This is a genomic window from Bacillus sp. TL12 (assembly GCF_022625245.1).
Lineage (GTDB): Bacteria > Bacillota > Bacilli > Bacillales > Bacillaceae_G > Bacillus_A.
This window is the reverse complement of record NZ_JAJJBY010000006.1, coordinates 115,344-214,849: the sequence shown is the minus strand read 5'-3', so window position 1 is coordinate 214,849 and position 99,506 is coordinate 115,344. Positions and strand designations below refer to the sequence as shown.

99 protein-coding genes, 1 tRNA gene, 5 pseudogenes and 1 riboswitch (1 of these 106 only partly in view) are annotated in these 99,506 nt (G+C 35.6%); of the genes and pseudogenes, 25 read left to right on the top strand and 80 right to left on the bottom strand.

Translation table 11 applies throughout. The annotated features are described in order from the left end of the window. Window position 1: 1 nt before the first annotated feature. Window positions 2–1,099: an NAD(P)H-dependent flavin oxidoreductase gene (locus LOK41_RS08565; RefSeq protein WP_241816085.1), complete on the bottom strand. Its 1,098-nt coding sequence runs from the start codon at window positions 1,097–1,099 to the stop codon at window positions 2–4. A gap of 116 nt (window positions 1,100–1,215) precedes the next feature. Between LOK41_RS08565 and LOK41_RS08560 the strand changes: the two genes are divergently transcribed. After that, a complete protein-coding gene (locus tag LOK41_RS08560; RefSeq protein ID WP_241816084.1) occupies window positions 1,216–2,133 on the top strand; it encodes a S66 peptidase family protein in 918 nt (305 codons plus the stop codon). Between the two features lie 116 nt (window positions 2,134–2,249). Here LOK41_RS08560 and LOK41_RS08555 read toward each other — a convergent pair whose 3' ends face one another. The 3 genes from LOK41_RS08555 to LOK41_RS08545 form a co-directional block, all read right to left on the bottom strand. After that, the gene (locus LOK41_RS08555; RefSeq protein WP_241816083.1) at window positions 2,250–2,648 is read right to left on the bottom strand and encodes an SseB family protein; all 399 of its coding nucleotides are present in this window, start codon (window positions 2,646–2,648) and stop codon (window positions 2,250–2,252) included. A 112-nt stretch (window positions 2,649–2,760) separates the two neighbouring features. Next, on the bottom strand, window positions 2,761–3,330 hold the full coding sequence (locus tag LOK41_RS08550) for a cysteine hydrolase family protein (RefSeq protein ID WP_241816082.1): 570 nt from the start codon (window positions 3,328–3,330) through the stop codon (window positions 2,761–2,763). Window positions 3,331–3,339: 9 nt separating this feature from the next. Next, window positions 3,340–3,753 (bottom strand): carboxymuconolactone decarboxylase family protein, encoded by a 414-nt coding sequence (locus tag LOK41_RS08545; protein ID WP_241816081.1) that lies wholly within the window; start codon window positions 3,751–3,753, stop codon window positions 3,340–3,342. A gap of 126 nt (window positions 3,754–3,879) precedes the next feature. Here LOK41_RS08545 and LOK41_RS08540 point away from each other — a divergent pair, with 126 nt between their 5' ends. Together LOK41_RS08540 and LOK41_RS08535 are read left to right on the top strand one after the other, a co-directional pair. After that, complete coding sequence (locus LOK41_RS08540) at window positions 3,880–4,338, top strand: Lrp/AsnC family transcriptional regulator (RefSeq protein WP_174099500.1); 459 nt, start codon at window positions 3,880–3,882, stop codon at window positions 4,336–4,338. A gap of 96 nt (window positions 4,339–4,434) precedes the next feature. Then, window positions 4,435–4,617: a DUF3913 family protein gene (locus LOK41_RS08535; RefSeq protein WP_174099499.1), complete on the top strand. Its 183-nt coding sequence runs from the start codon at window positions 4,435–4,437 to the stop codon at window positions 4,615–4,617. 56 nt (window positions 4,618–4,673) lie between these two features. Here LOK41_RS08535 and LOK41_RS08530 read toward each other — a convergent pair whose 3' ends face one another. Continuing rightward, the gene (locus tag LOK41_RS08530) at window positions 4,674–5,693 is read right to left on the bottom strand and encodes a CPBP family glutamic-type intramembrane protease (protein ID WP_241816093.1); all 1,020 of its coding nucleotides are present in this window, start codon (window positions 5,691–5,693) and stop codon (window positions 4,674–4,676) included. 228 nt (window positions 5,694–5,921) lie between these two features. On the opposite strand from LOK41_RS08530, the pseudogene LOK41_RS08525 reads away from it, so the two are divergent. Beyond that, a pseudogene (locus tag LOK41_RS08525) lies at window positions 5,922–7,379 on the top strand (alanine/glycine:cation symporter family protein). 37 nt (window positions 7,380–7,416) lie between these two features. Here the strand turns inward: LOK41_RS08525 and LOK41_RS08520 are convergent. The 22 genes and pseudogenes from LOK41_RS08520 to LOK41_RS08420 form a co-directional block, all read right to left on the bottom strand. Beyond that, window positions 7,417–8,193, bottom strand: a complete 777-nt coding sequence (locus LOK41_RS08520; RefSeq protein ID WP_241816080.1) for an ABC transporter permease — start codon at window positions 8,191–8,193, stop codon at window positions 7,417–7,419. Further along, on the bottom strand, window positions 8,193–9,095 hold the full coding sequence (locus tag LOK41_RS08515; protein WP_241816079.1) for an ABC transporter ATP-binding protein: 903 nt from the start codon (window positions 9,093–9,095) through the stop codon (window positions 8,193–8,195). Before LOK41_RS08515 ends, LOK41_RS08520 begins: the two co-directional genes overlap by 1 nt. Before the next feature lie 14 nt (window positions 9,096–9,109). Further along, a pseudogene (locus tag LOK41_RS08510) lies at window positions 9,110–9,900 on the bottom strand (ABC transporter permease). After that, window positions 9,897–10,595, bottom strand: a complete 699-nt coding sequence (locus LOK41_RS08505) for an ABC transporter ATP-binding protein (RefSeq protein ID WP_241816078.1) — start codon at window positions 10,593–10,595, stop codon at window positions 9,897–9,899. Before LOK41_RS08505 ends, LOK41_RS08510 begins: the two are co-directional and overlap by 4 nt. After that, entirely contained in the window at window positions 10,592–10,972 is a 381-nt protein-coding gene (locus LOK41_RS08500) for a GntR family transcriptional regulator (protein ID WP_241816077.1), read from the bottom strand. The genes LOK41_RS08505 and LOK41_RS08500 overlap by 4 nt, the downstream gene beginning before the upstream one ends. Window positions 10,973–11,097: 125 nt before the next feature. Continuing rightward, window positions 11,098–12,315 carry an acyl-CoA dehydrogenase family protein gene (locus LOK41_RS08495; protein WP_241816076.1) on the bottom strand — a complete coding sequence of 406 codons (1,218 nt, stop codon included), beginning with the start codon at window positions 12,313–12,315 and terminating at the stop codon, window positions 11,098–11,100. A 13-nt stretch (window positions 12,316–12,328) separates the two neighbouring features. Continuing rightward, window positions 12,329–13,516, bottom strand: a complete 1,188-nt coding sequence (locus tag LOK41_RS08490; RefSeq protein WP_241816075.1) for a CaiB/BaiF CoA transferase family protein — start codon at window positions 13,514–13,516, stop codon at window positions 12,329–12,331. 102 nt (window positions 13,517–13,618) lie between these two features. Continuing rightward, the gene (locus tag LOK41_RS08485; RefSeq protein WP_241816074.1) at window positions 13,619–15,001 is read right to left on the bottom strand and encodes a putrescine aminotransferase; all 1,383 of its coding nucleotides are present in this window, start codon (window positions 14,999–15,001) and stop codon (window positions 13,619–13,621) included. Then, window positions 15,002–16,495, bottom strand: coding sequence for an aldehyde dehydrogenase family protein (locus tag LOK41_RS08480; RefSeq protein ID WP_241816073.1), 1,494 nt, complete (start codon window positions 16,493–16,495; stop codon window positions 15,002–15,004). A gap of 203 nt (window positions 16,496–16,698) precedes the next feature. After that, complete coding sequence (locus tag LOK41_RS08475; protein WP_241816072.1) at window positions 16,699–18,828, bottom strand: sigma 54-interacting transcriptional regulator; 2,130 nt, start codon at window positions 18,826–18,828, stop codon at window positions 16,699–16,701. Between the two features lie 138 nt (window positions 18,829–18,966). Next, window positions 18,967–19,215, bottom strand: coding sequence for a biotin/lipoyl attachment domain-containing protein (locus LOK41_RS08470; RefSeq protein WP_174099488.1), 249 nt, complete (start codon window positions 19,213–19,215; stop codon window positions 18,967–18,969). Between the two features lie 27 nt (window positions 19,216–19,242). Continuing rightward, window positions 19,243–19,533, bottom strand: a complete 291-nt coding sequence (locus LOK41_RS08465; RefSeq protein ID WP_241816071.1) for an SAV0927 family protein — start codon at window positions 19,531–19,533, stop codon at window positions 19,243–19,245. Window positions 19,534–19,551: 18 nt separating this feature from the next. Beyond that, window positions 19,552–20,850 (bottom strand): Glu/Leu/Phe/Val family dehydrogenase, encoded by a 1,299-nt coding sequence (locus tag LOK41_RS08460; RefSeq protein ID WP_481748799.1) that lies wholly within the window; start codon window positions 20,848–20,850, stop codon window positions 19,552–19,554. A gap of 208 nt (window positions 20,851–21,058) precedes the next feature. Then, a complete protein-coding gene (locus LOK41_RS08455) occupies window positions 21,059–22,408 on the bottom strand; it encodes an APC family permease (protein ID WP_241816070.1) in 1,350 nt (449 codons plus the stop codon). 377 nt (window positions 22,409–22,785) lie between these two features. Continuing rightward, the gene (nrdF, locus tag LOK41_RS08450) at window positions 22,786–23,754 is read right to left on the bottom strand and encodes a class 1b ribonucleoside-diphosphate reductase subunit beta (RefSeq protein WP_174099485.1); all 969 of its coding nucleotides are present in this window, start codon (window positions 23,752–23,754) and stop codon (window positions 22,786–22,788) included. Window positions 23,755–23,934: 180 nt separating this feature from the next. After that, window positions 23,935–25,254 (bottom strand): annotated as a pseudogene (locus LOK41_RS08445) (ribonucleoside-diphosphate reductase subunit alpha); the annotation flags it as partial. A gap of 355 nt (window positions 25,255–25,609) precedes the next feature. Continuing rightward, window positions 25,610–25,684: pseudogene (locus LOK41_RS29260) on the bottom strand (hypothetical protein); the annotation flags it as partial. 14 nt (window positions 25,685–25,698) lie between these two features. Continuing rightward, a complete protein-coding gene (locus LOK41_RS08440) occupies window positions 25,699–26,490 on the bottom strand; it encodes an HNH endonuclease (protein ID WP_241816069.1) in 792 nt (263 codons plus the stop codon). A 240-nt stretch (window positions 26,491–26,730) separates the two neighbouring features. Next, window positions 26,731–27,429: pseudogene (locus tag LOK41_RS08435) on the bottom strand (ribonucleotide reductase N-terminal alpha domain-containing protein); the annotation flags it as partial. Further along, a complete protein-coding gene (gene nrdI, locus LOK41_RS08430; RefSeq protein WP_241816068.1) occupies window positions 27,416–27,775 on the bottom strand; it encodes a class Ib ribonucleoside-diphosphate reductase assembly flavoprotein NrdI in 360 nt (119 codons plus the stop codon). The pseudogene LOK41_RS08435 and the gene nrdI, both read right to left, overlap by 14 nt. Before the next feature lie 535 nt (window positions 27,776–28,310). Then, window positions 28,311–28,628 (bottom strand): hypothetical protein, encoded by a 318-nt coding sequence (locus LOK41_RS08425; protein ID WP_241816067.1) that lies wholly within the window; start codon window positions 28,626–28,628, stop codon window positions 28,311–28,313. A 28-nt stretch (window positions 28,629–28,656) separates the two neighbouring features. Further along, window positions 28,657–28,851 (bottom strand): abortive phage infection protein, encoded by a 195-nt coding sequence (locus LOK41_RS08420; RefSeq protein WP_241816066.1) that lies wholly within the window; start codon window positions 28,849–28,851, stop codon window positions 28,657–28,659. A gap of 217 nt (window positions 28,852–29,068) precedes the next feature. Between LOK41_RS08420 and LOK41_RS08415 the strand changes: the two genes are divergently transcribed. Further along, window positions 29,069–29,647, top strand: coding sequence for a GNAT family N-acetyltransferase (locus LOK41_RS08415; protein ID WP_241816065.1), 579 nt, complete (start codon window positions 29,069–29,071; stop codon window positions 29,645–29,647). Between the two features lie 36 nt (window positions 29,648–29,683). On the opposite strand, the gene LOK41_RS08410 is transcribed toward LOK41_RS08415, so the two are convergent. Both LOK41_RS08410 and LOK41_RS08405 read right to left on the bottom strand, forming a co-directional pair. Then, window positions 29,684–30,286: a histidine phosphatase family protein gene (locus tag LOK41_RS08410; protein ID WP_241816064.1), complete on the bottom strand. Its 603-nt coding sequence runs from the start codon at window positions 30,284–30,286 to the stop codon at window positions 29,684–29,686. Window positions 30,287–30,380: 94 nt separating this feature from the next. After that, window positions 30,381–30,539: a hypothetical protein gene (locus LOK41_RS08405; protein ID WP_241816063.1), complete on the bottom strand. Its 159-nt coding sequence runs from the start codon at window positions 30,537–30,539 to the stop codon at window positions 30,381–30,383. 232 nt (window positions 30,540–30,771) lie between these two features. Here LOK41_RS08405 and LOK41_RS08400 point away from each other — a divergent pair, with 232 nt between their 5' ends. After that, window positions 30,772–30,957, top strand: coding sequence for a YkvS family protein (locus LOK41_RS08400; protein WP_000683952.1), 186 nt, complete (start codon window positions 30,772–30,774; stop codon window positions 30,955–30,957). Window positions 30,958–31,005: 48 nt separating this feature from the next. Here the strand turns inward: LOK41_RS08400 and queF are convergent, their stop codons facing one another. Genes queF through queC form a run of 4 tightly spaced genes read right to left on the bottom strand, consistent with a single transcriptional unit; the run spans window position 31,006 to window position 33,408 of the window. Next, entirely contained in the window at window positions 31,006–31,503 is a 498-nt protein-coding gene (gene queF / locus LOK41_RS08395; protein WP_241816062.1) for a preQ(1) synthase, read from the bottom strand. Between the two features lie 39 nt (window positions 31,504–31,542). Then, the gene (queE, locus tag LOK41_RS08390) at window positions 31,543–32,259 is read right to left on the bottom strand and encodes a 7-carboxy-7-deazaguanine synthase QueE (protein WP_241816061.1); all 717 of its coding nucleotides are present in this window, start codon (window positions 32,257–32,259) and stop codon (window positions 31,543–31,545) included. Then, window positions 32,252–32,746 (bottom strand): 6-carboxytetrahydropterin synthase QueD, encoded by a 495-nt coding sequence (queD, locus tag LOK41_RS08385; protein WP_098359797.1) that lies wholly within the window; start codon window positions 32,744–32,746, stop codon window positions 32,252–32,254. The genes queE and queD overlap by 8 nt, the downstream gene beginning before the upstream one ends. Next, entirely contained in the window at window positions 32,746–33,408 is a 663-nt protein-coding gene (queC, locus tag LOK41_RS08380; protein ID WP_174099476.1) for a 7-cyano-7-deazaguanine synthase QueC, read from the bottom strand. Before queC ends, queD begins: the two co-directional genes overlap by 1 nt. A gap of 93 nt (window positions 33,409–33,501) precedes the next feature. Beyond that, a riboswitch (PreQ1 riboswitch) is annotated at window positions 33,502–33,545 on the bottom strand. 233 nt (window positions 33,546–33,778) lie between these two features. Between queC and LOK41_RS08375 the strand changes: the two genes are divergently transcribed. Continuing rightward, window positions 33,779–34,987 carry an ATP-binding protein gene (locus LOK41_RS08375; protein WP_241816091.1) on the top strand — a complete coding sequence of 403 codons (1,209 nt, stop codon included), beginning with the start codon at window positions 33,779–33,781 and terminating at the stop codon, window positions 34,985–34,987. A gap of 11 nt (window positions 34,988–34,998) precedes the next feature. Here the strand turns inward: LOK41_RS08375 and LOK41_RS08370 are convergent, their stop codons facing one another. The 4 genes from LOK41_RS08370 to LOK41_RS08355 form a co-directional block, all read right to left on the bottom strand. Beyond that, window positions 34,999–35,115 (bottom strand): DUF6254 family protein, encoded by a 117-nt coding sequence (locus LOK41_RS08370; protein ID WP_000018497.1) that lies wholly within the window; start codon window positions 35,113–35,115, stop codon window positions 34,999–35,001. A gap of 236 nt (window positions 35,116–35,351) precedes the next feature. After that, window positions 35,352–35,885 (bottom strand): DinB family protein, encoded by a 534-nt coding sequence (locus LOK41_RS08365; RefSeq protein WP_241816060.1) that lies wholly within the window; start codon window positions 35,883–35,885, stop codon window positions 35,352–35,354. Window positions 35,886–36,023: 138 nt separating this feature from the next. Further along, complete coding sequence (locus tag LOK41_RS08360) at window positions 36,024–37,718, bottom strand: M3 family oligoendopeptidase (protein ID WP_241816059.1); 1,695 nt, start codon at window positions 37,716–37,718, stop codon at window positions 36,024–36,026. A 313-nt stretch (window positions 37,719–38,031) separates the two neighbouring features. Further along, window positions 38,032–38,478, bottom strand: coding sequence for a MarR family winged helix-turn-helix transcriptional regulator (locus tag LOK41_RS08355; protein WP_241816058.1), 447 nt, complete (start codon window positions 38,476–38,478; stop codon window positions 38,032–38,034). A 175-nt stretch (window positions 38,479–38,653) separates the two neighbouring features. Here LOK41_RS08355 and LOK41_RS08350 point away from each other — a divergent pair, with 175 nt between their 5' ends. Next, complete coding sequence (locus LOK41_RS08350) at window positions 38,654–40,207, top strand: ATP-binding protein (RefSeq protein ID WP_481748798.1); 1,554 nt, start codon at window positions 38,654–38,656, stop codon at window positions 40,205–40,207. 29 nt (window positions 40,208–40,236) lie between these two features. On the opposite strand, the gene LOK41_RS08345 is transcribed toward LOK41_RS08350, so the two are convergent. Beyond that, window positions 40,237–40,518: an aspartyl-phosphate phosphatase Spo0E family protein gene (locus LOK41_RS08345; protein WP_241816056.1), complete on the bottom strand. Its 282-nt coding sequence runs from the start codon at window positions 40,516–40,518 to the stop codon at window positions 40,237–40,239. A gap of 575 nt (window positions 40,519–41,093) precedes the next feature. Between LOK41_RS08345 and LOK41_RS08340 the strand changes: the two genes are divergently transcribed. After that, complete coding sequence (locus tag LOK41_RS08340; protein ID WP_241816055.1) at window positions 41,094–41,861, top strand: divergent polysaccharide deacetylase family protein; 768 nt, start codon at window positions 41,094–41,096, stop codon at window positions 41,859–41,861. Window positions 41,862–41,899: 38 nt separating this feature from the next. On the opposite strand, the gene cbpA is transcribed toward LOK41_RS08340, so the two are convergent. The 10 genes from cbpA to LOK41_RS08290 form a co-directional block, all read right to left on the bottom strand. Then, window positions 41,900–42,523: a cyclic di-AMP binding protein CbpA gene (gene cbpA, locus LOK41_RS08335; protein WP_174099468.1), complete on the bottom strand. Its 624-nt coding sequence runs from the start codon at window positions 42,521–42,523 to the stop codon at window positions 41,900–41,902. 120 nt (window positions 42,524–42,643) lie between these two features. Continuing rightward, window positions 42,644–43,276 carry a class II aldolase/adducin family protein gene (locus LOK41_RS08330; RefSeq protein WP_174099467.1) on the bottom strand — a complete coding sequence of 211 codons (633 nt, stop codon included), beginning with the start codon at window positions 43,274–43,276 and terminating at the stop codon, window positions 42,644–42,646. Window positions 43,277–44,060: 784 nt separating this feature from the next. Beyond that, window positions 44,061–44,843 (bottom strand): DeoR/GlpR family DNA-binding transcription regulator, encoded by a 783-nt coding sequence (locus LOK41_RS08325; RefSeq protein WP_241816054.1) that lies wholly within the window; start codon window positions 44,841–44,843, stop codon window positions 44,061–44,063. A 97-nt stretch (window positions 44,844–44,940) separates the two neighbouring features. Next, complete coding sequence (locus tag LOK41_RS08320) at window positions 44,941–46,125, bottom strand: saccharopine dehydrogenase family protein (RefSeq protein ID WP_241816053.1); 1,185 nt, start codon at window positions 46,123–46,125, stop codon at window positions 44,941–44,943. After that, on the bottom strand, window positions 46,122–47,219 hold the full coding sequence (gene phnW / locus LOK41_RS08315) for a 2-aminoethylphosphonate--pyruvate transaminase (protein WP_241816052.1): 1,098 nt from the start codon (window positions 47,217–47,219) through the stop codon (window positions 46,122–46,124). Before phnW ends, LOK41_RS08320 begins: the two co-directional genes overlap by 4 nt. A gap of 14 nt (window positions 47,220–47,233) precedes the next feature. Continuing rightward, window positions 47,234–48,028, bottom strand: coding sequence for a phosphonoacetaldehyde hydrolase (gene phnX, locus LOK41_RS08310; protein ID WP_241816051.1), 795 nt, complete (start codon window positions 48,026–48,028; stop codon window positions 47,234–47,236). 17 nt (window positions 48,029–48,045) lie between these two features. After that, entirely contained in the window at window positions 48,046–49,803 is a 1,758-nt protein-coding gene (locus LOK41_RS08305) for a putative 2-aminoethylphosphonate ABC transporter permease subunit (protein WP_241816050.1), read from the bottom strand. Then, on the bottom strand, window positions 49,804–50,805 hold the full coding sequence (locus LOK41_RS08300; protein ID WP_241816049.1) for a putative 2-aminoethylphosphonate ABC transporter ATP-binding protein: 1,002 nt from the start codon (window positions 50,803–50,805) through the stop codon (window positions 49,804–49,806). Between the two features lie 15 nt (window positions 50,806–50,820). After that, window positions 50,821–51,897 (bottom strand): putative 2-aminoethylphosphonate ABC transporter substrate-binding protein, encoded by a 1,077-nt coding sequence (locus tag LOK41_RS08295; RefSeq protein WP_174099460.1) that lies wholly within the window; start codon window positions 51,895–51,897, stop codon window positions 50,821–50,823. 227 nt (window positions 51,898–52,124) lie between these two features. Then, window positions 52,125–52,277 carry a hypothetical protein gene (locus LOK41_RS08290; protein ID WP_000240797.1) on the bottom strand — a complete coding sequence of 51 codons (153 nt, stop codon included), beginning with the start codon at window positions 52,275–52,277 and terminating at the stop codon, window positions 52,125–52,127. A gap of 173 nt (window positions 52,278–52,450) precedes the next feature. Between LOK41_RS08290 and LOK41_RS08285 the strand changes: the two genes are divergently transcribed. Beyond that, on the top strand, window positions 52,451–52,786 hold the full coding sequence (locus LOK41_RS08285; RefSeq protein ID WP_241816048.1) for a DUF3905 domain-containing protein: 336 nt from the start codon (window positions 52,451–52,453) through the stop codon (window positions 52,784–52,786). Between the two features lie 37 nt (window positions 52,787–52,823). Here the strand turns inward: LOK41_RS08285 and LOK41_RS08280 are convergent, their stop codons facing one another. The 5 genes from LOK41_RS08280 to phaR all read right to left on the bottom strand — a co-directional run bounded on the left by LOK41_RS08280 (window position 52,824) and on the right by phaR (window position 58,086). Then, entirely contained in the window at window positions 52,824–54,173 is a 1,350-nt protein-coding gene (locus LOK41_RS08280) for a TrkH family potassium uptake protein (RefSeq protein WP_241816047.1), read from the bottom strand. 23 nt (window positions 54,174–54,196) lie between these two features. Next, window positions 54,197–55,390 carry an NAD(P)/FAD-dependent oxidoreductase gene (locus tag LOK41_RS08275; protein WP_241816046.1) on the bottom strand — a complete coding sequence of 398 codons (1,194 nt, stop codon included), beginning with the start codon at window positions 55,388–55,390 and terminating at the stop codon, window positions 54,197–54,199. Window positions 55,391–55,533: 143 nt separating this feature from the next. Continuing rightward, on the bottom strand, window positions 55,534–56,619 hold the full coding sequence (gene phaC, locus LOK41_RS08270) for a class III poly(R)-hydroxyalkanoic acid synthase subunit PhaC (protein WP_241816045.1): 1,086 nt from the start codon (window positions 56,617–56,619) through the stop codon (window positions 55,534–55,536). 83 nt (window positions 56,620–56,702) lie between these two features. Continuing rightward, a complete protein-coding gene (locus tag LOK41_RS08265; protein ID WP_174099455.1) occupies window positions 56,703–57,446 on the bottom strand; it encodes an acetoacetyl-CoA reductase in 744 nt (247 codons plus the stop codon). Window positions 57,447–57,603: 157 nt separating this feature from the next. After that, window positions 57,604–58,086, bottom strand: coding sequence for a polyhydroxyalkanoic acid synthase subunit PhaR (gene phaR, locus LOK41_RS08260; protein WP_174099454.1), 483 nt, complete (start codon window positions 58,084–58,086; stop codon window positions 57,604–57,606). Window positions 58,087–58,284: 198 nt separating this feature from the next. On the opposite strand from phaR, the gene phaQ reads away from it, so the two are divergent. The 7 genes from phaQ (at window position 58,285) to LOK41_RS08225 (ending at window position 63,818) form a co-directional block, all read left to right on the top strand. After that, the gene (gene phaQ, locus LOK41_RS08255) at window positions 58,285–58,737 is read left to right on the top strand and encodes a poly-beta-hydroxybutyrate-responsive repressor (RefSeq protein ID WP_241816044.1); all 453 of its coding nucleotides are present in this window, start codon (window positions 58,285–58,287) and stop codon (window positions 58,735–58,737) included. A gap of 42 nt (window positions 58,738–58,779) precedes the next feature. Continuing rightward, entirely contained in the window at window positions 58,780–59,304 is a 525-nt protein-coding gene (gene phaP / locus LOK41_RS08250; RefSeq protein ID WP_174099452.1) for a polyhydroxyalkanoic acid inclusion protein PhaP, read from the top strand. Between the two features lie 101 nt (window positions 59,305–59,405). Then, window positions 59,406–59,849 (top strand): MaoC family dehydratase, encoded by a 444-nt coding sequence (locus LOK41_RS08245; RefSeq protein ID WP_241816043.1) that lies wholly within the window; start codon window positions 59,406–59,408, stop codon window positions 59,847–59,849. Window positions 59,850–60,020: 171 nt separating this feature from the next. Further along, on the top strand, window positions 60,021–60,206 hold the full coding sequence (locus LOK41_RS08240; protein WP_000241213.1) for an alpha/beta-type small acid-soluble spore protein: 186 nt from the start codon (window positions 60,021–60,023) through the stop codon (window positions 60,204–60,206). Between the two features lie 117 nt (window positions 60,207–60,323). Continuing rightward, a complete protein-coding gene (locus tag LOK41_RS08235) occupies window positions 60,324–61,643 on the top strand; it encodes a TrkH family potassium uptake protein (protein WP_241816042.1) in 1,320 nt (439 codons plus the stop codon). Window positions 61,644–61,937: 294 nt separating this feature from the next. After that, window positions 61,938–62,735, top strand: coding sequence for a TerC family protein (locus LOK41_RS08230; protein WP_241816041.1), 798 nt, complete (start codon window positions 61,938–61,940; stop codon window positions 62,733–62,735). Between the two features lie 231 nt (window positions 62,736–62,966). Further along, on the top strand, window positions 62,967–63,818 hold the full coding sequence (locus tag LOK41_RS08225; RefSeq protein ID WP_241816040.1) for a formate/nitrite transporter family protein: 852 nt from the start codon (window positions 62,967–62,969) through the stop codon (window positions 63,816–63,818). Between the two features lie 237 nt (window positions 63,819–64,055). Here the strand turns inward: LOK41_RS08225 and LOK41_RS08220 are convergent, their stop codons facing one another. The 9 genes from LOK41_RS08220 to LOK41_RS08180 all read right to left on the bottom strand — a co-directional run bounded on the left by LOK41_RS08220 (window position 64,056) and on the right by LOK41_RS08180 (window position 72,218). After that, a complete protein-coding gene (locus LOK41_RS08220) occupies window positions 64,056–64,319 on the bottom strand; it encodes a cyclic-phosphate processing receiver domain-containing protein (RefSeq protein ID WP_241816090.1) in 264 nt (87 codons plus the stop codon). Then, the gene (locus tag LOK41_RS08215; protein ID WP_241816089.1) at window positions 64,307–65,056 is read right to left on the bottom strand and encodes a prepilin peptidase; all 750 of its coding nucleotides are present in this window, start codon (window positions 65,054–65,056) and stop codon (window positions 64,307–64,309) included. Before LOK41_RS08215 ends, LOK41_RS08220 begins: the two co-directional genes overlap by 13 nt. A gap of 85 nt (window positions 65,057–65,141) precedes the next feature. Then, entirely contained in the window at window positions 65,142–65,852 is a 711-nt protein-coding gene (locus tag LOK41_RS08210; RefSeq protein ID WP_241816039.1) for a LutC/YkgG family protein, read from the bottom strand. Then, complete coding sequence (locus tag LOK41_RS08205) at window positions 65,852–67,273, bottom strand: LutB/LldF family L-lactate oxidation iron-sulfur protein (protein WP_241816038.1); 1,422 nt, start codon at window positions 67,271–67,273, stop codon at window positions 65,852–65,854. Before LOK41_RS08205 ends, LOK41_RS08210 begins: the two co-directional genes overlap by 1 nt. Window positions 67,274–67,289: 16 nt before the next feature. Continuing rightward, window positions 67,290–68,009, bottom strand: coding sequence for a (Fe-S)-binding protein (locus LOK41_RS08200; protein WP_241816037.1), 720 nt, complete (start codon window positions 68,007–68,009; stop codon window positions 67,290–67,292). A 172-nt stretch (window positions 68,010–68,181) separates the two neighbouring features. After that, window positions 68,182–68,871 (bottom strand): FadR/GntR family transcriptional regulator, encoded by a 690-nt coding sequence (locus tag LOK41_RS08195; protein ID WP_347269298.1) that lies wholly within the window; start codon window positions 68,869–68,871, stop codon window positions 68,182–68,184. 302 nt (window positions 68,872–69,173) lie between these two features. Then, entirely contained in the window at window positions 69,174–70,574 is a 1,401-nt protein-coding gene (locus LOK41_RS08190) for a sensor histidine kinase (protein WP_241816035.1), read from the bottom strand. Between the two features lies 1 nt (window position 70,575). Then, window positions 70,576–71,250 carry a response regulator transcription factor gene (locus LOK41_RS08185; RefSeq protein ID WP_241816034.1) on the bottom strand — a complete coding sequence of 225 codons (675 nt, stop codon included), beginning with the start codon at window positions 71,248–71,250 and terminating at the stop codon, window positions 70,576–70,578. After that, on the bottom strand, window positions 71,247–72,218 hold the full coding sequence (locus tag LOK41_RS08180) for a YncE family protein (RefSeq protein ID WP_241816033.1): 972 nt from the start codon (window positions 72,216–72,218) through the stop codon (window positions 71,247–71,249). Before LOK41_RS08180 ends, LOK41_RS08185 begins: the two co-directional genes overlap by 4 nt. Window positions 72,219–72,549: 331 nt before the next feature. Here LOK41_RS08180 and LOK41_RS08175 point away from each other — a divergent pair, with 331 nt between their 5' ends. The 4 genes from LOK41_RS08175 to LOK41_RS08160 all read left to right on the top strand — a co-directional run bounded on the left by LOK41_RS08175 (window position 72,550) and on the right by LOK41_RS08160 (window position 77,831). Beyond that, complete coding sequence (locus LOK41_RS08175) at window positions 72,550–73,653, top strand: CdaR family transcriptional regulator (protein WP_241816032.1); 1,104 nt, start codon at window positions 72,550–72,552, stop codon at window positions 73,651–73,653. Between the two features lie 186 nt (window positions 73,654–73,839). Beyond that, window positions 73,840–75,252, top strand: a complete 1,413-nt coding sequence (glcD, locus tag LOK41_RS08170) for a glycolate oxidase subunit GlcD (protein WP_241816031.1) — start codon at window positions 73,840–73,842, stop codon at window positions 75,250–75,252. Beyond that, on the top strand, window positions 75,249–76,583 hold the full coding sequence (locus LOK41_RS08165) for a (Fe-S)-binding protein (RefSeq protein WP_241816030.1): 1,335 nt from the start codon (window positions 75,249–75,251) through the stop codon (window positions 76,581–76,583). Before glcD ends, LOK41_RS08165 begins: the two co-directional genes overlap by 4 nt. Window positions 76,584–77,042: 459 nt before the next feature. Continuing rightward, window positions 77,043–77,831 (top strand): CAP domain-containing protein, encoded by a 789-nt coding sequence (locus LOK41_RS08160; protein ID WP_241816029.1) that lies wholly within the window; start codon window positions 77,043–77,045, stop codon window positions 77,829–77,831. Window positions 77,832–77,993: 162 nt separating this feature from the next. Here the strand turns inward: LOK41_RS08160 and LOK41_RS08155 are convergent, their stop codons facing one another. The 11 genes from LOK41_RS08155 to LOK41_RS08105 form a co-directional block, all read right to left on the bottom strand. Beyond that, on the bottom strand, window positions 77,994–78,599 hold the full coding sequence (locus LOK41_RS08155; RefSeq protein WP_241816028.1) for a DUF1648 domain-containing protein: 606 nt from the start codon (window positions 78,597–78,599) through the stop codon (window positions 77,994–77,996). A gap of 90 nt (window positions 78,600–78,689) precedes the next feature. After that, complete coding sequence (locus LOK41_RS08150; protein WP_241816027.1) at window positions 78,690–79,613, bottom strand: RluA family pseudouridine synthase; 924 nt, start codon at window positions 79,611–79,613, stop codon at window positions 78,690–78,692. A gap of 100 nt (window positions 79,614–79,713) precedes the next feature. After that, complete coding sequence (locus LOK41_RS08145) at window positions 79,714–80,130, bottom strand: histidinol dehydrogenase (RefSeq protein WP_174099433.1); 417 nt, start codon at window positions 80,128–80,130, stop codon at window positions 79,714–79,716. A 309-nt stretch (window positions 80,131–80,439) separates the two neighbouring features. Then, complete coding sequence (locus tag LOK41_RS08140) at window positions 80,440–82,635, bottom strand: MMPL family transporter (protein ID WP_241816026.1); 2,196 nt, start codon at window positions 82,633–82,635, stop codon at window positions 80,440–80,442. Between the two features lie 128 nt (window positions 82,636–82,763). Next, the gene (locus LOK41_RS08135) at window positions 82,764–83,411 is read right to left on the bottom strand and encodes a phosphatase PAP2 family protein (RefSeq protein ID WP_174099431.1); all 648 of its coding nucleotides are present in this window, start codon (window positions 83,409–83,411) and stop codon (window positions 82,764–82,766) included. A gap of 211 nt (window positions 83,412–83,622) precedes the next feature. Further along, a complete protein-coding gene (locus LOK41_RS08130; protein WP_241816025.1) occupies window positions 83,623–84,672 on the bottom strand; it encodes a polyamine ABC transporter substrate-binding protein in 1,050 nt (349 codons plus the stop codon). 39 nt (window positions 84,673–84,711) lie between these two features. Then, window positions 84,712–85,512: a spermidine/putrescine ABC transporter permease PotC gene (gene potC / locus LOK41_RS08125; RefSeq protein ID WP_174099429.1), complete on the bottom strand. Its 801-nt coding sequence runs from the start codon at window positions 85,510–85,512 to the stop codon at window positions 84,712–84,714. 6 nt (window positions 85,513–85,518) lie between these two features. Continuing rightward, window positions 85,519–86,364, bottom strand: a complete 846-nt coding sequence (gene potB / locus LOK41_RS08120) for a spermidine/putrescine ABC transporter permease PotB (RefSeq protein ID WP_098492316.1) — start codon at window positions 86,362–86,364, stop codon at window positions 85,519–85,521. Continuing rightward, window positions 86,361–87,344 carry a spermidine/putrescine ABC transporter ATP-binding protein PotA gene (potA, locus tag LOK41_RS08115; RefSeq protein WP_241816024.1) on the bottom strand — a complete coding sequence of 328 codons (984 nt, stop codon included), beginning with the start codon at window positions 87,342–87,344 and terminating at the stop codon, window positions 86,361–86,363. Before potA ends, potB begins: the two co-directional genes overlap by 4 nt. A gap of 235 nt (window positions 87,345–87,579) precedes the next feature. Further along, entirely contained in the window at window positions 87,580–88,947 is a 1,368-nt protein-coding gene (locus LOK41_RS08110; protein ID WP_241816023.1) for an aldehyde dehydrogenase, read from the bottom strand. A 310-nt stretch (window positions 88,948–89,257) separates the two neighbouring features. Then, on the bottom strand, window positions 89,258–91,642 hold the full coding sequence (locus LOK41_RS08105; RefSeq protein WP_241816022.1) for an immune inhibitor A domain-containing protein: 2,385 nt from the start codon (window positions 91,640–91,642) through the stop codon (window positions 89,258–89,260). A gap of 379 nt (window positions 91,643–92,021) precedes the next feature. Between LOK41_RS08105 and LOK41_RS08100 the strand changes: the two genes are divergently transcribed. Beyond that, window positions 92,022–92,153 (top strand): anti-repressor SinI family protein, encoded by a 132-nt coding sequence (locus tag LOK41_RS08100; RefSeq protein WP_174099425.1) that lies wholly within the window; start codon window positions 92,022–92,024, stop codon window positions 92,151–92,153. 82 nt (window positions 92,154–92,235) lie between these two features. After that, a complete protein-coding gene (locus LOK41_RS08095) occupies window positions 92,236–92,559 on the top strand; it encodes a helix-turn-helix domain-containing protein (protein ID WP_241816021.1) in 324 nt (107 codons plus the stop codon). 89 nt (window positions 92,560–92,648) lie between these two features. Here the strand turns inward: LOK41_RS08095 and calY are convergent, their stop codons facing one another. The 7 genes from calY to LOK41_RS08060 form a co-directional block, all read right to left on the bottom strand. Further along, the gene (gene calY / locus LOK41_RS08090; RefSeq protein ID WP_174099423.1) at window positions 92,649–93,242 is read right to left on the bottom strand and encodes a biofilm matrix protein CalY; all 594 of its coding nucleotides are present in this window, start codon (window positions 93,240–93,242) and stop codon (window positions 92,649–92,651) included. Window positions 93,243–93,551: 309 nt separating this feature from the next. Then, a complete protein-coding gene (locus LOK41_RS08085) occupies window positions 93,552–94,304 on the bottom strand; it encodes a DUF4047 domain-containing protein (RefSeq protein ID WP_241816020.1) in 753 nt (250 codons plus the stop codon). 171 nt (window positions 94,305–94,475) lie between these two features. Beyond that, on the bottom strand, window positions 94,476–95,063 hold the full coding sequence (locus LOK41_RS08080) for a TasA family protein (RefSeq protein ID WP_241816019.1): 588 nt from the start codon (window positions 95,061–95,063) through the stop codon (window positions 94,476–94,478). Between the two features lie 60 nt (window positions 95,064–95,123). Beyond that, a complete protein-coding gene (gene sipW / locus LOK41_RS08075) occupies window positions 95,124–95,699 on the bottom strand; it encodes a signal peptidase I SipW (RefSeq protein ID WP_241816018.1) in 576 nt (191 codons plus the stop codon). Between the two features lie 134 nt (window positions 95,700–95,833). After that, window positions 95,834–97,102 (bottom strand): D-alanyl-D-alanine carboxypeptidase family protein, encoded by a 1,269-nt coding sequence (locus LOK41_RS08070; protein WP_241816017.1) that lies wholly within the window; start codon window positions 97,100–97,102, stop codon window positions 95,834–95,836. Between the two features lie 155 nt (window positions 97,103–97,257). Continuing rightward, window positions 97,258–97,485, bottom strand: coding sequence for a hypothetical protein (locus tag LOK41_RS08065; protein ID WP_174099418.1), 228 nt, complete (start codon window positions 97,483–97,485; stop codon window positions 97,258–97,260). A gap of 117 nt (window positions 97,486–97,602) precedes the next feature. Then, a complete protein-coding gene (locus tag LOK41_RS08060) occupies window positions 97,603–98,139 on the bottom strand; it encodes a hypothetical protein (RefSeq protein ID WP_241816016.1) in 537 nt (178 codons plus the stop codon). A 342-nt stretch (window positions 98,140–98,481) separates the two neighbouring features. On the opposite strand from LOK41_RS08060, the gene LOK41_RS08055 reads away from it, so the two are divergent. Both LOK41_RS08055 and LOK41_RS08050 read left to right on the top strand, forming a co-directional pair. Then, a tRNA-Val gene (locus LOK41_RS08055) sits at window positions 98,482–98,554 on the top strand. A 368-nt stretch (window positions 98,555–98,922) separates the two neighbouring features. Next, window positions 98,923–99,506: the beginning of a competence protein CoiA gene (locus LOK41_RS08050; RefSeq protein ID WP_241816015.1), read on the top strand. 838 nt of this gene lie beyond the right edge of the window; the window shows 584 of its 1,422 coding nt (coding positions 1–584); it begins with the start codon at window positions 98,923–98,925; the stop codon falls past the right edge of the window.

The window sequence follows — 99,506 nt, the reverse complement described above, 5'->3', positions numbered from 1 at the left end:
ATTATTCAAGTGGTCTTTTTGTGTATAGATTTTGTAATTTTTCTACTGTGCCTTTTACTTCTCCTATCACCTGTTCAATAACTTGCTGTGCTGACCCTTTTCTTGCTAACGAAGAAGCTTGCCCAGCCCAAAGTGACATATATTCCCCTTTATTTTGCTTTGCAGCTTCTTGGCGTATTTTCGAAGTTAATACATTTTGCACTGGATACATTGGAAGTCGTTCTTCTTTTTCTTTATGTTGCTCTATAAATGGATTTCGAATTCCCCTTGCATACTTTCCAGAAAACGATCTCGTTACAATTGTACTTGTATCCGTACTCTGTAGCACCGCTTTTTTATGTGCATCATGTGTAATACTTTCCTCACTTGTTAAAAATGCCGTCCCCATTTGAACGCCTTCTGCACCTAATGCATAGGCTGCAACAACACCTTGTCCGTTCATAATGCCTCCTGCGGCTACAATTGGAATATTGGATACAGCCGCTACCATTTGTGGAATTAGTGCAAATGTGCCAATCATAGAGTCTTGTTCTTTCCCAATAAAAGTTCCGCGATGTCCTCCAGCTTCGCTACCTTGTCCAACAATTACATCTACTTCTAATTCAGCAAGTACCTTTGCTTCTGCCACATTTGTTGCTGTTCCAACTACCTTTATACCCTCTTTCTTCAATAGCGCAACCTCTGCTTGTTCTAACGTGTGAAATGCAAAGCTGACAACTGGTACTTTTTCTTCTATTAATACTTGCAGTTGTTCTTTATAACTTTTCGGAAGTTGCAAAGATTCATTCTGCTCATCTATACCTAATTCTTTTCGTATCGGCTCTAATAAACTTCTAGCTGCTTCTACTTTGTCTTCGTCAATTTGTATTTCCTTCGTCAATAACAGATTAACTGCAAACGGCTTATCTGTTAATTCTCGTATCTTATCAATAGATTGACGAATTTGTTCTGGGCTCATATAACCAGCCCCAAGTGTCCCAAGTCCACCACAATTACATACAGCCGCAACGAGTTCTGGTGTTGTAATCGCTCCTGCCATACCTGCTTGAATAATTGGATATTTTATTTGTAATATATCAGTTACTCTACTTATAAACATCGTTCTTCTCCCTTCCTATGTCACCTTATATCTTCTTGATTCAACAAGCTTTTCCTTCTTCAAAAAGGATTGAACTGCTTATAAACGAATATATTGAAAGTGAAGGAGGAGATGAGATGATTCAGCCAAATACCTTGCAACAAGGCGATACGGTAATGATTATTGCTCCAGCAGGGCCACCAATACTAGAGCACGTTCTTACCGGAAAAAAAGTATTAGAAACAATGGGACTATCCGTAATAATTGGTCAAAGTGTTTACGAAAAATACGGCTATCTCGCCGGGGATGATACAATCCGTCTTCAAGATTTACATGAAGCATTTGCAACTCCTAAAATCAAAGCCGTTTTTTGCGCAAGAGGTGGGTACGGAAGCGGCCGTCTACTTCCCTATATTCAATATGAGCTCATCCGAAATAATCCAAAAATTTTTTGGGGATACAGTGACATTACTGCTTTACATATTGCTTTTTCACAATATACAGGACTAGTTACTTTTCATGGACCAATGGTTGAAGAATTAGGAAAAGGAATCGCTCCTCTCTCCTTATCTTCTTTCAATCAACTATTCCACCCATATTCAACTATTTTACCCGGGGCAGAATGTATCACGACTACACCTCCCTGTATTGTTTCTGCGCCATTAATAGGGGGGAATTTAACAGTTTTAGTAAGTACACTGGGATCACCCTATGAAATCAATACAGCAAATAAAATTGTATTACTTGAAGATGTTGGAGAAGAGCCGTACCGCATTGATCGCATGTTCAACCAATTGCGCTTAGCAGGAAAACTGCAGGAATGTGCAGGAGTTGTCTTCACAAGCTGCCATGATTGTATTGCCTCAAAACAATCTCTATCATTGCAAAACATATTATATGACTATCTCGCTTCTTACAACATCCCTGTATTATTTGGGCTTCCTATTGGACATATACAACCGAATATCGGAATCCCTCTTGGTGTGACTGTTACAATGGACACTGAAAAGAATACACTTTCTATTCCTTCCGGTGTGAATTTTATATCAAACTAAAAAGCAGTTTCCTATACACTTTTTCATTTACACAAAAAAGGAAAAGCATATATCGCTTTTCCTTTTTTTTCATGTTCCCTTATGCCGAGTTGCCTATAAAGGGCTAACACAACTTTTTATTTATAATAATTAAAAATACGTCCAGATGCTATATCTGCAATTTCTTCCGGAATAAATGTTTTGCTAAGCTTTGTGCCAACATTCAATACCACTGTTGCTTCTTTATCTAGATTTTCAAATAATTCTTTTCCACGTATCGTAATAAGGGGCGTTTCTTCTGGCAACACTTCTTTCACAAATTCTAATTGTGTAAAGAACGGTACGATCCATCTACCCTCTCCTTGGAAATAACGCAAACGAAGTGTCCCTTCTGATTCAGAATCATCCGCTTCAATAGATCCAGCAACATAAAAATGAGTTGTTAATAGCAATTCATAAAATTCCTTTTGTTTTTGTTTATCTTCTTCTGCTAAAACGAGTACTGTTTCTATCTTCTTTACTGGAATTTGCTCCATATGCTGCCACCCCTGTTTTCAAAATGATTGTACCTTGATTATACAAAATATTCTTATTTTTTTCCACATGATTATTCAAATATTTTATTAAAATAGTATCAATCATGATTAATTATAACTGGTCCCTCTTTACCTTCTCTAATATTCCCGATGTTGTAGCAATAGTAGCAAACTCTTCATGTAGATTCACAAGAGTCATATTATGAATTTCCTCTGCACAGTATTGTACACCGTCTGGTCCCTTTCGATTAAATGTCGCTGTTGCATCGCTTACTAAATACGTTAAAAAACCTAAATTGCCAGCCATACGAGTTGTTGTCTCTACACAGTGATTCGTGGTTAATCCAACAATAACAATCGACTCACAGTTTTTTTCTTTTAATTGCTTTTCTAAATCAGTTCCAATGAATGCGCTATTAACACTCTTTTGAATAATGATTTCACCTTGTAATGGCTGCACTTCTTCTTTAAAGTGAGTGGTTTCTGCATTTAGATAAAAAATTGATTCTACATTTTCCTTGTTCACATGCTGAATATGAAATATTGGTAGCCCTCTTCTTCTCCACCCTTCTAATAAACGTTTCATATTTTCTTCTGCTAAAGGATTATTTCGTTCTCCCCAATACGGTAGATTAAATGCTTTTTGTACATCAATCATAATAAGCGCTGGTTGATTCACCATTATTCCCTCCTATTCCCCTGGCTGTAATTGAAACAAAAATCCAAGTTTTTGTGAAGCAGTAATAAAACAAATATATGCACAAAGCTCTATAATCTCCGCCTCACTCCAATACTGTTTTAACACATCAAACATCTTATCATCTATCGCTGAACGATTATGTACAAATACATGTGCAAAGGTTACAGCAATGCTAATCTCTTCTACCTTTTGTACATCATTCGGTTTTCCCTTTGCCATACAATACGGGCATTCATTTCCAAATGCGAGTGTTCTCCGCACTTGCTCCTTTAACTCTTCAGAAAGAGTTCCGGTTTCATATAACGTACTTTCTAAAGCACTCCAAGATTGTAATATATCTGGACGATGTCCTAATAATTTTTGAAATTTTGTTTCTCCTACATCTGATAATGAAATTCTCTCCATCATTTCCCCCCCTATTCTTTTCTATTTTATTGTAAAATAAAGTAGGTTCTTTTTACATTTCATATGAATCTGTATTTATACATTTTCTTTACAAAAATTATTAATTTATTGGAGGTATATTTACAAATGCAATTAGATCGTATTGATCGTAAAATTTTAAATGAACTATATAATGATAGCCGTCTTTCCATGAGGGAATTATCAAAACGGGTAAACTTATCCGCCCCATCTACTGCAGAACGTGTTCGTAAGTTAGAAAGTGAAGGAATCATTCAAAAATATACAATTGATATTGATTATAAAAAAGCTGGACTTGTTTTAGATTGTATTTTAGAAATCACCTTAAAAAATGGTGATACAACGCGCATGCAACAATTCATTCAATCGTATCCATCCGCAAGTTTTTGTTATCGCGTAACAGGAAGCCTTTGTTATATCGTTAAAATTTCTGTTCCTTCATTAGTGGAACTTGAAGAATTTATTAATGATGTTTCTTCCTATGCAACAACCGTTTCTCATATCGTATTATCAGAAGTATCTCTTACTCCTGACATTGAACACATTTTTCCAGAAGAACAAAATTAATTTTTATTCATATTTTCATAAAAAACCCCTTACAAAAAGAATAAAAATGTTTTATTATGTATTAAAATACATAAAGTTCGAGAAAGGGGCATTACATTGAAAATTTGGTTTTACGAAAAGACGACTCAAGAAGATGATTTACTTGGTATTTGGGATAATGTTCCCACCATCCCTCGAATCGGGGAAAAGGTGGAAATTTTAAAAGCTGTTCGTACAGTGACAGATATTAAATATGTAAAAAACGGAAACAACTTCCACGTTGAAATTGTGATCCATTAAAATAGCAGCTCTCCTCAAATATATCGGAGAGCTGCTGCTTTTCATTTCTTATACCCTTATTGATGTTCTGCCTTTTTTATAACAATTTGATCATTCTCTACCGTAACCGCCACATAATCATTCTCTTCTAATCTAAGCTGATTCACAGCTTCATCTGGCAATTCTACAGCCATAAATCGCTCTGTTAACACGACCCGACTATATGTTTCATTTTGTTGCGATACTGATAGGATTTCCTTCTCTTCATTGATAAAACGAAGAGGTGGTACCCCCACTTCTTTTACAGTTCGCCAATTCTTTCGAATAAAAGGTACTAACCATAGTAAACTAATAAGAATCACGACGAGCCCAATCCACAAATTACTTTGTCCTTGTAATTCAGCAATCGAAATGGCATCATTTGCTCCTTCACCACTCGTTAATTGGATTACAGTTGCAATACAATTATTCAATGCATGAACAGCAATATTCGTCCATATATTTTTCGTTTTTATGTAAAGAAGGCACATCACAACGCCAAATATAAAAGCACCCACAATATCAAAATGCCCTAAACCAAAAATAAGAGAAGACACAATTACTGCTCGTTTTATTCCCCACTTAAACACCATACGCTGCAAGAAGAAACCTCGAAAAATGACTTCTTCCATAATTGGTGCAAAAATACATGCTGAGATGAAACTAAATATTTGTGTGTAAATATTGCTCATATCAATTGCACCATTATCATTCAGCATATCAACGAGAAAGTCAGGAACAATATGTGCTAGTATGTAAAATTGGATAAAAGATGCACCAAATGAAAAAATCATTCCCATTATAGTTGCAGCTACGATTAACTTCCAATTTAATCGTGACGATTTATCAAAGAAACTAGTAAATATAATATTATTTTTTCGTGTTTTTACATATAACCAGAGTAGTGGAAATACAAAAAACACCGAAATTTGCATCACAACATCCATAACACTGTCTGAAGCTCCGGTAAAGGCAAGCGGCAACAACATTACTAACATTCCTAAAATCATCCATGCAAAAAAACTACGAAGTCGTATACGTGAAAATGCGTACTGAATAAAAAACACCTCCAAGATGATATATTTACATTGTAATATGAATATCATTAAAATTCTTCCTATTTTTCTCAATTAATTTTTAATATATATATCTATTAAAATATAGAACAAGAAATCTATTTCTGAAATTTCCTCTTTGCAAGATTTTCTGCTATAATATTTAATGTCGTTTTTATACCTAACGTCAAAAAACACATTATTATGATAAGAATAAGGAGGATTACGTACATGGATTTCTTTGAAAATGTCATTACTCCGATTCATAAGTTTATTACAACAACAAACGAATATTTATGGGGTTATATTTTAATTGCATTATTAATTACTGTGGGTTGCTATTTTACAATAAGAGCTGGATTTGTTCAGTTTCGTCACATTCGTGAGATGATTCGTTTACTAGGTGACGGCGCCAGTCCTTCTACACGTAAAGCACAAAAAGAAAAACACGGCGTTTCTTCATTCCAAGCGTTTTGTATGAGTACAGCATCACGTGTTGGAACAGGTAACTTAGCTGGTGTCGCAATCGCTATTTCCATGGGCGGACCAGGTGCTGTCTTCTAGATGTGGCTTATCGCTATGATTGGCGGAGCATCTGCGTTTGTTGAAAGTACACTTGCACAAATCTACAAAATTAAAGACGGTAAAGCATTCCGCGGTGGTCCAGCGTACTATATGGAAAAAGGGTTAAACAAACGCTGGATGGGTATGATTTTCTCTGTTTTAATTACAGTTAGTTTTGGTCTTGTCTTTAACGCTGTACAAGCAAATACTGTAACATCTGCATTCGATGGTGCTTTTCATGTCGATCCAAAAGTGGTAGGACTTTCATTAGCTGCCTTATTATCTGTCGTTATTTTCGGTGGCGTAAAGCGAATCGCGCGTGTTGTAGAAATGATTGTACCGGTTATGGCAATCATTTATGTTGCAGTTGCACTATTTGTAGTGGTGACAAATATTACACTGGTTCCAGAAATGGTAAAAGAAATTTTAGCACACGCATTTGGCATAAAAGAAGTTGCTGGCGGTAGCTTTGGTGCAGCTGTGTTACTCGGCGTAAAACGTGGTTTATTCTCCAATGAAGCAGGTATGGGTAGTGCACCAAATGCAGCAGCGACTGCTAACGTAACACACCCTGTGAAACAAGGTTTCATTCAAACACTTGGTGTGTTTACAGATACATTATTAATATGCAGCTGTACCGCTTTTATTATCCTTTTATCAGATGTTCATACTGGAACAGATTTAAATGGTATCCAGTTAACACAAGAAGCATTAAAAATGCATATTGGCCCTTGGGCACCAATCTTTGTCGCTGTGGCAATCTTCTTATTTGCTTTCAGTTCACTAATCGGAAATTACTACTATGGTGAAACAAATATCGAATTCCTAAAAGGAAGTAAAACAACTCTTATGATTTACCGCATTGCTGTAATCGGTATGGTATTCCTAGGTTCTGTTGCAACGATTCAAGTTGTTTGGGATTTAGCAGACCTATTTATGGGCGTTATGGCAATCTTCAACTTAGTTACAATCATATTCTTAAGCAAATACGCATTTGCAGCATTAAAAGATTATATGAAGCAAAAAGAAGCTGGAAAAGATCCTGTCTTCTACGCCGATAGCATTCCTGGTTTAGAAAACACAGAGTGCTGGGAACGTGAAAAAACTGAAGAAAAAGTTGGTTAAAGAAAATCCCCGTGTTAAAAAACGGGGATTTTTTCTCTTATAATACATCACGTTTTTGAAATAGTACGCTTGATGAAATGAGTAATACTACAAAATAAGCAAGTACGAGCAGTAATGATGTTGTAAAAGTGAATTCTGTAAATGGTGGTGTAGCACCACCGCTAATTAGTTTATTACCATCATACACTGTTAAATCCAAATGAGAAAATACAACAAATTTTGTAACATCTTTCGCAAACATCATAAGTAACATAGTAATTGTACCTTGTAAGAAAAAGACAAACAGGGTAATGATTAATGGTAGTACAGACTTTCTAAAAATATTTGCTAGGAAAAAGGACAGTGTTACATAGAACAAAACCGGTACCATTTTGTAAACTAAAATTTTCATTAACATAGCAAATGTTAATGCTTCTTTTCCTCCACCAAAACTAACTAATCCAATTAACATTGAAATGATTAAAGCTATCATTGATATAATAATCACAGCCAGTATAACTGTTACATATTTTGAAAATAATACAGCAATTCGTTTTCTAGGGCGAATCAGTAATTGTTTAATCGTTCCCTTTTGAAACTCTTCAGTAACTGTACGGGACGCGAGAGTTATCCCAAAAATTGTGGTAAATACGATAATTAAGCTAAGCACTGCTTCTGAAAATGATACAAACCCTGAAAATTGCACCTCAGCTGGGGCCCATTTTTTAATAATGATTGCCATTGCAATCTCTAATGCAACTAATATTCCCATTAAAATATACATACCTTTTTTTGCATGTAACTTTAGCAATTCATTTTGAATTAATTTAAACATTACGCTTTCACTCCCCCAGTAATCGCTAAGAACTCATCTTCTAACGTTTTATTTTGCACTGTAACGCTATATACGAGAATATCCGCATGAACAAGTCGTTTCACAAGTTGTGGAATTTCATCTTTCGTTACAGAGGCAACAACGACATTTCCTTGTACTTTACCCTTAATCACTTCATTTGCACGCTGAACTTGATCCACCTCAAAAGTTACAGCAACCGTTTCATCATTCTTCGCTTGCTCATGTAAGTTATATGCTTGTACAAATTGCCCATGCTTAATGATAACAACGCGGTCACACATCAATTCAATCTCACTTAATAAATGGCTGGATACAATGACAGCTATATTTTTTTCTTTCGCTAATCGTTGTAAATAATCACGAATTTGACGAATACCAGCTGGATCTAATCCATTCGTCGGCTCATCTAAAATTAAAATTTTCGGGTTATGTAAAAGTGCTTGTGCAATTCCAAGACGTTGCTTCATCCCAAGTGAATATGTTTTCACTTTTTTATGAATGGCATGTTCTAATTCAACAAGCTTTACAATTTCAGCAATACGCTCTTTACTAATTGGTGTAACCGCCATATTCGCAAAATGCTTTAGGTTTTGCATTCCTGTCATATAATCATATAATTCCGGATTCTCGACAATCGCTCCAATCTGTTCTAACGCCCTCTCACGTTCTGTACGAATGCTATGACCACAAATCGTTATATCGCCTTCTGTCATTGCCATAAGACCAGTCATCATTCGAATTGTCGTCGTTTTCCCGCTCCCATTTGGTCCAAGAAAACCATATACTTCCCCTTCACGAACTTCAAATGAAAGACCACGAATAATTTCATTTTTTCCTATTTTTTTATGGACGTTTTCTAATTTTACTACTACATTTCCCAATGATTGTTCCTCCTTTAGACTTCTAGTTTTTTATCGATGATATAACTTGTTATTACCACCAATAAAAAAATTGACAATAAACTAAAAATTAAATAAGAAATATTTGATGCATCACTAAGATAAAAAGATGTTTCAAAAAAGCCATTTTTATCTATAACGCCAACGTTTTTTATCGAAAACATATATAGATTTATTTTGTCTAGCATATTAGTAATAACAAACTGGATCCCACCGAAGACAACAAATAAAATGATAAATAACATTTTATTTAATGAGGATTTCACATTAAATAGTTTTACAACTATGATTATGAAATACAGAGAAACTAATGTACTCACTAAATCTATGATCCATAAGAAGGTAGAGAACAGATGGTGTAATAACCCATAATTATATAAACTATTAACGGCTTGTTGTACCCCTCCATTTTCGTTATTCTCACATATATTGATAGAAAGAAGATGTAAAAAAACAATTCCTATTAACGATAATAGAGTAAACATTATTGTGAAAAATAATAAATTCGCATATATATATTTCTTTGATGGAATGGCAACATATCGAATCATAGACCCTCTTACTATTTTTCTGAAAGAAGATAACGCCAGTAAGAAGATAGAAAATGCAGTTATAAAAAATAATAATATAAATATGATTAATGTTATATCTTGTTTATTTGAAACCCTTATGCCTGAGGGACCTTTCATATTAAATAATAAAATTAATGAAATAGTAATAAATCCGAAATAAATTATCCATATCTTTTTTTATTACAATTATATAAATATCGAAGAAGTGAAATCATTTCCTGAACATCTCCTTAAACAACTCATTTACAGCTTTTCCTCTCTGAAAACGAAGCTCTTCTACATTCTCATGTAGTACAATTTCTCCATCCTTCAAAAAGATAACCTCATCAAAAATATTTTCAATCTCACCAATTAAATGAGTAGAAATGATAATGGTACAATCTTCTCGATAAAACTGCAGAATGAGTTCTAGCACATGTTCCCTTGAAACAGGATCAATCCCGCCAAGTGGTTCATCTAATGTATAAAGTTTCGCTTTTCTTGAAAATGTTAAAATCAACTGCAGTTTTTCAACCATACCTTTTGACAATGCTGTAATTTTTTCTTCTAGTGGTATTTTAAATGCAGCTATCGTATCCACTGCCCTTTGTATATTAAAATCTTGATAAAAGTCACGATAGAAAAATAACGCATCTTTTACTGTCATCCACTCATCAAATACAGGCCTGTCTGGCATAAATGAAACCATTTTTTTCGTTTCTAATCCTACTTTCTCACCTGCTATTGTGATAGTTCCTTCTGAAGGATGCTGCAAACCTGCAATCATTTTTAATAATGTTGTTTTACCACTCCCGTTATCTCCAACAAGACCAACGATTTTTCCCTCTGTAATTGTTACATCTAGATCTCGAATTACAGCTTTTAAATCGTATCGCTTCCAAAGATGTTCCGTCTTCAGCAACTCCGTCATTCGTTCCCCTCCCTTTTCTCTTCCAATGAAGAACGAAGTATTGAGAGAATCTCTTCTTCTGAAAATCCTAAATTGTCCATTCCATTTATAAAAGAATGAAGCAACTCTTTCGCCATACCTTTTCGCAGCTCCATAATTTTCTCTCCTTCGCTTGTTACATATCTTCCCATTCCTCTACGTGTCACAACAATCCCATCTCTTTCTAATTCTTGAAATGTACGCTGAATTGTATTTGGATTGACTTGTAACTCACTCGCTAATTCACGTACAGAGGGAATTTTGTCACCAGGCGATAAATGGTCTGTTACAATTTCTTTTTTTATGTATTCCATCACCTGAATATAAATCGGTATGTTAGGAGAAAACTCAATTTTCATTTCCCCCCTCCTTTTGTCTTAGTGTACTAGTTAAATAGTGCACTAAGACAAAAGATATGTAAATACTTGTAAGTTGAAAATATAACAAAAAGGCAGTGTAACCTTCGTTACACTGCCTTCCTATTCTATTTCGTTACCATTTCTGCTTCATTTTCTTCAAAAGGCCACTTTGGTAACATATTACGGAGTTCCTTATCGAAGCGATAACCCAGTGCATACTCTGCCTGCATAATGGTATGAATTTCACGTGTCCCTTCATAAATAACAGGGGCTTTTGCATTTCGTAAATATCTCTCTACAGGAAATTCATTCGAATACCCGTAGGCACCGTGCACCTGCACTGCGTCATTTGCAGCTTCAAATGCAGCGTCACAAGCGATCCATTTTGCTAAAGATGTTTCTTTTGTATTACGCTTTCCTTCATTTTTTAGCCATCCTGCTTTATAAACTAGTAGCCTTGATATTTCTAGATTCGCAGACATTTTCGCAATCATTTGCTGTACAAGCTGATGTTTCCCAATTTCTTTTCCAAATGTTTTACGCTCTTCACAATATTTTACACTTGCTTCTAAGCTTGCTTGAATAAGTCCACAAGCCCCTGCCGCGACTGTAAAACGTCCGTTATCTAATGAAGCCATTGCAATTTTAAAACCTTCTCCTTCTTCTCCAAGAAGGTTTTTCACTGGTACTTTTACATCATCTAAGAACACTTCACCTGTATTTCCGGCTCTAATACCAAGCTTTCCTTTTATTGCTTTTGTAGATACCCCAGGAAATGTTCGCTCTACAATAAAACAAGAAATACCGCGGTGCTTTAATTCTGGATTCGTTTTCGCAAATATTAAGAAATGATCTGCAACGTCACAGAGCGAAATCCACGTTTTTGATCCATTTAATACATAGTAATCCCCTTGTTTTATCGCTGTTGTTTGCATCGTAACGACATCCGATCCTGCATTTGGTTCCGTTAAACCAAACGCCCCAATCTTTTCACCTTTCGCTTGTGGAACAAGATACTTTTGTTTCTGCTCTTCTGTTCCCCATTGAAGAAGTGTCATGCTATTTAATCCCGTATGTACAGATACAGCTGTACGGAAAGCTGTGTCACCGCGTTCTAATTCTTCACAAACAATAGCCAGTGTATTATAGTCCATTCCCACTCCACCATATTGTTCTGGGATACAAACGCCCATAAATTGTAACTCGGCTAAACGCCTCAAGATTTTTTGTTCAAAATGTCCTTTTTCATCCCATTCTTTAATGTATGGAATAATTTCATTATCCACAAACGCTCTCACTACTTTTCTAACACTTTGTTGTTCCTCTGTTAACGAAAAATTCATTTGTACTGCCTCCTCATCCCCATTGATTTTCTATCATTTTCATAATGACTCCCTGAGAATATCCTAATTTCTTCAAAATCTTCTCTGTATGTTCCCCGTGAAGTGGCGGATGTTTCTGCATCTGAACCGGTGTCTTTGAAAGCTTTAATGGTGAACCCACAAGTTTAAGATTTTCAATGACCGGATGTTCCATATGAATTGTCATATCTCTCGCCACTGCTTGCTCTGTTTCTAGCGCTTCTTTCACATTAAGAATTGGTCCATTTGGAATCCCTGCTTCATCCAAAAGTTGTTTCCATTCCTCTTTCTTTTTTTTCTTCATTTCAATAGCAATCATATTTACAAGCTCGTCTTTATGTTGAAGGCGAGCTGCATTTGTTTTATAACGTTCTGAACTGGATAGATCTTGCCTATTAAGTAACAAACACAACCTATGAAACTGTTCATCATTCCCAACCGCAACAACAAGATCCCCATCTTCCGCATGAAACACTTGATACGGAACAATATTAGGATGCTGATTGCCAAGCCTCTCTGGTAATTCACCTGTACATAAACAATTACTTGCAACATTTACTAATGCCGCTAGTTGTGAATCAAATAAAGAAATATCAATTTCTTGTCCTTCTCCTGTTCGATTTCGATGTTGCAAAGCGGCTAAAATCCCGATACATGTAAAAAGACCGGTAAGTACATCTGAAATGGCAACTCCTACTTTTGCAGGCTCTTCATCTCTTCCTCCGGTTATGCTCATAAGTCCACTCATTGCTTGAATCATATAATCGTAACCTGGAAGATGGGAAGTAGGACCATTTTGACCAAAGCCACTAATAGAGGCAAGAATAATATCTTCCTTTACCTCTTTTAATACTTCATACCCAAGTCCCATTCGCTCAAGTGTTCCAGGCTTAAAATTTTGCACAACGATATCCGCATGAGAAACAAGCTTTTTCAAAACGTCCTTTCCCACTTCTGCCTTTAGATTTAATGTTATCGACTCTTTATTACGATTCGCACAAAGAAAATAAGCGCTTTCTCCTTCTACGAATGGTGGTCCCCAGCTCCTTGTATCATCGCCGTTTCCTACATTCTCAACTTTTATCACTTCAGCCCCTAAATCACCAAGAATCATCGTACAAAAAGGACCCGCAAGAACCCGAGATAAATCAATAATTGTAATCCCTTGTAATGCTCCTCCCACTCCTTATCCTCCTATAATAAAAACCAGTAAAACCAATAAGATAGAAAAAAAGCGACATGGTGGTTTTACTGGCTTGTATTTAAAAGTTATTGTGCAAAATACTTATTTTGCTTTCACTTGTGATAACACTGATTTAAATGCATTGATTACTGTATCTACTTCTTCATAGCTAATTGTAAGCGATGGCTCAATACGAATTGTCTTCGAATTAATTAATGTTCCAGCAACAAGAATGCCCTGATCAAACATTGCTTTCGATACTTCATAACCGATTTCATCTTTATGGAATTCAATACCGATCATTAACCCTTGGCCACGAATTTCAAAGACTTTGTCCTCATGTCCTTCGGCTGCCTCTTTCAATCCGTTTAAGAAATACTCTCCAACTTCTGCAGCTCGTTCTGGTAATTTTTCTTCCAATAATACATGGATTGTTGCAATTGCAGCTGCACATGCAAGTGGGTTTCCGCCAAACGTTGTTGTATGCATGAATGGATTGTCGAACCAACTTTTGAATACTTTTTCTTTCGCAACAATTGCACCTGCTGGCATTACACCTCCACCAAATGCTTTCGCAAGACAAATAATATCCGGCACAACATCATATAATTCTGCAGCAAACATTTTCCCTGTGCGTCCCATTCCAGTTTGCACTTCATCAAAAATAAGTAGTGATCCGAATTCATCACAAAGTTCTCTTACTTGTTTCAAGTAATTTTCTGGAGGTAAAATAATACCACCTTCGCCTTGAATTGGCTCTAAAATAACAGCTGCAACATCCTCTCCTACTAATGCACACGTTTCAAACGTTTTTCTCATCATCTCAATATCACCAAATGGAACGTGGCGGAAACCTGGAATTAATGGTAAAAATGGCTTACGGAACATTCCTTTTGCTGTTCCAGATAATGAGCCAAGGCTCTTACCATGGAAGGCGCGCGTTGTTGAAATGAAGGTTGTTCGCTCACTATACATTTTTGCTAGTTTTAATGCTGCCTCTACACTTTCTGTCCCACTATTTGTAAAGAAAGCATATTTCAGGTCACCTGGTGTAATATCCGCTAAAATCTTTGCAAGAATCGCACGAAGCGGGTCTAATAAATCTTGACTGTGCAATGCTTGACGTTTTAATTGATCCGTAACAGCTTTTACAACTTTCGGATTGCGGTGACCGACATTATAAATCCCGAATCCACCTAAACAATCAATATATTTTTTACCGTTAATGTCCATGAAGCAAGATCCTTCATCCGACCATTCTACTGCTGCGAATTGCCCATCTTTTGTTACCGTTTTTCTATATGCGAGAAAACCAGGATTTACATGTTCTCTAAATCCATCTACTGTTTCTTTTTGAATCCAGTTCGCCTCTTCTTCAGAGACTTTCTCTTTTTCAATTAATTGTAGTACTTTCGTAATATACTCATTTACATTTGAATCTTTTACATCTTGTTCATTAAATTTACTTTTTACATTCGTCCCCATCTATTTCACTCCTACATTCTTTTTATTTGCAAACCAACCAATTGGCTCTACTTCTAGATTTATATTAATCTGCTTAATTTCTTGGAACTCCTCTAAACCAAACGTTCCTAAACTACGACCGATACCACTTTGTTTATATCCACCCCAAGGTGCTTCATTGTATGTTGGATGATAACTATTAATCCAAGTAATTCCTGCGCGAAGCTTGCGGATTACACGCATCGCTTTTGCACCATCAACTGTAAATACACCTCCAGCTAAGCCGTAATCTGTACCATTTGCTAGCTCAATTGCTTCCTGTTCATCCTTAAACTTTTGGATCACTACAACAGGACCAAAAATTTCTTCCTGTACAATACGCATATCAGGTTTTACATTGACAAAGACCGTTGGTTCAATAAAGAAACCATTACCTTTCCCATCTGTTAGTATCCGATTTCCTCCGCAAGCAATTTCTGCTCCTTCGTCTTTTCCAATCTCAATATAGCGTAATACTTTTTCCATATGCTCTTGACTTACAAGTGGTCCCATCTCTGATTCTGGGTTATCACCAGGTCCAACATTAATTTGTTTTGCTCGTTCTACGAAACAACTAACAAATTTATCGTAAACGCTTTCTTCTACAAGGATTCTTGATCCCGCTGAACATACTTGTCCAGTACCTGCATAAATACCAAACAGAGCATAATCAACAGCAGTTTCAAAATCTGCATCCGCAAAAATAATATTTGGAGATTTCCCGCCAAGTTCAAGCGAAATCTTTTTCATATTATCTGCCGCTGTTCTCATAATGTGCTTTCCTGTTTTTGTTCCGCCCGTAAAAGAAATCATATCTACTTTACCGCTTGCAGCGATCTCATTTCCGACTGTTGGTCCAGCTCCCATTACCATATTCGCAACACCTTTTGGCAACTCTACTTTTTCAATGATTTCGAATAGTTTCGTTGCAGTGATTGGTGTCACTTCAGAAGGTTTAAACACAATTGTGTTTCCAGCTGCTAAAGCAGGAGCGATTTTCCAAACACTCATTAGTAACGGATAATTCCAAGGAACGATTAAGCCACAAACACCAACTGGCTCTCTCACTACCATAGCTTGCATCGGATCGGCAACATGATATGTTTGTCCATCTGGCTTTGTAATCAGCCCACCATAATATCGGAAACAAGCTGCTGCATCTCCAATATCTCCTTCAGCCTCTCGATATGTTTTTCCATTATCCATCGTTTCCAGACGCGCAAGTTCTTCCAAATTTTTATCAATCTCATCTGCTATTTTAAATAAATAAGATGCTCTTTCCGCAGCGGATGTTTCTGACCAAATCCCGCTATCAAAAGTAGCCCTTGCTACTTCAATCGCTTGTTTTGCATCCTCGATCGTTCCTTCAGGTGCATATGCGATAACCTTGCCATTTGCAGGGTTAATAATCGGTCTTTTCTCTTGATTACTAGAATCTTTCCATTCACCGTTTACATACATTTTTAAATCTAGCACTGTATATAATCCCCCTTTGTCGATCGTTCATATATTATATAAGCAATAATTGTGCCAACATTTGAAATACGAAACAATCATTCAAAAACTGACTATTTCTTTAAATAAAATTACATAAACTTATGCATTTTTGCATAAGTTATGACATTCTGCATAATTACAACAAAAAAGGAGGAGTCCATGTAGACTCCTCCCTTTCTCCTTTAAAAATATGAAATTGTATCAACCGCTATTTCCTTTTCATTCATGATTTTTTGATATTTACGACTAACAGAAGACTGACTTATCCCAAGGGCCTTTGCTGCCTTTGTTGTTGTTTTATACTGCTTCATCGCAAGTAAAATTAATTGTTCTTCTACAGAATGCAATGCTTCTTGTAATGGTAAAACCCTTGTAATTACCGGCTTTGATTTTTTAAAATCATATCCAGGAGTTAAAAATTTACTAACAAATTCAGCATCAATAACAGCATCATCTGCTGATACAACTAAACGTTCAATCATATTCTGTAATTCTCTTACATTTCCGGGCCATGAATAAAACTCTAGTAAATTAAGTGCATCCGGAGTTAAATGATAGTTTCTATTATATTTTTCATTTAACTGCTGTAAAAAATGAAACGCGAGTACCGGAACATCTTCCATTCGTTCTCTAAGCGGAGGAACTTGCAGGGGGATTACATTTAAGCGATAAAATAAATCTTCCCGGAACGTGCCAGCCTCCACCATTTTTTCAAGACTTTTATTTGTGGCAGCAATAATTTGAACGTTTATTTTTGTAGGTATCGTGCTTCCAATTGGAATTACTTCTTGTTCTTGCAACACCCTAAGTAATTTTACTTGCAGATGTAACGGCATTTCTCCAATCTCATCCAAAAATAAAATCCCTTGATCTGCCCGCTTAAAATATCCTTCTTTTCCATTTTTATCTGCACCCGTAAAAGCACCCTTCGTATAGCCAAACAATTCACTTTCTAACAAAGTCTCTGGAATCGCACCACAGTTTAATTTTAAAAACGGCTTTGACGATCTGTTTCCAAGTTGATGGATTGCTTGTGCAATCACTTCCTTTCCAACACCCGACTCTCCCGAAATCAAGACATTTGAAGAAAAGTCAGCTATTTTTTTTGCTTGATTAATAATTTGTTCCATTTTCGGACTACAATAAATCAGTTTTTTAAGAAAGCGATCTTTATTTTTAAAGCTATCCAACTCTTTTTTATATTGCTCAGATATCTTTTTTATCTCATGCAATTCCGTCTTTAATCTTGTTGCCTCTGTAATATCCCTTGAAGCGATAATAATGCGGTGAAGCTCTCCATTTTCATTAAATACAGGATTTCCAACTGCTAATATCTTTCTACCACTTTTTGTTTCTTGTACAATGGATACCTTTTTCTTTTGTTCTAGCACTAATCGCGTAACAGATGGGCTAAATAATCCTTTCTTTTCTAAGTCTAAAAGGTTTTTTCCTAGAAGATCTTTCAAGTCTCTTCCCCAAAAATCATTGATAACGGTTTCACTATAACGGATTAATTCCCCTTTATGATTAACAACTAATATTTCATCGTAAATACTAGATAAGATTGCATGTAAATCTTTATTTAAATCCTTTATATATTCAATTTCCATAGCCATATCCTCAACCATCGGTAAATCTTGCACAATAATAACCATTCCTTCAATTCTTTGATCAAAGTTTGGGATAGGACTGTAGTCAACTAATACTCCCATCTCATTTGTTATTTGTAGTTGGTTTAAAATCGTTTTTCCCGTTGTAAATACAGTATTAATATGTTCTCCATTAAAAATCTGTTCTGCTGGTACATTCATAACTTTTTCAGGAGTAGATTTAATCATCTTCAAACCAGATTCATTACAATTTACAATCTTCTTTTCACGGTCTACTACAAAAATCCCCATTGGAATAGACGTTAAAATGATTTTCAGTATATCTACACTTTTATTTTCTTGTTTAAATAATTCTGCAAAAACATCCTCTCTTCGTATGTATCCCGTTAACTCTCCTGTTTCATTTTTCACAATGGCAATGGGTGCCCCTATAATTTGAAAGAGAGCTGTCAAGGAAATATTTTTGCTAAGATGACAGATTGTATCTAGTGAAACAGCATTTGAAAGCAATGCTTGGGTAGTTACTCCCTCACTTTTTAATAGCAGATCCTTCACATGGACGTATGCAAATAGTTGATCTTCTCTTTTTAGAAATAAAAAAGATTCTTTTATATTGTTAACATCTATATTCCATTCCTTTTCAGGTTGATCGATAGGTAGAGAAACAATAGGTCTAATTTTTTTATGAGCAATGGAAAACATTCTGCTACTCCTCCTTTAAACTGCTTAACTTGTATTGTATCATTAAAAACAGATTTTTTTAATTAATCTGATAATATACATTTTTTACTTACTTTAATAAAAAAAGGAAGATGAATAGTTCCATCTTCCTTCCTACAATCAATCACTCCCACTAACTAGAATATCTTCTTGAATATAAGCCAATACCATACCTGGAATGACTTTATCTCCTGCTTCTACCTCTAAAGATTGCACCTCTCCGCTACATCCCATTTTGATTACTTCCGTCTTTCCATTCATATCTTTAATAGCAAATAGCGGTTCCCATTCATAAATTCGAGAATCTTTATCAATAGACACCTTTTCAACCGTTCCATAGCATGGGCTCGTAACAATCTCATAATACAAAATGAATCATTCCCTTCTTTTATTCAATTAATATTGTTCTGCCAACATTTGTGACTGAAGTATCATATGAAAAAAGCTTTGAAAATCTTCTACATCTTCTACTTCAATCCCTAACTTAGGTGCCCAATATTGCTCCTGTTCAATATCTTCTTGACTTAATAAAATCATTCTTCCATTTTGAATAGAGGTAACCATTGCTTTCCCAAAAAACTGCTGTGAATAGGCAACTGCTAGATCATATCGATGATGATTCGATACAATACAGTAATAACCAATGGGTTGTTTTTCAATTTTTTCTAGTAAAATATCCAGTTTCATATGTTCCCTCCCCTTATATTAAAAATGTAACCAACCTCGAAGACGTGACGCTTCTACAATCCTACGAACCCCTGCTATATATGCAGCAATTTTCATATTTACCCCAAAACGCTTTGAAGTGTTAAATACATCAAAAAAGCTAGATGTAATTTTCTCTTTTAAACACTGGTCTACATATTGCTCCGTCCAATAGTATCCTTGGTTATTTTGACACCATTCAAAATAAGAAACAATAACGCCTCCAGAATTCGCTAAAATATCTGGGACAACTAAAATGTCTTTCTCTTCTAACATTGTTATCGCTTCTTTTGTTGTCGGACCATTTGCAGCTTCAATTACAATTTTACATCCAAGTCTTTTCGCATTATGCTTCGTAATCACTCCTCCAATTGCTGCTGGAATGAGTACATCACATTCCTTTTCTAACAGCTCTTGGTTTGAGATTGTTTTACTAAAAAGGTTCGATACGACACCAAAAGAATCTCGATTTTCTAGTAAATAAGGAACATCTAAACCGTCTGGATTATAAATACTACCTAAAGCATCCGATACGCCTACTACTTTTACACCAATATCATATAAATATTTTGCCAAGTAGCTTCCAACATTTCCAAACCCTTGAATGATCACTCGCATATTTTGAAGCGGAATATGCTTTAGCTCACTAACTAATTGAAGCGTGTAAAACACTCCTTTAGACGTAGCTGTTTCCCGTCCCTGTGATCCTCCTAGCATTAATGGCTTTCCAGTAATAAAACCTGGAGAATCAAACTCTCTAATATGATCATATTCATCCAGCATCCAAGCCATAATTTGCGCATTTGTATACATATCAGGTGCCGGAATATCTTTCGTAGGTCCAACAATTTGACTGACTGCTCTTACGTAACCACGGCTAAGTAACTCTAATTCTCTGAAACTCATCTCCTGCGGATTACAAATAATCCCGCCCTTCGCACCTCCATAAGGAAGTCCCGTCACTCCACATTTCAAACTCATCCAACCAGCAAGCGCCTTTACTTCCTCTGCTGTAACATCCGGATGGAACCGAATGCCACCTTTTGTTGGTCCCGCTGCATCATTATGCTGGGCACGATACCCTTGAAATATTTTTGTTCTCCCATCATCCATTCGAACAGGAATGCTCACTTCTAAAAAACGCATCGGCTTTTTAAGAAAATCAAATACTTCCTCTGGATAACGCAAAGCCTGGAGCGCTTCTTTTAATATGGCCTGAAACTCCTCTAAAGGATTTTCCACCTCAACTTTCTCTTGAATAGATTGTGTTACACCTTCTTTTTCTGATTGCATTGCCACGATAACACCTCTTTTATTTATTTTTACTAGTATTAGAAAGCAATAATCGTGCCAAGTAGTAAAATTATGTTAATCATATTGTTTCAGCCTTCTCACTTATAGTTTTTCTTCCCTTCCTTATGAATAGTTGAATGATTTATGCAAACGTGCATGACTTTAAAATCTCCAAAATAAAAAACACCGGATACATCCCGATGTTTTTGTTATTTTACATTTCCTGCACTTCTTCAAAATGCATTTGAGGAGGAGCTGAACGAAACATGTTCGTAATATATAGCAGATAGCCGATTCCAATAATAGCCCAGCTAAGTCCTAGAATAAGTGAGTGGATATTGAGGTTAAACCATAGTACAGCTACAGTACCAGCTCCCAAAATAGGCATAACTAAGAAATTAAAAAAGTCTTTTACTGTTTTATATCGTTTTTGCTTAATCACATAGTAAGAAATGACTGATAAATTAACAAATGTAAATGCAATAAGCGCTCCGAAGTTAATAAGAGAGGCTGCTGTTTCTAAATCGATGAACATAGCGGAGAGCGCAATAATTCCTACAAAAATAATGTTATATACTGGGGTCCGCAAACGAGGATGAATGTACCCAAATATTTTCTTCGGAATTACATTATCTCGCCCCATTACATATAATAATCGCGATACACTTGTATGAGAAGCTAAGCCAGACGCGATTGTCCCCATAAAAGTTCCTACTAAGAAGAAAGTTTGAAATAATTTTCCTCCGACATATAGTGCAATTTCTGGAGCTGCTGACTCTTGATCTTTAAATACAGATGCATCTGGAAAAAAGGATTGTGTAAAATACGTCGTAACGATGAACAAAATACCGCCAATTAAAGCGGTAAGAAAAATAGCTCGAGGAATCGTCTTCTTTGCGTTTGGTGTTTCTTCTGCAAATGTCGTTACTGCATCAAAACCTAAAAATGAAAAACAAAGAATGGTGGCCCCTGCAACTAACGGTGATATTTGTATATCTGATTCAAAAAACGGCTGAATGGAAAAGACTTCTCCGGTTCCCTCTCCTGCTAGCAATCCTTTTATAACAAGAACTACAAACACAACCATTACTAACACCTGGAACGTTACTAAGAACGTGTTGAAATTAGCAGTAACATTTACACTAATAATATTTATAAGTGTAATCAGTAAAACAAAGCCAACAACCCATGCCCAGTCCGGGACACTTGGAAAAAGTGCTGACATATAAATTCTTGTTAATAACGCGTTCACCATCGGCAAGAACAAATAATCCAATAACGCTGACCATCCAACAAGAAATCCAAGCCTTGCACTTATTGTTTTCTGTGTATACGTATAAGCAGAACCCGCGGTGGGAAAAACCTTTACCATTTTGCCGTAGCTTGCTGCTGTAAATAACATTCCCGCTAATGCAATAAGATAAGCCCCTGGAACGTGCCCATCCGTTTTTTCAGAAACGATTCCGAATGTATCAAACCCTACCATCGGCGTCATATACCCAACACCTAGCATAACAATTGACCAAAGTCCTAATGACCGCTTTAAACCAACTACTTTTCCCACCTATCATTCCTCCTACTTTCTCTATCTAATTTCCATGTAAAGATTGATAACTAATTGGAAAACGCTTTCAATGCACTGTAAACATCCTGCTACACATTATGAAATCCCCTCCTTTGTTTTTTAAATATTCATGCAATTTTCGAGCCAAAATTTCTAAATGTAAAAATTCAGCGGTAAAAAAAGAATGTCTAGGTGACACACTCATTTATTTATCCCATTTTCTATTCATTTCGACATAACTTATTCAATCTCTCATACCACTAACTTTAATAGATCAAGGAAGAAAAACTTATCAAGAAATAATAACATTATGTAAACTATTTACACACAAAAAAGCTGCCTTTCAAATGAAAGACAGCTTTTTTCAATCTTATTTATTAAAAATCAAATACGAAATCATCATCTGATAATTTTTCAACATTTGTTGCTTTTACATATCCGTTTCCTTTTACAGAGAAGAAATCATGGTTTTTCGTATCTGTACGTAAACCGTTTAATACGATTGGGTTAATCTCTTCCTCTTCAAAGCGTGGTTCTAACCCTAAGTTCATAAGCCCTTTATTCGCATTGTAACGAACAAAACGGTTTACATCTTCAACAAGACCAATGGATGTATAAATTTCTTCTGTGTATGCAGTTTCAATTTCATACAGTTCCATTAATAGTTCTTGTGTTTCTTTTTGCACTTCTTGTTGCTCTTCAGCAGTAAGTTCTGCAAAGATTTGTTGTGCTAAAATACCGACGAATACGCCGTGAATGCTTTCGTCGCGAATTATTAAGTTAATAATTTCACCACTTGCAGTCAATTTTCCTTGTCCTGCTAAGTATAGTGGATAGAAGAATCCACTATAGAACAAGTAACTTTCTAAGAATACACTCGCTACCATAGCCATATATAATTCTTTTTTCGTTACTTGTGGCTTTAATAAACGGCGATAGTAACCTGTAATAATACCTGCTTTTTTCTCAAGTAATGGATGGTTATCTACCCAATCAAAGATTTCATCAATTTCTTCTTCTGTTGCGAGTGTCGTGAAGATATGACTGTAGCTCTTCGCATGTACTTCTTCCATAGCACCCATGAAAGCTAGTACACTTTTCGCTTGTAAATTCTCAAGATGAACAAGTACAAGTGGCATCCCTTCGCCGCCTTGTTTTGTATCTAGAAGTGTTAATCCTCCTAGCACACGTTTATAAGCAATTTGCTCCTCTTTTGATAATTGCACCCAAGTATTTTTGTCAGAAGATACAGCGATCTCTTCTTCTGTCCAAAATTGAGCGATGTTTTGCTTCCAAAACATTAAACTAAAATCGTCTTCTTTTTTGTTCCAGTTTACCGCGCGCATTGAATCGCCCCTTCTCTATCAATAAGCTCTTCTAACATGCGGTAAAGCTTTCAGTTAGTAATGAAAACTTAACCGCATGTTAGACTCTTAAATTTTATAACTAAGCATGAGCAGGGTCAGAAAAACCCTGCTCATGCTGCCTTGCTCTTTATCTTGTATATCAGTGAATTATAATTTGCATCAAACTGTACAAGCAACGCACTCTTCGACGCTTAACTTACGAGTTCTTGTATAATACAAGCTCTTCAAGCCTTTTTTATGTGCATAAATGTAATAACGTGCTAATTCACGAGTAGAAATATCACTATTTACATACAGAATTGTACTAATTCCTTGGTCAATATGCTCTTGAATTTCTGCGATTAAGTCAATTAATTTAAACTGATTCATATCGTAAGAAGATTTATAATACCAGAATGTATCTTTTGATAAATATGGCATTGGATAATATGTTGTCGCATTTGCATACGTTCTTGACTCGATTTGACTTACGATCGGCATTACACTTGAAGTGGCATTTTGCACGTAACTGATTGATTGTGTCGGAGCAATAGCCAATCTATATGAGTTGTATAAACCGTGCTTCTGCACTTCTTCTTTTAGACTCGTCCAATCTTCTTTTGTTGGAATATACATTCCTTCAAATAACTGCTGTACTTTCTCCGTTACAGGACTGTAATCTGTTGTCTCATACTTTTCAAAGTATGTGCCGTTTGCATAATCCGATTTATCGAAGTCTTTAAATGTTTCGCCCTTTTCTTTCGCAATTCCCATACTCTTTTCAATGGAGTAGTAGTTTAACATCATAAAGAATGTACGAACAAATTCTTTCGCTTCTGCACTTTCATAAGCGATTTTATTTTTCGCTAAATATCCGTGTAAGTTCATTGCACCCAAGCCAACTGAATGAAGCTCGTCATTTGCTTTTTTCACAGTTGGTGCGTTTGGAATAACAGTCATATCAGAAACAGCTGTTAAAGCTTCCATTCCTGCATGAACCGCTTCACGAATTTCTTTATTCTCCATAACGTTTACAATGTTTAATGATCCTAAGTTACAGTTAATATCACGACGGATAATATCATCTGTGCCGTAGTCATTAATTTCGGATGTTTCTTGTAACTGGAAGATTTCTGTGCAGAGATTCGACATCTTCACAGTTCCAATATCCTTTAATGGATGCTGTTTGTTCGCATTTGATTTAAACATTAAGTATGGATAACCAGACTCAAGCTGAATCATTGCAATTTTAATAAGCATATCACGTGCACTAATATCAAGTGGCTTCTTCTTCACCTTTGGATTGCTCATTAGTTCATCGTACATTTCATCGATATCTATATCATCTAAATGTTTTCCGTACTCTTTATATACCGTGTAAGGTGCGAAAACATGGAATGGTTCGTTTTTCTCAGCAAGCTCAAAGAACTTAGTTGGAACGATAATACCGATTGATAGAGACTGAATACGGCTCTTCTCGTCGGCATTTATTTTTTTGGTCAACTTGTCTTCATATTTCTATGAAGGTTGGACTATATCATCAACCTGTAACTGGTTGCCTTGCACTTCGACTGGTGCCTATTTCCAGCCTACTCTACTAGCTTTCGTCTATTGACGTGCGTTCGATAGTCTCTACACCTTCTTGAAAGAATTGATAAAAACATTTCTAACAAGCTTGGCACGGTATTACCTGCTATCCACATACAATGGACCGTAGGCTCTCTTAGTCAGCTTCTTCGTGGGTTCTTTTTCTTTTCCCCTTATTCAACTGATACCGTTAGCCGCTAATGCGACACCCTATTGGCTAGGTTCACAAGGTTTGCTCATACACATTACTGTATAGAGGGACTACCAATTAATCCAAAAATTCTATAATATCCCAATGGAAGATATTTAAATATACTGCACCGGCACCTTTTCTTTGCATATTGTTACTCCATACCTTTAAAACGTATGGGGGATAGTCATTTCTGCTATCCTCTCTATATCGCTATAGAGTTCAGACCATATCTTCTTCTCACCAAATTCTTTGTTTAGCCACTCATCGTATTTTTGATGTACCTGAATATGACAGGAATCACAAAGTGGCAATAAATTCATCATAAGGTTTGCTTGATCAAGACTTTCAAAAAAACGAAATGGAATAATGTGATGTAATCTTAGTGTATTTATATCATATTTTTCTAAACACTTTTGACAACGAAAATCATAAAACTCAAACATGTACCCTCTTATTATTGACCAGTTTTTACCATACTTGTTAGTTGTACCGTAATTTAACTCTACAAAAAATTTATTATTACAACTTTTTGAACAAAAAACTTTTGAATCTCTAACAGTATATGCTGGCCTGGAAAAAGACTTTTCACAGTAAGAACATATTAAACCAACAAGCTGGTTTCTATTCAATGCCCATCTACACTTATGCGAACATGTTTTTGTTACATTTTTATCAGAATAGAATTCACTCGCACATATAACACAAACTAATTTATATCGTTTAGTTTGACATTTCTTACTACAAAACTTTTGATTTATCCTTTTTCCTACAAATGATTTTCCACATCCAAAACATATTAAATTATAGTTTGTATTAATAAGCGCAAGCTTCTTCCGACACTCTAATATTCCACACGTTTTGGATCGTTCCATCTCTCTTTTATTATTTTGATTAACCTCATAATTACTTTTACAAATAGGACATATTTTTGTTATAAAGCTCTTTTTTCTCCCCATAACTGGATACACCCTTTGAATTTGGTTGATTTGAGAAGCCAGGTTCGAGCTATATAGTCACCCATATAGCCACTTGGTCGTTGAACCTTCTCCCTATCTAATAGACTTAGGAGCTCGGCTGCTGATTTCCTGCAATCTTGGATTTTTAGGGGGCGCTACGTAATTTCTTCGTAGTATCCTACCTCGATATACTCAGGCGTTCCAGCAATTGACCCGGTTTTATAGTTGAGCCATAAGTTAACCCAACTGATTCGCATACGAAAACGAATCTTCAAGCAATTTCATAACTGGTACAACACCACTTGCTGCGTTATCGATACCTTTAATTTGCTCACCGCGTGCGCGTAATTTACTCAAGTTGAGCGCCACGCCTCCACCAATTTTCGATAGCTGCATCGCCGTATTAATATTAAATCCAATCGAATTTAAGCTATCATCCATCTCTAACAAGAAACAAGACACCATTTCTCCTCTTCTGCTTCTTCCCGCATTTAAAAAGGTTGGTGTCGCTGGTTGGTAGTTTTGTTTTACGATCATGCTTGCAAATTGTTTTGCTTTCTTAACATCGCCACGTCCTAAGTATAATGACACAATTGATACGCGATCTTCGTAGCTTTCTAAGTATTGTTTTTGATCATCCGTCTTTAACGCGTAATCTTTATAAAACTTAGATGCTGCCATATAAGATTGGAACTCGAAGTTTTCACCGTATGCAACGTTGTATACTTCTTCTACTTCCTCCAACTTATACTCGTCCAGAACGTTGTAATAGTAATCCTGTTCATTCATATACTTAATTCGCTCTGCCACGCTATCAAAATGAACGGTATTCGCTCTCGCTTCTTCCATAAAGACTTCTAATGCTTCTTTATCTTTATGAAGCTGATAGAAACCGTCTTGCATTTGCGTGATTTCATTATTCAGTTCAATGTGTCGCAATCTCCCGCACCCTTTCCTTAAAATATTCTACATCTTTATTTGTTCCAGATAACTCGAATTTTGATACAATAGGTACTTCGTATCTGGTTGAGATTTTATCTGCACTTGCTCCGAACATATCTCCCCAGTTGCGATTGCCACTTGCAGATACGCCTTTTAAATTTGCATTATTGCGTTCTAAAAATTCTAAAACACGTTCTGGCACATTTCCAAAACCTGTTGTATACGTAATAAGAACAAAATCTTCGTCTAATACTAGATTCTCATTAATTTGAACGGCCGGCATATTTAATTTGTGGATGAAACGCTTCACGTTTCCTGTCATAGAATCATATGCAACTAACATTTCCGACCCTCCCCTTCTTTCTTTAATACCTAGATGTCGTTTCATGATTTCTCTATATATTGTATTACGTTTCAAAACAAGACACAAGATATATGTATAAATTCTTTCTTTTTTTAACTTTTACTTTTCGACATAACATGTCGTTTTTTTCAATACAAAGACTATGAAACAACATTCTAAAACTCATGTCAATAAAGTGCTTTTCAAAAAAGTTGTCAACGAATTTAACCATTTTCACAAAAATGTTACCAATATTTTTTGTAAAAAAACGATAAATGCTGGAGAAACTTCTTTCTCCAGCATCACACAAAAAAGAACAGACTTTAAGCTGTAATCTGTTCGAAACCGGTTACACATTATTTAGATCATACAAGTAAGACATTCTCTCTCTTATGGATGAAACATTTATTACATCGAATACATATACTTTCTTTTTTGTTACACAATAACAAATATCACTATAATGAAAAGGACACTTATGATGGCACACCACTTTATTCGGTAGTGTGATGAGAAATTTAAAAAGACCGTAAACTCATTCGCAATGTTCAATACGTAAAATATCTTTTATAAATAAATGATGAAAATTCTCGTCTTTATCTTGCATTGTAAACACTGGCGCTTCTTCATCAAAATATACAACCATGCCCTCTACATATTGATTCATATGTTGAAATTTCACAGTTGCTCGAATTTGGGTTTCTTGCTCATATGCTACTTTCAATTTTTCTATAACTTCTTTCGTACGTTTGTGTTTCTCTGGAAACATAACCATTCCTACAAGCCGATTTCCCGCACCATCTTTCCACATGTAGTCCCAATGCGGTAAAATACCTTGTTTAAATTCCCCCATCATTCTCCTCTCCTTTTCCTTCGATCTATTAAGAACGCGGTGTTTCTGTATATGTATAAATAATTTCCCCGCCGCGTTGTGCATTCCCACTGAAATGTTTAAAATCTTCTCGATTTACTACAACCTCACGAAACGTATAAAATACATCCTTAGTTACAACATACTCTTTTATCTCTCCATTTTTCAGTTGATCTAAAATTGTATTTGCTAATTGTTTATCCATGTATTTCACCTCTCTGCAATATTTTATCCTATCTTCCACAAGTCGACAATGTTTAATTTCTTACATTCACAGCAAATATCATATACTACCATAACGGTTCACCCATACCGAATCCAATCGATATGGAAGATTATCTTATAAAATGTAAGAAATTGATGAATCACTGGTTGAAACTTTATTTTATGTTACAATAAGAATGACAACTAGGAGGGATAATATGATTCGGAAAGCAAAAAAGACAGATGCGAAGGCAATAGCTCCTTTATTGTATAACGCTCTGCATGAAATTGCTGAAAAAATCACAGGTGGGAAAACCGAAACAGAAGTCTTGACAGGGCTTGAAACTTGGTTTTCAAAAAAAGGAAATCGACTTAGCTTTGAGAACTGTTTCGTTGAAGAGCAGGATGGAGAAGCAGTTGGAATCATCGTCGCCTATCATGGCAGTCACGCAAAACAACTAGATACTCCCATTGTAAAACACTTACGAAAAATTCATCAAGATTCATCTATTACGCTAGAAAAAGAAGCTGAATTCGATGAATACTATATTGACACATTATCCGTTTCAAGTGCCTATGGCGGACGAGGGATCGGTTCAAAATTGATTCAAGCAGCAGAAAATGACGTCTATGAAAAAGGCTATGAGAAAATTGCATTACTTGTAAATTTAGAAAACAAGCGAGCTTTCTCTTTATATAAAAAGCTTGGCTACCGAGAGGATAAAACGGTTATGCTTGTCGGAGAGCCATATGCTCATTTAGTGAAACCACTCTATAAAAAAGCTTTCGTTTCTTAAAAAAAGCACACGATTCTTCATTGTAATCGTGTGCTTTTATGTTAAATTGGTGTTCAGTATATTTCCATTCATCGCTTCATGAAACGTGTATTCTGTACACCCCCACGGCTTTCTATGAAAGATAGGAGGTCCAGACCAACCTCTTGCACGTAACTCGGCTCCAATCATCGTATTAAAATAACTATGACCTACGAGTGCAATGCGCCCATGTACAAGAGCATAACCAATTAACGTATCAGCTGCTTGCTTCGCTCTCTCCCCTGCTTCTCGGTAGGACTCAACATCTTTAGAATATCCAGTCGTCCATAATGCGCGTCCGATAAACATCCATACTTCTGGTTTACACTTCACCCATTTTGGAACAAGGAAGCTAGATGGCACTTGCGCCTCTCGAAATAGAGCACTTTGAATAAAAGAAAGAGAACCTGTTAATTCTGCTGCTGACTGTACCGCACTTTTTTGATCACTCGTTACAATAAGCTTCGCCGATTCAATTGCTTCAATTGTCTCAATTGATATGTTCTCACTTTTTTCCATGCCTTCTAAATCGTATCGCTCCATCCATTCGTGAAACGATGATGCTGTCATTGATTCTGTAACATTATTTAAGCGACCGTGACGAATAAAAGAAATTCGCATCTTCTCCACTCTCCATTCACCGCTCATCACCTATATTATTATGCACTGTTTCTTATTGCCATCATACCATGGAGAAAGAGAAAGTCATACTTCCTTACATATCCGCACCGCTCTCATGAGTGATAGAAGCATGCACACCATCTAACCCATCAAAATATGTCCCTGTTTCATGGCTACGAATTATTTTTAATTGTTTATATGAAAATAAGAATAAAAGAATCATTATAAAGCTTCCAATAATCTCAAATAACATTTTTACCGCCCCTATTTTATTATACCCCTATATACTGATATAAGCACTTTTTTATCTATTCTCTCTTCAAAAACAGAAAAATATTTTATACATATCTTACAAAAAAATGACTATTTTTTGAAATTTTCTCATGGAAACATTTACAAACAGGGGAATATAGTTCAAAATAAAGGGAAATAAAAAAGAACGCACTTGTTCTTTTTTGGCAAAACTGTAACAAGGAGAGTTGCTTATGAAAATCGCAGAAACTGGAGATATTATCGAATTTAAAGGTGGAATGCAAGGTCGTGTTCAAAAAGTAAATAAAAACTCCGTTATTGTCGATATAACAATTATGGAGAATTTTAGAGAACTAGATATGGAACCTCTTACAGTTGTAAATCACAAAAACTATACCGTTATTAATCAACATGCATAATATAATAGAGAAAAAGGATCTGTATCTTACATACAGATCCTTTTTTCATTAACGATTATCAATTGTTTCAGGGTATAAATCGTGATTCATCATACGATATTCAGCCATCTGCTCATATTTCGTGCCAGGGCGACCATAGTTACAATATGGATCAATTGAGATACCACCACGTGGTGTAAATTTCCCCCACACTTCAATATAACGTGGGTCCATTAATTTAATTAAGTCGTTCATAATCACATTCATACAATCTTCATGAAAATCTCCATGATTGCGGAAACTAAATAAATATAGCTTTAATGATTTACTCTCAACCATTTTTTGCTCTGGAATATAACTAATATAAATTGTTGCAAAATCTGGTTGTCCTGTTTTTGGGCATAAGCTTGTAAATTCAGGACAGTTGAATTTTACAAAATAATCACGATTTGGATGATTATTATCAAATGTCTCTAAAATTTCCGGACTATATTCAAATAAATATTTTGTATTTTGATTTCCAAGTAACGTTACATCTTTTAAATCTTCGTCTAATCTTCCTGCCATTCTTTATACATCCCTTCAAATTCAATTCATAATAGTTCCTTATACGCCTCGCTTATTCCCCCATACTAACGCATGGAGCTGAGGTAATACTTTTGCATCGTTCATCTCTTTACACTGGACAGCTTTTTCGATGAGCCATTCATATTTTTGCAATAAATTCCGAATAAGCATCGCATCATCCACTGTTTTTGTATCATCATTTCCAACTTGTAGGAAAAATGGTACGTGCGGATAACGCTCATGCACCTTTATCGCATATTCAAAATCGTGATCATCAAACACGACAACTTTTAAACTAAAATCTTTTCCAGCTAATCTTTCAATAACAGAATCTAACATGCTAAAATCTGTTTTCATCTGTGAGCTTGGTGGCTTCGGTGAAATCGTTACTTCATCAATACGAAGTAACCATTCCTGCCACTTGCTCCCTTGCGTTTCAATAGCGGTGCGAATTTGCTTTTCTTCTAATAAAGACAGAAACCCTTCTAAATTTTTCAATAATACTGGATTCCCACCTGAAATTGTTACATGTGAAAAGTTTTCACCACCAATTTCAACGAGTTCACTCCATATCTCTTCTGGAGTCATTTGCCGAATTTGTTCTTTCGCTGATCCATCCCATGTAAAGGATGAATCGCACCATGCGCAACTATAGTCACAACCTGCTGTACGGATGAACATCGTCTTTTGTCCAACAACCATTCCTTCACCTTGAATGGTAGGACCAAAAATTTCTAGAACGGGAATTTTACTCACCGATCATCCACTCCCGTCTAACTTCCGCATAACTTGTTGGCGTTTCAAATAGACGTACAAATTCCACACGTGCTCCTTTATATTCATTCGCACGATTTTCTTTTTTTAGCGCTTCTTCCATCTTTTCATAAATCCAAACGACCATATTTTCAGCCGTCGTATTCATCGCTGGTAACGTCTCATTTAAATAGCGATGATCTAAATAAATTTCTATTTCATTTTTCCAAATTTCTTTTATATCTCCAAAGTCAATGGCAAGTCCAATCTCATTCACATATCCACTAATTCCAAAAACAACTTTGTATGTGTGACCATGTAAATTTTTACATTTCCCTTCATAACAGTGCAGGTGATGCGCTGCATCGAATGTAAATTCCTTACTTACCATCACTCGTTTATTATGATATTTCAGTTGTTCACGCTGAATGTCCTTGTCCATTTTTTGCAAATTTTCTACGATGCGAAATCCAAAAAAATTCTGTTCCATTATGCATTCGCTCCTTCACGTTCTTGTAGATACGTATCTAAACCTGCTTTACGCAGTTTACAAGCTGGACATTCACCGCAACCATCACCGATGATTCCGTTATAACATGTTAATGTTTTTTCTCTAACAAACTGGAATGCGCCAAGTTCATCTGACAATTTCCATGTTTCTGCTTTATCAATCCACATAAGTGGTGTATGAATAACAAAAGGATAATCCATAGATAAATTTAAAGTAACGTTTAACGATTTCACAAATACATCACGGCAATCAGGATAACCGCTAAAATCTGTTTCACATACGCCTGTTACAATATGACGTGCTCCAACTTGTTTTGCTAGCACAGCTGCAAATGATAAGAACAGTAAATTTCGTCCATCTACAAATGTCGATGGCAATTCACCTTCTTCATGTGTAATCTCCATATCCGTTCTTGTTAACGCATTTGGAGCAAGTTGATTTAATAAGCTCATATCAAGTACTGTATGTTTAATTCCTAGCTCTTTCGCAATATCAGCCGCACAATCAATTTCTAACTTATGACGTTGATTATAATTAAACGTCACTGCTTCCACTTCTGCAAACTGCTGCATCGCCCAAAATAAACATGTGGTACTATCTTGTCCACCACTAAAAACGACAACTGCTTTTTCTTTTTTCATCTCACTCATTCTCCTTCTCTACTACGAATAAGAAGAAAGAACGTTCTTGAACTGTCACAATAAAAAAACAAAACAATACCTAAGGATATTGTTGTTTCCATAGTTTTTTATAGAGGGAGTTCGCGAACCTCTCCCATGTTATACATGGAATTTCTTCTTTCATTGACAACACACATTGTAACATACTGTCTCTCTCTCGGAAAAATTTCTGATTTTTCTTTTTTTAAACGAAATTCAGATTCATTTTCTTGTATTTTAATAGTATGATTGTACTTAATTAATACTATACATGTGAGAATAGCGAGGAGGCATAAAACTGAAACTCTTTATCATTCATCTCTTTTTAAACATATTATTGATTCTCGTTATCATGCTAGTGTATCACTTATTTTGGAATCAAAAAGGCAAGCATTCACCTAAGCTAAATTCAACTATATTTATATTACTTTGTAGTACTGCCACAATACTTTGCATTTTTTTCGCAGCAAAAACAAATACTGGATTTCAATTTGATATGCGTCATATTGTATTAATTGTTGGCACATTAACAGGAGGGCCTATTGCCGGTGGATCTATTTTAGTTGTATTAAACGTATACCGTTTCTTATTAGGAGGAATAGGAATCATTCCATCCGCCATTGGCTCGATTCTCTTATATATTGTTTTACTTTCTACATACAAATTTTTCAATAAAGGGTCAAATCATGTAAAACTTGTACTTGCCATTTTATATAGTCTTACATACGGACTCGTTTGGATTCCTGCTTTCCTTATCAAAGTATCTAATTCTGAAGACTATCTGCCTCATATTATTGCGTATCAACTATGTACAATAATAGGTACAATTCTTATTCTTTATTTATTGAACATACTTCGATTGCAAGTTCGTTTACAGGAAGAACTTATTAACGCTGAGAAATTTCATCTTATTGGAGAAATGGCTGCTTCCATTTCCCATGAAATTCGTAATCCATTGACTTCAACAAAAGGTTTTTTACAACTTTTACAATCTGACGACTGCTCTGAAAAAGATCGAAAATTATATACAGAAATAGCTATACATGGGATTGAACAAGCAAATCACGTTCTCACAGATTATTTAACATTTGCAAAACCAAGTATTGAGAAAGAACAAAGGTTACAACTAGAAGATGAATTACTTCATGCACTATCTCTTATTACGCCATTAGCTAATTTATCCAATATTCGCATACATTACATAAAACAAAGTAGCTCTTTTTTTATTACTGGCGAAAAGCAAAAATTTAATCAATGTTTGCTAAATATTCTAAAAAACTGTATTGAAGCCATGCCTAAAGGTGGCAATCTTATCCTCACACTAGTTCCTGATCATAAGCATATTCAATTGTATATAAAAGACAATGGAATCGGTATGGACACAGAACAAGTAAAGCGCCTTGGCTCTCCATTCTATTCTACAAAAGAGAAAGGAACCGGGCTTGGAATGATGGTCGTATTCAGCGTCATCAAAGCAATGGATGGAAAAATTGATATTACAAGTGAAAAGGATATTGGTACAATCTTCCTATTAACCTTTCCACTCATACAAAAAACGTGATGAAGATTTCATCACGTTTTTTCTGTTTCATCAACAAGTTCAGCAAACGTCTTTACTTTCCCATGCGGTTTTTGATTTTCTTTTCGTGCTTTCCAACTACGCTCTTGCTCTTTTTTCTTATGTGACATGTTTTCAACTCCTTCATATACTCTCTATGTATTATTCCAAAATAAGAGATAAAAATATGCATCCATCCAGCATATAAAGTGAAACTTCCATCACCTAGCTCTCTTAGTTTTCTCTAAATATTCAAGTAGGAGCTTACTTCCCACGAATAGCTGGATAAAATAAAAGAAGCGAGATAACTACTAACTCGCTTCTTCTATTTATTACGTATAGTTCCCATATACATAAGAATTTTTCTTTATCTTTGCAAAATCGCATATTTTGCTTCTTTTAACTGTGTAAGGTGGCGCTGTTCATGTAAATCAAGGAATTGAATCCATTGATATAAATTGAGTTCATGAAACACAGGGTGTTTCAAAGAATTTTCAAACAATTCCCTTTCATCTATAATACTATGCAGCGTATGCAATAATTCTGCTCGTGAATGTTCGAGTAATTGAATTCCTTGTTGTTTTTTCATTAATGTTTCTGTTGGTTGCATTTGTTGAGGAGCTTCTCGTTTGTATGTTCGATCAAGGATAAGTTGGAGATCTTTGAGCGGTACTACTTTTCTTTCTTTTTTTTGCAAGGCATACACAAGAGCTGATGTAACAGATTGCTCAACTAGGTGCAGGTGATGCAAAATTTGAATGATACTCCATTTATCACGGCGCGGCTTTACATTCACTTCCGTATCATTTAACATCTCAATTTCTGATAATAATGTATTTCTTGTAGATTGTAACGATTGCAGCAAAGTTTCCAAACTAACATTCATATTAGATTGAAGCATAATTTTCCCCCCTCTTTTTTGGTAAAAAGAGGCGCTTCTAGTTTAGAAACACCTCTTTAAAAATCTGAATTTTCTTATATTATCTCATTATTTTATAAATGTGTCGATTACAAAATACGTAAAAACTACGTATCATTTTTACAATTTTGTGTCATCTACTGCATGTAACCATGCTTGAATCTCATTGATTACCCCTTGCACGCATCCATTAGCAAATGGGGATGTTAAATTTGCTACCTCTACTAAATCTAGGAAAGACTTACTTCCTCCTTGTTGGCAAAGATTCACATAGTCTTCCCACGCTTCTTGTCTATTATCTCTTGCTCGCTTCCAAAATTGCAGTGCACAAATTTGAGCCAATGTATAATCAATATAATAGAAAGGAGAACTATAAATATGGCCTTGGCGTTGCCAGAAACCACCACGTTCTAAATAGTCATTATCTTCATAATCTCGGTGCGGTAAGTAATTTCTTTCAATATTACGCCATGCTGTTTTACGCTCTTCTGGAGATGCTTCTGGATTTTCATATACATAATGTTGATATTCATCAACAGATACACCGTATGGTAAAAATAGAAGTGCTGAACTTAAATGAGAGAAATAATATTTATCCGCATCTTCCTCAAAGAACAATTTCATCCATGGCCATGTGAAAAATTCCATACTCATAGAATGAATTTCACACGCTTCATATGTTGGCCAATTATACTCTGGAATTTCAAACTTGCGGCTCTCATATACTTGAAACGCATGTCCCGCCTCATGTGTTAACACATCAATATCCCCTGATGTTCCATTAAAGTTTGAGAAAATAAACGGCGCTTTATAATTTTCAATATATGTACAATAACCGCCGCCAGCTTTTCCTTTTTTCGCAACTAAATCTAATAATTCATTCTCTAACATAAAATTAAAGAATTCATCGGTTTCTTTTGATAATTCTTTATACATCGTCTTTCCGTGATTAATAATCCACTCTGCATCTCCTTTTGGAGTCGGATTACCTGTTGCATATTCAAAGCTCTCATCATAGTAAGCTAATTTTTCTACACCGATACGCGCTTTTTGTCTATTTCGTAATTCTGTTGCAACTGGAACGATGTAATCTAATACTTGTTTACGATAATTTGCCACCATTTCCGCATTATAATCTGTGCGGTACATTCTTGCATATCCAAGTTCAACAAAGTTTTGAAAACCAAGCGTTGTAGCAATTTTCGTTCTTACTTTTACAAGGTCATCGTAAATACGGTCTAACTCTTCTTCATGCTCTGCTAAAAAGCCGTAATAAGCTTCACTTGCCCTTTTACGCATATCTCTATCCTTATGTTGCATAAAAGGTCCAAGCTGTGATAATGTTCTTTCTTCACCTTCAAAGTCAATTTTAGCAGCCGCTAAAAGTTGTGTATATTGGGAAGATAATTTATTTTCCAATTGCAAATCTTTTACAATTTCATCTGAATATGTTTTTACATCACATTCTGCTAAAGCAAATAACTGCTTCCCATAATAAGCTTCTAACTCCTCACGAAATGGAGAATTCATCAATGCTTTATAATATTTCGTTGTATAGCCTTGTACAATAGGAGAATATTCATCAAAGAAATCTTGTTCTTCCTTATAAAATACATCTGTTGTATCAATAGAATGGCGAATGTAACAAATATTTCCCATCGTGCCAAAATCATTGCGAATTTCATTAATTACACCAATGACTTGTTTTTGCTCTTCTATCGTCTTTGCATTCTCAAATTGTTCTAAAGCTGCAGTAAATTTTCCTTGTAACTCCTCTATATTCGGGCGTTTATATTCATAGTTCTGAAATGACATGAATGCGCCTCCTCTCAATTATATGTACCATTACTATAATTCCATTTCCTTTTCTGAATCTCCTTTTATTCTTCAGCAAAATTCGTCAGAAGCTATACCATTCCTTTACCTATATTTCCTTCTTTCAATGAATTTTCGAGTAAGGGTGTCACTCCCGCAAATAGCAGGATAAACAAAAAAGCCTTTGATTATTTTACATCGAAAGCTTTTTACACATGTTATATAAATTCATTTTGATTTTTTAACATATCATTGCCGGACCCTATCTCTCATCAAAAAAAGCAATGTTTTTCAATTTATATTTATGTATATATCATTTTTCATACTTTCCGACTTTTTTAAGTAAAGATAACAGTTCATTTTTCTCCTCTTTTGTTAACATTTCAAAGGAATCATGTATAATTTTTTCATGATTTGGAAAAATAGTAGCGATGAAGGTCTCTCCTTCTTCTGTTAACTGTGCATATATAACACGACGATCATTTGGGCATGGAATTCGTTTTACAAGCCCCTTTTTTTCTAACTTATCAATAACATACGTAATACTTCCACTTGCAATTAAAATACGCTCTCCAATTTGTTGAAGTGGCTGACCGCCTTTATGATATAGCAATTCTAACACAGCAAACTCAGTCGGATTCAGCCCGTTACTTTGTATTGATTTATTTGTAGCATCCATAACAAAGCGGTGCACACGCGATAGTGCAATAAAAACTTTTAAAGATTGAGAAATACCTTCTCGTTCATCATTCAATTTCATAAGATTTCAACCCTTCACTTAAATTCACAAGGATTCGAGACAACCTACCGAATAAAAAGGTTATTCATAACCGCTAATGGTTCACCTGTGTCTCCGAGTGATTGCTCAATCACTTCTCAGTTTTACTCTTTCCTCATACTAAAAATATACTAACAATTACATATTAAATAAAAGCATGACAATTTTAACACAGTTTATATATAATGATAATAAAAAAGAAGGAGTAGCAACCTTGAACGGGAAATTACGGAGCGTAACTTTATATATATTGCTTGCTATATTACCAACGTTAGGAATCGGTGCACTTTTCTATTCCTATCATACATACCAGATGCAAAAGGAAAACAAACTAGCTGCTCACACTGTTTTATTTTTATATAGAGACTATTTAGATCATCATATCGGTGAAGCTATTTCCGCTTTAGAAATGCTTGCTATGGTGGTAAATACAGAAACAGAAAATACAAACAGAATTCAACAAATATTACACGATACCGATGAAAAAAGTGAGCATTTTTCCGGATTGTATTATACAAATAAAAATGGTTTAATCACTATATCATCACAAGGCTTAACATCGCCAGTTCATGTTTCAGATCGGGACTATATAGTAGAAGCCTTTAAATCAAAAAAAACAACTGTATCATCTGTCATTATAGATCGAGTTCTTGGGCACCAAGCCATTATGATTGCCACACCCATTTTTACAAAAAACAAACAAATTTCTGGCTTATTGTTGGCCAGTTTACGCTTTGATTATATATCATCTGCTCTAAATGCTATTAAACCCCAATATCACTTTGAAGTAACAGATCAGCATGATGTAGTCTTTTTAACAGATGATAATAAAGAACCGATTGGGCAACATACAAACAAAATTTCTACTCCATTACAAAAATTAAACTGGCAAGTTTCCGTTTCTCCATTACCTATTCATAAAACAACTTTATACCAAACAGTTCTGGTAGAATGTCTCGTTACTTTATTTTTAATGACGATTTTATTTCTACTTGTTCAATATGTTTTACTGAAACGACAAACAAAATTGGAGAGACAACAAAATGAAATACAAAAAATCGAATTAGTTGGTACTTTTGCAGCTAGTACAGCTCACGAAATCCGGAATCCACTTACCGGAATTAAAGGTCTCGTAACACTGTTAAAAGAAAAACATACACAAGAGCAAGACCAATTTTATTTTTCTGTTATTGAACAAGAAATAGAGCGTATTAATGAAATCGTTAGCGAATTCCTTATTCTCGGAAAACCAACAGCGATTATTGAAAAAAGGTATGATGTAAGAGATATTATTAAAGAGGTAGCAATAATTATTCAATCGGAAGCACATTTGTATAATATTATATTTACCTTGCAGTTACCAGACCATCCTGTTCATATCCGGTGTTCAAAAGATCATATGAAACAAGTGGTTTTAAATATTACAAAAAACGCAATTGAAGCTATGTCATCTGGTGATACATTAACAATTCAGGTAACCAGTAACAAAGAACACGCGCAATTACACATTGTTGACACAGGAAAAGGTATTCCAATGCATATTCAAAAACACCTCTTTCATCCGTTCTTTACCAATAAAGATACCGGAACAGGTCTTGGCCTTGTCATATGCAAACGAATTATAGAAATGTATGATGGACAAATTGTGATTGATAGTAAAGAGAATACAGGAACCACTGTCCATATAAAACTTCCATTAGATCACGCATAATTATCCTTCTCTACGGAGGGTAATTATGTTTATTTCATAAAAGCAGTCACAAACATTTTCCAAAAAGCACTTGATTTCCCTTCATATGCTATTTGAAAAAAAGGTATCTTCATAAATGTGAACCATCTTGGTGTTTGTTGTTCTTTATAACGTTGATACTGTAAAATAAGCTTGTCCAACTCTTGACTCACTTGAATTGTTTCTGCACTGTTTAATCCATTTGTTAAACCTAAATGAATCATTTCTTCACGTTTCATATGAATATCACGCGAAAGCTTTTCCATTGTGTACCTCCGTTTTGCTGTAAACATCCATATCCCCCTCATTATTCTTCCATACTCTTTCCTTCATTTTCACCCTATACATTCAAACTGTACATGTATAGTATACTCCACTTGAATTGGAATACTCAGAATTTTTAACATTTTCCTCCTGTAATTTACAAATCTTTATCCTCACTTTGAGAATTATTACAAATTATTCTATCTTTGTAAATACATTCGCAATAATAGACATTTTTTTTATGTTATTTTTTGTAAACGACAAATAAACTCCACTTTTTAAATTTTTTATTTACATTACTTCGACATTTTTCTCGTTTAATTTATGTGAAAAACGCAAATCATAATTACAGATTTGCATTTCCATCTTCACAAATAAAGTAGTGTACCCTATTTTATCCCGCATGAAGGGGCAGTAAGGCCACCACCTCAAGATTCAGAGAGAAATGAGGAAGATAAGTAGGGATCACCTGCCCGTAAAATCCCGATTGGTGAAGGCTTTTTCTGTTAACGCACATGGGTTACATATCTAATTTGGTTCACTAACCAGAACTTTAATGGGCGTCATTTATAGCCCATTATTCAATCAGAAAGGAACTTCTTATATGCGGAAACATATCGTTATTTTTTTCATTGCATTATTTATTGGCATTTTCCCTCTTCAAACGTATGCTCATACAAATAAAGTCGCCATTGTAATCGATGACTTTGGAAATAATATGAAGGGAACAGAGAGGATGCTATCCCTTCCCATTCCACTTACTGTAGCCGTTATGCCCTTTCTTCCATCGACAAAACAAGACGCTATAGCTGCGCATGAAAAAGGCCATGAAGTCATTATTCATATGCCAATGGAGCCTATTAAAGGAAAGAAAGAATGGCTTGGCCCTAAAGCCATTACGACTGATTTAAATGATCATGAAATTAAAAATCGAATTGAACAAGCGATCCAAGAAGTCCCACATGCAATTGGAATGAACAATCATATGGGCTCTAAAGTAACAGCTGATGAAAGAATTATGCGCATCATACTATCGGTATGTAAAAAACACGGGCTATTTTATTTAGATAGTAAAACAAATCCTAATAGTGTAGTACCGAAAATCGGAAAAGAATTAGGCGTTCCTATTGTAGAAAATCAATTATTCTTTGACGATGTTTATACACCATCTCATATTACAAAGCAAGCACAGGTACTCTTGCAAAGAATTAAAGAAAAACCTGTCGTAGTAGCAATTGGTCATGTCGGCCCTCCTGGGGAAATTACTGCTCGTGTTATTGAGTCCAACATTCCTAAAGTACGTGAACATGCAGATTTTATTTTTTTATCCGATCTTGTTCTCTCGCCACCACCTGTTTCCAAACAAAAATAGAGAGCAGCTATATGCTGTTCTCTATTTCTATACTGTCCTTATATATAATCTACATGACTAACGCGAAATCCTTTTTTCTCGATTTTTGCAATTAAGGTTTCTAATGCTTTTTCATCTAATTCATCTGTAAGATTTACAATAACACGACGCATATATCGATCACCATTGTCTAGTGTAAATAATCCACCAATATGATAAGACTTAAGCAACGTTCCTAACTCCTTAATTGTTCCCTTACAATCTTGCGTTGCAATCGTTATTATATAGCCACCTGTTTGCATCCCAAACGAATCTTCAATGACATCAAATATATTAGAATGTGTTAAAATCCCAACAAATTCATTATACTCATTCAGTACAGCTAAAAATGGAAGACGCCTAATTACATAAAAAGCTCGAAAAAATGAATCCTTTTCAAAAATAAATGCAGATTTATTTTCCACAATATCTTTTACATATATATCGTCTAATCCCTCATTACATTTCCGTTCTAAAATATCTACTTTATAAATGATTCCTTTAAATTTCTTCTCATCTTCTGCAAGCACAGGAATCGCTCTATATCCCTTCTCATTCATCATTTTTAACGCCTGTTCCCCCGAATCATTACCCTTACAAAATGTTACCTGTTGTTTCGGCAGAAAATGATATTTAACTCGCAAAATACGTTCCTCCTCACATGACGACATGTAATCTATATATAATAAGGAGACCCATATTTTATGAGTGAAATCACTTTTTTAAAACGCTTTCATTTATTGGTTTGCACGTAATGCATGATTCTATATAACTGAAGAACTCTTAGTCCCTTTAATCATCAATAATTTCACATGATAATTCATTAAATACTCTAACCCTTCTAACCATTTTTTCGTCTCTTCCGGCGTCCTTCCCCATACAAGCATTCCATAATTATGAACAAGTACAGCTCCGCCACCTTCTATAAAATTAGGAACATGGTTCTCTAATAAATCAGCAAACTTCTTTTCATTTTCTACAATTGGAATTGTAATCTCTGTAATACCTTCATTTCCAAAAACACGCTCTACAGTACGTTTTTCAAATGTAACTTTCCCTTCTTTTCCATATAACTCTGACATTAAATGACTATCTACAGTTTGAACTTGTAAAATACAATCTGCGTTTCCTTTTTTATAAATATCAGCATGCATAAACGACTCAGATGCAGGTTTTTCATCATTTTCAAATACAGGCTCACACATACTATTTACTACAATAAAATCCTCTTCTGCAAATAGCCCTTTGTCTCTTCCTTCAATATTTACTAAAAATGTTAATGGTTCTTGCGATGTACGCATAGATAGACTAATTTTTGTACCATAAAACCAATCACGAAGAGCTAATTCCATCTTTATATCTCTCAACTCTTGCCATTTCTTTAAAAAAAATAACATTTCGTCACCCCCATGAGAATATCACTATAATGATTTCACCATTTCTATGTAAAAGAAATATTTTTTTGATTATTCTAAAAATTTAATTGAATTATCACATGAGAATCCCTTTTTGTCAATACGATTTCTGCATCCACTTGAAATTTAGGCAAATGTTACATGGCAAAAAGACTCTTTCACAGAGCCTTTTTGTTCATCATTTGAAGCATTTCACTCTTTTCTCGTTCATTAATAATGCCGAGCTTTTGTAATATATTCGCATACAATATAAATTTATTATATAAGCGTTCCGACACTTCTTCCCCTTCTTTCCTCCAGGCAACTTTTTTTCTATTGGTAAATTATATGAAAGAAACCGAAAAATGTGTCCACTTTTTTTGCACCGATACAAAACTTTTTAAACCCTCTCGCATCACCATATACATTCATTTTGATTATTCAGCATATCAATCGCTACTATGAAGCAGAAAAGGTGACCTCTACTTGTTTTCACCTGACATAGGATAAAAAAAGATCTGACCGATTCTATGCATGGTCGGATTCTCTCTCAACTAAAAAGAAGGGTGGATATCGATTATTCATCACCATATCTTCATTTAGATTTTCCAACATATAAATCGCGGTTATGAAAACAAAAAAAGATTTCCGCTCATTTTCTTCTTCTGTTTTCACATGGGGTGGGGCTAAAAAAAGCACTGACCGTTTCTAGCCATGAGCGGATCCTCTCTTCCACCTAAAAGAAATGGTTTTATATCAGTTTTTCACTAGGACAAGAAACATATATTTAACTAATCGTCCAGCGAATATTATTTTTTGTAATGAATTCTTCAAAACTATGCGGCATTTTTTTATCACAAATAACGTGCTCAATATTAGACAAATCGGCAATTCGATAATTTCCTTTTAGCCCAAGCTTTGTATGATCGCATAAAACAAATGTTTTTTCCGCTAACTGAATCATCGCTTCTGATAACTTAGCTTTTTCCAATTCAAAACTTGAAATTCCAAAACTCGGTAACAATCCATCAATTGAAATAAACGCCTTATGAAAATGAAATTGACGAATGACTTGCTGTGAAATAGATCCTGAGACACGACAGTGCTTAGGAGACACCTTTCCTCCAATAAACAATACTTCACCATCAAACATTTTTTTATTTATAGAAGAAATCAATTGGGTGGCAACAGGAAATGAACTCGTCACGACAGTTAAGTTTTTTCGATGTACGAGATAAGGGACCATTTGGAGTGGTGTGCTTCCATCATCGATAACAATTACATCTCCATCTTCTACAAAAGTTGCTGCTTTATAGCCGATTCTTTTTTTTTCTTCAATATATAGCATTTCTCTCTCTAACATAGGTGGCTCTATGCCAGCTCCCGGAAGCTGAACGGCTCCCCCATATACTTTCTTCAACTTCTTTTCCCGGTCAAGCTCTTCTAAGTATCTGCGAATGGTTTCTGTTGATACTGAAAATTCCCTCGCAAGCTCTGAGACTTTCACTTTGCCTTTAAATTCTACTTTTTCAAGAATATTACGCTTTCTCTCTTCTCCAACAACAGACATTACTTCACCTCATTTATCTCGCTTATATAGGCAACCTAATCCCATCTCAAGATTTTGAGATGGGATTTATATGGGGATAGGTTAATAAAAGTTTTGCTTATACAAAATCATAGTTTTCTTCTAAGACACACACTTCTTCATGGATATGAATGCCTCGTTTTTCTAACTCATCAAAAATGATTTTTGGATTTTGAAAAGCTTCTTCAGGCGTTACAACACCGCTTTCTTTCACTTCCCCTTTTGCAATTAGCTCCGTTGCAATTCCAAATGGAATTCCTACATTTCTTGTATAAGCTCGCAGGTTCTCCCATTCTTCGACAGATCCGTCTGAAGTAGGATGCGTATGATATAAAACATGCTGCACTTTTTGACCATTTTTTTCCCCAATCACTTCAACATGAAGTGCATATCCGTATACCGCTGTTTCTTGTCCTTCTTTCGATTGCAGCAAATAGTTTGAAATACAATCCATAATACCAATCCCTTTACCATTCACTTCAATTGTATCGTTACGTAATATACCGTAATCGTATAGAGCACGAACAAGCTTCATATTTTGCTGCGGCCAAGTTCCGCGTGTTTCAATAAGCTGTACTCCTTTATTTTTTAACGCTTTAGCTAGCGTGATTGTTTCGGAGTGAGGGATAATATACTGAACCGCTTTACCATATGGTTCAGGTAATTCAATTTCCCTTGGGCGTGCAAACGGAGGTACTTGTTTGAATTCACCGTTTTCAAATACTGTGCGCGTCGGCAATTTCGGATCATATTCATACGTTGTTGTTTCTGTAATCGAAGCTGAGAATGCAATCGGACGATAGGATCCATGACTTACTCGTACTGACTCTACTGAATCTAACTGATTCGCTGCATACATCGCCATCATTTGTGTCACACCTGGCGTCATACCAAATCCCGGCAAACAAGTTTTTCCATTTTGAACAAATACATCATGCGACTCATTTTCCTCGCCAAATCCATTTAAATTCACACCATGGCACCCAGCCTCCGCAATACAACGCGTAGATAATCCATTTAGCTTAATCGTTGTACCATCCATGACAATGTCATAACCTTTCATTTTTGCTACGGTATCTTCATGATTTGTAACGTCTACTCGCACAAAATCAACACGTGGATCATCTAACCACTCTACTACTTTTCGGCCTTCTTCTTCATTAAAATCTGCAACCGTAATCGTTTCAAAAGATGAAAATTGAACTAAATCTAAAATTGCTTCGCGACAAATTTTCCCGGCTCCGCCTAAACAAAATACTTTCATCCTATAACAGCTCCTTTTGCAATAATATCTACTAATCGGTGAATATCATCTTCGTGCACATCTCCAATATTTCCAATTCGGAACGTATCCACTTTCGAAATTTTCCCTGGATAAATCACAAAACCGTGCTGTTTGAGCTCATTATACAATCTATTAAATTGAAAACTTTCTTCCGGGTAAATAAAAGATGTAATAATAGGAGATTGATATTTTTCATCTACTAACGACTGAAAACCAACTTCTTTCATTCTCTTTACTAATACTTGTTGGTTATTACGATAGCGAGCATTTCGAGCTTGAACCCCGCCCTCTTCTTCTAGTTCAAGCAACGCTTGGTAAAAGGCACGTACAATATGCGTTGGTGACGTAAAGCGCCACTTTCCATTTTGCACTTCCATCGTCTCCCATTGATCATAAAGGTCTAATGATAACGAACGAGCTTGTCCTTTACATTTTTCTAATTCATCACGCCTTGCAATCACAAACCCAAAACCTGGAACACCTTGAATACATTTATTGGCACTACTAATCATAAAATCAATTTGCAAATCTGAAACGTCCATTTCAATGCCACCAAAGCTACTCATTGCATCAACAATTGTAACTTTTCCATACTGTTTCCCTAATTTACATACATCTGCAATTGGATTTATAATCCCTGTCGTTGTTTCACAGTGTACGACAACAACATGTGTAATTGTTGGATCTTTTTGCAATAATTCTTCTACTTCTACGAGATTTGTAGGCTCCCATTCTTCTGTTTGGCTCACAACAACATCAATATGTAACATCTCTGCCATTTGTACAATTCGCTTTCCGTACGCACCATTTGTACAAACAAGCAGTTTCCCCTCTTTCGAAATAACCGAGCCGATCACTGATTCAACAGAAAAAGTACCGCTCCCTTGCATGAAAACTGTTGTATAACGTTCCTCGTCCTTTGTTGCTAATGCTACAAGGTGGCTTCGCACTTCTTGTACCATTGTGTTATATTCAGTGTCCCATGTACACCAATCATATAGCATAACTTCTTTTACAGTTTTTGTTGTCGTTAATGGACCAGGCGTTAATAGTAAATAATGATTGTTATTCATGACTCATACCCCTTTTATGAAATAATAAGTTCTTCTTTTTCGATAATTTCAATTACTTTTAGTAATTCTTGCATTGTTTCAATCGTAAAATGAACCCCATTCTCTACAAAACGCTTACGAACCACTTCCATTTCCCCCTGAAGTTCTACTGGATCCATATTTTCAACTTCCTCTTCTGTTAAACCAAGCTCACTACTACCAAGGATGACACCGACAGTCCACATCCCCGCATTTTTCCCTTCTTTCATATCCGAAACTGTGTCTCCAACCTTTAACATATGGTTCATCGGATATACACCTAGATGCATTGCATTTTTATAACACATCCATGGATGTGGTCGACCAGCCGGAACATCATCTGGTGTGACAAGAAAATCTGGCTCATACCCTTGCTCTTTTGCTTCTTTTGCAACAATATCCATCATTTCTCTCGTATAACCTGTTGTGGAACCAATTTTAATACCTCGGTTACGTACATGTGCAACCACCTCTTTCACCCCAGGAATCGGTGTTGCATATCGCGGTAAGATAGAAAAGAGAATTTCTTCAAACTCTTCATACATTTCCTGTATATCTGCCTCTGTTGGTAGTTGTCCAAAAACTCGCTTCCATTCTTCTCTAATACGAGGCATTTCTGTTAATGCGCGAACATGATCAATTTTCAGTAATCCTATTGGCTTACGTGCTTCTTCGGCTGTGATGACAACACCTCGTTTATGAAAGATTTCCATAAACACTTCTAATGGTGCAAAACATCCATAATCAACTGTCGTACCAGCCCAATCAAAAATAACCGCTTCAATTTTCATTCTATCCATCACCCTTCTTATCTTTTTTGCCATAATGATGTTCGATTTCGAATCGCTTTCGTTCCCCATTCATATAGGGCTCTAACTACAATATTCGTTACAACAATAAGTACACTCATTGCTGCTGCAGGTGCAACGTTTCCGGCGTCATCCATATTCACAATTGAAACTGCTGCCAATTTAAAATCAGCTGCATATAAGAAAACGACCGCCGATACAGTTACCATTGAATTCACAAAATAGTACATCACCATTTCTAAAATTGCTGGTAAGCACATCGGTACCGTTACCCGAAAGAATGTTTTATAAAACGGGATTCCCATCGATTGTGAAACAAGCTCAAACTCTCGATCTAGTTTCTTTAGCGCAGTTGTTGCTGTAACAAAGGTTACAGAATAGAAGTGAATGATATTCACAAGCACAAGAACCGCGATCGTGCCATACAAAGGATGAAACGGATTTGTTACTTCCCATCCCAAAAATTGAATGGTCGGTTGACTAAAGAAAAAGACATATCCTAGTCCTAGTACTAATCCAGGAATAGCGAGCGGTACAATCGAGAAAAAATATCCCACTTTTCTAAAGAATGCTAACTGCTGAATTTTTTCAATCGCATATGCAAACGCAAATGTTAGAATTGCTCCAATAACCGCTGTAATCGCTGAAACAATGACACTATTTTTAAAAGCTTCAATTCCATCTCCTGTTAAACTTGAGAAGTTGAAGTGTTCAAGTGTAAATGTCATATTATACGGCCATACTTTTACACTTGCTGCAACACCAACTGCAACAAATAAAAGAATGATCATAAGTGTAATGATAGTGCAATATATGAACGAAATCGTATCTCTTTTTTTATTAGTAGGAATTCGATATGGAACTGCTTTTGAAGATAAAAAATTCGCTTGTTTTCTTTGAGTAATTCGGTCTACTGCAAATGCGAATATAGCTGGGATTAACAAAATCATTCCGATCGTCGCCCCCATTGGCATATTTTGTTGGCCAATTACTTGTTTGTATACATCCGTTGCAAGCACATTATATTGACCGCCTACGATTTTTGGCGCCCCAAAATCAGTAAAACTAAGTGTAAAAACGACAAACATTGCGCTAATTAGTCCATATTTCACACTCGGTAATGTAACAGTGAAAAATTGTTTTACTTTTCCTGCCCCTAGCATGTTTGACGCCTCATATAAACGATAATCTGAACCTTGAAAAGCAATTAACAAAATAAGAAATGCTTGTGGAAAGGTATAAATAACCTCAGCAATTGTAATTCCAACAGGTCCGTATAATGGAATGTGCAGTCCTTCAAATAAACCAAACAGCCCTTTTGTTACTAACCCTTGGTTACCAAATAAATATGTAAGCGCAATCCCGTGCATCATCGTTGGCGCAAATAACGGCAATAGGGCGATGTACTGAAACAGACGCTTACCAAAAACATTCGTACGCGCAATTGCATATGCATACACAAATGCTAATGTAACTGAGATAATGGTCGTAAGTCCTGAAACCCATACCGTATTTTGCAACGATTGAACAAGAGTTGGTGTTGTAAAATATTTGCTAAAGTTTGCAATGCCAATGAAAACACCGTCTTTATCGTAAAAAGCTTGTGTAAACAGTTGTAGTAGTGGCAATACAAGCATGACAAGAAATGCAAGAAGCATACTAACAACTAACAACCTTTGTATCCACTCTTCTTTCCCGATACTTCTCTTGACTGTTTTTCTAGAAGCTTCTGTTTTATAGTTTTCTAACATTTCCATCTATACAATGACCTTCTTTCCATATGACAGCATATGATTTTCTGAAAATGAAATTTGAAGTGGTTTTCCTTTTCGAATACAATTTTGCTCTGCCACTGATGCTAATACATCCACAACAATTCGCTCATTATAAAGATGTGTCTTCTCGTCTACTACACGTACTTCCGTTCGGTATACAGAGCCACGAAACTCCATATTTTCTACAACTGTTTTAATCCCATCATTTTGCACAATGACAACATGCTCTGGACGAATTGCTTGTTTCCTGTCATTCTCCGAAAAGAAATTAATAGAACCAATAAAATCTGCAACAAACGGATTCGCTGGCTTTTGATAAATCTCCTCTGGTGTTCCAATCTGCATAATCTCCGCATGATTCATAACAACAATTTTATCAGCCATCGTTAATGCCTCTTCTTGATCATGCGTCACCATAATGGTTGTAACTCCTACTTTTTCTTGTAACTCACGCATCTCTCTACGTAATTTCTCACGCACTTTTGCATCAAGTGCCGAAAGTGGCTCATCCAGCAATAAAATATCAGGAGACAGCGCGAGCGCACGCGCAAGTGCAACTCGCTGCTGTTGTCCCCCAGACATTTGAGCAGGATATTTATCTTTCACATTCAACAAATCAACAAGCTCTAATGCTTCTATCGCTTTCTCTTTTACTTCCGCTTTGGAATACCGCTTCGTTTTCAATCCATATTCAATATTTTCAAGTGCTGTTAAATTTGGAAATAACGCATATGATTGAAACACCATCCCTAAATTTCGCTTTCCAGGTGGCAATGCTGTAATATCTTTACCATTAACAGCTATACTCCCTGCTGTCGGCTCTTCTAAACCGGCCAAAATACGAAGTAACGTCGTTTTACCACAGCCACTTGGCCCAAGTAAACAAACAAACTCATTTTTTTGTACTGTAAAAGAAATATCTTTTAACGCTGTAAACGCATCAAACTGTTTTTGAATATGTTGAATTGATAAATATTCGCTCATTTTTCTCTCTCCCACTTACTTTTTCGGTTCTGCTTTTTGACCAAACTCTTTTTCCCAACGTTCTAAAATTTTATCGCGATTTTCAGCTGCCCATTTGAAATCATTATTTTTATATAACTTGTCTGTTACATCTTTCGGGAAACCATCTGGCAGTTTATAATCATTTTTAATCGTTGCAAATCCATTTTTCTCAAAATATAACTTCATCACATCATCTGTAATTGCCCAATCTAAAAACGCTTTCGCAATCTTATCGTTTTTCGCATTATCTTTCTTAATTAATGCATTGGCTTCTACTTCCCAGCCCAATCCTTCTTTTGGAAGAGCCACTTCAATTGGTGCGCCTTTTTGTTTTTCTTTTAAACCGCTATAAATCATAGACACTCCGACTGGGTATTCACCGGCACCTGCTAATTTTGCTGGTTTTGACCCTGAATGCGTGTAAGTTGCAATATTGTCATGAAGTTTCTTCATATAATCCCAACCTTTATCTTCACCCATAATTTGTAGCCATGCAGATACCGTTAAAAACCCTGTTCCAGATGAAGCTGGATGCGGCATAACAACCGTTCCTTTATATTCTGGTTTTGTTAAGTCTTCATATGATGTTGGCATCGGTAAGTTTTTCTTTTTGAGCTCTTCTTTATTAACAGCAATCCCTGTCATAAACGCCGTATTTCCAACCCATTTCTCTGGCTTTTTATCATCTTTAAATTGCGGAAGTACACGATCTACACCTTTTGGAGAATATTCTTTTAACATTTCTTTCTTTTCTAGAGCTAGAAGACTAGAAGCTGCTGTTCCCCATACAACATCTGCCTGTGTATTTTTTCCTTCCGCTAACAATTTCGCTGTAATAACCCCGGTTGAATCACGAACGATATTTAATTTCACATCTGGATATTTCTTTTTAAAGGAATCAAGATAAATAGGGACAAGTTCTTCTTCAATCGCTGTGTAAACTGTTAATGATCCGGACAATTTGTCACCTTTCGCTTCTGCCCCCGCAGTTTCTTCTTTCTTAGCACCACATCCCATTAATAAAGAAAATACTACCCCGGTTGCTACAGCTTTAAAGAATGTTTTTTTCACTGTTTCTCTCTCCTTTTATTTTTCTTATGTACAACTCCAATATAAACGCCAAGTGTAAAAGCAGTATTAAACCAACATTAATCTTTTGTTTGTTGTTTGTTTTTGTGTAATACGTTGTTACTTCAATGTTTTTACATGTTTTTCTCCCACTAAAAAACAGAAAATTTACAAATAATTAAAAAAAGATTAAAAATCCCACAAAAAAATGAGGCGTTTGTAAAAACGCCTCATTTTTGCTTACCCTTTTTTGAATTACGATTTGCATATTTCGCTGGATTTTCATTTTCATACTCTACCGCAAATTCCGCATCTGGCAGACTTTCTTTTGGAGTTTTATTATGATTCATTGCCGCATGTTGCTTTACTTTTCGTTTTACCATTTACAATACCTTCCCTCACTGTAATGACATATCACTTTCTATATTAGTTTGGGGAAACATTCGAAAATTATTGATGGGAAGTGTTAACAAGTACAAAGTAACATATATAGGGAAACATTATATATGAACAAGGAATTTACATTTCCTACTACAATAAAGAAGGAACGATTATTTTGAAAAAAAAACAACAAATTGATTCACCCATTTTAGATGAGACACTTCCGCATCAGATGAACTTTCCTTCCTTTAAAGGTACAGGAAAACAAATGCAACAACCTTTTATCAATCAATATGATGTTGTAATTGGAGATAGTAAATACAATTCAAAAAATAGCCCACTTAACAATTGGAGTGATGAAGTTGATCCAGCTATCATGGCTGGCAAGGAATGGATTCACCCAACAAATGATATCGGATGGATTTCAGAAGAAAATCAAGAAGTGTTACAAAACAAAGCAGATAGAGCTGAAGATTCATTTATGCACCCTCAATTTGGTATTAACGATTAAAAAACCATTCTACCTTCACAGGTAGAATGGTTTCACTTTATCCAATGATAATTCTCTCTTTCGGATATTTATAGCGAGGTGGTTGTTCTCTTCCACCACTAGCCAAAATAAATGTTAAGATACCAACACGCCCAATAAACATAAGAATAATTAATACAAGCTTTCCAATAGTGGTTAAATCAGAAGTGATGCCTGTCGATAGTCCAGTCGTTCCAAATGCAGAACATACTTCAACAATTAAACTCATTAATGGTACGTCTTCAGTCATTGACAAAATAAATAGCGCCGAAGCACATAATAAAATCCCCATCGTCATCACAACAGATGCTTTTAAAATATCTTCTTCATGTAATTGGCGTTTAAAGACACGTACCGTTCTACCACCTTTTGCAAACGTATATAAAGAAAGGATGTTTACAGCAAACGTCGTCGTACGTATCCCTCCTCCAACTGAACTTGGTGAAGCACCAATAAACATTAAAACACTCATAAATAAAAGCGTCGGCTGTGACAACTCCCGTATATCCATTGTCGCTAATCCGCCACTTCTCGTTGTAACGGATTGGAACAGTGTATAGAACACCGTTTCATGCCAAGTTTTCCCTACTAAAAATTGATTTCGCTCCAGTAAAAAAATAACGATTGTTCCAACAATAACAAGTGAGAAAAATGTCGTTGTCGTTAGTTTTGTAAATAGTGAAAAACGAAATAATTGATGTTTTCTCTTACTCAAGTACTGCTTTATCTCCATTAATACCGGAAATCCGATTGCTCCTAAAATAATAAGTAGCATATGAATAATTTGTACAATATAATCGTTTTTATATGGAATAAGCGACTGACCTGTTAAATCAAACCCACCATTCGTCGTCGCACTAACAGCGGCAAAAAAACCGTGAAAATACGCTTCCTGCCAAGTTGGAAAATAGAGTAAAAACCTTGTTCCCAAGAGAAGGGCTCCAACTGCTTCTATTGAAACAATCAAAATTAAAATAGATCGCATGAGCTCAACGAGACCTGACAAATTTCCTTGGTTATGGTCTGCCATAATTAATCTTCTTCGCTGCAGACCAATTTTTTTCCCTGTTAACATCCAAACAAATGTACCAAGTGCCATAATTCCTAAACCACCTAATTGTAATACAAGCGCTAAAACAATAATACCTGCTGTATTAAATGTATCTGGAATAGAAACGACGGAAAGTCCTGTAACACTTACAGCACTAACAGATGTAAATAACGCATCTATAAACGTCCACTTTACACCCGGTTTAATGAAAAATGGAAAACTTAATAAAATGACCGAAACAATTACTGCTATAAAATAGAATAAAACAATAAGCTGCACCGGACGTAGTTTTTGTAAAAATTTCTTTATATCTCTCATTCCATCACTTCGCTACCTTTTTTCTATCGATTAAACAAAGAAAAATCACCATTTTCTTTATTTGTAAATAACTGCTGAAATAGTTTTGCAAATACCATTCCATATACAGTTCCATTTCCCCCATACGGTAATGCATAGTACAAATTAGAGATTTTCCTATCTTCTTTTAAAATAGGAAGTCCATCACGACTTCCCCCAAATGCAGCAGCCCAATAATATTCAGCTCTTACATTTGAAAGATTTGGAAACATCTCCTGTATCATTCTAGTAAGCACTTCTCGTTTATGCAATAGCTTTGTATCACCAAATTTCTGAATTTGCATAGCTTCATCCAATCCGCCTACAATAATTCGATTCTTATACGTACGGAAATATAAATACGGACGAGCCGTTTCCCAAATTAATGATTGTTCGTGCCATCCATTAAAATGCTCTTGTTCATTTGTAACGATCGCATAAGAAGTTTCTACTGTTGCATTCGCTTCTTTTTTTCCAAATAGCATTTCATATCCTGTAGCCACAATCACTGCTTTCGCGACAATTTTCTTACCCGTTTTTATATAGGAAACTATATCTTTTTGAACTGACTTAATATGCATAACTTCTGTATTTTCGAAAATAGAAGCTCCTAGTTGGTTTGCTTTATGTATAAGACCATGTGCTAGCATATACGGGTTCACTTCCGCATCTCCCTCTGTATATAATGCCGCCGGTTTTGTAAATGAATATCGTTTCTTAATATCAGATTCTGTAAAATACGTAGCAGGAAATCCGTAACGTTGTAATATACGATACTCTTCTTGAAGGGATAAAATATCTTCATTCTGACTCGCATAATATAAACTGCTTTTTGGAATGAAACAAGAGTCCATATCTAACTTTGAAACAACCCGTTCTAATGTCTGTAGTGCCTCATAACAAAGCTGATAAGTACGTACCCCTTTTTCTTCTCCAAACGTATGAATCATAGAAGTTAATGATTTATCATGAGCAACTTGAAGTATTCCTGTATTTGCAAGCGTGCTCCCATTTGCAATTTTTCGCTTATCAATCAATATAACTTTCATTCCTAACAACGTTAAAAAATATGCAATATGAGCACCTGTTTCACCACTTCCCACAATCAACACATCACATATCATATCACTTTCTAATAGTGGATAACAAGGCATAGAAGCTTCTTCATTCCAGTATAACTTCCCTAATGTTAATTTCATAACTATGCTCCTAAAATTTAATTTCCTTCCTTTTAGTTTTTGTTACTTTACATAAAAAAATCCAGCTAGTCTGTACTAGCTGGATTTTCCATTTCATTCGTATGAACAAACAAGATATTTGTTCAAGCCATCACTGCTTTACTTCAATTAGAGCGTTCCTCAAGCCAGTTTCCAACTGTAGGATACGTTTGTTTTACAGCAGTTCCGCCATATACAATTGACATATGTCCTGTCGGCAAGCACACATACTGTTTATCTGTACTAGAAATATGATCTAAGAGCGCCTCTACTTGGCATGGCAATGCAATATGATCACGTTTTGCAGAAATATTTAATACATTTGCCTTAATGTTTTCAAGTTTTATTTTTTGGCCTCGAATTACGAGCTCACCTTTAACCAATTTATTATTTTGATAAAAATCGCGAATCCATTGTCGATATGATTCACCTGGGAATGGAATACCATCTCCAACCCATTTTTGAACGAGCTTCCAGCTTTCTACAAAGCGTTCATTTTCTGAGCGATCAAGTAAAGCAACATATGGACCAACGAAGTTTGTAATCGGTTTTAACATTTTATTTCCAAAATCAATCATTTCCGGTGGAATATTTCCGAATGTATCCACCGCTTTATCTAAGTTAAAATACTTTTCATCTAATAACGGGCCATATAATCCTGTTTCAGAGAAATCAAACGGACTTGTCATAAAAATCAAATTACGAATTGGCATATGTGGATGAAGTGCTGCATAAATGGATGTTAGCGTTCCTCCCATGCAATAACCAAGTAAAGAAATCTCGTCCGATTTTGCAGTTCGCATGACCTTCTTAACTGCTTTTGCAATATAGTCGAATACAAAATCATCGAATTTCAAATGACTATCTTCTAACCCGAATGTACCCCAATCAAGCATATATACATCAAAACCACGGTCCACTAAATATTCCACCAAACTATTTCCTGGTGTTAAATCCATAATATATGGCTTATTAATTAGCGCATAAATTAATAAAATTGGAACCGAATGTGTTTTTTCCTGCTTTGGAATGTAACGATACAGCTTCGTTTTATTTTTCGTCCAAATGACCTCTTTGGGAGTTAAACCAACTTGTGGCTCTGGTTCACGCAACAAAACCTCACTCGCTCTTTTAAAACGACGATATGCTTTTCGATATTCTTCTGGGTATAGTTCTAATTGCTTTTCCCATTCCGTTACGAATGTAGTCATTTTCCTATCTCCTTTTTGATTGATTTCCTTCTTCAAGAAAGAAGTGCACTCCTGCTATGGATATGCACTTTCTTCTTCCTTCATTACATATATAATCCGCCGTTAATATTTAACTGTTGACCAGTGATATACGCTCCATCACGGCATAGGTATACAACACCTTTTGCAATCTCATCAGCTTGTCCAAAACGTTTCTTTGGAATCTTAGAAACGATTTTTTGGCGAACATCTTCTGGTACTTCTGCTACCATTTCTGTATCAATAAATCCTGGGCAAATCGCATTCACCGTTACATTTGTTTTCGCAAGTTCTAACGCTAATGATTTTGTAAACCCTAACATACCAGCTTTTGCTGCTGAATAGTTTGTTTGGCCAAATCCACCCGCTTGTCCAATAATAGAAGAAATGCTAATGATTCTACCTTCTTCTGATTCTGTTATGTAAGGAAGTGCCGCACTCGTTGTATTAAATACGCTACTTAAATTCACATCGATTACGCGATCCCAGTCTTCACGATTTAATTTTTTGAATGTACGATCTCTTGTAATACCAGCATTATTCACAAGAATATCTACCTTACCAAAATGATTTACCGCTTCATCTACAAGGCGCTTTGCGTCTTCTAGCTTAGAAACATCTGCTTGTACTGCATATACGTCATGACCTTCTAACCCTAATTCATTCACTAGGTTTTCAGCTGCTTCTTTACTGCTATTATAGTTAATAACAACCTTTGCTCCCTCTGTTGCTAACGCTACTGTAATCGCTTTTCCAATCCCTTTTGCTCCACCTGTTACGATTGCTACTTTACCATTTAATTGAGTCATTTCTTTTCCCCCTTTAATGAATTTATGAACGATAATGAATGAATCGAATTAGCACTTATATAAAAAGCACCATATATAATATTTTTTCGCCGTTATACTGCCTGCAAAAAGGATTCTCCCTCCCCTTTTTGATACAAGTAAATAAGGCGCTTCATAACTATTTTTTATTTTCTGGTTTCACAGGTGCTTTCGCCGCTTCTTTCACGGGTTCCTGTAATTTTGCTAACACTTCATTTTGTTTTTCAAGTAATTCTAAAATCTTGTCTACCTTATTTTCTAATGTACGAATATCTTGTTTCACTTTTGTTACATCACGCTTTAGCGTAGGAGATTGTCCTAGAGATTCTGCTTTTTCTTCCAAAAATTCTTCAATGTTATCAACTTTATTTTCTAGGTTGATAACAAGCGTAGCTACCCTTGCAATATCATCTTGAGTTGGTATATTCACTTTTTCTAAATAGCCCTTCGTTGCATCATTTAACATCTTCTGATAAAACAAGTTCAAATCTAGAACGCTTCCCATCCAAGCAGAATACTCTTCTGTTTTGATTGTTTCATTGAGCGCTTTTCCCCAAAATGTTTCAGTCTGTTCATAAGCTTCTTTCCATGCTTGTAGTGGATCGAATTTTTGATCAATCACTTCTCCTACACTCCTTTATTCGTTTTTGAAACAATTCATCCTATTCACTATTTTCTAATATTCTGAATAAAACTTCAAGTCTGTATTTTATTTTTTTCTATATTCCAACAAATGTATTGACATTGAAAACAGATAGGTGTAAATTGCACTTATAAGCAAAAAATTCCATCTAACTGATTCATGAGGTGATGCACAATCATGCTACATAATGAACCAGACCAACAAGAAAGTTTGGAAAAAAACCAAGCGAAACAACCAAACTCCATGCCAAAAAACTTCTTAGTTCCCTTCTTACTTCTATGTCTAAAAGACTGGAGTCTTCACGGTTACAAACTAATTCAAATGCTAATGGATATCGGCTTCTCTTCCGTTGACCAAGGTAATGTGTATAGAACATTACGCAAGTTAGAAAAAGAAAACCTTATTTCTTCTACTTGGGATACAAGTGAAGGTGGGCCAGCAAAGCGAATTTATTCTTTAACAGAATATGGAGAGCAATATTTAGCAACATGCGCGACCTCTTTTGAGCATTACCAAAATATGCTGCGGACGTTTTTTACGTTATACACCAACGCATTCTTTCCATTTTCTACTTCTCCAGAAAAGGATGAGAAAAACTCTTCATCTTCACCTGGTGGTACAGCAGAATAATCTGCGTTCACAATATGCAAAAAAACATTTGGAGGTCAAACAATGGAAACTAAACCATACGAACTTGTCGATGCATTTTGGAAAAATTGGTCACACTCTCTTTCCCTTTTCTCTTCAGCAGGGAAACAATTAGAACAACTTACTTTAGAAACATTAAAACAACAACAAGATGCTTTGCATAAATTAACAGCAGGGGTAGATGAACTCGAAAAAGAACTACAACAATTCACTACTCAATTGAATAGTCAATATACAGAATACGTGAAGCAATTCACAGGAAATTCCTTAAATGAACAAATTAACGAATGGCAAGACAAATGGAATGAACTTTCTAATCATATTCATCAACTAACTGTGTCTCCAACAAAAACATCTTTGACAATTCTTACACAAACGAGTGGCCAGTTTGAAGAAACAACAAAGCAATTCATTGAACAACAACAACTTCAACGGAACGAGGTTCAAAAACAACTAGAAAGTTTTTTGGAAGAATTCAAATCTACGCAGTTGGAACTCGTACAAAAGTTCGAGGAAAACTCAAAAAATCTATTTACTTCCATCAAGTAAGAAAAATGTGGCAGCTTACCGCAGAACAAACTAAACTCTTCCTTCCTCCTATTACATCAAGATGGCTTACATTTTTCGATATGGAAAAGAAGGAGGAAAAAATGAATCCATTTCAAGAAGCACAGTCTGTTCAAGAGCTTCATTATGATGAGATTCAAGTTGGCGATCAAGCATCCTTAACAACAACGATTACGAATGAAGACATTATCACTTTTGCAAAACTGACTGGGGATGTAAATCCAATTCATATTCTAGACTCTTTTGCAAAAACCACAATGTTTAAAGAAAGAATTGCACACGGTATGCTTGTTTCAGGATTTATTTCTACCGTTCTTGGAACAAAATTACCAGGAAAAAACACAATTTATTTATCACAAAATGTATCATTTCGGGCACCTGTAAAAATTGGTGACACTTTACGTGTCGTCGCAGAAGTGATCAAAAAACGTGATGATAAAAAGATTATTACGTTGCAAACAAATGTATATAATCAATTGAATAACCTAGTTGTCGAAGGGACAGCAACAATACTGAAAAAAGAGTAGCAAATTTGCTACTCTTTTTTCGTATCCAATAACTTCTAATCTCACCGATTACTTCCGTGTATGAGCAAACATATAACACATACACTAACGATACCAGTTTATACAGTGAGCCCACCTCTTCACTGCTCATAAAAAAAAATAAACTGGAATATACATTAGGATGTGTTATAAATGGTAAAAACAAATAAATTACTTGTTCCTGGTGCTGAGCAAGCATTGGAACAATTTAAATATGAAATTGCTCAAGAGTTCGGTGTAAGCTTAGGTTCTAATACAGCATCTCGTTCTAACGGATCTGTCGGTGGCGAAGTAACAAAACGTCTTGTTTCCTTAGCACAACAGCAATTACGTGGATAATCCTATAACAATGGCGTCAGGAGGCAGACACACTCTGCCTCCTTTCTTTTTGACAACATACATTATCATCCTTCTTCACATACTACAAAGAGCAAATCGAAAGGACAGATGTATACTATGAAACGGATTAACATCAGAATGAGTCCACCTCGTGTACTTACATTATCTTTTATTACATTAACCATTATCGGAACATGTTTATTAAAACTACCTATCTCTACTACAACACCCATTTCTTGGCTAGACGCTCTATTTACAACTGTTTCTGCATGTACAGTTACAGGACTCGGCGTTGTCGACACCGGAAAAGTATTCACCTTATTTGGCCAACTCGTCATTTTAACACTCATTCAAGTTGGCGGCCTCGGGATTATGAGCTTCGCTGTATTAATCGCGATTATGCTCGGAAGAAAAATCGGTCTCCAAAATCGAATTTTACTACAGCAAGCATTAAACCAAACAAATATCGGCGGAGTAATCCGTCTCGCAAAATCATTATTTTTATTTTCTTTTACCATTGAATGTTTTGCTACCCTCCTTCTTGCTTTTGAATGGATTCCCAAATACGGTGTTTCCAGCGGACTATATTATAGTTTTTTTCATGCTATTTCAGCATTTAACAACGCTGGATTTTCTATTTGGACTGATAACTTGATGTCACATTCTCATAGTATACTCGTCAACGTAGTCATTTCGTCTCTCATTATTTTAGGCGGAATTGGCTTCACAGTCGTAGTGGATATAAAGAGAAAACGCAACTTTAAGAACCTTACGTTACACTCTAAACTTATGCTCTCATCTACTCTTATTGTAAATATAGCTGCTACAATTTTAATTTTTATATTCGAATTCCATAATCCCATTTCCATGAAAGGCTTTACACCATTTGAAGAAGGACTCGCAGCCTATTTCCAAGCCGTTTCCACACGCACAGCTGGATTTAATACTGTTGATATGGCTCAATTAACAAAACCATCACTTTTACTAATGATGTTACTTATGTTCATCGGTGCTGGTAGTGCTTCAACAGGCGGAGGCATTAAATTAACAACCTTTTTAATTATGTTATTAGGGGTACTTAAATTTTTGCAAGAGAAAGATGATATTGTCATCTTTAAAAAATCAATCAAAGATGGTTTAATTGTAAAGTCACTTGCCATTGTAGTCATTTCAATCTCATTTATTTTCTTCGCTATATTAATTTTAAGTATCACTGAACAAGTTCCCCTCTTACTAAGTGCCTTTGAAGTATTTTCAGCATTTGGGACTGTTGGGCTCAGTATGGGACTTACCCCAAAACTCACAATAATTGGGAAATTAACTATTATATTTATGATGTTTTTTGGAAAAATGGGTCCTTTAACATTAGCATTTTCTTTTGCACGAAAAAAACAAAGAAAGGTAAAATATCCAAACGAAGACATTTTAACAGGTTGACAAACATTTACATCATCCATATAATAAGAATATAATAGCATATCTCCAAAGGGGAGTAGCGTCCGAGAATTTATTCTTGGAAACAAAGTCGTCATTACGTAGAACCTAGTTCTTCCGGCTTTGTTGGCATTTCATTACATATGTCTAGCAAGACCTTTGCCTATTAACGGCAGAGGTCTTTTTTGCATTTTTTCCAGTTCCTCCCACCGTTGATAAGCTGGAGTATGGGGAAACTAAACAGTGGGGAAACCTCTTCACTTGTTTAATATTTATACAAATGAGAGGAGAATGTACATGGATGTATCATTATTATTGGAGTATGGTTGGGTATTATTAATTTTAGTTGCACTGGAAGGAATTTTAGCAGCTGATAACGCGCTAGTTCTTGCAATCATGGTAAAACATTTACCAGAAGAAAAACGAAAAAAAGCACTATTTTACGGTTTAGCAGGAGCTTTCGTCTTCCGCTTCGGATCATTGTTTATGATTTCTTTCTTAGTCGACGTATGGCAAGTGCAGGCAATCGGTGCGATTTACTTAATGTTTATCGCTGGTAACCACTTATTCAAAACATACGTTAAGAAGAATTCACATGAGGAAGCTGCAGAGAAAGAATCAAAAAAGAAACAAGAAAATTTTTGGTGGACAGTATTTAAAGTTGAAGTTGCTGATATTGCGTTTGCTGTTGATTCTATTTTAGCGGCTGTTGCATTAGCAATGACTTTACCAAAAACAGGTCTTGGTACAATTGGTAGCCTTGATACAGGACAGTTCCTAGTTATTTTTGCAGGTGGGATGATCGGATTAATTATTATGCGATTTGCTGCGACTGCGTTCGTACAACTATTAAAACGTAAACCAGGATTAGAAACTGCTGCTTTCTTAATTGTTGGTTGGGTTGGTGTTAAATTAGCTGTTTACACATTAGCTCACCCTGCTTTAGGTGTTATTCCACACAGTTTCCCAGAGTCTACTACATGGAAATTAATATTCTGGACTGTATTAATCGGAATTGCAGCTGGCGGTTGGTTCTTCTCAAAAGATACAAGTGTCCAAACTATACAAAAGAATTTGGATGAAAAAGCGCTGTAACAACAGCGCTTTTTTCATTGACCTCAAAAATAGATAAAGGATCCATTGAGTGTTACTTTCCCTCTTTTTTCAAGCATATAATATTATAATACAATTTGTTAACGCTTTCATTTTGAAGGTATGTCCTTTTTGTGAAATATTGAACAACCTTATTGAAACGAGAAGTAAATACGTGTACTTTATTCATATAAGGAGTATTTACAGACAATGCACTAAAGGAGCGTATTACTTATGCTAGAACAAGGATTAGCTTACGTTGTACAGCTTGCACAGAAGAAGAAACACATGTTGGATGCAAATCCAATACAATATTTCATTCGTGCTGCACTAGCTGGGATTTATATTGGCTTTATTATTGTATTATGTTTTAAACTTGGTAACTTTTTTCATATCGCAAATTCACCCGGAACATATTTAGCAGCTTCTATGTTTTTCGGAATTGCACTTGTCTTAATTATATATGGCGGAGCTGAATTATTTACAGGGAATACAATGTATTTTACAGTCGCAACTCTGCGAAAAGAAACTACAATTGTCGATACACTTCGCAATTGGGGTGCTTGTTATGCAGGTAATTTAGCAGGTGCAGTATTTTTCGCATTACTATTTTATGCAACTGGTATTTTTGAAGCAATTGATCATGAACACTTAATGAATACAGTCGTTGAAGGAAAAATGGGAACACCTACAATGCAATTATTTTTCAAAGCGATTTTATGTAACTGGCTTGTGTGCCTTGCATGTTTCCTTCCCTCTCAAGTAAAAGGAGATACAGCAAAAATACTTATGATGATGTTTCTTGTCTTCACTTTCTTCTTATCTGGTTATGAACATAGCATTGCAAACTTATCACTATTTGCATTATCTTTAATATCACCACACCCTGATACAATCTCTTTCGCCGGTGCTATTCATAACTTAATTCCGGTTACAATTGGGAACATTATTGGTGGATCCGTATTCGTTGGTATGGTGTATCATTATTTAATTATAAAAAATCCAGAGCCTAAAGCGGCAGAAGATAACTTAGAAGCAATTCAACAAGAAGAAATTATACCTTTACAAGCACATATGAAGCACTAAAAAAGTTCCAAGGACCCCTTGGAGCTTTTTAACTTCCAGTACATTTCACCTGTATATTTGAAGAAATCTCGCTCACTTCTTTCCCCTTATTTATCCCGCACTAACGAGCAGTAATACTCCCACCTCAAAATTCGGCGGGAGCAAAGAAGTTAGGTGGGAGATAAACTGCCCGTAAAGGCCCGATTGGTTCAACTAATAATCAGTGGGGGATGAGGAAAACCCCCACTGATTAAAGTTTCACTTTATCCGGTCCAACATATACTGCATACCAATTGAATCGTTTGTATGTAAATGAATTTCCTTTGCGTATAGACCTTCTGTACAAAAAATTTCTAAAAAATCCAAACCATTTTTTTGACGCCATCCCATATTATAGTCAAGAGATAGGATACTCACATCATGGTCTCTAACAATTTTGATAGCCTCTTCCACCGTTGTTACTAAAACATAACCGAATGGACAAGGCCTTTGATCCTCTACCTCTCCTTTTACTCCAAATATACTATAGCCAAATAACAGACTGTTCCAAGTGCAATAAACGGTCCAAATGGTAAAGCTTGTTTTCGATTCATCCGTCTTAATAAAATAGCCATTCCGAAAAAACAAAGACTCGTGCTAGAAGCAAAACAAAGCACAATAAAAATTGCTTTCGCTCCTATTATAAACCCAAGTAGTGAAAGTAATTTCACATCGCCTCCTCCAAGTCCATCCGGAAATATGATTTGAACGAGATATAATACAATAAATATCGTTCCTCCACCTATCAAGCTATCCCACCAAGGAACAAGAGGGATAAAAATAATCTCTATCATAAATAAACAAGCGAAAGAAAATAAAATCACATCTGGAATTAACATATAGAACAAATCTGTCATTGTAATAATAATAAGTAAAGAAAGTAACGTCCATATAAAAAGAAGCTCTTTTTCCATTCCCATCATACACGCAAAAAAAAGAAATGCTACCCCTGTTATCATCTCAAACAATGTGTAAATAAAAGGTATTTTCATTTTACAGTGAATGCAGCGACCTCTTTGCAAACAAAACGAAACAATTGGAATAAGTTCTTTCGGGCTTAACGTATGGTGACAGCCATGACAATAAGAACGCGGAACAATAATAGATTGTCTCATTGGAATACGTACTGCTACAACCGTATAAAAAGAACCAAGCACCGTTCCTATTAAAAAAGCATATAAATAAAATGTCATACCATCCTCTCCTTTCCCCAAAAATATAACAAAAAGAGTGCGTTACTTCCATTTCGCATTATCTTTGTTCTAATAAAAAAGCAGGCTATTTCTTAGCCTGCTTTTCTCCATTTTACACTACAAAATAATATGCTTTTAATGGTCCATGTACACCTACAACAAGATTCATTTCAATATCAGCTGAGTTACTTGGTCCCGTAATGAAATTAATACAAGATGCTACTGCTTCTCCATTCTCTACACGCGTGTTCATATCCTGAACTGCTTGTGTAATACGCGGGATGATTGTTTCACGCGGGATGATTGCAAAATAAACCGTAGGTAAGAAATGTAAAGAACGGCCTTGTCCTTTATGACTTTGCACAACAATGGTACCAGATTCTGCTAATGTGTAATCACTAAAGGCAATACCGATATTCGCTTTTTCAGCTAAGCGAATGTTCTCTTCTTTTTTCTCTGGATTCCAAATGTTCACTTCAACATTTTGGCCTGGAAGCTCTGTAGAAAATAAAGAATTCAAACCATACGTAGCAAAGCGGTCATCCTCCGATAATAATATTGGGCCGCCACCGTTTTCAATAATTACTTTTTGCATTACTGCACTCAGTTCATCCTTTGTCGTTTCAATTACAGTCGTATGAATGTTTGTACACTGCTTTTTGAATACTTCTAACAATTCTTCCTCTGAATAATCTTTCAGCGTTTCTACGTTGACATTATTTTTCCACGCTGGACGCTGGACTCCCTCTGTTTTACGTGCACGCCCAAGTTCTTTGGCAATGTTCTCTAAAAAAGAATCACGGTTTTGAATTGTCCCTGTCATCACTTGTCCCCGCCTTTCTTATGATCTTTATACCAATCACGGAACCTTTCCTTACTTGGAGCCGGGAACTCACGAATATCCGTCCAGTTTTTCAGCGGTCCTACACCTTTCGTTACACGATTACCAGACGTAAATGGGCTCATTGCTGCCGGAGCCATTTTCGATCCCATTTTATATAACGCCGCTGAAGAAGCCCCCATACTAAACATCTTCATTGCTAATTTCTCAGCAAGAGGTGCGCGCCCCTCTTGTTCAACAATAACTTGACGATGTTTTAATAATAAATCATGTAATGGAATTTTTACCGGACAAGCTTCTGTACATGCTCCGCACAAACTAGATGCATATGGCAATTCTTTATAATCATCGTATCCACCTAAAAGCGGTGTTAATACAGCACCAATTGGTCCTGAATAAATAGAACCGTAAGAATGTCCACCTACATGACGATATACAGGACATACGTTTACACAAGCTGCACAGCGAATACATTGTAAGACTTGGCGGAATTCAGATCCAAGAATTTGAGAACGTCCATTATCTACGACAACTAAATGGAATTCTTCTGGTCCATCTACCTCCTCTTCTTGAATTGGTCCTGCTACTGTTACATAACTTGTTAGTTTTTGTCCAACCGCACTGCGGCACAGTAAACCAACAAGAACATCTAATTCTTCCATCGTTGGAACCATACGTTCCATACCCATTACTGCAATTTGTGTTTTTGGAATCGACATAACAAGGTCAGCATTTCCTTCGTTTGTTACTAAACAAAGGGAACCTGTATTTGCAACTGCGAAGTTACACCCCGTTACCCCAATTTCAGCATCCATAAATTTTTCCCGAAGTTGCTTACGAACAAACTTTGTCATTTCATATGGATCATCAGAATTTTCATATCCCAGCTTTTCTTTAAATACATCACGAATTTGCGTTCTGTTTTTATGAAGTGCTGGTGCAATGATATGAGATGGTGGATCGTTATCCACTTGCAGGATGTACTCACCTAAGTCACTCTCTAACACTTCACAACCAATTTCTTCAAGCGCATGGTTCATACTAATTTCTTCCGTTACCATCGACTTTGATTTCACAACTTTTTTCGCTTGCTTCTTTTTCGCTACTTCTTGAATGTACTGCGCTGCTTCTTCTTTCGTTTTTGCAAAGAAAACATGCCCGCCTCTTTTAGATACATTTTCACTCAGTTGCATTAAATAATAGTCTAGATTTTCTAATGTATGCTGACGAATTTGTTCACCAAGTTCACGCCACTCTTCCCAGTTTCCTAATTCATCGGCTGCTTTTAATCGATTTGTATATAAGCGCGTTTGTGCAGAAGATACTGCTCCGCGCATAAATGAATCTTGAATTCCATCGCCAACACGATCATTAAATTTTTTCTCACTGATTTTCATAGACATAGCTTATGTTCCCCCTTCATGAGCGACTATTCAATACCTCAGCAATATGCATTACTTTTACCTCTTTACCTAAGCGCTCAATACGTCCGCCAATGTTTAACAAACACCCACAGTCAGCACCGATTAAATAATCAGCACCCGTTTCCATTACACTATCAACTTTCTCATCTACCATTTGCTCAGAAATTGGTGTCATCTTAACTGAAAACGTTCCCCCAAAACCACAACAATTTTGTACGTTTGGTAGTTCTTTTACAGTTAATCCTTTCACATTTGATAGTAAAATTCCTGGTGCTTCCTTTACTCCAAGCATACGTGTCATATGACAAGATTTATGGACAGTTGCTGTACCTTCTAAGCTAGCGCCAACATCTGTAACTTTTAACACATCTACAATAAATTGTGTTAATTCAAAGGTTTTATCTGCCACTTTTTGTGCACGTGCTGCCCACTTTGGATCATCTTTAAAAACGTGTGGATACTCGTGAAACATTGTCGCACAAGAACCAGATGGCGTAACGATGTATTCTGCATCTTCAAAAGTTTCAATCATATGTTTCATCGCTTCTTTCGCTGCCTCTACATGTCCGCTATTATAAGCTGGTTGACCGCAACAAACTTGCGCTTCTGGAAATTCAATTTCACAACCTAAACGCTCCAACAATTCAACTGTTGCTTTCCCGACATTTGTTTCAAACATATCGACTAAGCAAGTAACAAACAAAGTAACTTTCATAACTATAATTCCCCCTCATTACAACTTCGCCAATATTCATATGGTCATCAGATGACTAGATAGAAAGAAGAAGTTAGGAATAATTCCCCTACCTAATCCTCTCTCTAAAAAGAAAACGCTTACCTAATCTTTCTTCTATTTTATCAAAAAAATAAAATTTCGAAAGACTAAATCACGAATTTATACCTCTTCTACCTGTGACAATATGCTCTACATTTGTTAAATGATTTAGCATTGCTTGCTGTGCAGATTCTACATCTTGCTTCAATACCGCATCATAAATAGCTTGATGCTCTTCTAAAAGTCGCTCTGCTGTTGTTTGTTCACCATATAAAATAATGCGTCTTGACTCACCAATTGTTTCAGCAATCATTTCTGAAACATGATTCATGAGTTCAAGTAAGATGTTATTATGTGAAGACTCTGCAATCCCCATATGAAAATGAAAATCTGCTTTTTCACCAGCTTTTTCATTCCCAATGCTTTTTGCCATTTCATCTAACCAGTGCTTCATATTTTGTAAATTATCTTCTGTACGTTTTGCTGCAGCTACTCGAACTGCCCCCACTTCAAGCACTTTTCGCACTTCTAATAAATTCAAAATATCTTCTTTCTTCATTAACAACGTATGATTTAACGACTTTGTTAATGCTGAAGAATCGAAGTTTTTCACATATGTCCCTTCCCCTTGTTTCATTTCAATTAAGCCCATTGCCCGTAAAGCACTTAGCGCTTCACGAACTGCAGATCTGCCAACTTGAAACTGCTCAGCTAATTGATGAACAGGAAGAAGTTTGTCACCAGGTTTTAACGTACCATTTTTAATCATTGTTAAAATGGCTTCAGATACCTCTTCGTAAATTTTTTTCGGTTTAATAGATTTGTATTCCAGTTAAATCACCTCAGTATCATCCAAACAACAATTAAAACGATTTATAAGAACATTGCATCCATACCTATTTTAGAACGAATTGGTAAGAAGTACAAATGTTTTGTTCATAAAATCGCCAAATTTTTGTTATATGGAGGGAATTAATGGTTATTATACTCATTAATGGTTTTTCCCTCTGGATGATTCGCCTTTATTCCTATTTATATAACATCTGAATCAAGCTGGTTCATTAGGTGTTCCTTAAGTAATTCAATAAAAGAAGCATGCTTTACCTAAAACATGCTTCCTTCTTCATTTATCTGTAATTTTATAATAACTGTTGTGCCCTTTCCTTTTTGGCTTTCAACCTGCCACTCTCCCTCATGGATATGCACAATTTGTTTTACAATAGCAAGCCCTAAACCAGTCCCGCCATGCTGACGACTTCTCGCCTTATCTACCCGGTAGAACCTTTCTCCGAGCTGCTCTAGATGTTCTGAATCAATTCCAATTCCCGTATCTTTTATTCTCAATTCACAACACTTATCTTTTTTCTCCAAATGTATGACAATACTACCATTTTGATTTGTATAACGTATAGCATTATCTAACAAGTTATGAAGCACTTGTTGCATCCGATCCTCATCAATCATAACAATAATATCTGGATCAAGATCCGTTGAAATATGCAGTTGTTTCTCTGTACTTTTCAATTCATACGTTTCAAGTACATCTTCAATGAGCTGTGCGAATACGATTGGTTGTTTCTTTAATGGAAAATGTTCCCCTTCTAGCTGTGCTAGGTCTAACAAATCGTGCACAAGCCGTTGCATGCGCCCCGCTTCTTTATGGATAAGCTGCGTAAATTTCGATTGCTGTTCTCCCTTTGCAACGCCATCTAAAATTGCTTCACTATACCCTTTAATATAACTAAGTGGCGTCCGAAGTTCATGCGACACGTTCGCTAAAAACTCCTTACGTTTCGTATCTTCAGTCTCCAATGAAGTTGCCATTTTGTTAAATGCTTTACCTAGACGACCAATTTCATCTTCAGATGAAATTGTAATACGCTCAGAAAAATCTCCTGTTGCCATATGATTCGCAACTTGTTCCATTTGTGAGAGCGGCTTTGTAATCGCAATAATAATTTTTCTACCAATCCATATTGTAAGTAAAATCATAACTAAAGCTAACGGAGCCAAAATAAGCCCCATATCATAAATTAAATCTTTAATACTCTTTAATGGAATATAGGAGTACACAATCCCAACTAACTTCTTACCATCTAAAACAGGAATGACAACTCCCATAATATTACGATCGAAATGTTCTTCATATCCAACTTTTGTAACCGTCTTTTCATCCAATAATGTTTGTCTATCATCCTCACTAATCAGAGAATGATGATGTACATCAAAAGGTAAACAAGCACTTAAATCACGAGGGTTGCTTATAAAAAGTACATCCGCACTCGAGATACGATCAAATGCCTGAACTTTTTCTCCAAACGCTAACGTACCCTCGTCCTTTTTATATTGAGATACAAGTCTTTTTCCTTCCATTACTAATGAGTCTTCAATGTTTTGAACATATAACTTTTCATATGAATATAAGGACACGAAATAGAGAAAAGAAACTGTTACACATACTGCACATACTACCGTAAGCCAAAGCTTTTGTACCATCGTAAACATGTTACACCTCAAATTTATAACCTACACCCCATACTGTTTGAATGTAGTTTCCACTTTCCCCAAGTTTTAAACGCATCGTTTTAACATGTGTATCTACCGTTCTTGTACTTCCTGCATAATCATATCCCCATACTTTTTCAAGTAATTGCTCCCGGCTGAATACTTGTCCATTATGCATGCAAAGAAAGTACAGTAAATCAAACTCTTTTACCGTAAGGGAGACTGTCTCACCGTTCGCCTCAATTTTCCTGCTTTTTTCATTAATTCGGATTGGACCAAATTGAAGCTCTTCTTGTTGTTCTTCCTGCTTTGTATATCTTCTTAATACAGCTTCCATACGAGCGATGAGTTCTCCAGGACTAAATGGCTTTACAATATAATCGTCTGCTCCCATTCGTAAGCCATTCACGCGATTCCACTCTTCTCCCTTTGCTGTTAAAAAAATAATCGGTACATCAGAGGTTTTTCGGATTTCTTTACAAACTGAAATCCCATCCATCTCCGGCATCATAATATCCAAAATAACAAAATCATAATGCTCTGTATGAAGCATACGAAGGGCATTTTTTCCGTTCTCTGCTTCTCCCCATTCATATCCGAAATTATCTAAATACATGCCAACGAGCTGTCTCATATCACTTTCATCATCTACAAGTAACACTTTATATTTGTTCATTTCTCTCTCCCTTCTCTGTGCGCAAGTTGAAATGGTCCCTTTCCAACTGCAATCGTTTGTTTTATTTTCATATTCTCTATATCAATTACATACACTTCATTACTATCATAGCTTGCTATATAGCCTTCTTTCTCACTTTTCAAAAAAACAAATGGATTGGATCCTACCTCAAGGGCTCCCACTTCTTGGTATGTTTGTGTATCAAATTTTCTTAATGTATTTGATCCATGACTTAAAGTATACATAAATCTTTCATCACCCGAAATACTAACTGGCATAAATGGTGCATGTAAAGAACGCACCATCTGTCCATTTTTTAAAGAATAGACCAATACTTTCTCATTCACTTGCGTACCATCACCATGCCCGCCAATCCATATTTCCTTTCCATCAGCGCTCACCATGGCCCCTGTTGATGCTGGTGGTACCATAAATGAATGGACAACTTTCTTTTGATCTAAGTCAATCGTGGATAGCTGCGTATCATAAAAATTCAATACATGTAATTGTTTATCATTTTGCACCATTGTTAACGGGCCTTTCCCTACCGAAACACTTCCGGTCTCTTTTCCATTTATCGTAAAGAAACGTACTTTTTGTTCATTTTGGTCAGCCATAAATAATTGCTTTCCATCATTTGCTACGATGACATTCGTAATCCCTTTTCCTGTCTTCCATTTATCCACTTGGTTTCCTTCTGTTAACGAATATATATATGCATATTCTAACTGCTTACCATATACAAGCATGTCTTCCCCATTTGGTAACAGTGCGATCCCTGTAATAGGCTCTTTTAATTCCCATGTTGTTACTATCTTTTTCGACTTTTTATCAATAAAACTAACGCTGCCTTCTTTAATATTTGTTGTTATAATGATACTTTTATTTTTAGCAATCGGTGTATATGAATTACCTTGGCATCCTGCTAATAGAAACAAAAAACAGAGCAGAAAAAAGTATTTCTTCAAAAGATTCCCTCCATTTTTAGATGATTTCGTTATAATTGTAAAATAGCAAATACTTGTGAGGAAAGTGTGAAATCTTCCTATTTTAATAAAACTACATATATATAAATACATTTTGATTTTTCGACATAGTAGCTACGGTTATGAAAACAAAAACAGTTCTCTACTTATTTCCTCTTTTTGTTTTCTCACGGCATGGGGCGAAAAAAGCACTGACCGCTTCTATGCATGGCCCGATGCTCTCGCCCACATAAAAAGAATGGTTTGATGTTAGTTTTTTCAGCTTGGATTTATATATAATGGTACAACAAATAGAAATAGAGGTGTACAATTTATGCTTTTTCCCGATTTAGCAAATAAAATTGTCCGTGAGGTTCGAAGGCTAATTGACGAAAATATTATTATTATTGATATAAAAGGAACAATTATTGCTAGTACAGATATAGCGCGAATTGGACAATTCCACGAAGGTGCCCTTCGCTGCGCGAAAGAAAAGAAAACTGTTATTGTTACAAAAGAAGACGAACAGCATTTACAAGGAGTAAAAGCAGGAATGAATCTCCCGCTTCTTTTCCACGATGAAGTAATCGGTGTCATCGGTATTACAGGGGAACCTGAAAACATTTCACAATACGGAGAAATATTACGGAAAATGACCGAATTATTAATTCACGAAAATTATTTTTTAGAACAACTAGAACTTGAGCACCGTTCCTATGAAGCTTTTGTTTTTGACTGGTTACAAAGCAATGATTGGTCTCCGAGTTTTCTTGATCGGGCGAAAACACTCGGTATTGATTTACATACAAAAAAACAACTTATTTTATTTTCATTTGATCAAGGTGATACGATGCTACAACGCAAAATTTGGCAGCACATTCGTAACGTATTAGCGAAAGAGGAACTATTTGTACGATGGGGAAATGACCGTTTTATACTATTTACAGCAAAGGAAACAAAGAAAAGAACCTTTCAATTTTTAAAGAGATTGAAGCATGAGTGTGAATCTTTATTTCCTATTACACTCTATATCGGTATTGGACAAACTGTCATACCAAATGAGATGCATGTATCATACGAGCAAGCATTGCGTGCACTTTCAGTAGCCTTTGAAACGAAAGGTATTATATTTAATGAAGATTTACGTTTAGAAATGTGCCTGCAAGATATTACTACTGAAACTCGTGAGGAATTTCTTCAGCGTACCATTTACAGTTTGCTTCCTGCAACTGAACTCATGCAAACACTACGCCTATTTATCGATCATAATCAGTCCTATAAACAAACAGCAGAAATGTTACACATTCATATTAATACATTACATTACAGACTTAAAAAAATAGAAGATTACACAGGGCTCGATCCAAAACAATTTAAAGATTTAATCATTTTATACTTCGCACTTCTTTTATTAGATAATCACACAAAAAAAAGATAGCAAAACTAATTAATCTTTAGTTAATTATACATAGAAAGAAATCCCCTACTTTTTTATGATTATAATGAAAACACTGTTACAACGCTTTTATTCTTATTTTCAGCGGTATATAACTTATCTCAAGCGATTCACGGACAATATATTCAATTGAGATAAGCAAGTTAACAGTTTGAGGGGGATTTTCTAATGTTAGAACAACATATTATTGATTCATTTGTATCGATTGTGGGCAAAGATAATGTAGATACGTCCAACATGGGACGTTTAACGTATAGTTACGATGCAACACCAAATTTCCAAGCGATGCCCGATGCAGTTGTCGCACCGCGCAATACGCAAGAAGTAGCTGACCTATTAAAGGTATGTACCGAACATAAAGTTCCGGTATACGTTCGCGGGTCTGGAACAAACCTTTGTGCAGGTACATGTCCACTTGAAGGCGGAGTTGTTCTGATCTTCCGTCATATGAATAACATTTTAGAAATAGATGAAGAAAACTTAACAATTACCGTGCAAGCTGGCGTCATTACGCTTGATATTATTAAAGCTGTAGAGGAAAAAGAGTTATTTTATCCACCAGATCCAAGCTCTATGAAGATTTCTACAATTGGCGGTAACATTAATGAAAATTCAGGTGGCTTACGCGGTTTAAAATACGGTGTAACACGAGATTATGTGATGGGCCTTGAGATTGTCTTGCCAAATGGTGATATCATTCGCACCGGTGGTAAATTAGCGAAGGATGTAGCTGGTTATGATTTAACTCGCCTATTCATCGGCTCTGAAGGCACACTTGGTGTTGTAACGGAAGCCATTTTAAAACTTGTTCCAATGCCTGAAACAAAGAAAACAATGCTTGCATTATATCAAGACATCAATGAAGCAGCTCGTGCTGTATCAGCAATCATTGCCAATAAAATCATTCCAGCAACACTTGAATTTTTAGATCAACCAACAATTGAAGTTGTAGAAGAATTTGCACAAATCGGTTTACCAACAGATGTAAAAGCTATTCTCTTAATCGAACAAGATGGCTCTCCTGAAGTTGTGAACCGTGATATTGAAAAAATGGCTGAAGTTTGTCGTTCTATGCATGCGGTTGACGTTCGTGTTGCCAAGGACGAAACGGAAGCGGATGCACTTCGCACAGCACGTCGCAGCGCCCTTTCTGCTTTAGCAAGACTAAAACCTACTACAATTTTAGAAGATGCTACTGTACCACGTTCTCAAATTGCTCCTATGGTTGAAGCAATTAATGCCATTTCTAAAAAATATGATATTGCTATTTGTACATTCGGGCATGCCGGTGATGGAAACTTACATCCAACATGCATGACTGATGCTCGTAATAAAGAAGAAATGCATCGTGCTGAACAAGCCTTTGCAGAAATCTTTGAAAAGGCAATTGAACTTGGTGGTACCATTACAGGTGAACACGGCGTTGGTGCCATGAAAGCTCCTTATTTAGAGTTGAAGTTAGGAGAAGAAGGCATTGCTGCTATGAAAGGTATTAAACAAGCTTTCGATCCACATAATATTATGAACCCTGGGAAAATGTTCGCTAAGGACTCTCGTAAAAGAGTGGTGGTAGAAAGATGACTACTCTAAACAAAGAACAAATTCAAAAAGAGTTTAAAGAACGTCTAGATGAAGATGAATTATTAAACTGTATGCGATGCGGATTTTGCCTGCCGACTTGTCCTACTTACATTCAATCTGGATATAAAGAGTCTCATTCTCCGCGCGGTCGTATCGCTTTAATGAAGGGCATTGTTGACGGCTTAATTGAACCGGATGAAGATGTTGAAAATACATTGAATGTTTGTCTTGGCTGCCGCGCTTGTGAACCTGTTTGTCCATCTGGTGTAAACTATGGACACTTATTAGAAGAAGCACGAGATATTATTAATCAAAATAAAAAGTTCTCTATGCCAGTCAAAGCTGTTCGCAAAATTGTATTCGAAGGATTATTCCCTCATCAAAATCGCATGCGAACATTAACAGGACTCATCGGCTTTTATCAGCGCTCTGGCTTACAAACGTTAACACATAAAACAGGCATTATGAAGTTGTTCCCAGAAACACTGGCAACAATGGATCTCGTCTTGCCAAAAGTACCGAAGATGAAAGAAATGAAAAACCGGCCTGAGTTTTTACCAGCTGAAACAACAAAGAAAAAACGTGTTGCTTTCTTTACTGGTTGTTTAATGGACACTATGTTTTTGGAAACAAACAACGCTACAACAAAGCTCCTTCAGCTTGCTGGCTGTGATATTGTAATCCCAAAAGAACAAAGTTGTTGCGGAGCACTGCATGGCCATGCCGGAGAAAAAAGCGGTGCAAAAGAGCTGGCAAAACGAAACATCCAAGCCTTTGAAGACTTAAAAATTGATTATATTATTACGAATGCCGGTGGTTGCGGAGCGTTTCTTGTAGATTATGATCATTTATTAAAAGATCATCCAGAATGGGCAGCACGCGCAAAACATTTTGTTGCAAAAATAAAAGATATCACCGCTATTTTAGTAGAGTTAGATTTTCATAAACGTTATGATTTACGCCTTCCTCCGCAAATTATTACGTATCAAGATTCTTGTCACTTGCGTAATGTCATGAGGACATCTTCCGAGCCGCGTATGCTACTGCAAGCAATTCAAGGTGTGACCTATCGAGAAATGAAAGAAGCAGATCGTTGCTGCGGTTCTGCAGGTATTTATAATATTGTACACTCTGAATTGTCTATGGAATTTTTAGATTATAAAATGGAACGTGTTCATGAAACAGACGCGGCAACCATTGTCACTGTCACTGCAAACCCAGGTTGCTTACTACAAATGAAACTCGGCATTGAACGTGAAAAACTCTCTCACAAAATGAGAGGCGTTCACATTGTAGATTTATTATTGGAAGCAATTGAATATACATCGTAATATATGTAACAATATGAAAACGGCTATCTCCTTCTTCTACGTAAAGAGATAGCCGCTTTTTTTATTCGCTACAAGATTAAAAATATGTTACCGTCTATAAAAAAAGAACAACAAAAAGATTACAGTTTTGTAAAAATACATCCATTATATTCCTCGAAAATGTAGAGAAACCCTTGATACAATAGGTTTCTCTAAATCTTCAATAGGTAATTCCAACCAAAAATCCCCCTTCAAAAGCAAAGCAGAAAATGCTGAAAACTCCTGTTACAATCTAGTTTTCTCCTATTTTATCTCTTATTTCATTCTAGGATAAAATAGGTAATTTTATAATCTATGTATTTTTTTCCATCTTTTTTCCGGCAATTTGTATGCTACGATGAATTTGTCAGTCAGACAGGCTGTCAAAAACAAATCTGTGTGAGAACAGTTAAAAAACTTTTATATAGGGGGACACATGTCATGAAAAAACGTGTTTTATTATCTGTAGCAGCAGTAACTGCATTTACATTCGGAGCATCTACTCTTAATGCAGAGGCATCAACAGTACAACCATCTACAATGAAGGTTCAAAATATTCAGCAATCTAAAGTCTTTATGCAACATATGAATCAAGAAGAATTACAAAAACACTTACAATCTATGGGAATTAATCTAGCACAATTCCAACAAGGTAACTGCTTCATTCCTGGTCAACAACCAAATGTACCAGCGCCAGAAACTACGAAGCCAGTAGAACAAAAGCCAGCTGAAAATAAGCCTGCTGAAGAAGTAACAAAACCTGAAGCTCAAAAACCAGCTGAAAATAACAATAACAACAATGAAACACAAAAACCGGCTGAAAATAAGCCTGCTGAAGAGTCAAAAGGTTCTTTAAGCGAATTTGAACAACGCGTTGTTGAATTAACAAACGCTGAGCGTACAAAACAAGGCTTACCAGCATTAAAAGTTGATGCTGAATTAAGTAAAGTTGCACGTGTTAAATCTGAAGACATGCAAAAAAATAACTACTTCGATCATAACAGCCCAACATACGGATCTCCATTCGATATGATGAAGAAGTTTGGTATTTCTTATAGATCTGCAGGTGAAAACATTGCACAAGGCCAACGTACACCAGAGGAAGTTGTACAAGCTTGGATGAATAGTGAAGGTCACCGTGCGAATATTTTAAATAGTGGTTATACTCACATCGGTGTTGGTTATGTTGAAAGTGGAAACTACTGGACACAACAATTTATCACGAAGTAAGTATAAAAACTGATAGAAAACCCTTCTTTTTAGAGGGAGAGAGAGGATCTGGCCGTGCATAGAAACGGTCAGATCCTTTTTGGCTTCATAGCCATAACTTATATGTTGGTATGCCACAATAGATTTATATTAAAGGAGTCTTCTGTTACGGAAGACTCCTTTTTATGTTTCATAATTTTCCAGTATATATGAATACAAAATACAAAACATAAAAGAAATAGACCCGAGACTAATCACACTAATTAAGAGATAAAATCCCCATTGTAAATTCAAAAACAAACAAATGAGTATGATAAGCGACATATATTGAAAAATACGCTGACTAAACAAGCGTATTTTCTGTAACACAATCGGCTCCTCTTCCTTTTCTCTTCCTTTTTTAAATCCTTTACTAACCATAAAAAGAAACCCACTACTCCCGATTATAAGGCCCGTTTGAAATGGTATATCTATTCCAGTTCCAATAGCAAGAATAAGTATATGAATAAATAATAAAAATAGCGATACATTCTCTTTAAACCTTATTACAATGTAGTGGTCATTCTCATTCAGCTTATATACGTAACGTGAGATTATATACAACAGACCATGAAAAAAAATAATAAGGCAAGGAATAAACAATACAACAACTTGCTTCCTTGCATATTCATTTGGTTCACCATCCTGATTCCAATGCACCGCTAAATAATTCGGTAAATATGGATATAGAAACAACGTAAATAGAAGACCAGCAAGAAATATACCCATAATATATTTATGTCTTACCAAGTACTCTTCACCTCTCTTTTCTATTTACGGCTTCGATTTCCATAAAAAAATTCCTGCAAAAAATATCTTTCTCAACCACACAGAAGAACTTTATTTATTCGACATTTTAAAAGATTCAATGATGTTATTTAAATGATTAGGAAGTGGCACTTCTACTGTTATCTCTTCTTTCGTAATTGGATGTAAAAAAACAATCCGCATAGCATGTAAGGCTTGATGAGACATATGTGTTGCTTGTCCACCATATAACATATCACCAATCAGTGGATGACCACTATGACTCATATGAACGCGAATTTGATGCGTTCTCCCTGTCTCTAATTGTAACGTTACAAGCGTTATATCTTGCTTCTTGAAGTATTTCTCTACTTTATAATGCGTTATAGCATGATCACCTTTTGGAGACACACGGCGTCTTGTTGCATGATGTCGATCTCTTCCAATCGCTGCGTCAATTATTCCTTGCTTCTTTTTTATTTTCCCTTCCACCAATGCCAAATATGTTCTTTTTATGTTACGCTCCATCAATAATCGATCCATAATGGCACCAGCTATCCCATGTTTCGCAAATACAACACCACCTGTTGTATCTTTATCTAATCGATGAATATGACGTACTTTTGTCTCTACACCTTGCATTTGTAAATGAAAAGCAACGAGGTTCGCGAGTGTTCCTGTTCCCCCTTTGCTAGAAGGATGCGTATCCATATGCGCAGGTTTATTTACAATTAATACGTGATTATCTTCAAATATCACTTCTAAATCACCGAACTCTGGCTGGACACCATACTCTTCCTGGATAAACATATGAACCTGCAATTTATCTCCTTCTTTTAAAGGATCACTCCACCCTTTTCGTTCTCCATTGACGATAATGCCTCTTTCCATACGAATCCTGTGTAATAGTTTTTTTGGGACGCCCCATTCTTCTTTTAACAAAGAATCAATGCTGATACCGCTCCATTTAGCAGGAACCGTAATTTCGCACCATTCTCCCTTTCTTTTCATTTCCATGCTTTATCCACCTTATTTCTATTGATTCTACTATTGTAACGGAAAATGATTCATTATGCATTGTTTAAAGCAAAAGACAGTCTACATAATAGACTGCCCTCTAAGCACGTAATTTCTTCATTTCTTGTAACGTTTCTTCTGCTTTTTGTTCATAAGATAGATCTTTAAAAAAGTCTGCTAATCGCTTATAGTCGTTGTAAGCATCTAATAGTTCATCTATCGTTTCTTCTTTAGAAACAGTTGGCTTTGATTTCATTTTCACTGGGTACCGATAACCAGACATCTCATGTATTTTATAATATTCTTCCTCCACTTGAATGACTTTCACAAGTTCCTCTTCTTCAGCATCCATCGTATACCCATCAAATTCTCTAAGTAATTCATAAATAATATGAGTCCATTCATCTTTTGGATAAAAACCTTTTTCTAGCCTATAACCGACAATGCGATACATGTGCCCATCATTTTCTGCAAACTGTACAGTATCATTTAACTTAAATTTAAAATAGCGAAACATTGTCTTCACCTGCTTCTATATGTATTGTTCTTATCACATACTATTTGCAAAAAGAGGGGAATGCTATTCATAAAAAAGCGCCCTTCTATAAGAGAAACTGCTAAAAATATGTTTTGGAGTGTGAGAGAAGATCCGCTTATACATAGAGGCGATTAGTGCCTTTTCCAACCATTCAGCATGAAAGTAAAAGGAGGATGCTTTTGTTTTCATAGCTACGACTAATATGCCAGTATATAAACGATATATAAACAAGAGGCTACTGAAAAACTTTCGTTTTTCAGTAGCCTCTCTACAAAATAAGCGCTTTTTTTAATCTGATGATTTTACTTGTTTCTTTCGAAAAGGTAACCACCAATTCCAATCTCCGAACATTTTCATTAAGCTCGGTACAAGCATAAGTCTAATAATCGTCGCATCAAGAAAAATAGCGAGTGCCACACCAAGCCCCATTTGTTTTACTGGTAAAATATCTGTAAAAGCGAATGCTCCTGTTACAACAATCATAATAAGAGCAGCTGATGTAATAATGCGACTTGTTGATACAAGCCCTTCAAGCGTTGCCTTGTCATTATCTCCTGTCTCTTCATACAATTCATGAATACGTGAAATAAGAAATACTTCATAATCCATACTTAAGCCAAATACAAGGCCAAATATAAAGATTGGTAACACGAATAAAACCGAACTTTCCTCTAGTCCAAAGTGCCCTCCTTCAAATAACCAAATCACAATACCAATGGTTGCACTTAAACTAAGGATATTCATCACAATCGCCTTAATTGGAATAAGGATAGAACGGAAAGCGAATAATAAAATAAGGAAAGTAGATCCGAATATGACAGACATCCCGATTACAACTTTATCTTTAATTTCATCCTCTAATTCTTGTTGAAATGTTGTCATACCACCTAAATAATACGTAATACTGTCATCTTTATACGTGTCTTTAAAATCACGAACCCATTGTTTCGCAGTTTCCGCTTTAGGCTTTGTATCCAAGAAAATTTGAAGAGTTGTTTTATTTCCTTTCGTATATGCTTCTAGTACAGGTTCCACTTGCGTACGCTGCGGAGATTGTAACAATGTAGCCAATTGTTCAGCGTTCATACCATTTAACTCACCATATAGACTGTTAACTTTATAGACATGCTTATCTTTTTTCAGTTTTTGAATAACATCCTCTAACTTCTGTAAATTTTCTTTCTCTATGACATTCCCCTTCATCTCTAGCACTACTGTCACATCAGCATGTGTTTTTACAGTTTTGTTGAATGACTCTTCATACTGCTCATATGCAACCCGTGTATCACTTTTCTCTGGCAATGCTTCTACACCAGGAAATTGAAGATTGGCAGTGCGAAGCGGCAATAAACAGACAATAATAAACAATGTAACAACGATAATCATCATAATAGGATGCTTCATAACAAATTGAGCGAACTGACGCCACATGTTTGAAGTGCGAGGTGCAGTTTGATTCTTTTTCAATATTCGTTTCCCTATTAACGATAACAATGCTGGAAGAAGTGTAAGTGAAAATAAAATACTCATCACAACAACAATCATTCCGCTAATCGCAACAGATTGAATGTAATCAATCTCAAAGAAAAATAGACCGGATAAACCAACAAAGACACATAGTCCAGAGAATACAATAGCGCGCCCCGCTGTTTGATATGTGACAGCTATTGCCTCTTTTACTGTCCGATATGCCACTTCCTCACGAAACCGATTTACAAATAATAATGCGAAATCAATTGATAAAGCAAGCCCAATCATAGGCGCAACATTTAATACAAAAATTGACAATTCTTTATCTACACCAATAAAATATAAAATTCCCATTGTACTTAGTACGCTAAGCGCCCCATTTATAATCGGCAAGATTGATGCAAGCAAGCTACCAAACGAAAATAATAGTACAAGAAAGGCAATTGGCAGCCCGATCATTTCTGCTACTTTCAAATCATTTTGTGTTCGCTCGTTAATTTCTTCATTAATCTTTGGGAAACCGGTTGGTGATACCTTCAAAACATTGTTACTCTCTTTTTGTATTTCTTTTGCAAATTGTAACGTCTTTTCATTACGCTCTTTACTTGTTTTCCCGGAAAATAAAATCGTCGCATACGCAATATCATCTTGAATCATTTCCTTATTTTCTAATAGATGATGGAATGAATCATACGTTTCTTTCGTTTGAATATTCGCTACAATTTCTCCTATTCGTTTTTGAAAATCCTCATTTGCAACTCCCTTACTCTTCTGAAACACGAGGAGGAGCGTGTCTTGAGACTGTTTAAAATCTTTATCTAAAATTGCTTTTGTCGTTTGATAGTCTCCTTCTGTTTGGAAGCCATCGCCTCCTAATACCCCCGGAAGTTTTGGTGCAAAAATGCCAAGTCCTATCGCTAACATGATTAATGCCGCAATAACTGTATAGCGAAATCGATACAAAAAAGTACCTAGTTTTCCCCATTTATCTATTTTATGTACATTTGTCTTCACGCATTTTCACCTACTTTATATAATTAATGATTCCCCCTACATTTTAGCATATCTTACCATGATCACTAATAAAACATAATAAAAAAACACCCGAAAGTCCCTATAGTCTAGGAATTTTCAGATGTTTCTTATCTCTCTTGATTTGCTCCAAACCGCTCTGAAAGTAAGCGGTGAAAATAAATAGCCATAATTAATAAAATACCACTTAAACAATAGCCAGCTAAAATATCAGTCGGATAATGTACAGATAAAATGATTCTACTTAATCCAATCAATAAAATCTGTATTGCCATAATAAGTGTAATAATAATTTTTCCAGCCATATTTTTTACGTTTGCAGCAATAATGTACGCAAGAAATCCATACGTCATAATGGATAGCATAGCATGTCCACTCGGAAAGCTATATCCAAGGGCATCAAGTGCCTCATTTAAGCTCGGTCGATCTCTTTTTACAATTTCTTTTATCCCCTTATTAACAAGGTGCGTAATTAATATAGCAGTTGGATAAACTACCATTGCTACATAATAGCGTTTCTTAAAGAAGATTAGCAAACTAACAATCAGAATCGTAACAATTCCAATTGCAGAGCCTAACTTTGTAAAATATGAAAAAAACTTAAGAGAATTTTCTGTTTGTAAACTGCCTACAAGGTTTTTCACATATGAATCAATTGATGTTACACCATCTGCTTGTACTCTCCAAGCAATGAGAGCAAATGCAGCAAATAACAAGATGATACAAGCAAGCTCATATTGATGCAATTTTCGTTTCAAGCTTTTTCCTCCCATTATGAAAAAATGCGATTTCTATTTAGAAACCGCATTTTTTAATTTCCAATATATACATTACAGCTAGGAAAACAAAAGAAGACTTCCACTCATTTTCTACTTATGTTTTCACATGGCACGTGGCGAAAAAAGGATCTGACCGCTTCTACGCTCAGCCGGATCCTCTCTCCAACCTAAAAGATTAAGTTTTCTATCATTATTTCCCTTTTGTTTTTAATTCCGTCCAGTAACGATCGTACTCTTTTAATTTATCGTCTACATCAACAAGCCACTCTGTACGATTTAACTCCTCTGGTGATAAGAAAATCATTTTATTATCACGGTATTCTTTACTGTGAAGCTCCCAAGCTTTTTCATTTGGATTACTATATCCAATGGATTCATAGTTTTTCACACTTACTTTTTCATCCATTAAATAATTCATAAACTTCTCTGCAAGTTCTTTATGTTTCGCACCTTTCGGAATCGCTAACGTATCCGCCCAAATCGTTCCGCCTTCTTTTGGAACGACATATCCTACATCTTTATTATCTTTTGCAATAAATGCTGCATCTCCAGACCATACTGTTCCAATCCAAGCATCTTCTGTAATAAACTTTTGTTTAATATTATCTGTATCAAATGCAAGTAAGTTTGGCAGTAACTTTTGTAAATCGGTCGCTGCTGTCTTTAACTGTGCATCATCTTTTGTGCTATTTGAAAATCCATTCTTCTTAAGCCCCATGCCTAATACTTCACGTGAATCGTTCAATAAAGTAACATGGCCTTTATATTTCTCATTCCATAAATCGTTCCAACTTGTTGGCGTTTCTTTTACATACTTTTTATTATATGCAATTCCTGTTACTCCCCAAGTGTATACAAGTGAGTATTTATTCTCCGGATCGAATGCAGGTGTTTTAAAGTTAGATACAAGATTCTTTACGTTCGGAATGTTGTTTTTATCTAACGGCTCTAATAAATCCATTTTCGCCATCGTTTTAACCATGTAGTCTGACGGTTGAATTAAATCATAATTTGCTCCACCAGCTTGTAATTTCGCAAGCATTTCTTCGTTACTTGCATATTTATCATAGTTAACTTTTACATTATATTTCTTTTCAAAGTCCTTAATTACTTGCTCATCAAAGTTATCAGCCCAGCTATAAATATTTAGCTCTTCTTTCTTTTCACCACAACCAGCAAGTACACCGGCAACAAGGCTAAAGCTAAGTGCTACGCCAGCTACTTTTTTTATCAATTTCATCGATTCATTACCTCCTCGTTCTTTATCATGCGCACTCTCTTATAACGGAAGATGTCCTCCAGAGTTTTCTTCACCGTCGGCACCTTTATTACGGAAGATTTCTGATGCAACCATTAATCCAACAATCACAACAATTAAGATGGTAGAAAGAGCATTAATTTCAGGTGTTACACCACGTTTCACCATACTATAAATATATAATGGTAATGTTGTTGACCCTGGACCGGATACGAAGAAACTAATCACAAAGTCATCGATTGATAGTGTAAATGTTAATAACGCCGCTGAAATAACACCAGGCGCAATACTAGGGAATGTTACATAGCGAAACGTTTGCCACGGAGTTGCTCCTAAATCATTTGCTGCTTCTTCTAAATCACGTCCCATACCAGAAAGGCGTGCTGCTAAAATAACAACAACAAATGAAATACTAAATGTAATATGCGCAATAATAATGGTAACTTGTCCTAATTCCATACCAATCTGGCTAAATAAAATAAGTAGCGATAATCCCATTAAAATATCAGGAATTAAAATCGGTAAGTATACAAGACCGTTAATTGCCCCTTCAAAGCGATATTTATAACGATGTAATGCAACAGCGAAAATTACACCAAGAACAGTTGTTACAACTGTCGTCACAATCGCAATTGTAATACTATTTACAAATGCATCAATAACATCTTGTTTTTGAAATAAATCTGTATACCAATGAAGTGTAAATCCTTCCCATTCTGCGTTAATACGTGAGTCATTAAAAGAATATACCATCAGAACCATCATTGGAAAATACAAGAACAATAAAATTAACCAAGAATACGAAATTAAAAACTTCTTCATTTTTGTCTATTCCCCTCCGTTTCCGTATTTATATACTTTCGTCGCACGATAATATAAGTAAATTAACAGAACAGAGAACAGAACCACGATAATAGATAACGCTGATCCAAATGGCCAATCACGTGCACCTAGGAATTGGTTTTGAATCACATTTCCGATTAATGCTACTTTCGATCCACCCATCACGTCTGATACAACAAACATTCCGATAGATGATACAAATACTAAAATCGAACCAGTCGCAACTCCTGACATTGTCATTGGCAATGTTACATGCCAAAACGCTTTCATCGGTGTTGCTCCTAAATCATATGCTGCTTCTAACTTACGTTTATCAAGCTGCTCGATTGCTGCGTACACTGGTAAAATCATAAACGGTAGTAAAGAATATACCATTCCTAATATTACAGATGGTGTATTATACAATAAATTTAACGGTTCACTAATAATGCCTAACTTTAACAATAGTGTGTTTACAAGACCTTGTGAGCGTAAAATAACAATCCATGCATACGAGCGCACAAGGAAGTTAATCCAAAACGGAATCGTTGCCAATAATAAAAGAATAGAGCGGTATTTGCGATCAACAATTGTAATCGTATATGCAAATGGGTAACCAATAAGTAAACAAAGTACCGTCGTAATAACTGCAATTTTCACTGTTTCCCATAGCGTATTCATGTACAAGGGGTCAAACACGCGCGCTATATTCTCTAACGTAAATTGCATTTCCACTGTTCCATATGCCCCGCGCTGCAAGAATGCGAATGCTAATACGAATACAAGCGGAAATAAAAAGAAGATTAATAACCACGTAACTGTAGGTAATGCGAGTAGTTTCCCTTTTTTCAATTTAAGGTCACCTCATCCTCTTGCTCCCAGCCTACGTATACATTATCTCCAATACTCCACTGCGCTGCTTCTTCTGCAGTTTGGTATGCCATTAATAGTTCTGATGTTTTTTCATCACGTACATACAGCTTCTCCATATTTCCAACAAATTCGATATCTTCAATATGTCCAAGATGGTATTCTTTTAAAATTGGTTGCTCAACCGAACGTATTTTCACATTTTCAGGGCGAACTGCTACATAGTTTCCCCCATTTTTAATAATATTATTTTCACCAATGAATGTCGCGACAAACAATGTCTTTGGCTCATTATAAATTTCCTTAGGCGTTCCAATTTGCTCGATGTGCCCTTTATTCATAACGACAATACGATCACTCATACTCATTGCCTCTTCTTGATCATGCGTTACATAAATGAACGTAATTCCTAAATTACGTTGCAGATTTTTCAATTCACGTTGCAAATCTTTTCTTAATTTAAAGTCTAGTGCTCCAAGTGGCTCATCTAGTAATAATACACGCGGGTTGTTTACGATTGCTCTTGCAATCGCTACACGTTGTTGTTGTCCACCAGAAAGTTTTGCTGGTTTACGATTACGGAATTCAAGAAGCTGTGTTAAACGCATCGCTTCTTCTGCACGTTCTTTTTGTTCCGCTGCAGATACTTTTTGCATCTTCATACCAAAACAAATATTTTTCTCAACCGTCATATGTGGAAACAATGCATAATGCTGGAACACTAGGTTCATATGACGCTTATAAGGTGGTAAATCATTTATTCTCTCCTCATCGAGTAAGAGATTACCTTTTGTAGGAGTTTCAAACCCTGCAATCATACGAAGTAAAGTGGTTTTACCACACCCACTCGGTCCAAGAATTGTTAAAAATTCTCCTTCTTTAATATCTAAAGAAAGAGGTGGAATAATCACTTGATCTCCAAAATGTTTTTCTACCGCTTCAACTTTAATAATCTTTTTCATTTTCCCGTCCTATCTACCTCAAATTTTTTAATCTTTATATTCATGAATATATTAGTTTTTTTATAAATTCTTTTGTTTCGATCCAAACAAAAATAATTGTTTAACAGCGTCCTCTTCTATTCCTTATGTAGTATGTTTGATTCATTTTCTCATGATACATATGTCGAACAGAAAAACCCCTTCACGTAAGAAGGGGCTTTTATCATACGGCTACGCCTACTGATAAACACCATCATCATTTTAACAACTTTCGTATGAATTTTAAAGCACTTTTTGTAGAAGAATAACGAATTTTCATATCAAACACTGTAGATTGAGATAAAATGCTTTTATAATGCGAAAATGTGCGAAAACTTTGTTTTCCATGATAACTTCCTAGTCCACTACTTCCAACGCCGCCAAAGGGTAAATATGGGGTAGCAAGGTGATACACAACATCATTTATGCACCCTCCACCATATGAAATATTACGTGTAATGTTTTTTTGAACTTCTTTACTCTCTGAAAATACGTATAAGGCTAATGATTTAGGTTGCCTTTGAATCATTTCAACTATATCTTCTATTTTCTCATACTCCATAATTGGCAAAATCGGACCGAAAATTTCATCCTCCATAATCGAATCCTGCCACGTAATATTCGTTACAATACTTGGCTCAATATGCAGCGTTTCTTCATTATATTTCCCGCCAATTTCAACTTTTCCATCTTGTAAAAACGAACATAACCTTTCAAAATGACGTTTACTAACGATCCGAACGTAATTTTCATTTTGCAAAGGTTTTTCTCCATATTGATTTTTAATTTCATTTCGCAGTGCTTCAATCAATTGTTCTTTTACAGAAGAATGAACATATATGTAATCCGGCGCGACACATGTTTGTCCCGCATTTAAGAATTTCCCCCAAACAATGCGCCTTGCTGCTATTTCTAATTTTGCATCATGATGCACAATACATGGGCTTTTTCCGCCAAGTTCTAGCGTAAGGGGCGTTAAATTTTTAGCCGCTGCTTCCATAGCAATTTTCCCTACTCCAACACTACCCGTGAAGAAAATATAATCAAACGGCTCTTTTAAGAGTGCAGTACTTTCCACAATACCACCTTCAACAACCGCAACCAGTTCGGCCGGAAATAACTCCCGTAACATGTTTGCAAGAAGACTAGACACATTAGGTGTCAATTCGGAAGGTTTTAATACAACTGTATTTCCAGCGGCTATTGCCCCTACAAGGGGTGCGATTGCCAGTTGGAATGGATAATTCCACGGGGCCATTACAAGGGTAACACCATATGGCTCTGGAACAACTTTTCCTTTCGAACCAACGTGCGTCAGTGCTGTACGAACACGCCTTGGCTTACTCCATGAAGAAAGGTTCTTCATTAAAAATGAAATTTCCTTTAATACGTATCCAACCTCTGTCGTAAATGATTCATGATCGGATTTATTTAAATCTAATTTTAACGCTTGAAAAATATCAGATTCATACTGCTGAATCCCTTCATACAATCTTTTTAAATTTTGTTTTCTTACCTCTATATTTCTTGTGTACCCTTTATAGAAATATGATTTTTGCTCGTTCACAATAGAAGTGATATTCATCTGCTATCCCTCCTCCTATATTTACATTAATTTTTCAACATATAAATCAATGCTCTGAAAACAAAAACAGATTTCCACTCATTTTCATCTTTTATCTTCACTCGGCATGGATTTGACCGCTTCTATACATAGACGGACGCTCTCTTCCACCTAAAAAAGGGTTATCTCGGCTCTTCAATATATATGCCATCTTTTACTTAACATTTTCTATTCTTAAAGTTTCATTATATATGAGTTTGTATTTCATATAAAATACATTTGCTCATGAAAAAAGCTGTTGAAAGGAAAACTTTCAACAGCTTCTTCAGAATTAACGATATAAGCGAACTGCACCTGCAGATTTATCATCCGATTGACCAACTACTTCAAATTTCAGGCCAAGTTGTGGTAAGATACGTCCCGCATCTGGAATTTGCTTATTAATATACGTTTTAGAGTCATCAAATTTCGCAACCCCTGGTAATCCTTTGTAGTCAAATGTTCCACGAGTTGGTGATACAACTTTCCAAGCTGGTGTTTGATCGAAAGAGAACGCAGCATCAGCAATTTGATAACGTGTGCTATCTTTAAATGTTGGTTTACCATTTAAAGTTCCTGCAATTGCTTCAGGATGAGAGTCAACTACACCAAGGAATCCGTATCCTGGATGTACGCCAACCCAGTTATCTGTATAGCTTGAATCTGCATACCACACAACCATACCTGTGTTATATACTGGGCCACGAGCATATTTTAACGCTTCATCCGCACCAGCATAGTTTCTCCACTCTACATAGTAGTTATGGTTCTTCTTTTCGATTCCATTTGAAACAACGAAACCATCTAACTTAAACTGAGTATCGCCTTCTGCATCATCAGAGAATACGACATTACCATCTACTGTTAATGTTGCATTATCAAGAGTAAATCCATTTAATGCTAATCCACCATCAGTAATGTATTCAAATACAAGCTTCACTTTTTTACCTTTGAATTGGCTTAAATCATAAGATTTGTCTACCCATTTTCCTAGTGTTGTATCTGCTCCGTCTTTTACATTTTTGTTACCAATCGTATCGATTAATGTTTTCGTTCCATCTTCAGCCACAGCATGTACTTCTAAGAAATCATAGTCTGTTTCAATTTCATACAATGATTTGTAATCAAACTTTGCATTTGTTACATTTGTTAAATCAAATAAAGGTGTTTCCAATGTTGTATGAAGATCATCGCCTTTTGTACTATAGTAGTACTTCTTACCAAATGCAGGTTCAATTCCTTTTACATCTTTATCCGGTAAATTAACACGGATCAAACCTGGTCGAGCTGTTTTTGTTACACTTTGATCTAAGTATGTTGCATAACCAACGCCTCGGTTTAACTTATCATAATCTACTTCCACAATGTTTGCCCAGTTTCCACCAATTGTTTTTTGGAAGAACTCTTTGTTTTGCGGAGAGAAACTTGTTGGCGTCGTTCCAGCAATGTTACCTGCCCAGCTACCACCACTCATAATAGACCATGATTGAACTGGTTCCCCGCCGCCAGAATATTTTGTATCATATTCATCTGGAAGACCTAAATCATGACCATATTCATGTGCGAATACACCAACTGCTCCATCTTCAGGTTCAATTGTGTAGTCAAATGCTGCCATTTTACCGCCCCAATATGGCACTTTCGCTTTTGTTCCGTCAATTGCAAATGGTTTTGGACCAATTGTCCAGCGATGTGACCAAATCGCATCGTCACCTAATTTACCGCCACCAGCTTCTTGTCCAACACCCGCATGGATAACCATTAAGTGGTCAACCAAACCATCTGGTTGATTTTTATTGCCGTCTTCATTTACATCATATTGATCAAATTGATCAAATTCTGATAAATCAAGACCGCTATCTACCGCTGCTTTTAACGCATCTTTGATTAGGTCACGAGGTCCTAATGGGCCTTTGTTATCGTGTCCATCTCCAGCATCTGCACCGTAATCAGCCGCTTTACCTGGAACTGTTAACCATTTTGTAACTGTTCCATCTACTGTATAACTACCGCCAGATTGTTCTTCATAATATTTCTTAAATGTTTCAATGCTTGTCCCATCTTCTAATTTAAACGGTTCGTCACCAAATAGCATTTTTTGATAATGTTCTTGGTTAAAATCACTAGAATACATATAACCAGGCTCTTCATCGATATTGTTATGTTTGAAATCCGCATACTCTACTAGTAAAACTAGTACTTTATCTTTACGAACTTCCCCGTTATACTCTTTTGCTTTCGCAGGAGAAGTTGGCACTTTACCATTTAATGCTCCTCTAACTGGACCAGTTCCAGCAGCATTTCCATTTGCTGGTTGTTCCAATTTTTCTTTTGTGTCAGCTTTTTCATCTTTTACCTTCTTCAGAAAATCAGACGCTTCTTTTGTAACAGAATCCCCAGTTGTTACTTCTTTTCCAGGTTTGTCACCCTTCTTTTTCTCTACATACTTTTCGACAGCTTTCTTTGTTTCCTCTTTTGAAGCAGATGAGTCAATTACTCCTCGTTTTTTCAGAGCATCCGCTAAACGCTCTTCTGGAATTAAATGATCATCAATTGGACTTGTAGGTGTTTTTGCAGGCGTTTCTGCATAAACAGACTGACTACCGGCCCCAAACGAGCAGCCTAATACAGCTGCTAAAGCCAGTGTTGATAAAACTTTAAATGGTTTCTTTTTCATCCCCATTTCCTCCCCTAATAAGAATATGTACTAATATTTAGATAATAATAAAAATTCAGTAACTTTTCAATATTTTGTTTTATTTTGCGTTATTTTGTAAAAATCGTAATATTTTTGTAAAAATTACATATTTCCCATAAAAATATTTCTCAATATATCAGTCATTTCTGAAGATATTGATAATTTTCGATAAAACTATTACAATTTCTTTATAGAATGACAAAATAGTAACTTCTTTATTGGTTTTACCTACAAAATATACAATAAATTAACATTATTTTTACCAAATTAACTTTTCAAAATATTATAATGTGTTTAAAAGATTGTTTATTTTGTACGATTTATGACATGACAATTGGACATTAGGGAGGAATACACTTTGTACAAAGAAAAGGCAGATACGCTAGATCAGGATTGGATTGATTTAATGCTTGAAGCTCTAGATGCTGGAATTGCGATTCAAGATATCGAACACTTTTTCCAACGTATGAACCAGCCTACTGGAAACTAGCAGGGGCGTTCTTTTTAACGAAATTTGTGTTATACTAATTACATCATAAGCCGATTACATACTTACAGAAAGGTGCGCAAAGATGATAGGAGAACGTATAAAACGCCTTCGTTTGCAAAGAGGGATTTCTTTAACAGAACTCGCTGAAAAAGCCGGTGTGGCAAAGTCTTACATCAGCTCTATTGAACGTAATTTGCAAAAGAATCCTTCCATTCAATTTCTTGAAAAAATCGCAAATGTTCTACAAATACCAGTTGACACGCTCCTCCATGACGAAACAACATCCGAAAGCCAATTGGACTCGGAATGGACACATCTCGTCAAAGAAGCGATGAACTCCGGTGTTTCAAAAGAACAATTTCGCGAATTTCTAGAATTTACAAAGTGGAAGCAACATCAGAAATAGTGTATACGAGAAGGGGTGCATACTGGGGAGCACTCTTTTTTTATTTAAGAAAAAAGCGGGGAATCTCCCCGCTTTTCCGCTTAATTTTCTTATCTTTCTTCCCCATCTGTTTGGTTTGCATTAAATGTCCATTCTAGGTTTAATGCATCGCCTTGGAATTTATTTTGATCATCTTTATTATCTACAAATTCAAATTGTACCCATAGATAGTCTTCAGTTCCAGCTTCTAAGCCGCCATTTTCACCCCACTCTGGAGCAAAGATATCTTTCGCTAATACATCTGGATCAACATTTTGTAAGTCTGCTAATGTTGTTTCATATACAGGCTCACTTTGTTTATCCCAGTTCCAAAGGAATTTTACTTTAATATGCTTACCAAAATCTTCCCCAGCATTATCACCTTTTGCATCTGTTACTTTATATTTCGTTGCTAATTTCACATCTTTAATTGCTAATGTACCGCTGTTCTTTAATAAGAACTCTTTCTTAACAGTATCCCCTGGTTTAAGGTCCTTAATATCTACAATTGTTTTAGGGTCCAAAGTAAGATCTAATGTACCCGCTGCAAACGTATTGTTCGATACTTCTTTGTCACTAAAGTAAGCGAATGTTCCTCCACCGATTAAAGATAATCCTAATGCTGCTGAAGCGACTCCCATACCTAATTTTTTCTTTAAACTCACTTTAAATTCCCCCTAAGCTTTTTTATTGTTATCTCCTAATGATTGGATAAGAGGTATAACTAATAGAACGACTTTTATTTTTTCTATGGTCAATGTATGTACAATACCCCTTGAATCTACCTGTTCTTCAAAAAGCTACCCTATGTTCATTATAAAGAACATAGAGGTGTTATTGCAACCATAAAATAGATTTAATTTATTTCTCAAGTTTTTACATAATATTAAAATTATTTCCTTTTATAATGAAAAATCCCCTCAATTGGCAGCAGGTTTTTCCATTAATATAAAAGCGTCACTGTCCGCGAATCACTACTGTACTACTTTTGTCGATTGCTCCTTAGATTGCTCTTTTGGTTGTTGCAACGCCGGATTTTTCGGTTCTGTTTCTTGTGAGGACTTTTTCTCTTCTAACTGATCCTTTTCTTTCACAGTTACTACTTCTTCTTTCTTTTCAGGCGGTACGATTTGTTCAGTTTTCTTTTCTACTTCTTTTGATTGCTCAAGTAGCTTTTGCTTCGCCTTTTCATCATCTATTTGCTTTTGGAATCCTTGAATTTGTTCATCAATTTTTTGTAAATTCACTTGCTTATCTACATTCTCACAAACTTTCTTAATAAACGCTAAACCAGCTTGTGTAGACTGAATGAGTTGTTGATTAGATTCCAAATGATTATTTTTTTCACTTTCTACTAATTGGTTATAATAACTCTCAATCTCTATGCATATATTTTGTAACGCCTCACGCTCAGGAGCGATCTTTTCACGCTGTCCTTTCCAGAGGTTCAGCTTTTTTTCAAGTGCTTCTAAGGAAGTTGTTTCTGGCGCCTTATTCATCTCATTATATGCATGTATAATAGATTGTTCATGCTGTTGAGCATCGCTTTTTAATATATCAATTGTTTTCGGAAATACAGGTGCTGCAGAAATAACACCTTGAACCTGTTGCTCTTTTACAAAAGCAGCTTCTGTATGAGTAACGATTTGAGAGCCCATATAAAAAGCAGCCGAACACATACATGGTAATATGAGCATCGCTTTTATCCTCTTTGAAGTTTTTGACATTATACCCTCTCCCACTACGTGCATTTCTCGTTCTTTATGAAGAACTTATAAATTCATTATAATGAAGTTGTATTCAAATGAAAAGAAAAAGCTGTATCATTTTTCACTTAATCTACCTCCTATATGTATCAAAAGAAAAAAGCTATCGTTTTTGATAGCTTTTTCCTCGGTTTATTTTTCCTCACCTTTTGTTTGCTGCGCATCGAATGTCCATTTCAACTCAAGTGTATCCCCTTGGAATTGATTTTGATTTTTTCCATTATCCATAAACTCGAACTTCACTTTAAATGTATCCTTGTTTCCCGCTTTAATTCCCTTCTCATCTACTCTCTCAGACAGGGCATCATTATTAACTGGTACAGATGGCTTTCCTGTTAATTGAGATAATTTCTTTTCTTTTATAATCGCATGCCCCTTATCCATATTTCTTAAAATCGTTACTTTAATCTGGTCACCAAAATCTTCAATATTATCGCCTTTCGCATCTTTCACGCTATATTCAGAGTATAATAAAACTTTTTCAATATCTAGTGTCCCACTGTTTACCAATTCAAAATCGCGTATGATCGTATCACCGGGCTTAATATTATTCACATTAATAATTGCTATCGGATTTGCAGTTAAATCAAGCGTACCTGCCGCAAATGTATTATTTGAGACTTCTTTATCGCTAAAGTACGCGTATGTTCCTCCTCCGATTAATGCTGCTCCCAAAAGCGCTGATGTAATTCCCATTCCCATTTTTTTCTTTAAGGTCATGTCCATATCCCCAATAATATCTATATATTTATAATCTCAAAAATAGAGAAAATAACGGAATTACACAGATTGTCCAACATCTGTAGATTTATTTTTCTTTTCATTATCAATGCTACGGATTGCGCTAAAGATAGAAATGATAGAATATACAAGTAAACATACACCTGGAATAATTAAAAGTAGGGCAGCTCCTGCTTTTGAACTTGCATAATTTAACAAATATCCCACGTATGGAACTGTAATATCTTCATATTTTCCAATAACATTTTCCGCTAAGACTGGCTTTAAATCCGGACCATTATTATTGTCACCTTTTGTTTCATACATGACTTTCCCATTTACCTCTTTCACACCGATAATACGGTGAGTGACAATTTTTTTCTCATCTTCTTTAAAAGTAATTACATCACCTTTTTTATATTTAGATCCATCTTTCGTTGGTTCAATCGCAATAATTGAACCCGTTAAAAATGTTGGTTCCATCGATCCAGATAGTACCGTTTTAAATTGATATCCCATTACGGTTGGATCCCCGCCGCTCGCCTTTGATGAAATGACAACAAACGCTAAACAAACCATGAGCGCAAATAAAACAAATGAGATAACGTTACTAATAATCTTCCAAACTAGTTTCATCCGTATCTCCTCCTTTTTATTATGTATATGCACGTAAAACAAGGATATCCTGAATTGTTCTTAAAAGAGAACTTAAGTCAATACTATAATGAACAATCGGAAAACGCAATAAAAAATAGGCAATTGATCATTGCCTATTCCCCTTCTGAAATCACATTCTTTTTAGCTCGTCTTACCATATATAAACCGATTATCATACAAGCAATAAATCCAATTCCGATACTTGCCATTAACCCAACTGGATACGTAGGCTCAGCTGGCTTTATATTTTTTTTAGGCATTGCAAATGTAACATCTTCCTTAGAAAGAACATTAATGCTTTCAATCGTTTGATTATTTTTCGTCACATCTACTGTCCCAATCACATCTCCGCGGTGAATTCCTTTTTGATATAATTGTTCCTTATCAACCGTAGCTGCTTTAAAGACTGTTTTCACATTCTTCCCTTCATCTTTCTTTAACATCAATTCTGCACTTTTTTCCAGTTCACAATCTATATTTTTATCTAAATATGTTGCCCGCTGGTGCCAATTATTTTTATCTAACACCATTTGCTTTGTAAATTGCGCGAAGGAATGATCTGCAATTTGACGCATATCTTCGTAGATTTCTGGTCTTTGTGATGCCATCACAACATTGATAATACGATTGCCATCTTTCTCATTTAACAATACAAGAGTATTGCGTGCTTCATTCGTAAAACCCGTTTTCCCCCCAATGCTGTATGGGTTTTCAAAATAGGTAGCTTTATTAAAAATAGAAACCGTTTGTCTAGATGTTGTAACCGTTATCCTTTTTGTATTCATAGCTTGTAAAATCTCAGGATATTGCTGAATCCCTCTCGTAATCATTGCCATATCATATGCCGTCGTGTAATGATTCGGGTCATGTAAACCATTGGGCGTTATAAAATGACTATCTTTTGCTCCTAGTTGCTTTGCTTTCTCATTCATCATATTTGCAAAGTTCTCTATACTTCCTCCAATACGTTCACCAATTGCATACGAAACATCATTTGCACTCAGCACCATTAAAATTGTAAGCGCTGTATTCCGATCGATCGTTTCCCCTACTTGAAATTCAAGTTGATAATTACTTTTTTCCTGATCTAATGCAGGTTGCGAAAACGTAAATTGCTCCCCCGGCTTCACATGCTCCATTAATAAAATAGCAGTCAATACCTTCGTCATACTTGCTGGAAATGCATGTTGATATGCATTTTTGTCGTACAACACATCCCCCGTTTTTGCATCGATTGAAACTGCAAACTGACCAAATACATTTGGACCTTGGCCTAGTGCCGGCACTGGTGCGGTGCTAGTTTCAGCGTACAATGTCATAGGTGTTAAAAAGAATAAACAAATAACCATCATAAAAACCGGAATTTTCTTACAATTAACCATGTGACTCTCCCTTTCTATTTTCTTTTTCACCGTATGTACTAACTCTACCAATCCGGCATACAATTGGAATTAAAATGGAAAAATTATTACCATTTTTCACTATATCATAATTTTACAAGAAAGGACATAATCATACGTATAAAAATAAGAAGGACTCATTCTTTCTTATCCTTCTCATCAGCTAATAAATCTATTAAATTATTCCCAGCTTCCTCTTCTGTAATTTCATCAGTCATTCCCATAAAGGACCAGCCCTTTAAATCTACCCATTTAATAAACTCATCTAAAAACTCATCATGAGAAACATCCACATCAAGAATCGCACCATTTATCGAAATTGTTCTATTTCTAGGTACACGCATCTTGAAAGTTTTTCTTACCATTCGTATATGCTCCTTTAATCTATGGCTATTTATAAATCTATTCTCTATTTCTGTTATATACTATTTCTATGACATTGTAAAAAGAATATCCTACCAAAACAACTATAAAGTAACTATTTATTTACTATGTTGCTTAATATAATCATCATAAGTAGGTATTTCACTCGCATTACCAGCACCCGCTTTTGCGCTATTAAACACATCTTTCTCTTTCAATCTGTTTTGTTCGATATCAAGATCATGTAAAATACGATGAACATATAGTAAAGCTGTTGTATCGTGATTTTGAACTGAAATATCAAGCAATTTTCTAGCTCGCTCCAAATCTTCTTTCAAATCCCCTTTACATAAAGAAACCGTTTCTTTTAACGTTGTATCAATTAATTTGAATCCCGATTCATTTTTCCCCCAAGCTGGAGCACCCATTTTCTCAAAATCCTCATACCTTTCCCAACCTGTAATCGTATTTAAATCACTATGTATTTCTCTTATCTTCATTCCAATATCTTTTGATTTATCTACCTTTTTCACTGTCTCAGTTTTTTTAACATTCGTTTCTTGTTTATCTGTTTTATGAAACCACATAATGCCGCCTAGTATAACTCCCAATAAAACAAGGCCTCCCATAACAAAACCAATCACTTTTTTAAGCATTGTGACACTCTCCTTTTATTTATAGATTATAAGCTTATATCGATATTTTAAGTTAAACAGATATATATTATTCACAATAATACTGTATTACCTTTTCACATGTAATACATATAAACTTCTATCTGATTTCATTTAAACACTTGCAACGATTACTTCTAAAAAAACATATTCTATAAATCTTTCTGCCTTCTACCCCGTCCAACCTTTCCATATACACCTCATTTCCAACTAGTATATAACAGTTTAAATATTGCAATTAAAAACTATTGTAATGTGACACTTAGTTATGTATAATCAACTTAACAGAATTATCAGACATAAAATAACATCAATATTTATTACGATCCCGTAGCTCAGCAGGGAGAGCGCCACCTTGACAGGGTGGAGGTCGCTGGTTCGAGCCCAGTCGGGATCATATCGAAACCCCTTGATATTCAAGGGGTTTTCTTATGTATAACAGTTTATTCAAAGTGCTGAAACAGCACTTTTTGGGCAGAAATGGGGCAGAAAAAATTACCCACCTTTATATTATTCAAAAAGTATATTATTTAATTCCTTTATTATATCGCCTAAGTATCTAAAAAAATTTTGATTTCTAAATGACCTCTCAAATCTTTCTCTAGCAATCCTACCTTTTTTCATCCGCGAAAACTTAAAAAGATTTATCTAAACACCAATAAATATCACAATAATTGTAAACTCCATATTCCTATCTCCTTTACATTCTAATATCTAATATCAGATAATATATACAATCTAATACTATTAAGGAGAGTTTCATCAATGATACGTTGTATAACTAATGATAAAGAAGTCTTATATGCATCTAAATGTGATGAAAAAACGACCAGAAAATTATCAAGAGCAGGAAGTCTATTATGTCCAAACTGTAAAAATATCGTTCGTTTTAATAAAGGTAATCAAAAGCGCCCTTATTTTTCACATGTTCCAGATACAGATTGTGTGGTAACAAATTACGAGAATGAAACCAAAGAACATATTTTAGGTAAAGAATTACTATTTAAATGGCTTCAAAATAAGTTTCCAAATGCAAACATAGAATTGGAAGTTTATATCCCAGAAACGAAACAAATTGCAGATATCTTATTGACTCATTCAATAGAGGAAACGGCAAAAGAAGCACGTTGGGCTTTTGAATTTCAGCATAGCCCTTTACAAAGTAGAGAATGGGAAGAAAGACATAATCTATACCAATCTGCTAATATACATGATTTTTGGATATTAGATGCTGGGGCATTCTTGAAATACTCAAAAGCAAAAGGTGCTGAGAACGCTCGTTTACGTCATGATTTAGAGACTTCAATTTTTAAGAATACTGGTTTCTGCTATTTTTTAAATCTTGAGAC

Bases quoted from the DNA above. Each gene is read 5' to 3' on its own strand.
- LOK41_RS08300 (WP_241816049.1), bottom strand. From the start codon at position 50,805: ATGAGCGAATATTTATCAATTCAACATATTCAAAAACAGTTTGATGCG.
- phaC (WP_241816045.1), bottom strand. From the start codon at position 56,619: ATGACTACATTCGTAACGGAATGGGAAAAGCAATTAGAACTATACCCA.
- LOK41_RS08240 (WP_000241213.1), top strand. From the start codon at position 60,021: ATGGTAAAAACAAATAAATTACTTGTTCCTGGTGCTGAGCAAGCATTG.
- LOK41_RS08330 (WP_174099467.1), bottom strand. From the start codon at position 43,276: ATGTTATTTTTTTTAAAGAAATGGCAAGAGTTGAGAGATATAAAGATG.
- LOK41_RS08375 (WP_241816091.1), top strand. From the start codon at position 33,779: ATGCTAGTGTATCACTTATTTTGGAATCAAAAAGGCAAGCATTCACCT.
- LOK41_RS08225 (WP_241816040.1), top strand. From the start codon at position 62,967: ATGCTAGAACAAGGATTAGCTTACGTTGTACAGCTTGCACAGAAGAAG.
- LOK41_RS08410 (WP_241816064.1), bottom strand. From the start codon at position 30,286: ATGCGAATTTCTTTTATTCGTCACGGTCGCTTAAATAATGTTACAGAA.
- LOK41_RS08245 (WP_241816043.1), top strand. From the start codon at position 59,406: ATGAATCCATTTCAAGAAGCACAGTCTGTTCAAGAGCTTCATTATGAT.
- LOK41_RS08145 (WP_174099433.1), bottom strand. From the start codon at position 80,130: ATGTTTCGCTATTTTAAATTTAAGTTAAATGATACTGTACAGTTTGCA.
- phnX (WP_241816051.1), bottom strand. From the start codon at position 48,028: ATGAAAATTGAAGCGGTTATTTTTGATTGGGCTGGTACGACAGTTGAT.
- LOK41_RS08370 (WP_000018497.1), bottom strand. From the start codon at position 35,115: ATGTCACATAAGAAAAAAGAGCAAGAGCGTAGTTGGAAAGCACGAAAA.
- phaQ (WP_241816044.1), top strand. From the start codon at position 58,285: ATGCTACATAATGAACCAGACCAACAAGAAAGTTTGGAAAAAAACCAA.
- LOK41_RS08420 (WP_241816066.1), bottom strand. From the start codon at position 28,851: ATGGATAAACAATTAGCAAATACAATTTTAGATCAACTGAAAAATGGA.
- LOK41_RS08085 (WP_241816020.1), bottom strand. From the start codon at position 94,304: ATGTCAAAAACTTCAAAGAGGATAAAAGCGATGCTCATATTACCATGT.
- LOK41_RS08350 (WP_481748798.1), top strand. From the start codon at position 38,654: ATGACAATTTTAACACAGTTTATATATAATGATAATAAAAAAGAAGGA.
- LOK41_RS08400 (WP_000683952.1), top strand. From the start codon at position 30,772: ATGAAAATCGCAGAAACTGGAGATATTATCGAATTTAAAGGTGGAATG.
- LOK41_RS08305 (WP_241816050.1), bottom strand. From the start codon at position 49,803: ATGGAAATGTTAGAAAACTATAAAACAGAAGCTTCTAGAAAAACAGTC.
- sipW (WP_241816018.1), bottom strand. From the start codon at position 95,699: ATGAAACTAGTTTGGAAGATTATTAGTAACGTTATCTCATTTGTTTTA.
- LOK41_RS08355 (WP_241816058.1), bottom strand. From the start codon at position 38,478: ATGAAATTGAATGATGAACGAGAAGGTATTTCTCAATCTTTAAAAGTT.
- LOK41_RS08150 (WP_241816027.1), bottom strand. From the start codon at position 79,613: ATGGAAATGAAAAGAAAGGGAGAATGGTGCGAAATTACGGTTCCTGCT.
- LOK41_RS08540 (WP_174099500.1), top strand. From the start codon at position 3,880: ATGCAATTAGATCGTATTGATCGTAAAATTTTAAATGAACTATATAAT.
- LOK41_RS08545 (WP_241816081.1), bottom strand. From the start codon at position 3,753: ATGGAGAGAATTTCATTATCAGATGTAGGAGAAACAAAATTTCAAAAA.
- LOK41_RS08065 (WP_174099418.1), bottom strand. From the start codon at position 97,485: ATGGTAAGAAAAACTTTCAAGATGCGTGTACCTAGAAATAGAACAATT.
- LOK41_RS08110 (WP_241816023.1), bottom strand. From the start codon at position 88,947: ATGAATATCACTTCTATTGTGAACGAGCAAAAATCATATTTCTATAAA.
- queC (WP_174099476.1), bottom strand. From the start codon at position 33,408: ATGAAAAAAGAAAAAGCAGTTGTCGTTTTTAGTGGTGGACAAGATAGT.
- LOK41_RS08415 (WP_241816065.1), top strand. From the start codon at position 29,069: ATGATTCGGAAAGCAAAAAAGACAGATGCGAAGGCAATAGCTCCTTTA.
- LOK41_RS08495 (WP_241816076.1), bottom strand. From the start codon at position 12,315: ATGAATTTTTCGTTAACAGAGGAACAACAAAGTGTTAGAAAAGTAGTG.
- LOK41_RS08290 (WP_000240797.1), bottom strand. From the start codon at position 52,277: ATGGTAAAACGAAAAGTAAAGCAACATGCGGCAATGAATCATAATAAA.
- phaP (WP_174099452.1), top strand. From the start codon at position 58,780: ATGGAAACTAAACCATACGAACTTGTCGATGCATTTTGGAAAAATTGG.
- LOK41_RS08275 (WP_241816046.1), bottom strand. From the start codon at position 55,390: ATGAAATTAACATTAGGGAAGTTATACTGGAATGAAGAAGCTTCTATG.
- LOK41_RS08230 (WP_241816041.1), top strand. From the start codon at position 61,938: ATGGATGTATCATTATTATTGGAGTATGGTTGGGTATTATTAATTTTA.
- LOK41_RS08200 (WP_241816037.1), bottom strand. From the start codon at position 68,009: ATGAAAGTTACTTTGTTTGTTACTTGCTTAGTCGATATGTTTGAAACA.
- LOK41_RS08550 (WP_241816082.1), bottom strand. From the start codon at position 3,330: ATGGTGAATCAACCAGCGCTTATTATGATTGATGTACAAAAAGCATTT.
- LOK41_RS08440 (WP_241816069.1), bottom strand. From the start codon at position 26,490: ATGGGGAGAAAAAAGAGCTTTATAACAAAAATATGTCCTATTTGTAAA.
- LOK41_RS08185 (WP_241816034.1), bottom strand. From the start codon at position 71,250: ATGAACAAATATAAAGTGTTACTTGTAGATGATGAAAGTGATATGAGA.
- LOK41_RS08070 (WP_241816017.1), bottom strand. From the start codon at position 97,102: ATGGTTAATTGTAAGAAAATTCCGGTTTTTATGATGGTTATTTGTTTA.
- LOK41_RS08485 (WP_241816074.1), bottom strand. From the start codon at position 15,001: ATGGGGACGAATGTAAAAAGTAAATTTAATGAACAAGATGTAAAAGAT.
- LOK41_RS08555 (WP_241816083.1), bottom strand. From the start codon at position 2,648: ATGGAGCAAATTCCAGTAAAGAAGATAGAAACAGTACTCGTTTTAGCA.
- LOK41_RS08360 (WP_241816059.1), bottom strand. From the start codon at position 37,718: ATGTCATTTCAGAACTATGAATATAAACGCCCGAATATAGAGGAGTTA.
- LOK41_RS08130 (WP_241816025.1), bottom strand. From the start codon at position 84,672: ATGAAATTGATAAAAAAAGTAGCTGGCGTAGCACTTAGCTTTAGCCTT.
- LOK41_RS08425 (WP_241816067.1), bottom strand. From the start codon at position 28,628: ATGGGGGAATTTAAACAAGGTATTTTACCGCATTGGGACTACATGTGG.
- LOK41_RS08565 (WP_241816085.1), bottom strand. From the start codon at position 1,099: ATGTTTATAAGTAGAGTAACTGATATATTACAAATAAAATATCCAATT.
- LOK41_RS08265 (WP_174099455.1), bottom strand. From the start codon at position 57,446: ATGACTCAATTAAATGGTAAAGTAGCAATCGTAACAGGTGGAGCAAAA.
- LOK41_RS08235 (WP_241816042.1), top strand. From the start codon at position 60,324: ATGAAACGGATTAACATCAGAATGAGTCCACCTCGTGTACTTACATTA.
- LOK41_RS08475 (WP_241816072.1), bottom strand. From the start codon at position 18,828: ATGTTTTCCATTGCTCATAAAAAAATTAGACCTATTGTTTCTCTACCT.
- LOK41_RS08080 (WP_241816019.1), bottom strand. From the start codon at position 95,063: ATGACCTTAAAGAAAAAAATGGGAATGGGAATTACATCAGCGCTTTTG.
- LOK41_RS08160 (WP_241816029.1), top strand. From the start codon at position 77,043: ATGAAAAAACGTGTTTTATTATCTGTAGCAGCAGTAACTGCATTTACA.
- potC (WP_174099429.1), bottom strand. From the start codon at position 85,512: ATGAAGAAGTTTTTAATTTCGTATTCTTGGTTAATTTTATTGTTCTTG.
- queD (WP_098359797.1), bottom strand. From the start codon at position 32,746: ATGGAACAGAATTTTTTTGGATTTCGCATCGTAGAAAATTTGCAAAAA.
- LOK41_RS08325 (WP_241816054.1), bottom strand. From the start codon at position 44,843: ATGTCTGTTGTTGGAGAAGAGAGAAAGCGTAATATTCTTGAAAAAGTA.
- potA (WP_241816024.1), bottom strand. From the start codon at position 87,344: ATGAAAAAGATTATTAAAGTTGAAGCGGTAGAAAAACATTTTGGAGAT.
- LOK41_RS08405 (WP_241816063.1), bottom strand. From the start codon at position 30,539: ATGTTATTTGAGATTATTGGAAGCTTTATAATGATTCTTTTATTCTTA.
- LOK41_RS08500 (WP_241816077.1), bottom strand. From the start codon at position 10,972: ATGAAAATTGAGTTTTCTCCTAACATACCGATTTATATTCAGGTGATG.
- LOK41_RS08465 (WP_241816071.1), bottom strand. From the start codon at position 19,533: ATGAAACTGGATATTTTACTAGAAAAAATTGAAAAACAACCCATTGGT.
- LOK41_RS08560 (WP_241816084.1), top strand. From the start codon at position 1,216: ATGATTCAGCCAAATACCTTGCAACAAGGCGATACGGTAATGATTATT.
- LOK41_RS08205 (WP_241816038.1), bottom strand. From the start codon at position 67,273: ATGTCTATGAAAATCAGTGAGAAAAAATTTAATGATCGTGTTGGCGAT.
- LOK41_RS08190 (WP_241816035.1), bottom strand. From the start codon at position 70,574: ATGTTTACGATGGTACAAAAGCTTTGGCTTACGGTAGTATGTGCAGTA.
- LOK41_RS08210 (WP_241816039.1), bottom strand. From the start codon at position 65,852: ATGACAGGGACAATTCAAAACCGTGATTCTTTTTTAGAGAACATTGCC.
- queF (WP_241816062.1), bottom strand. From the start codon at position 31,503: ATGGCAGGAAGATTAGACGAAGATTTAAAAGATGTAACGTTACTTGGA.
- LOK41_RS08320 (WP_241816053.1), bottom strand. From the start codon at position 46,125: ATGAAAGTATTTTGTTTAGGCGGAGCCGGGAAAATTTGTCGCGAAGCA.
- LOK41_RS08165 (WP_241816030.1), top strand. From the start codon at position 75,249: ATGACTACTCTAAACAAAGAACAAATTCAAAAAGAGTTTAAAGAACGT.
- LOK41_RS08365 (WP_241816060.1), bottom strand. From the start codon at position 35,885: ATGCTTCAATCTAATATGAATGTTAGTTTGGAAACTTTGCTGCAATCG.
- LOK41_RS08520 (WP_241816080.1), bottom strand. From the start codon at position 8,193: ATGTTTAAATTAATTCAAAATGAATTGCTAAAGTTACATGCAAAAAAA.
- LOK41_RS08505 (WP_241816078.1), bottom strand. From the start codon at position 10,595: ATGACGGAGTTGCTGAAGACGGAACATCTTTGGAAGCGATACGATTTA.
- LOK41_RS08105 (WP_241816022.1), bottom strand. From the start codon at position 91,642: ATGAAAAAGAAACCATTTAAAGTTTTATCAACACTGGCTTTAGCAGCT.
- LOK41_RS08340 (WP_241816055.1), top strand. From the start codon at position 41,094: ATGCGGAAACATATCGTTATTTTTTTCATTGCATTATTTATTGGCATT.
- LOK41_RS08060 (WP_241816016.1), bottom strand. From the start codon at position 98,139: ATGCTTAAAAAAGTGATTGGTTTTGTTATGGGAGGCCTTGTTTTATTG.
- LOK41_RS08345 (WP_241816056.1), bottom strand. From the start codon at position 40,518: ATGTTTACAGCAAAACGGAGGTACACAATGGAAAAGCTTTCGCGTGAT.
- nrdI (WP_241816068.1), bottom strand. From the start codon at position 27,775: ATGTTAGTTGCATATGATTCTATGACAGGAAACGTGAAGCGTTTCATC.
- nrdF (WP_174099485.1), bottom strand. From the start codon at position 23,754: ATGCGCGCGGTAAACTGGAACAAAAAAGAAGACGATTTTAGTTTAATG.
- glcD (WP_241816031.1), top strand. From the start codon at position 73,840: ATGTTAGAACAACATATTATTGATTCATTTGTATCGATTGTGGGCAAA.
- phnW (WP_241816052.1), bottom strand. From the start codon at position 47,219: ATGAATAACAATCATTATTTACTATTAACGCCTGGTCCATTAACGACA.
- LOK41_RS08095 (WP_241816021.1), top strand. From the start codon at position 92,236: ATGATAGGAGAACGTATAAAACGCCTTCGTTTGCAAAGAGGGATTTCT.
- LOK41_RS08175 (WP_241816032.1), top strand. From the start codon at position 72,550: ATGCTTTTTCCCGATTTAGCAAATAAAATTGTCCGTGAGGTTCGAAGG.
- LOK41_RS08280 (WP_241816047.1), bottom strand. From the start codon at position 54,173: ATGAGAGATATAAAGAAATTTTTACAAAAACTACGTCCGGTGCAGCTT.